Below are 113445 nucleotides of genomic sequence, written 5' to 3' on the forward strand. Positions count from 1 at the left end.
TCGGCGTCGGTCTGGGCATGGTCATGCAGCAGTACGCCCTGGTCGTGCAGAACGACGTCGCCCGCTCCGACCTCGGCGTGGCCACCTCCTCGGTGCAGTTCTTCCGCAACGTCGGCTCGACCGTGGGCATCGCCATCTTCGGCACGATCATGACGAGCACCCTCGCCGAGAAGATCGCCTCGCACCTGCCGGCGGGAGCCTCGGCCGAGGCCGCCGAAGGGGTCGACGTCGGCTCGGTGCTCGACCCCTCCGCGCTGAGCGGGATGCCCCCGGCCGTCGCCGACGCGGTGCGCCAGGGCCTCGCCGAGAACCTGCACCACGTCTTCCTGCTCTTCCTGCCGATCCTCGCGCTGGCCTTCGTGGCCACGGCGCTCATCCCGGCCAAGCCCCTACGGGAGAGCAACGACCCGGCGCCGACGATGACGCCGGAGGGCGAGCGCGAGACGGCCCCGGCCGAGGTGTGATGGAATGTTCAATGACTGCCCGCCGTTGACCCCGGGACAGACCGCCTGAAGGGAGTCACCCGATGCCCGCCGTGACCGTCGAGAACATCCTCACCCTGCCCCGCGTGGCGCAGCCGCGCGAGGGCGCGCAGTCCCGCCCGGTCCGCTCGGTGAGCACCGCGCCGAAGGGGTTCGAGGGCGAGGGCTTCCCCGTCCGCCGGGCCTTCGCCGGCACCGACCTGGCCGCGCTCGACCCCTTCATCCACATGGACCAGATGGGTGAGGTCGAGTACGCCCCGATGGAGCCGCGCGGCACCAGCTGGCACCCGCACCGCGGCTTCGAGACCGTCACCTACATCATCGACGGCTCCTTCGACCACGAGGACACCCACGGTGGCGGCGGCACGATCACCAACGGCGACACCCAGTGGATGACCGCCGGGTCGGGGCTGCTGCACATCGAGGCGCCGCCGGAGCAGCTGGTGATGTCCGGCGGGCTCTTCCACGGGATCCAGCTGTGGGTCAACCTGCCCGGCGCGCAGAAGATGACCGACCCGCGCTACCAGGACATCCGCTCCGGCGAGGTCGCGCTGCTCTCCAGCCACGACGGCGGCACCCTGCTGCGGGTCATCGCCGGCTCGCTCGACGGGCACGACGGCCCGGGGATCACGCACACCCCGATCTCGCTGGTGCACGCGACCGTCGCCCCCGGGGCCCGGCTCGACCTGCCGTGGCCGGCCGACTTCAACGCCCTCGTCTACGTGCTCTCCGGGCGCGGCGTCGTCGGGCCGGAGCGGCGCCCCTTCGGCGAGGGTCAGCTGGCCGTCTTCGGCGCCGGGGACTCGCTCGAGCTGGCCGCCGACGACCGGCAGGACGAGCGCAGCCCCAGCCTCGAGGTGCTCGTCCTCGGCGGGCGTCCGATCCGGGAGCCGGTGGCCGCCTACGGCCCCTTCGTCATGAACAGCCGTGACGAGCTGGTCACCGCCTTCGAGGACTTCCAGGCCGGTCGGCTCGGGGTGATCCCGAAGAGCCCGCGGGTGCGCTCGGCGCAGGAGGTCGTCGACGCGGCGCTCGCCCCCGGCGGTGCGCCGGGGCACCACTCGCTCTGACCGAGCACGCACCGAGAGACCTGCACAGACCGGGCCGGGACGATCCGGCGGGCCCCCTGCACCCGCCGGACCGTCCCGGCCCTTCTTCTTCTCCTCAGTCGGCGGCCAGTTCTCCTCAGTCGGTGGCCAGCGCCGCGGCGGGGGAGACCCTCGCCGCCCGCACCGCGGGCAGCACCGCCGCGACCAGCGCGGCGACGACGGCCGCGGCCGCGACGCCGCCGAGCAGACCCCACGGGATCTCCACGACCACCGGGGTGAGCTCACCGACCAACGCGCCGACCCCGGCGACGCCGTAGACGATCCCGAGGGCGCTGCCGAGGGTGACCCCGACGAGCGCGAGCAGCACCGACTCGATGGCGACCATCCGCCGCAGCTGCGCCCGGGTGGTGCCCAGCGCCCGCAGCAGCGCCGACTCCTGGGTGCGCTCGAGCACCGACAGGGACAGCGTGTTGGCGATGCCGACCAGGGCGATGACCACTGAGACGGCGAGCAGGCTGAGCACCACGTAGAGCACCGCGTCGAGCACCTGGCTCATCTCGGCACGCTGGGCGGCGCTGCCGCCGACCTCCACGCCCGCGTCGGCGACGACCTCGTCGATCGCCTCGACGGTGCTGCCCGGGTCGCCCTCGGCGAGCCGGAGGAAGGCCGCTCGCGTGGCGACGTCTCCGCCGATCCGGTCGAGGTCGGCGCCGGTGACCACCCAGTCGTAGCCGAGCGCGTCGTCGACCACCGCGGTCAGTGTCACCGGACCCGAGCCGCCGCGCACGGTCACCCGGTCGCCGTCGGCGACCCCGAACCCCTCGGCGACGTCGCTGGTGACGTAGATCGTGCCGTCGGTCAGCCGGTCCAGCCGGTCGCCGTTGCGCAGCACCGACCGGGTCTCGTCCGAGACGCCGACGACCGCCTGCGCCTCGTGCGTCGTCCCGTCGACGCCAAGGCTGACCTCGCTGCCGGGCACCGTGGCGACCCCGGTGACGCCGTCGATCTCGCGGAGGTCGTCGACCAGGCCCGGCTCGAGCTCGCCGTCGGTCGCGGTCACCGCGGCGTCCACCGAGTAGCGGTCGTCGAGCTCGGCGGTGATGCTCGCCTCCGCCGAGCGGGCGCCGACCGCGGTCATCGTCACGAGGGTGACGCCGACGAGCAGCGCAGAGGCGGTGGCCGCGGCCCGTCGCGGGTTGGCGACGGCGTTGCCGACCGCCAGGCGGCCGGGGGCGCCGAGCACGGCGGCCGGGACCGCCCCGATGATCCGGGCGAGCGTGGGCACGAGCAGGCTGCCGATGAGCAGCACCCCGAGGAAGGACGTCATCCCGCCGGCGAGCCCGGCCGCCAGAAAGGCCGTCTGCCAGCCGAGGACGAGCAGCCCGGCACCCCCGGCGAGCAGCGCCAGGCCGAGACCGATCCGGACCAGGCCCGCGGTGCTGCGGGCCGCGACCGTGCCGGCCGGGCGCAGCGCCTCCAGCGGCGCGACCCGGGAGGCGCGCAGCACCGGACGCAGCGCCGCGGCGAGCACGACGACCACCCCGACGACGAAGGGGACGAGTACCGCGGTGATCGAGGTGGTGAAGACCAGCTCGGGGAAGGTGGAGCTGCCGGAGGCGTTCGCCAGCGCGACGAGCCCGCCGCACAGGGCGATCCCGATCGCCGTGCCGATCGCGGAGAAGACGACGCCGGTGGCCAGAGCCTCGACGACGGCCCCCTGGACGACCTGCGCGCGGGTCGAGCCGACCGCCCGCAGCAGCGCCGTCTCCCGGGTGCGCCGGGCGAGCAGGATGCCGAAGGTGTTGGCGATGACGATGGCGCTGACGAAGAGCGCCACCGCGGCGAAGGCGAGCAGCATCCCCGTGATGACGTCAGTGCCCCCGGCGAGGCGGGCGGTGACGGCGTCGGCGTGGTCGGTTCCGGTGTCGACGGTCACCGGGGACGACTCGTCGTCGCCGTTGACGTCGTCGGTGGCGCCCTCGGTTGTGCTGCCGGTGGCGCCGTCGTCACCGAGGCTCGCTCCGGCGACCCCGCCGGTGCGCTCGCGCAGCCGGTCGGTGAGCTCGTCGGCGGTCACCTCCTCGGTCCCGCGGACGACGATCTCGGAGTAGCCGTCCTCACCGGTCCACGCGCTCACCGCGTCATGGCTGCCGAAGACCGCGGGCGTGCCGCCGGCGTAGCGCGGGTCGGCGCCGGCGTCGACGATCCCGACGACGGTCACCTCCGAGCCCGGGCCCTCGTCGGCGCTGAGGCTGACCTCGTCGCCGACGGCGAGCTGGTCGGCCGAGGCGACGACCCGCGACAGGGCGATCTCGTCCGCGGCCCGCGGCAGCCGGCCGTCCTCGACCCGCGCGCTGCTCTGCTCGGTCGGGCTCGTCGCGGCGACGACGTAGGCGGGGCCGGTCGGCGTCGCCATGGTGCTGCCGGCACGGAGCTCGCCGACGGCCCGCTGGACCCCTTCGGTCTCCTGCACGGTGGTGAGCGTCGCGGCGGGCATGGGTTCCGTGTCGCCGGTCGCGACGACGGCGTCGTAGTCGGTGTAGTAGCCGGCGACCATGCTGCGGACCGAGCCGCCGAGGGTCTGGCCGAGGCTGAGGGAGGCGGCGGCGAAGGCGACGCCGAGGATGATGGCGATGCCCGGGGCGACGAGCCGCCGGGACTGGCTGCGCAGCGAGGCGATGGTGACCTGCCACATGACGCTCACGCCCCCAGCCGGCGCATCGCGTCGAGGACCGAGTCCTCGGACGGGGCGTCGATCTCGTCGGTGATCCGGCCGTCGGCGAGCAGCACGACCCGGTCGGCGTAGGAGGCCGCCCGCGGGTCGTGGGTGACCATGACGACGCTCTGGCCGAGCTCGCGCACCGAGGTCCGCAGGAAGTCGAGCAGCTCGGCCGAGGAGCGCGAGTCCAGCGCCCCGGTCGGCTCGTCGGCGAAGAGCACGTCCGGGCGGGTGACCAGGGCGCGGGCGGTGGCCACCCGCTGCTGCTGCCCGCCGGAGAGCTCGGCCGGCCGGTGGCTCAGCCGATCGCCGATGCCCAGGACGCCGACGACGTGGTCGAACCAGTCCCGGTCGGCGCGACGGCCGGCGAGGGTCAGCGGGAGCAGCACGTTCTGCTCGGCGGTGAGCATCGGCAGCAGGTTGAAGGACTGGAAGACGAAGCCGATGCGCTCGCGGCGCAGGATCGTCAGCTGCTTCTCGGAGAGGGCGGTGGCGTCGGTGCCGCCGATGAGGATGCGCCCCTCGGTGGGCCGCTCCAGCCCGGCGAGGCAGTGCATGAGGGTCGACTTGCCGGACCCGGAGGGGCCCATGATCGCGGTGAAGCGACCGGCGGCGAAGCCGACGTCGACGTGGTCGAGGGCGGTGACCCCGGAGCCGTCGCGGCCGAAGACCTTGGTCAGGCCGTGCGCCTGGGCGGCGAGCTGAGGGCCCGCGGTGGGCTCGGGTGAGGTGGCGAGGGGCTGGTGGGTGGCGGGTGTCGTGGACATGTCTCCACGCTCGCCCTCGGCAGGGGTGCGGCGCGTCGGGCCACGGGTGGCACCTGGTCGTGGCCGCCTACGACCCGGGTCGTACCTCGACCAGCCCGGTCTCGTACGCCAGCAGCACCATGTGCACCCGGTCGCGCAGCGCCAGCTTGTGCAGGATCCGCCCGATGTGGGTCTTCACCGTGGCCTCGGCGACGTAGAAGGAGGCGGCGATCTCGGTGTTGCTGCGGCCCTCGGCGACCTCGCGCAGCACCTCGATCTCGCGGGGGGTCAGCGCCGCCAGCCGCGGGTGGTCGGCGCCGCGCGGCCCCTCGTCGGGATCCGCCTCCTGCGTGCCGGCGAAGGTGGTGACCAGCCGCCGGGTGGCGCTCGGGGCGATGACCGCGTCGCCGCGGTGCACGGCGCGGATCGCCGAGAGCAGGTCGGCCGGCCCGGCGTCCTTGAGCAGGAAGCCGGCGGCGCCGGCGCGCAGAGCCGCGTAGACGTACTCGTCGAGGTCGAAGGTGGTCAGCACGATGACCTGGGCCGGGTCGCCGCGCTCGGTGAGCGCCCGGGTGGCGGCGACCCCGTCGAACCGGGGCATCCGGATGTCCATGAGGACGATGTCGGCGGGGGTCTGCGCGAGCAGGTCGAGCGCGGCCTGGCCGTCGCCGGCCTCGCCGACGACCGTCATGTCGGCCTGCGCGTCGAGCACCATGCGGAAGCCGGCCCGGACGAGCTCCTGGTCGTCGACGAGGACGAGCCGCACCGGGCCGCTGCGGTCCTCCGGCTCCGAGTGGTGCGTGTGGTCCGTGCTGTCGTCCAGCTGCTCGCTCACCTCTGGCTCCCTTCGTCCTGACGCACGTCCTCGGTCACGTGCTCGGTCGTGTGCTCTGTCCCGTCGTCGGTCCCGTGCTCGCTCGCCTCGTCGGCCACGTCGTCGGTCCGCTGGGCGCGGCGCAGCGGCAGGTGCGCGCTGACCCGGCAGCCGCCACCGCCGCGAGGGCCCGCCTGCAGGGTCCCACCGACGGCGCCGGCCCGCTCGCGCATCCCGACCAGCCCGTGGCCGTCGCCGTCGTCGGGGGCCGCGCCGCCGCGCCCGTCGTCCTCGACCACCACCTGGAGCCCGTCGTCGAGCGCGACCCTGACCTGGGCGCGTGCTCCGGGGCCGGCGTGCTTGAGGACGTTGGTCAGCGACTCCTGGACCACCCGCAGCGCGGCCAGCCCGACGTCGCGGGGGACGCCGGTGAGGTCGGGCGGCGCCTGCAGGTCCACCGCCACTCCGGAGTCGCGCAGCCGGGCGACCACCTCGGGCAGGTCGGCCAGGGCATCGGTGGGCGCGTAGCCCTCCCCGCCGTCCTCGGCGCGCAGCACACCCACCAGGCGGCGGGTCTCGGCCAGGGCCTCCCGCGAGGTGTCGCCGATCGTGCGGAGCGCGCCGATCGCCTGCTCCCGCGCCCACCCGTCGGCGTGCTCGGCGGCGTAGGCGGCCCCGTCCGCCTGGACGACGACCACGGCGAGGCTGTGCGCGACGACGTCGTGCATCTCCCGAGCGATCCGGGTGCGCTCGTCCTGGGCGGCGATCCGGGCCTGCTGGTCCCGGTCGCGGCGCAGCGCGTCGTTCTGCTCCTGGAGGCGTGCCAGCACCTCGTGGCGTCGCCTGTTGAGGTCGCCCCAGAGCCAGGCGAGGCAGGGGATCGCCGAGACCATCACCGACGAGATGACCAGGCCGGCCGTCGTCGGCATGTCGTTCGGCCAGGCGAGCATGCCCAGCGGTCCCGAGACGACCGCGATCGTCAGCCCGGCGCGGCGCCACGTCCTGCTGGAGGACCAGCGGGCGACCGCGTAGGCCGCCATCGGCGCGGTGACGTTGGCCGGCAGGTAGTCCTCGGTGACGACGAGCTGGGCGAGGTGGGCGCCGGTGACGAGCCCGAGCATGAGCGGCGGGTGGCTGCGTCGCAGCGCCAGGCTCAGCGTCATCACGCTGGAGAGGACGGCGATCCCGGCGATGTCGGTGGCGCTCGTGCCCTCGGGCGGGGCGACGACAGCGATGAGCGAGAAGCTGGCGAGCAGGAGCCAGAGCCCGACCGCCAGCGCGGCGTCGGTCAGCCGCGGGTGGCGGGCCGGCCACCGGCGCACCGGGGCGCGGTCGGCTCCCTTCGTCATGCCGCTGAGCCTAGGAGCCGTCGAGGGTGCAGGCGTCCCCCCAGGGTCGGACCTGCTGACCTGACCCGACGACCCCGATCCCTCGCAGCTGCCCGGGCAAATGTCGTGGGTGGCCCGCAACTGCCCGGGCAGTTTCCCGGAGCTTTCGTTGAATCGTCTACCGGGAGGTAGCACCGTGCCTGGCCACACCCATTTTCCTGGGGGAGAACTCATCATGTCGCTGTACCGCCGCCTTTCCGCAGGCGTCGTAGCCGGCTCGCTCGCCGCGGTCGGACTCGTCGCCACATCGTCGGGGGCCCGCGCCTCCAACCCGTACACCGAGTCCGGCAACCGCACCACCACGTGCGACGTCGACTGGTATGCCCAGAGCGAGCTGTCGCACGGGCTGAGCCAGGACTACGACGAGAGCGGCACCATCGAGAACGACGAGGTCTACTCCAACCAGGGGTACCGCTACGAGGTCAGCTCGCAGACGACCGAGTACCCGGAGCTCATCGGCCCCGGCGACTTCCTGCTGCACCACTTCACCATCAACGACTCCGCCGTGGGCTTCCGGCTGCCGATCGCCACCGACCACACCATGCAGGACGTGACGGTGCGGATCGCCTCGACCACCGAGGAGCTCGAGCTCGGCGACACCGCGAGCGCCGACGGCACCGCGCAGGACCCGGAGAGCGCCTACTTCATCGAGGCGACTCTCCAGGGGAGCTACCTCGAGGGCGGTGGCTGCGAGATCACGGCCCCGCCGCTGCTGGAGATGCCGGTGGCCGGTGACTGCGAGCAGGCGCTCGCGGGTCGGACGATCATGTCCCGGGAGACCGCCGACATCACCGTGCGGGACACGTAGGGCGAGGGCGGCGAGGTCAACGCCGACGGCTGGGGCAGCGGCGAGAACCGCACCTTCCGGCTGTACGCGGCGACCGACAACGACCTGACCGACGTGGAGATCGTCTACACCGCGGCGCAGGGCTTCACCTTCGAGCCGGGCAGCGCGGCCGAGGTCATCACGGCCCAGGGGCGGGGCATGGGTGCCCTCTACGGCAACGGCTACACCGAGGCGGCGGAGGACATCGGCACCCCGGTCATCAGCGACGACGGCTCGACCGTCACCCTCACGGTCGGCTCGATGCCGGCCGGCTCGGCGATCGCCTTCAACGCCACCCCGGTGATGGACGACTCCGGCCAGGCGCTGGTCATCGACGAGACGATGGTCGGAACCTACGTCGAGTGCCCGGAGGAGCCGACGGACCCGACGGACCCGACGGATCCCACGGACCCGACGGACCCGACGGATCCCACCGACCCGACGGACGGGACCGATGACCCGACCGACGGGACGGACGAGACGACCAGCGACCCGAGCAGCACCGGCTCGACCGGTGACGCCACGGATGACGGCTCGGCTCCGGGCGACCCGGCCCAGCCGGGCGACCCGCAGACCCCGGGCGTGGTCCAGACCGACGGCACCGGCCCGCCGGTCGGCACCCCGGTGGCGCTGGCCGTGCTCGGCGGCACCGGTGCGCTGCTCGCCGCGGCGGGCGTGCTCATCACCCGACGTCGGGCCGACGCCCGGCACTGACCCGTAGGCACGAAGGGCGCCCCGTCACCGGCTGGTGACGGGGCGCCCTTCGTCGTCTCTCGTGGCGTGCAGCACCAGGGCGCCCACGCCCCCGCGCGACACCCGGACGGATCAGGGCGCCCCGGCGGCTGCAGAGAACCTCTCGTTCACCCGACAAGCCTTCCCCCGCAAGCGACGCTTTATCGGGTTACCCGATAAAGGGGTGGCGGGTGGGACGACAGGGGAGGGGCGAAGGGGGTCAGGTGGTGACGCGGCGGCGGGAGGGGCCGCCGAGGGCGGCCCAGACGTTGACCTGCTTCTCGTCCTGGGTGACGCCCCACTCGTGGGCCAGGCTGCGCACGATCCGCAGGCCGCGCCCGGAGGTGGCCCAGACCGCCCGCGCGGCCGGGGCCGGGACGGTGTCCCCGCCGGCGTCGCTGACCTCGACCTCGACGTTGTCGTTGCGCGCCTTCCAGTGGATGCGCACGGTGTGGTCGGGCAGCGGGCGGGCGTGCCGCAGCGAGTTCGTCACGAGCTCGGTGACGACCAGCTCGGCCTCGCCGACCACCTGCTCGCTGACCCCGCGGGCGGCCAGGTCGCTGGCCACCGCCTCGCGCACCAGCGGCACGCTGTCCGCCTGCCAGGGTGCGCGGATGGTGCGGGCGTGACCACGCCCCACCTCGCCGCCGAAGGCGTCGCGCGCGGGCGGGCCGCCGGCCGGGTCGTTGCCGTTCGCAGGCACTGCAGGACCTCCTCGTCGCTGGTCGTGGGCCAGGCTCCCGACCCTATCCGCCGGTCGCTGGCTCGGCGCGCCGCGGGCGTCGCCTACGCTGCGGCCATGGGCAAGGCATCACGACGCAAGAAGTCCGCTGACGGCGCGACCCGCAAGGCCCGGCCGGTCCCGTACGTCGCCCGCCCCTTCGAGGGCCTGCCGGGCGAGACCGACTGGGTGGCCGCGCACGAGATCCTGCCGGCCGCGACCGCCCCGCTGACCCTGCGCCCGGGCGCGCTGCCCGACGGGGTCCATGCCCCGACGAGCGTCACCCTGGCCACCGTGCTGCCGATGGCCTGGCCGGCCCTGCACCGCGACGACGGCAGCGTGCTCATCGCCAGCCAGTCCGGCTCCTCCAGCGGCGACGCCAGCCGCGACCTGGCCGGAGCGCTGCTCACGGCGCTGGCCACCGAGCCCGGTGGCCCGGTCACCCAGGTGCCGCGCCCCACGGCCGAGACCCCGCGCCTGCAGGACCTGCTGGAGACCACCACCCCGCTGCAGGTCACGGTGCACGAGGGCTTCGACTTCTGGGTCGAGGGCCAGGACGTCGACGGCGAGGCCGCCGACTCGCTGCAGCGGGCCAACGAGACCGTCGTGCCCACGGTCGCCCTCGCCGCGGCCACCTCGAGCTACTGGTGCCGGATCGGCGAGCGCACCTACATCCGGCACGTCCTCGCCGAGCAGGAGGACCGGGCCACCGACGCCATGGCCCGGCTGGCCGCGGCCGGCGAGAGCGCGCTGGACGACGAGCGGCCGCTGCTCGGCGCCTTCCGCGCCGGCGGCCTGCTCGTCCCGGTGTGGGAGGTCCCGGCCGACGCCGACCCCGCCGACAGCGAGGAGGCGCTGGCCGCCTTCGCCGCCCGCTACGCCACGGCCGCGGCCAGCGCCGAGCCGCTGACCGCCGACGAGCGCCGGGCCCGCTCCGGGCTGGTCTCGCGTCAGGTCACCCTGCGCTGACCATGTCCGCCCCGGTCGCCGCCGTCGTGCCGGCCAAGGACGAGGCCGCCCGGGTCGCGGCCACCGTGGCCGCGCTGCGCTCGCTCGCGCCGGTCGACCTCGTCGTCGTCGTCGACGACGGCTCCACCGACGGCACCCACCTCGCCGCCGCGGCCGCCGGGGCGCTCGTGGTGCGCCACCACCGCAACCGCGGCAAGGCGGCCGCCCTGACCACCGGCCTGCTCCGGGTGCGCGAGGAGGAGACCCGGAAGGGCGGACCGGCCCACCTGCTGCTCTTCGCCGACGCCGACCTGGAGGGGTCGGCGAGCGCGCTCGGTCCGCTGCTGGAGCCGGTGCGCGACGGCCGGGCCGACCTCAGCGTGGCCAACCTGCCACCCGGCCGGTCCTCGCAGGGCGGCGGCCGGGTGGTCCGGTACGCGCAGACCCGGATCGCCGCCCTCACCGGCGCCCAGATCACCCAGCCGCTGAACGGCATGCGCTGCCTGGACCCGTCGGCGGTCGCGGCGGCGACCCCCTTCGCCCCCGGGTGGGGGGTCGAGGCGGCGATGCTCGTCGACGTGCTCCGGGCCGGCCTGCGGGTGGTCGAGGTGCCGGTGAGCATCAGCCACCGCCGCACCGGCACCGACTGGCGCGGCCAGCTGCACCGGGCCCGGCAGCTGCGCGACGTCGCGCTGGCCCTGCGCGCCCGGCGGGAGCGGTGAGCCCGGGGCGGCTCTCCGGCGGCCTGCTCGTCGCGGCGATCGGGCTGCTCCTGCTCGTCGGCGTCTCCGGGGAGTCGGTGGCCCTGCCGCCGCTCGGCGACCCCGGGTGGGCGCCGCCCGCGCTGCCCTGGACCCTCGCGCCGTGGCTGGTGGTGGTGCTGCAGGCCAGCGCCTACCTGCTCGGCGGCGCCTCGCTCGTGGTGCACCTGCGCCGCCCGACCCCGCTGCGGCTGCGCTGGTGGCACCTGGCCGGGCTGGCCGCGCTCGTCCTGCTGACGGCCCCCTTCGGCACCGCGGACCACACGAACTACGCCGGGTACGGCCGGATCCTCGCGCAGGGCGGCAACCCCTGGGTGGTCGCGCCCGAGGACTTCCGCGGCGGCGAGGACCCGGTGACCTGGCTGGTGCAGCCACCGTGGCGGGACACCCCGAGCGTCTACGGGCCGGTCGGGACCTGGCTCATGGGCCTGGCCGGGCTGCTCGGCGGGGAGTCGATGCGCCAGGTCGTCTGGGTGTGGCAGGCGTTCGTCGTCGCGGCCTGGCTCGGCGTGCGGGCCCTGCTGGTGCGCCTCGGCAGCCCACGGCCGGTGGTCGACCGGTGGTGGACGACCAACGTGCTCGTCCTCGGCGCCGGGGTGCTCGGCGCGCACCTGGACACCCTCGCCCTCGCTGCGATGGTGGCCGCGCTCGCCGCCGGTCTGGCCCGGCGCCCGCTGCTGGCCGGGCTGCTCACCGGCGTCGCCGCGAGCACCAAGATCACCGCCGGGGTCGTCGGGCTGGCCCTCGTCGTCGGCTGGGTGATGGAGGGAGCGCGCCCGCTCCCCGAGCGGCTGCGCCGGGCAGCACGCCCCACCCTGCTGCTCGCGGCGGGCACCCTCGCGGTCCTGGTGCCGCTGCACCTGCTCGCCGGGCGCGAGGCCGTCTCCCAGGTGGTCGGCTCCGGTGGCGGGGTCTCCTACGCCACCCCGTGGCGGGCGGTCTACACCGTGCTCGACCTCGGGCTGCCCGAGCTCGCCGCGCGCAACCTGACGATCTGGGTCAGCGCCGCCGCCTGCCTCGCGCTGGCCCTGGCGCTGTGGCCGGTCACCGCGGCGCTGGAGCGGTGGCCGGCGGTGCGGGCGCTGCTCGTGCTCACCACCGCCTACAGCCTGGTCGCCGCCTACGTGCTGCCCTGGTACGAGCTCATGCAGTGGGCCTCCCTGACCCTGGCGCTGGGTCTGCTCGTCGCAGCGGCCAGGGGGGAGGCTGCCCCGCTGGCCCACCACCGGGGCCTGCGGCTCCTCCTGCTCGCGCTCCTGCTGCGCGGCACGGTGCTGGCGCTCGCCTACGTGCCGGGCAGGGTGCGGCTGCCCGCCGACGTCGAGACGGTGACGCTCGGCTTCCGCTTCGTCGCCTCCCCGCTGGCCACGGTCGCTGTCTGGGGGGTGGTCATCGTGCTGTGGCGTCGGACCCGGTCGTCGCGCCGGCCGACGGCGCCGGCCGGGCCGTCGTCTCGGTCCGCGACCACGCCGGGCGGCTGAGCATCGCCAGCGCGAGCAGGCCGGGCACGAGGATGAGCGCCGCCACCGCCGGGATCGCCGTGCCGGAGTCGTTGAGCAGGAAGCCGGCGGTCAGCGCGACGACGATCGCGATCAGTCCCGGGCGCAGCGCCGGGTAGAGCGCGAGCAGCGGGCGCACCGGCCGCGCCGGGCGGCTGTCCGGGCGGGCGAGCACGAGGATGATCAGGACCAGCCCGACCGGGACCAGCAGCGCGGTGCGCTCCGGCCCGAGCAGGATGTCGACGTTCGTCTCCAGCTTGCGCAGCACGATGCCCAGCGCCTCCCCGTCGAGCAGGCTCTGGAAGAAGCGCCCCAGATGGGTGCGCTGCGCCTCCGGCCGGAGCCAGTCCAGCCAGGCCATGCCGAGGAAGGCGAACCCCGTCACGACGACGAGCCCGAGCGCGGTCCGCCAGGTCAGCCGCACCTGTGCCACGGCCAGCACGAGGTAGCCCACGGCCGGGGTCAGCGCCAGCGCCCCGCCGCCGTCCGCGCCCAGCCAGGGGGCGGCGTCGACGACGACGGTGAGCAGCCCGAGGACCGCGACCACGGCGACCACCGCGCGTCGCCGTCCGGTGCGCAGCAGCGGGTCGGCCAGGGCGGTGATCGCCAGCAGCGCCGAGGTGGCGAAGAGGGCGAAGGGGACGTTGCCGAAGCCGTGGAAGCGCCCGCCGTCGAGCGGGTGCAGCCCGAGCACCCCGAGCATGGTCATCCGCCCCTCGTTGAGCAGCAGGTCGAGGGCGAGGATCCCGGCGGTGACCGCGGCGAGGGACCCGACCGCGGCCAGCGCCCGTCCGCGGGCGCCACCGGCACCGGGCACGAGCCTGCCCAGCCCCAGGACGAGCGCCGCGGTGAGCGCGAGCAGCGCGGCGATTATGCCGACGACGACCCCGGTCAGCGCCCACCCCGGGCTGCCGGCCCGCCACCAGGGCACCACCGTCGCGAGGAAGGTGGCCGCCGGCAGCGCCATCGCGCCCAGCCCGACGACGCCGCTCACCGGGGCGAGGATCGCCCGCCCGCGCTCGCCGGCCCGGCGCCAGCCGAGCGCCAGGGAGAGCACGAGCACCGCCAGCGCGATCCCGAAGGTCCGGAAGAAGGTGGGCAGCACCTCGTCCCCGACGACGAGCTGGGCGTCGTCGTCGACGAGCCGCTGCTGGCGCTCGCGGAGCGGGGCGTCGTCCGGCTGCACGGTCAGGGCGCGCCCGGCGGTGCCCTCGGGTGCGCCGAGGCCCGACGTCTGCAGCGCCGTGTAGGTGAGGTCGGCGACCTGGGCCATCCCGGTGCGGCTGGTCGAGTCCGAGGCCAGCCAGCCGGGCTCGATGCCGCCGCCGGATGCGACGAGCACCCGCAGCCCGGGGGTGCCGCCGTCGTCGGACAGGCCGGCGACGAGGACCAGCGTGTCCTCGGGCAGCCCGTCGACGGTGTCGGAGACCAGCCGGTCGGCGGCGGTGACCTGCGCCAGCCGCTCGGGCCCCGGCTCCGGGCGGGTGATCGGGTCGGCGCCGAGCAGGCTGACCGGGCAGCCCCCATCCTGGCCGCTCATCGGTCCGAGCTCGGGCAGCAGGCCGTCCTCGGTGCGGGCCCCGAGGTAGCTGCCGGCGCCGCCGATGTGCACGCAGGCGCCGGTGTCGGCGACCTGCTGGCCGAGCCGCCCGATCCGGGCGTCGAAGCCGTTCGCGGCGATCTCCTCGCGGGTCCCCCGCCAGGCGGCCGCGTCGGCCTCACTCACCTCGACCGCCGTCAGCGCGTCGCTGCCCGGTCCCGGCAACGTCGGCAGCGGCCCGCAGTCCGGCAGCGCCCGCGGGTCGGCGCGCAGCTCGCGGTCGCTGACGTCCCGCGGCTCGGCGGCCCGGTCACCGGCGGAGAGCCCGAGCCAGCCGTCGACCGGGCAGGAGGTGAAGTAGGTGGAGCGCACGTTGAGGTTGGCCACCGCACCGTCGTCGGCGAGGTCCCAGATCGCCGGGGTCGTCTCCCGGGTGACGTCCGACCAGGACATCCCGGGCACTCCGATGACGACGACGTCCCGCGGCGGCTCGGCCAGGGACGCCGAGGCCGGGCTGCCGGCCGCGACGAGCAGCCCGGTGACGAGCAGCACGAGCAGGGCCCGCCCGGTCCGTGCTGCGGTGCTGCGCATGCGCCAACCGTAGAGGTCGCCCCCGCCCCTCCCTTCCCTGCGCCGCGCACCTGCCCACCCTTTCCCCTCCCGGCCGTGCGCCGCGCCTCTCCCCGCGCCGCGCTCCTTCGCCCCCTTCGCCCCGCCGGTCCCCTTGACGACGAAACTGCTGCTGGCAGCAGTTTCGTCAGCCAGCATCACCTCGATCTGGTGCTGGCTCACGTAGATGCAGCCAGCAGCAGTTTCGTGCAAGGGGCCAGGTGAAGGGTGCGGGCACACAGGGGAAGGGCGGGGCCTGGGCGCACGGACGAAGGGCGGGCCCGGGCGGGCCTGAGCGGGGGACGGGGGTCGCTGATCCACAATGGTCCGCATGCGGCGACCCACGACGAGGCACTGGATCCTCGGCCTCCTCGTCCTCGTCGTCCTTGGCGCGGGGCCGGTGGCGAAGTTCCTCGTCTTCTTCCCGCAGGACCAGTGGCAGGTCGACGTGCAGGTCTACCGCGAGGCCGGGATCTCGGTGCTGCAGGGTCGGCCGATCTACAGCCAGATGACCCAGCCGCCGCAGCTGCTGCCCTTCACCTACCCGCCGGTGGCGGCGCTCCTCGCAGTGCCGCTGGCCTTCGTCCCCTTCGAGGTGGCCGCCTGGGGCTGGACCATCGCCCAGCTGGTCGCCAACGTCGGCATCGCCTGGTTCGCCTGGTACCGGCTGCGGCACCGGGTCGGGGTGTGGGCGCCGGTGCTCGTCGGGCTGGTCGTCGGGGTCTTCCTGTGGACCCAGCCGGTCGGCGACGGGATCCGCTTCGCCCAGGTCAACGCCTTCCTCGTGCTCGCCTGCCTGCTCGACCTGCGCCGGCCGCGGCACCGGTGGCTGCAGGCGATCCCGCCGGGGGTCCTCGTCGGGCTGGCGATGGCGATCAAGCTGACGCCGGGCGTCTTCGTCATCCACTACCTGCTGTGCCGCCGCTGGCGCGAGGCCTTCACCGCGATCGGCACCGCCGTCTTCGTCTCGGTCGGCGCCTGGATGGTGCTGCCCCCGGCGTCGTTCACCTTCTGGGGCGGGGCGCTCTCCGACCCGACCCGGCTGGGACCCAACGACGGCTCGGCCAACCAGGCCTTCCGCGGGCTGCTGCTGCGTCGCGGCCTCGAGGGCACCGAGCTGACCCTGGCCTGGGCGCCGTGGCTGCTGCTCGCCGGGGCCGCGGTCTTCTGGGTGGCCCACCGGGCCTGGCGGCAGGGCGACTGGCTGGCCGAGGTGGCCGCGATCGGGCTGGCCGGCTTCCTGCTCTCGCCGGTCAGCTGGGTGCACCACCTGCACTGGATCATGGTCATCGTCCCGGCGATCCTCGGTGTCGCCGCCGGCCGCGACCTGCGCCGCGACCTCGCCGGCGCGGTGGTCATCGGCTGGTTCCTGTGCACGATGCCCTTCTGGGGGGTGCTGTGGAACCGCCAGGGCTACGACCCGGCCTGGTTCGGCGACGTGCTCATCGAGGGCAACGTCATCGGCAGCGTCGTCGTCCTGGCGCTGCTGGCCTGGGCGGTGCGTCGCACGGACCGGGAGCTGGCCGCCGCCGGGGCGTCTAGGGTGAGCGACATGGAGGCCAGCACGAGCCAGGAGCGGCAGCGACCGCCCGGCCCGCGGCGGCCCCACCGGGTGGGGGCGCCGTGACCGCCGCTGTCGTCCTGCTCGCCGTCGGCCTCGTGCTCGCCCTGCTCGGTCTGCTGGCCACCTGGCGGCGAGGGGTCGCCCTGTCCACCCGGGTGCGGGCGCTGGAACGTCGGGCCCCGGTCGGCGAGGGGGACCTGGAGCAGCTGCGCGGCGACCTCGCCCAGGCGCTGCGCCATGTCGCCGTGGTGCGCTACGACGCCTTCGGCGACATGGGCGGGCGGCTCTCCTTCAGCGCGGCGCTGGTCGACGACTCCGGCGACGGGCTGGTGATGAGCAGCATCCACGGTCGCGGCGAGTCGCGGACCTATGCGAAGGCGGTGGTCGGCGGCGACGCCGACGCCACCCTCACCCCCGAGGAGCACCAGGCGCTCGCCGCGGCGCGGACCGGGCGCACGGACGCCTGAGGGCACCCGCCACCGACCGGCCGCCGACCGCGAGTGAGCGCATCCGGTCGGGTCCCGGGGGCCCGAGGCGACCAGATGAGCTCACTCGCGCGAGACCTCGGGGCGCGCGGATAGCCTGTGCCCGACCACCGGCAAGGAGACGACGTTGACCCGCTACGCCTACCTCGGCCCCGAGGGCACCTTCACCCAGATGGCGCTGCACGCCTGGCGCCCGGCCCAGGGCCAGGAGCAGACCCCCTTCGGCTCGGTGGACGGGGCCCTGGCGGCGCTGCGGGAGCGGCAGATCGACGCCGCCGTCGTGCCGATCGAGAACTCCGTCGAAGGGGGCGTCAGCGCCACCCTCGACGCCCTGGCCAGCGGCGACCCGCTGATCGTCACCGGTGAGGTGCTCGTGCCGATCACCTTCGTCCTCGCCGCCCGGGCGGGCACCACGCTGGCCGACATCCGGGCGGTCGGCACGCACAGCCACGCCTGGGCGCAGGTCCGCGGCTGGGCGCAGCAGCACCTGCCCGACGCCGGGTACGTGCCCGCCCTGTCCACCGCGGCGGCCGCGGCGGACGTCGCCGCCGGCAGCGGCGGCTACGAGGCGGCCGTGTGCGCCCCCGTCGCCGCGCAGAACCACGGGCTGAGCGTGCTCGCCGAGGACATCGGCGACATGGCCCAGGCGGTGACCCGCTTCGTCGTCGTCTCCCGGCCGGAGTGGCTGCCCCGACCCACCGGCCGCGACAAGACGACCGTGGTGCTCTTCCAGCGCTCGGACCGGGCAGGCGGGCTCGTCGAGCTGCTCGAGCAGCTGTCCACCCGCGGCATCAACATGACCCGGCTCGACTCGCGCCCGACCCGGGAGTCGATGGGCTCCTACTGCTTCTCCATCGACCTCGAGGGGCACGTCGCCGACGAGCGGGTCGGCGAGGCGCTCATGGGGCTGCGCCGGGTGTGCGCCGAGGTCCGCTTCGTCGGCTCCTACCCGGCGGCCAACGGGCGCGAGGTGAGCATCGACCCGCTCACCTCCGACGACGCCTTCGCCGAGGCGCGGGACTGGCTGGACCGGCTGCGCGTCACCGGCGGCTGATGGGCTCGCCCAGGGCCTGGGGGAGGGTGGCGCTGGCCGCGCTCGCCCTCGCGGTGCTCTCGCTGCTGAGCAACATCACCACCACGGCCCAGCTCGAAGGGCGCGCCGACGGGCTGCTCACCGTGCGGCTCACCCTCAGCGTGCTCGCCAATGCCGGCATCGTCTGGGGCGGCCTCATGGTGCTCGCCGGCTGGCTGGTCGCCCCGCCGCTGCGGGCCGCGCTCGTCGCCGGTCCGGCCGCAGGCGTGCTCAGCCTGGCCGCGCACTACGGCCTCGGCGGCCTGACCGGGCTCATGCCGTGGGAGTCCTTCCGCGACAACGTGCCCTGGTTCGTCGTCGCGGCCGTGCTCGGGGTGCCGCTGGGCACCGTCGGGGCGCTCGCCCGACGCACCGACGTGCTCGGTCTGGTCGCCAGGATGGTCGTCCCGCTCGGCGCCATCCTCGAGCCGGTGGTCCGCGGCTGGTGGGTGCCGGACGCCGCGCTCGGCGCCCCCACGGTGCACGCCCTGCAGATCAGCACCGGCGTCCTCGTGCTCGCCGGGCTGGCCGGCCTGGTGCTGGTGGTGAGGAGGATCACAAGTAGTTGAAGGATCACTTGCATGTCGGTGGCTGCACAATCCGCTCAACACCTATGTGAGAGTTGAGGGATCCGTGGACAAGTCGTCGCAGAAACCACCAGTTGCTGTCATCGCATCGGCGGTGCTCGGTGTGGTCCTGATCCTGATCTCCGTCCTCGCCTTCAACATGGCAAGCGAGGCCGATGCACGGGCGGAGCAACGGGCGCTCGAGAACTCGACGTACGGCTACGCAGATGCTCTCGACATCGAGCTCAGTGGCCAGCCGCAGCCGAGCCTCGACGACGGTTCCTCGGAGCGCACCGTGGCGCGTACGGCGGCCATCGGCGGTGGATTGGCACTGGTTGCGTCACTGCTCCTCTTCGGGGCTTACCGAAACACGGACCGGGACGTGGCAACCGCGGAACCACTGGCAGGGGAGAGCCCGAAGGGGTCTCCCCGTGTCGATGCCGCCGTGGTTCACGATGACGTCGAGCGGTACCCGTGCCCCACGTGCGGCGAGCGGATCGCCACCACGGCGAAGCTATGTCGCTTCTGCCAGCACCCAGTGCCCACCGACACCTAGGCAGACCCCCTGCCGGACCGCCGCGCGGGTCAGTCCTCGACCGGAGGGATCGGGCTGGTGAGGTAGTGCTGGAGCGTCGGCCCGAGCATGGCGACGAGCGTCTCCGAGGGCGCCTCGACGAGCGGCCGCACGCCGATGATGTGCCGGGCGACGACGATCCCGCCGAGCTGGCTACCCATGAGCGCGGCCCGCAGCGGCGCCTGGTCGCTGCCCAGCTCCTGCGCGACCGGCAGGATGATCCGCGTGGTCAGCAGGTCGCGCACCATCTCCGCGGCCCGCTCCTCCGAGGCCGCCGCCCGCAGCAGCCCGCTCATCGTCTGCCGCCCCTCGGTGGTGTCGAGCATGGCGACGACGAAGCGGGCGATCCGCTCACCGACCCCGTCCACCCCTTCGGCCGCGATCGCCGTGAAGGTCGGCACCGGGTCGAAGGGGAGCTCCACGGCCGAGACGAAGAGGTCGCCCTTGCTGCCGAAGTAGTGGCTGATCAGCCGGGCGTCCACCCCGGCGTCCTCGGCGATCATCCGGGTGGTCGTCCCCGGGTAGCCGTGCTCGCCGAAGAGCCGCCGCGCCGAGGCGAGGATGCTCTCCCGGGTCTGCCCGCCGCCGGGGCGGGGTCCGCGGGGTCGGCCGGCCATCAGCGTGCTCCCGTCCGTGCGTGCCTGGCGGTGCGGGCCATCAGTAGTCCCCCGCCCGGTGGCTGTCGACCCAGGCGTTGACGCCGTCCCAGCGCTCGTCGAGCCAGTGCTCGATGCCGGCCGGGTCGTGCGGGATGTCCTGCCGCTGGTAGGTGCGTGCGCTGACCAGCAGCCGGGAGCGGAAGGGGATCGCCCGCCACACCTCGCGCGGCGAGGAGAAGACCTCCAGCCCGGTGTGCGCGACCACCATGACGTCGCACCGCGGCTGGGTGGTCAGGATCGTCACCACCCCCTTCGGCCTCGGCGGCAGCACGTGCCGCCAGCGCTCGGCCTCGGCGGCCCGCTCGGTCTCCCCCTTCGCCCGCAGCCGGGTGACGAGGTCCTGCTGCCGGTGGATCGTCCAGTTCCGGCCCTCGGGGAAGATGAGCATCGCGTCCCGCGGCCCGAGCGAGGCGGCCAGCTCGGCCACCCCGCGGCTGCGGTCGTCGCCGGCGCCGGAGGCCGAGGGGACGAAGTAGGAGGAGAGGCGCTCCAGCACCAGCGCGGTCCCCGGGTCCCAGAGCAGGGCGTCGGCGAGGACGATTCGCGGCACCCGACGGGCGCGCCCGGTGAGCAGCCAGGCCAGGGCCAGCGAGTCGGCCGGGCCCGCGTGCCGGGAGAGCACGACGAGCGGCTCGCCCTCGTCGCCCCAGTCCAGCTCGTGGTCGAGCTCGACGTGGAAGCCGATCAGCCGGCCGGCCGCGGTCATGGCATGGTCCAGCGCCGCGAGGATCAGCGCCTCGTGGTCCTCGACCCAGTGCTCCCGGCCGCGCACGAGGGCGCGCAGCCACAGCCACCAGCAGCCGACGACGATGCCGATGTCCTCCCACATGGCGATGAGCAGCAGCATCATCACCCGGGCCACCCGCAGCCGCCGGTCGATCGGCCACAGCAGCACCCCGAGCGGCACCACCACCAGGGCCAGCGCCGTGACCACCGCCCCGATGAAGGGGTAGCCGGCCGCGAGCAGCCAGCGCACCGGTCGCGGGGGCGGGGGGATGCTCACGGGTCGCCTCAGCGGCCGGCGAGGTAGTCGCGGGTGGCCTCCCGGCCCTGCTCGATCCGCCGGGTGATCCGGCTGCCTCGGCCGTAGCCGAGCGTCATCATCGCCGGCGACTCCTCGGCGCCGCTGGGCAGCACGTGCAGCTCGACCTCGTCCGGCACCGTGGCGATCTCCTCGACGAAGCGGTGCCGGCGAGCGATCTCGAAGGCGACCAGACCGACCTCGGACGGCTTCGTCGGCGGGGTCAGCGGCTGCTCCACCCGGCCCACCTGGAGCACGTAGATCCGGCTCGCCCCCAGGGACATCGCCCGGCCCACCGGGATCGAGTGGACCAGCCCGCCGTCGAGGTAGTGCGCACCGTCGATCTCCACCGGCGCGAAGAGACCGGGCACCGCGCAGCTGGCGGCGACCGCCGGGGCGATCGGCCCCTCGGTGAACCAGTGCGAGGCGGAGGTCTCGATGTGCGCGGCGACGCACTGGAAGGGCACCGACAGGTCCTCGATCCGGTCGACCTGCAGGTGCCGGGCGACCAGCCGCGGCAGGGTGCCGGGGGACAGGACGTGGGTGCGGCTCTTGGCCAGCCGCGCCGCCTGGCGCACGGGGGACTCCATGAGGCCGCCGCTGCGCACGACGTCGGCCCACAGCTCGGCCAGCCCGTCCATCGCCCCGGGCGTGGGGTCCTGGGCGACGAAGGCCCCGTTGATCGCGCCGATGCTCGTGCCGACGACGAGGTCCGGGACGATCCCCTCCTCGAGCAGGCCCTGCAGCATGCCGACCTGGGTGGCGCCGAGGACGCCGCCACCGCCGAGGACGAAGGCGGTGCTCACGTCGGCTCGTCCAGCCGGATGACGTCCACCCCGACGTCCAGGCTGCTGCCCTTGCCCTCGGTGAAGATGACCCCCTTCAGCGGGCTGACGTCACGGAAGTCCCGGCCCCACCCGGTGACGACGTAGCGGGAGTCGGCGAAGTGGTTGTTCGTCGGGTCGAGGTCGACCCAGCTGCCGTCCGGGACCATCGCCGAGACCCAGGCGTGCGAGGCGTCCGAGCCGGCCAGCTTCACCTGGCCGGGCGGTGGCTGGGTCTCGATGTAGCCCGAGACGTACCGGCCGGGCAGGCCGACCGCGCGCAGGCACCCGGCGGCGAGGTGGGCGAAGTCCTGGCACACCCCTTCGCGCTGGGCCAGCAGCTCCGGCAGGGTCGTCTTCACGCTGGTGGTGCCCTTGGCGTAGGTGAAGTCGCGGAAGATGTCGGCGTAGAGCGCGACCAGGCCCTGGCCGAGCGGTCGGTCCGGCGGCAGGATCCCGTTGGCGTAGGCGATGACGTCCGGGGCGATGTCGACGAGCTGGCTGGGCAGCAGGTACTGCGCCGCCTCGGCCCGGTCGATGCCCTCGCCGGCCGCGATCGCGGCGGCCGCCTGCTCCACCGTCCAGCCGTCCAGGTGGGCGACATCCGGTGCGGGCCACTCGATCTCGAGGGTGGAGACCTTGTGCACGTCGAGCACGGTGTGCGGCGTGCGGACCTGGTAGAAGCTGCTGCGGTTGCCGAAGTGGTCGACGTGCTCGGAGAGGATGTGCGGCTCCGGGGTGATCTCCACGCGGTGCTCGAGCACCTGCTGGTGGACCGTCTCGCGGGGTGCGAGCAGGGCCCGGCCGAAGGACTCGGTGACGTACTCCTCGTAGGTGTAGGTGGTGCGGTGGCGCACCTCGTAGCGGCGCCGGGTGTGGTGCTCCGGGTGCACCTCCGGCGGCGGGCCGCTGCGGTCCGGGGCGGGACGGCGCTCCGGGGTGTCGGTGCGGCCGACCGTGGGCAGGGTGTCCGCCGCGGTGCCCGGGTCGCTCGACGGATCGTTGTCGTGCAGCTCGCTGACCGGCTGCTCCTCGCTCGTGGTCTCCTCGCTCGTGGTCTCCGTGCTCGTGGTCTCCGTGATCGTCGTGTCGGCGGGGCGCTCGTGCGGCTGGCTCACCAGCCCTCACCCCCTTCGGTCCACTGCGACCAGCGCACGCTGCGCTGGGTGCCCTTGCGTACGAAGTGCTCGGCGGCGACGAGCTGGTGGGTGGTGCGCAGCTCGTCGTCGAGATCGGAGAGGGCGACCCGCAGGCGTTCGCGGTCGCCCTCGAAGAGCGCGTCCAGGTCCAGGCCGGTGATCCGACGGACGATCTGGTCGGTGCGGTGCGCGGCGACGTCGCCGCCGATGCAGGCCAGGTCCTCGGTGAGGCGGTCGACCTGGAAGCGCACCGAGCGCGGGTTGGCCGGGTCGGACAGCAGCAGCTCGACGGCGGCCTGCGCCGGGGTCAGCCGGCCGATCCCGCTGGAGAGGCGACGGCGGTAGGTGATGACCGACTCGGTGGCCACCAGCGCGGCCTCGGTGGTCGCGCCCTCGACGAGCGGGGAGCGCTCCACCGCCAGGGTGTGCCGCAGCAGCCGCACCGTCTGCTGGGCGCGCTCCATCCGCTTGCCGGCGTCGGTGAAGGCCCACGCCGGGTCACGGATGAGCGACTCGACGCCGATGCCGGCCAGCGCGAGCAGCGCCTCGATGACCTCCATGAGCAGCTCGTGCAGGTCGTCCTCGTCCGCGGCGTGCTGCAGCGAGCGCTCCAGCCGGGAGAGCACCAGCCAGGTGTCCAGCGAGAGCTGGTCGCGCACCGCCTGCGCGGCCAGCACCGCGCGATGGGCGCTGTAGGCGACCGAGCCGACGACGCGCGGGTCCAGGGTGAGCTCGCGCAGGTGCGGCAGCGGGTGCTGCAGCCGCTCGGCGGCGTCCGCCCCGGTGAAGCCGGGATGCACCGCCATCACCTCGGTCAGCGCCTGCAGCACGGCGACCATCGCGGTGTGCCCGGTCGTGCCGGGGTGGCCGGCGTGGTCGTCGACGAGGTTGTCGCCGACCCGCAGCAGCCGGGAGGCGGCCTCGGCGCGCTCGGCGTAGCGGCCCATCCAGTAGAGGTCGCTGGCGACGCGCGGGGCCGGGGCGGTGAAGCCGGCGGTGCCGCCCGGGCTCGCCGGCAGCAGGGCGACCCCGGACTCGCGGTCGCGGCGCTCCCGGGTCTCCTCGCCGGCGACCACCCAGACGTCCTTGCTCGGGGCGCCGGTCAGGCTGGTCACTGCGGAGGAGTCCGGGCTGACCGAGACCCGGCCCAGCGCGCCCGGCATGACGACGTAGTCCTCGTCGTCGGCGACGGCGAAGGTGCGCAGCACGACGTTGCGCGGGTCGAGCCCGTCCTCGGTGATCACCGGCGCGGTGGACATGGCCAGCGGGTCCTGGGCGCACCAGCGCCACGGCTCGGCCTGGATCCGCAGCGCCAGCTCGTCCCGCTCGGCGGCGTCGAGGTCCCAGCCGAAGACGCTGCGCGGCCCGGACTCCCGCGAGATCGGCTTGAGCACGAGGCTGGAGAGGTGGGTGACGATGTGGCTGAGGTGCGTCGGCTCACCGGCCCACCAGGTGTGCGGGGAGTGCAGCAGCAGGTCCTCGCCGAGGATGTGCCGGCTCAGCGCGGGCAGGTAGGGGATGAGCGCCGGGTTCTCCAGGATGCCGGAGGTCAGCGGGTTGACGATCGCGGTGCGGCCCAGCCGGGCGGACTCGACGAGGCCGGGCAGCCCGAGCCGGGAGCTGCTGTTGAGCTCGAGCTGGTCGACGTGCTCGGCGTCCACCCGGCGGACGATGACGTCGACCGGGGCCAGGCCGCTGGTGGTGCGCATCCAGATGCGGCCGTCGCGGCTGGTGAGGTCCTCGGACTCGACCAGCGGCAGCCCGAGCAGGGTGGACTGGAAGGCCTGGTCGAAGGCGGTCTCGCTGAGCGTGCCGGGGGAGAGGATGACCGCGCGCGGCGGCTCGTCGGTCTGCGGGGCGACGGCGGCGAGCGCGCGCTGCACGCTGGTGAACCAGCCGCGCAGCCGGGAGAGGTCGGTGCTGCGGTGCAGCTGCGGCATGACCCGGGCGACGATCCGTCGGTTGGCCATCGCGTAGCCGGCGCCGCTGGGGGCCTGGGCGCGGTCGGCGAAGACGCACCAGCTGCCGGACTTGTCCCGGGCCAGGTCGGTGGCCGGCAGCACGAGCTGGCGCGGGCCGCGCAGCCGGATCCCCTCGGCCTGGGGCAGCCAGCCGCCGTGGCCGTAGACGACGCCGCCGGGGATCATCCCTTCGCGGATCAGGCGCTGCTCGCCGGTGAGGTCGGTCAGCAGCGTGTCGAGCAGCACGGCGCGCTGGCGCAGGCCCTCGTCGAGGGCGGCCCAGTCGCGGCTGCCGATGACCAGCGGCACCGGGTCGAGGTCCCAGGTGCGGGCCTCGAGGGGGACGGTGCGCCCTTCGGCGCTCTCGGTCTCGTCGTCGACCGGGGTGCCGGGGCCGAAGGCGATGCCCTCGTCGTCGACGAAGCGGGCGGCCTCGGCCTTGCGGGTGCGCAGCCCGGCCATGCCGAGCTCGGTGATCCGACGGGCCACGGGCGCGCTTTCCTCGCGGACGCCGTCCACGGTGACCAGCTCGTCGACCCCCTGGTCACGGTCGAGGACCCGCTCGCGGTACTGCTCGAGCGGGTCGTCTCCGGGCACCTCGGCGGGCGCGGCACTCATGGGTCCGACCCTAGTCGGCGGCCCGGACACCAGACACATCCGTCCCGTCCCTCCGCAACTGCCCGGGCAATTCACGAAGGGGTACGCAACTGCCCGGGCAGATCACGAAGGGGTGCGCAGCTGCCCGGGCAAATCACGTGGGGAGCGCAGCTGCCCGGGCAAATCACGTGGGGAGTGCGCAACTGCCCGGGCAAATCACCTGGGGAGTGCGCAACTGCCCGGGCAATTCACGAAGGGGTACGCAACTGCCCGGGCAGATCACCTGCCGCCGGTCACACCTTGACCTCGTCGCCCGTCACCATGTGGACAGCGCGGTTCGCTGGACCACGAGCGCACCGACGGCGGACGACGAGAGGGACGACATGAGCGAGGCGGACCGGAGGACGGAGCACGAGGCGGCGCAGCGGCGAGCGGAGGAGTTCGAGGTGGAGCGAGCACGGCTCACCGGCCTCGCGACGCGGATCCTCGGTGACCCGGGTGAGGCCGAGGACGCGGTGCAGCAGGCCTGGCTGCGGCTGCACGGAACCACCACGGCGATCGACAACCTGCCGGCCTGGCTGACGACGGTGACCTCGCGCCTCTGCCTCGACCGGCTGCGGGCCCGCCACTCGGTGCCCGAGGCCGATCTCGAGCCGGCCGAGACGGCACCCGACCCGGCCGAGGACGTGGTCCTCGCGGACACCGTCGGCATCGCCCTTCAGGTCGTCCTGGACCGGCTCACCCCGAGCGAGCGGGTCGCCTTCGTCCTCCACGACAGCTTCGGCTTCGACTTCCCGACGATCGCCGCCGTGCTCGGGACCAGCCTCGCGGCCGCACGCAAGCTCGCCTCCCGGGCCCGCGCGAAGGTGACCCAGCCGGCGAGCGAGGACGCGCTCGCGGACTGGGAGGTCGTCGACGCCTTCCTCGCCGCGGCCCGTGGTGGCGACTTCACCCGTCTCGTCGGTCTGCTCGCACCGGACGCCGTCATCGTCGGCGACGAGGCGGCCGTCCTCGCCGGCACGCCGCGGCGGATCGACGGGCGTGACGAGGTAGCGACCTTCTTCGACGGGGCCGCGCAGTCGGCGTTCTCGGCGCTCGTCGACGGTCGTCCGGGTGCCGCCTGGTACCTCCGCGGCGAGGCGCAGGTCGCCTTCGACTTCACGGTCGTCGACGGCCAGGTCGCGCAGATCGCCTTCCGCGCAGCACCGGACGTGCTCGCCGACGTCGTCCGCCGCGACGGTCCGCAGACCCGGTGACATCCGGGACGAGCGAGCGGTCACACCTTCGCCCCCTGGTCCGTCACCATCACGACCCACCCATCACGAACCACCACCCAGCACGAACCACCACCGATGAAGGAGCACCCATGAAGACGATGACCTGCCGACAGCTCGGCGGCCCCTGCGACCTCGGTCACCAGGGCGAGACCGCTGACGACGTCATCAAGGCGCAGGACCAGCCCCTCAAGGACGCCGAGAAGGCGGGCGACGAGACCCACCAGCCGGCCCGCGACGAGATGAAGGGGCGGTGGCGGCACCCGAAGCGCTCCCTCGGCTGGTACCGCGACATGACGCAGGCCTTCGCCGATCTCCCGGAGGACTGACCCGCTCGCCCAGACGCTCACGTTGGTTGCAGGTGCTCACCGTGCAGGGTGAGCACCTGCAGCTGCCTAGGGGGTTGCGGGTTCAGGGGGACGGGGAAGGGCACGGCGGAGCGGGCGAAGGGTGTGGACCGCGCCGTGGCGCAACCCGGTTCGTCGCCGGCACGCACCGGTCACTAGGATGGGGCGCGGCCCGCCCAGTTCTGCTGCGGGCCCCACCGGGACCCCTCGCCCGTCACCCGCACCGCGGACCACGACGGCGAGCCGGACCGGTGTCGGGAGCGCTCACCGACGAGCCTCTCCCGCAGAGTCTTCTGCAGGCCGCGCTCGCGGCCGGTGTCGATTCGCCGATGCGCCGCGGCCCCCTGCCGCGCCGGGCAGGACGACCACCACCACAGATGTGGAGCACCACCCGCATGACCACCACCGCTGCGTCCGGCACGGACGCCACCACCTCGACCTTCGCCGCCCTCGGCGTGCCCGCCCCCTTCGCCGACGCCCTTGCGGCACAGGGGATCACGACCCCCACCCCGATCCAGGCGGCCACCCTCCCGGACGCGCTCGCCGGCAAGGACGTGCTCGGCCGCGGCCGCACCGGCTCCGGCAAGACCTACGCCTTCCTGCTGCCGCTGGTCACCCGGCTCACCGAGCAGGGCCGCAAGCCCGCCAGCCGCCGCCCGCGCGCGCTCATCCTCGCCCCGACCCGCGAGCTCGTCGCCCAGATCGAGGCCTCCTTCGCCACCCTCGCCGAGGGCACCCGGCTGACCAGCCGCACCGTCTTCGGCGGCGTCGGCCAGGGCCCGCAGGTCGACGCGATCCGCCGCGGCGTCGACGTCGTCATCGCCTGCCCCGGCCGGCTGGAGGACCTCATGGGTCAGGGGCACGTCAGCCTCGACGACATCGAGGTCACCATCCTCGACGAGGCCGACCACATGGCCGACCTCGGCTTCCTCCCTGGCGTCAAGCGCATCCTCGACAAGACCCCGCGCGGCAGCCAGCGGATGCTCTTCAGCGCCACCCTGGACGCCGGGGTCGACGTGCTCGTCAAGCGCTACCTGCACCAGCCGGTCACCCACGAGGCCGACTCGGCGCAGTCCCCGGTCTCGACGATGGACCACCACGTGCTGGCGGTCACCCCGGACAGCCACCTGAAGGTCCTCGTCGACCTCGTCGCCGCGCCCGGGCGCACCGTCGTCTTCACCCGCACCAAGCACCGCGCGAAGAAGCTCGCCAAGCAGCTGAACGCTCAGGGCGTGCCCTCGGTCGAGCTGCACGGCAACCTCAGCCAGGGCGCCCGCACCCGAACCATGGAGGCCTTCCACGGCGGCACCGCCAGCACCCTCGTGGCCACCGACATCGCCGCCCGCGGCATCCACGTCGACGACGTCGCGCTGGTCATCCACGCCGACCCGCCGGTCGAGCACAAGGCCTACCTGCACCGCTCCGGGCGCACCGCCCGCGCCGGCAGCGAGGGCACCGTGATCACCCTGATGACCCAGGACCAGCGCAGCGACGTGCGCACCCTCATGCGCAAGGCCGGGATCAAGCCGACCACCACGACGGTCGGCGCCGGCGACCCGCTGCTCAGCGAGCTGGCGCCGGGCGAGCGCAGCTACCCGGGGGCCTTCGTCCCCGAGATCCCCGCCCAGGGCGGCGGTCGTGGTGGCGCGAAGGGCGGCCAGGGCTCCGGTGGTCGTGGCGGGTCGAAGGGCGGCCAGGGCCGTTCCGGCGGCTCGGGACGCGGCCAGGGCGGTCGTGGACAGGGCGGTCGCGGCAGCGGCGGCACGAAGGGCGGCCAGGGTGGCGGCCAGCGCCGTGGCCAGGGCGGCTCCGGTCGTGGCGACTCCGGCCAGGCTGGCTCGCGCCGCGGCGGCCAGGGTCCGGGCGGCGGCTCGCGCCGATCCGGCGGTCGCTCTGGCGGATCGCGTTCGGGCGCAGGCCGGTCCGGCGCCTCCCGCGGCGGCTCCGTGGTCGCCTTCTCCTCCTCCAGCTCGGGCGGCCCGCGCCGCTGACGGGTGCACAGCAGGCGCACAGGCTGCGCTGGGTCGGGTCATGCGCAGGCTCCCTAGCGTCGGGGTCGTACCGACGAAGACCCGACCCGAGGAGCACCTGCCATGCGCCGTCGCGACACCACCCCCACCTACCAGGGTCGACCCCTGGACCGCCCCGAGGAGGACCTCGAGGACCAGGGGCTCCCCTTCGACATCACCACGCTGCTGGACCGGCGCCGGGCTCTGAAGGTCTTCGGCCTCGGCGCCGGCGCGGCTACCCTGGCGGCCTGCGGGGCGAGCGCGACCGACAGCTCCTCGAGCAGCTCGAGCACCAGCGGCTCGAGCACCGCGAGCAGCAACGCCAGCTCCAGCAGCAGCTCCGGCGACCTCACCGAGATCCCCGAGGAGACCGCCGGCCCCTACCCGGGCGACGGCAGCAACGGCGCGGACGTGCTCGAGGAGTCCGGGGTGGTCCGCCAGGACATCACCAGCAGCTTCGGCGACGCCTCCGGCACCGCCGAGGGCATCCCGATGACCCTCGAGCTGACCATCCTCGACATGCAGGCCGACGGCGCCGGCATGGAGGGCGCGGCCGTCTACGTGTGGCACTGCGACCGGGCCGGCCTCTACTCGATGTACTCCGACGAGATCGCCGAGGAGAACTACCTGCGCGGCGTGCAGATCGCCGACGCCGACGGGGAGGTGAGCTTCACGAGCATCTTCCCGGCCTGCTACTCCGGGCGCTGGCCGCACATCCACTTCGAGGTGTACCCCGACGAGGCGAGCATCACCGACAGCACCAACGCCATCGCCACCTCGCAGGTGGCGCTGCCCAAGGCCACCTGCGACACCGTGTACGCCACCGACGGCTACGAGCAGTCGGTGTCCAACCTCTCCAGCCTCACGCTGGCCACCGACGGGGTCTTCGGTGACGACGGCGGGTCCAGCCAGATGGCGGCCGTCTCCGGCGACGTCGGCAGCGGCTACACCGTGAAGCTCACCGCTCCCGTCGACACCGAGACCGAGGCCGGTGGCGGCGGCATGAGCGGCGGTGGGGGCGAGCCGCCGTCGGGCGGCGGGGAGCCCCCGTCGGGCGGTGAGCCGCCGAGCGGCGAGGCTCCGGGCGGGTCGAGCTCCAGCGCCACCTCGTCGAGCTGAGCAGGGCGAAGGGGGTCAGGGCAGCAGCCCGGCCTCCCGGGCCAGCGCGGCGGCCTCACCACGGGTCGCCGCGCCGAGCTTGGCCAGCACGTTGGAGACGTGCACGCTGACCGTCTTCCGCGAGATGAACAGCTCGTCCGCGACCTGGCCGTTGGTGCGGCCCTGGGCGACCAGCGCCAGCACCTCGCTCTCCCGCGGGGTGAGCGGGGTCGCTGCGGGGTGTGCTGCAAGAGAGTCGTCCTCCGGCTCGGTGCCCGGGTCGTCTCCGGCGTGCGCCGCGGACTCTGCCTGCTCGACGGACGCTCGCAGCGCGTCGAGCTCGGCGATCAGCGGACGGGCACCCAGCCGCTCCGCGGTGCGGCGTGCCTCATCGGCGACCGGCTCCGCCTCCGCGGCGCGTCCCGCGTGCACCAGCGCCACCGCCAGCCGTACCCGGGACCGGGCCGCCTCCGGGACGTGCGGCAGCGCGTCGAAGGCGGCGACCGACGCCTCCCACCGGCGCACGACGTCCGCCGCGTCGACGTCCTCGCCGGCTGCCGCGAGGAAGCGGTGCTGCTCGGCCTGCAGCCGCGCGCGCCAGGCCCGTGACTCGCCGCCGACGAGCTCGTCGGCGGCGTCCAGCGCGTCGGCCCGCCGCACCCAGTCCTCGACCATCGGCCGCAGCAGGTCGGGCTCGGTGAGCGCGCCCCGGGCCAGCAGGTCGGCGCCCTGGCCGGTGGCCAGCGCACCCAGCCGGACGAAGGCCTGGGTGGCCGACGGCCAGGAGGCGTCGACCACCTCCAGGCCGTAGCGCACCCAGTCGATGAGCCGGTCCACCTCGCCGGCCCGTCCGAGCAGCTCGGTCATCGCCGCGACGCAGCCGACGGCCAGCAGGGCGTCGTGCGGCCACCACGCTCGGGCTTCGTCGAGCAGGTCGAGCGGGACGTCCTCGCCGCGGTAGGCGCTCAGCTCGGCCGTGGCGGCCTCGAAGAACCCGCGGGTGGGCTGCGGCAGGTCGTCCGGGGGAGCCAGCAGCTGCTCGGCCTCGTCCCACCGCCCGAGCTCCATCGCGGTGCGTCCGCCGTGCAGCCGGACCTCCATGCCGTACGGGCCGTAGGGCCGGTGCAGGGCGTCGGCGGTGCGCACCCCGTCGAGAAGCTGCTCGTAGGCGGCGACGAGGCGTCCGGCGCCCCGGTCGATCAGACCTAGGCGCAGCCGCGCCCGCAGCCGACCGGTCAGCGGCAGGGCGGGGTCCTCCAGCGCCTCGGTGAGACCGGCGTAGGACCGCTCGGGCTCGCGCCAGGAGAGGATCCGGGCCCGGTCGACGACGACCTCCGCCCGGGTCTCGGGCCGCCCGAGCCGCTCGGCGAGCGCGATGATCTCGTCGGCCACCTGGTAGGCCGCGTCGTGCTCCTTGAGCGAGGCCAGGGTCTGCAGCCGAGCATGCATCACCTGCAGCGCGTCGTCGTCCTCGCGTCCGGCGACCAGGCGGACCGCCTCCTGCGACAACGGACCAGGGTCCTCCGGGAGGTCGAGGATGGTCAGCCACACCGCCATCTCGGAGAGCACCAGGGCCCGCTCCACCGGGTGCTGCTGCGGGTCCAGCTCGGCGAGCACCTCCTCCAGCAGGTCACGAGAGCGCTGCTGGTCGCCGGCGAGCTCGGCGGCGTGCGCGGCGGCCAGGGCCACGCGACCGCGACGGCCGGGGTCGTCCTCGATCCAGCCGAGGGCGTCCTCGTAGAGCTGCAGCGCCTCCCGGGTCCCGCCGACGGCCTCCGCCGCCTGCGCCGCGGCCACCGCGGCATCGGCCGCAGTGGTCAGGTCACCGACCGCGGCGGCGTGCCGGGCGATGTCGGCCGAGACTCCCGGGCGGCCGTCGAGGGCGGTCAGCCACGCCCGGTGCAGCCGCCGGCGTGCGCCCGGCAGCAGGTCGTCGGAGACCGTCTCGCCGAGCAGCGCGTGCCGGAAGCCGTAGCTCTCCCGGGTGTCCGGCACGAGGATGTGCTGCTCGATCGCCTGGTCGAGCGCTGCGTCGAGCGCGTCGTCGTCGAGCCCGGTGACCTGGGCCAGCAGGTCGTGCTGCACCGCTCGTCCGGCCACCGCAGCGGCCCGGATCACCTGGCGGGCCGGGTCGTCGAGACGCTCCAGCCGGCGGCGCAGCAGCCGGGAGAGGTCGCCGCCGTCACCGCCGCCGAGGACCAGCTGCTCGGCGAAGAAGGGGTTGCCGTCGGCGCGCTCCACGACCTGCTGGCGCGCCCCCGCGTCTGGGGTGCCGGCCAGGTCACGGATCAGCGCGTGCATCGGCTCCGCGGCCAGCGGCCGCAGGTCGAGGGTGGCCACCAGCGGTAGCCGGTGCCACTCGGCCAACGCGTCCTGCGCCGGGTGGCGCCGGTGCAGGTCGTCGCTGCGGCAGGTCACCACGACGGTCACCGGGGTGCGGAAGCCGCGGGTGAGCAGCAGCGTCAGCAGCTCGCGCGAGCTGGAGTCCGCCCAGTGGATGTCCTCGACGACGACGAGCAGCGGCCGTTCCTCGCCGACGGTGGTGAGCAGGGCGTGCACCGCTCGGGCCACCTGTCCCGGGTCGGCGGCGTCGACCCCCTTCGCCCGTCCGCTGCGCAGCGCGTCCAGGTCTGGGTGGGAGGCGGCCGCGTCGGCCACCGCCTCGGGTGCCTCGTGCTCGAGCTGTTCGACGATCTCGACGACCGGAGACCACGGCTGGGCGGCTCCGGAGAGGGCGATGCAGTGACCGCTGACCACGCGATGGCCCGCCGAGGCGGCCTCGTGGGCCACCTCGGCGACGAGCCGGGACTTGCCGATCCCGGCATCGCCGTTGACGAGCACCCTGCCCGGCGCTGGCCGTCGGCAAGCCCGCAGGCATCCCGGAGCCGCTCGAGCTCGTCGGCCCGACCGGCCAGGGGGTGGGTGCGCGGGGCCAGCGGCATGCTCTGATCCTGGCACCCGGCTCCAGCGTCCGTGGGGGAACCGGGGCGGCTCACCCGCCGTGGGCGGCGGCGCGGCGGGTGCCGAGGCTGTGGGCCTGGGCGCTGCTCCCGGAGGTCGTGGCCGAGGCGGTCCCGTCGGTGAAGGGGCGACGCAGCCAGCGGGCGATCCGGTGCTCCCGGGGCCGCGGGGCGCGGATGACACGGTCCCGCGCGGTGCGGTAGGCGATGGCGGTGGGGTCGGTCATGAGGTTCATCGTGGGCTCCTGGGTCGGTGCTGCTGATGACCTCCACGGTGCGCGTCTGAGGTACCCCACCGGATCGGGCAGATGCCCTACCTGGTGCCTCAGATCCGGTGCCCTACGTAGCGCCTCAGCACCGCCGGAACCCACAGACGCTGCGGTTGTTGCCAGACGCTGCGCTTGCAGGCTGAGCGGCTGCAGCTGCCTAGGCAGTTGCGGTGGTGAGAGGGGGGTGAGGGGGGAGGGAGGAGGGGTCAGCCGAAGACGGCGACCGTCTGCCGGCTGATCGCCACCAGCGTGCCGTCCGGGTGCCACACGTGGGCGTGGGTGCGGGCGTAGCCGTCGGCGCTGTGGTCGGTCGTCACCCGGTAGGCCCACCACGTGTCCGGGGCGGGGGCGAGCGCCGAGAGGTCCTCGATGAGCTCCAGCGTCCAGGTGAGGGTGCTCGACGGGCGCGGCTCGGTGAGCATCTGCAGCACCGTCGGCGGCCAGGCGTCAACTAGCGCCGTCATCTCGGCCTCGCCGAAGGTGGGCGGCGCCTCCCGGAAGCGCATCCAGCCGGAGAGGTCCGCGGTCGCCGACCCGCTGAAGGGCCACCCACCCTCGGTGACCCGCAGGTCGACGTGCGCGAAGAAGTCCGGGGTCATCCCGGGGACGTGCGGCATCGCCTCGACGCTCTCCGGGGCGGGCAGCTGCGGCAGGGAGTCCCGCACGGGCACCACGAGCGCGGACTCGCGCGGGGCGCCGTAGCTGGCCAGCGCCACCGCTGCGGCCTGCCCCTCCTGGCGCAGCACGGCCTGCACCTGGGTGGCCCGCGACCCGGCGCGCAGCACCGTGGTCTCGACGTCGGCGTCACCGGGGGTGACCGGCGCCACGAAGCTCACCGTGACCGAGCGCAGCGGCGCGTCGGCGACCGGCTTCCGCGCCGCGGCGACGAGCATCCCGGCGACCAGCCCGCCGTAGGTGGCCCGGCCCTGCCCCCACCCGTCCTCGACGTGGACCGTGCCGGTCGCGGCGGCGTGCAGCATCTCGTGAAGGGGCATGTCGTGGATCCTTCCACGGTCGACGGGCGCACCCGCTTCCGCCCCGGGCCGGGGGAGTGGTTTGCTGCTCCCCGTGAGCATGCCGCCGCCGTCTCAGCCGCCGCACGGACCCGTGGGAGGAGGCGCCCCGCCGCCACCGCCGGGCCCGGGGGGCCCGGACCCGGCGGTCCGGTCGCGCCGCGCCCCTTCGACGAGGCCGAGGCGCTGCGGTACGGGTTCTCCCCCTTCGTCAAGAACCTCGTGCCCTTCCTCGTGGTGACCCTCGTCATCATGGTGGTCGCCGGCGGGCTGTCGCTGGTCGGGGCCGTCCTGGACGGCGGCTTCGACGAGCTGACCTCGACGACCGCGGTGGAGGAGCCGTCCTTCACCGCGGCGTTGTAGATCTCCTGGGTCTCCAGCATCTTCAACCTGCTCGGCGCCGTCGTCGCGTCGGTGCTCAACCTCGGGCTGCTGCGGATGGCCTTCGACGTCGTCGACGGCCGGGGCGCCTCGATGTCGACGATGTTCCGCGGTTATGACGTGCTCATCGGTGTCGCGGTAGCGGTGGTCGTCGGCCTGATGACCAGCGTCGGCCTGCTGCTGTGCATCGTCCCCGGTGTCGTCGTCGCCGTGCTGATGATCTTCTCCAGCTCGCAGGTGGTCGCCGGTGGCGCCGGCTTCGGCGAGGCGATCTCCGGCAGCGCCCGGATGGTCACCGACAACCTCGGGCCGGTGATCGTCTGGCTGCTGCTGGTCCTCGTACTGAGCATCGTCGTCGTCTGCTGCACCCTCGGTGTCGGCGCGGTCGTCGTCGGCCCGGTCGTCTCGCTGAGCACCGCCTACGCCTACCGCACGCTGCGCGGCGAGCCGGTGGCCCGGCCCGCCTGATGCCCGCCGAGACGTCCCCGGGCGCACCAGCGGACGAGCCGGAGCAGCGGGCCGCCCGCGCCCTGGCCGAGCTCGAGGTGCCGCACACCATCACCCGGCACGGCCGGGTCGGCTCGCTGGAGGAGGCGGCCGCCGCCCGCGGGGTGCGCCCGGCGGACATCGTCAAGACGCTGGTGGTCCGCCGCGGCGAGGACGACCACCTCTTCGTGCTCGTGCCCGGCGACCGGCAGATCGACTGGCCCTCGCTGCGCGCCCTGCTCGGGGTGAGCCGGCTGTCCATGCCGGACGCGGCCACCGCCTACGCGGTGACCGGCTACGAGCGGGGGACGATCACCCCCTTCGGCGCCACCACCGCCTGGCCGGTGATCGCCGACGCCTCGCTGCGCGAGCCCGCCGACCGGCAGATCTCGATCGGTGCCGGCGGCCACGGGGTGGCCGCCACCGTGCCCGTCGCGGCGGCCCTGGACGCGCTGGACGCACAGGTCGCCGAGGTCACCCGGCCGCTGTGACGCCGACCCGCCCGCCCCTCACAGCCCACGGTCAGGCTCGGCGGCTACCGTGGTGCGCTCCTGACCACCCCTGCACGCCACCTCAGGAGAGTGCCCACCCCGATGGACACCGCGTCCACCACGCCCGGGTCGCCCGACGACCCGGGCGACAGTCGTCCCCCGACCGACCGTCACCGTCCCGGCACCGGCCGCCCCGACCCCGGCCGCCCGGAGACCGACCGACCCGCGGTGAGCGCCCGATGACCGGCGCGATCCTCGGCCTGCTGCTCGGCGTCGTCCTCATCCTCGCGATCATCGCCGCGAACGGGTACTTCGTCGCCCAGGAGTTCGCCTACATGTCGGTGGACCGGGCACGCCTGGCCGCCAAGGCGCAGGCCGGTGACGCGGCCGCGCAGCGGGCGCTGGACGTCACCCGCCGCACCTCCTTCATGCTCTCCGGCGCCCAGCTCGGGATCACCGTGACCGGCCTGCTCATCGGCTACGTCGCCGAGCCGCTCATCGGCGAGGGCCTGGGCACCCTGCTGGACGGCGCCGGCGTCCCGGCCGCGGTGAGCATCAGCATCGGCACCGTGACGGCGCTGCTGCTGGCCACCGTCGTGCAGATGATCTTCGGCGAGCTCTACCCGAAGAACCTGGCCATCGCGAACCCCGAGCCCCTCGCCCGCCGCCTGGCCCGCTCCACCACCGCCTACCTCACCGTCTTCGGCTGGCTCATCGTCTTCTTCGACAAGGCCGCCAACGGGCTGCTGCGGCTGGTGCGGATCGAGCCGGTGCACGACGTCGACTCCACGGCCACCGCCGAGGACCTGGAGCGGATCGTCGCCGACTCCCGGGAGAGCGGCGACCTGCCGGACGACCTGTCGGTGCTCATCGACCGGATCCTCGACTTCCCCGAGCGGGACGTCGAGCACGCGATGATCCCGCGCTCGCAGGTGGGCGCGGTGCGCACCAGCACCACGCTGGCCGAGCTGCGCGAGCACATGGCCAGCGAGCACACCCGCTACCCGGTCGTCTCCGACGCGGACGAGCCGGTCGGTGTCGTGCACCTCATGGACCTGCTGCGCACCGACCTGCCCGCCGAGGCCGTGGTCGAGCAGCTGATGCGCGAGCCGGTCGTCGTGCCCACCCTCATGCCGCTGCCGACCGCGCTGCAGGAGCTGACCACCTCGCGGCGCGAGCTCGCCTGCGTGGTCGACGAGTACGGCGGCTTCGCCGGGGTGCTGACGATGGAGGACCTCGCCGAAGAGGTCATCGGCGAGATCACCGACGAGCACGACGAGCCGGAGCCGACCGTGCAGAGCGAAGGGGAGAGCACCTGGCAGGTGCCGGGCTCCCTGCCGGTCGACGAGGGTGAGCGGATGATCGGCCACGCCCTGCCCGAGGGCGACTACGAGACCCTGGCCGGTCTGGTCATCGCCAGCCACGGCGAGCTGCCCGAGGTCGGGGAGAGCGTGACCGTCGAGCTGCCGATCGACCCGCGGGACTTCTCCCTGGACGAGCCGGTGCGCCGCACCCTGACCGTCGAGGTCCTCGAGGTCGCCCGGCACGTGCCGGAGCGGCTGCGGGTGCACCTGGAGGAGGTCGTCGGCGAGTCCGTCGCGGACGATCGTGACGGCGAGCGCGATGCCCCCGACGAGACCGAGCCAACCGATCCGCCCGACGAGACCGAGCCAACCGATCCGCCCGACGAGACCGAGGAGCCCGACGAGGCAGTGCAGCCCGAGCAGACCGAGGAGGAGACCCGATGAGCGCCCCTGTCGTCATCCTCGTGACCGTGCTGCTCATCGTGCTCAGCGCGTTCTTCGTCATCATCGAGTTCGCGCTGCTCGGCGCCCGCCGGCACCGGCTGGAGGCCGAGGCCGAGACCAGCCGCGCCGCCCGCGCCGCGCTGCACGGGGTGAACGAGCTGACCGTCATGCTCGCCGGGGCCCAGCTCGGGATCACCGCGTGCACCTTCGCCCTCGGTGCGGTGACCAAGCCGGCCGTGGACCACTGGCTCGGCCCGGTGCTCACCGACTGGGGCATCCCTGGCGGCATCGCCTCGACCGCCTCCTTCCTGCTGTCGCTGCTGCTGGTCACCTTCCTGCACCTCGTCGTCGGCGAGATGGCCCCGAAGTCGTGGGCGATCGCCCGCCCCGAGACCGCGGCGAAGCTCGTCGCGCTGCCGGCCCGGGCCTTCATCTGGTGCGTGCGTCCGCTGCTCTCCTTCGTCAACCGGATGGCCAACCGGCTGGTCTCGGCCAGCGGGGTCACCCCGGTGGACCGGGCGGCCGTCGGCGGCCAGGACGTCGACACCATCCGTCACCTCGTCGAGCACTCCGCGTCGGCCGGCGCCCTGGAGGAAGGGGTCGGCTCGCCGATCGCCGGGGTTCTCGAGCTCGAGCAGATGACCATCGGCGATCTCGTCGGCGACAACGACGAGCTGACCGCGGTGTCGCAGGACGCCGTCGTCCGGGACGTGCAGGCAGCCGCTGCGCGCACCGGGCACATGCGCATCCTCGTCAGCGGTGGTGAGCGGCTGCAGGTGGTGCACGTGCGGGACACGCTGCTGCAGGACGACGAGGCCGGCCTGGCCGAGGTGGTGCGGCCGGCGATGATCATGGAGTCCAGCACCCCGGTCTACGAGGCGCTCGCGCGCAGCCGCGAGGCCAGCGAGCAGCTCGTCGTGGTCTGCCACGACGGGGTCCCGGCCGGCGTGGTGACGATCGCCGACATGATGCGGCGGGTGCTGCCGCTGGGCATGGGCGCCGAGGCCGAGCCGGCCGGCTGAGCCCGACGACGTGGGACTGCCGGAGGCAGCGCCTCCCGAGTGGTGGCGTTGTCAGGGGAAGGGCGTAGCGTCGGACCTGTCCGAAGCTCACCCCTCGTAGCCCGGCGCGGTTCCGTCGGACCGCGTCGCACGGAGGACACCATGACCGCCGTCTCCCCACGCCCTGCCACCGCCACCCTGCTGGACCGCTTCCGTGAGGTGCGCGCCCGTACCGACCGGCTCACCCGGGACCTCAGCCCGGAGGACCAGACCCCGCAGTCGATGACCGAGGCGAGCCCGGCGAAGTGGCACCGGGCGCACACCACGTGGTTCTTCGAGGAGTTCGTCCTCGCCGCCGATCCCGGCTACCGGCCGCGGGACCCCGCCTTCCGCTTCCTCTTCAACAGCTACTACGAGGCGGTCGGCGAGCGGCACCCGCGGCACGCCCGCGGCCAGGTGACCCGGCCCGGGGTCGCCGAGGTGGCCGCCTACCGCGAGGACGTCGAGACCCAGGTCGCCGACCGGCTCGCCGCCGGCACCCTCGACGAGGACGCGCTGGCCCTCGTCGAGCTCGGCTGCCACCACGAGGAGCAGCACCAGGAGCTGCTGCTCATGGACCTCAAGCACCTGCTCTCCGGCAACGTCGTCCAGCCGGTCTACGTCGAGCGTGCGTCCGACCTCGACCCGGACGCTGCTCCAGTGCCGCTGCGCTGGACGCACCTGCCCGGCGGGCTCACCGAGATCGGGGACGCCGGCGCCGGCTTCGCCTACGACAACGAGCGCCCCCGGCACCGCACCTGGCTCGAGGACGTCGACGTCGCCGCCCGCCAGGTGACCAACGCGGAGTGGCTGGAGTTCGTCGCCGACGGCGGCTACCGGCGGCCCGAGCTGTGGCTGAGCGACGGGTGGGCCGCGGTGCAGCAGCACGGGTGGAGCGCCCCGGCCTACTGGCGGCACGACGAGGACGACGGGTGGACCACCTTCACCCTGTCCGGTCGGCGTCCGCTGGTCGCGGCCGAGCCGGTCTGCCACGTCTCCTTCCTCGAGGCGGACGCCTTCGCCCGCTGGGCCGGGCACCGGCTGCCGACCGAGCAGGAGTGGGAGGCGCACGCCAGCAGCGGCCACGAGGTGCACGGGGGGCTGCTCGACCCGGAGCGCTGCCACCCAGGCGTGGCGGGCGAGGTCACCCTCGGCGAGGTGTGGGAGTGGACGGCCAGCGCCTACCTGCCCTACCCGGGCTTCGAGATCGCCGAAGGTGCGGTCGGGGAGTACAACGGCAAGTTCATGAACGACCAGCACGTGCTGCGCGGCGCCGCGGCGATCACCCCGGCCAGCCACGCGCGGGTCACCTACCGCAACTTCTTCCCGGCCGCCTCGCGCTGGGCCTTCTCCGGGCTGCGGCTCGCCCGGTGAGCCGGGCCGAGCTGGAGGCGGACCTGCGTGAGGGGCTGTGGCGGGACCCGCCGCGGCTGCCGCCGCGCTGGTTCTACGACGAGCGCGGCAGCCGCCTCTTCGACGACATCACCCGGCTGCCGGAGTACTACCCCACCCGGGCCGAGGCGGAGATCCTGGCCGCCCGCAGCCCGGAGATCGTCCGGGTCAGCGGTGCCACGAGCGTGCACGAGCTGGGCGCGGGGATGTCCACCAAGACCCGGGTGCTGCTCGACGCCCTGACATCCGCGGCGGGCACGGGGGCCGATGATGGTGCGGGGTCCGACGGCGAGGGGCTGCTCTTCGCGCCGCTGGACATCAGCCGCGAGGTGCTGCTGGAGTCGGCCGAGGAGCTGCGCCGGGAGTACCCGATGCTGACCGTGGAGCCGGCGGTGTCCGACTTCCACGACCTGCCGCCGCTCGCCGGCGAGCCCGGTCGGCGGTTGCTGCTCTTCCTCGGCGGGACGATCGGCAACTTCGAGGAGGCGGAGCGTGCCGCGTTCCTCGATCGGGTCCGATCCGCGCTGAGCCCCGGAGACCATCTGCTGCTGGGCGCCGACCTCGTCAAGGATCCCGCCCGCCTCGTGGCGGCCTACGACGACGCGGCCGGGGTGACCGCCGACTTCGACCTCAACCTCATCGACGTCGTGCGGCGCACGACAGCGGCCGAGGGGCTGCGCCGCGAGGACTTCGCGCACCAGGCGGTCTGGGATGAGGATGCCTCACGGGTCGAGATGCGGCTGGTCGCGCGGCGAGACGTCGCGGCGACCTTCCCCGGGCTGGGTCGCACCTGGCGCCTGGCACAGGGTGACCACCTGCGCACCGAGATCTCGCGCAAGTTCCGTCTCGACGAGCTTCGCGACGCGCTGGCGCAGCACGCCTTCGACCCGGTGGAGTCGTGGACCGACGAGGCCGAGGACTTCTCGCTCACGCTGGCCCGGGCTGCGGTCGACGCGACCGCGTGAGCCCGTGCGATCAGCCGCTCATCGCCTCGACGGGTTCGCCCGTCTCGACGGCCTGCGCCGGCTGGTCGGACCCGACAGAGTCGAGCAGCCCGAGCAGACGGAAGCTGGTCGCGGCCAGCAGCAGGCACACAGCCAGCAGCTCGACGCACTCCTCAAGGCTCTGCTGCAGCCGCTCGGCGGTCACGGTCAGCGAGGCGGGGTCGATGGTGTCGATGCCGATCGAGCAGGCTGCCGCCACGCCGCCGAGGAGGAGCAGGGTCCGTGCTGCGCGGTCGCTCCCGAAGGCACGCAGGATCACCGGAAGCAGGGCAAGGCCCACCAGCCCCATGAGGACCATCTGGATGTCACCGGGGGCCAACCAGGACAAGCCAGGGATGCCGATCCCCCGCGGGGCCAGGACGGAGTCTCGAACCCGCTCGTGCAGGGCGAACCGGTCGTCGATCGCGAGATAGCCGAATCCGGCAGCCAGGAACCACCACGTGGCGCGGTCAGCGCGGCCGTGACCGTGGAGCGAGGCCAGCAGGACGATCAGAAGACATGCCGCAGCGGCCAGGACGAGAAGCACCGTCTGCAGCCAGGTCATGGGTGTCAGCTCGGGCGCGACCCACTCCCAGTAGCTGGGCCACCGTGCGGCAGCAAGCAGCACCGGGGCCACCAGGGCCAGGGCCAGGAGCGAGATCAAGGTGGCACGCCGCGCCCGAGCCACCGCCGGGCTCACCGGGCAGCTCCTGCCGTGCGAATGGTCACGCTCTGCGGTGCCGCGTCCGCAGCGGCCTGGATGGCCTCCCCGAACATGCGAGCGCCTCGGTGCAGCACCTCGTCCCGCCACCATGCGCTGTGCGCCGTCTGCAGCAGCCGACCCTCTGTGATCAGCAGCTCGTCGAGCGGGTCATTGCTCGAAGCGACGATGTCGTCGACCGCATAGCCCCGGACATGGCCGTCCAGGAGCAGCTGCCGCATCACGTCACGGTTCACGAGGGCCGGTCGGCCGATGTTGCACACGAAGGCCCCACGACGGAGCGAGTAGAGAGCACGCTCGTCGAGGACCGGTGGCGCTCCGGGGATAGTCGAGGCACAGACCACAGCGTGGTCGGCCTCGCTCAGAGCCTGCTCCAGCGGGGCGACCCGGATGCCGCTGAGGCGGGCCGTGCGCTGTGCGGCCGGGTCCGGATCGACACCGATCACCGAGACGCCCAGAGCCTGCAGCAGGCGCGCCACCTCGCTGCCGATCCGGCCCACGCCGACCACCGCGACCGTCGATGAGTGCAGCTCGGTGCCGCGGAGCGAGACGTCGTCCGGTGCGAGTCCTCGTGCCTTGTCGTTCGCCAGGTGCAGCCGGGTCGTCTGAGACAGCAGCAGCGCCAGCGCATGCTCGGCAACCGCTCTGGTCGCGTACTCCGGGAGGGTGGTCAGGGAGACCCCGTGCGAGCGCAGGAGCGGGAGGTCCACGTGCTCGTAGCCGGTCGCGTAGAGCACCACCTCGCGCAGCCGAGGAAGGCGCGCGAGCGTCATCGGTGTCAGTGGTGGCAGCGTGACGTTGGTGGTCGCGAGGACGTCGGCATCGGCCAGGATCCGGATCGTCTCGTGCGGGGTCGGGGCATCTCGCCGTTGGAGGACCGTGAGGTCGTGCTCACGCTCCAGGTCGTGCAGCAGGTCCGTCGGCAGGCTCTCCCGGCCTGCTCTGCTGAGCATGACGATACGAGTCATGAAGGCTCCCGGCGTCGGTGGCGGTGTGGCGCACAGGGTGTCGAGTGCTGGTGATCGATCACGAGCACCGCGCGGGATGACATCACACCGATATGATTTTGTAACAACAGAAACAATCGCTACTTCTGTCTCAGGGGGAGCAGGCCCGTCTCGCGGTCATGTCGGTCAGGCACCTCCGCGCCCTGGAGGCTGGCAGCTGCTTCGGGAGGCCCGCGATGGCGCGCCCTGTGATGGGTCCGTGATGCTCAGGGGGATACCGAGGCCGGTGCCGACCCCGTACCCGCGACGCGTCGACAGACACGACCGAGGGAGACGGATGAGCTACGGATACCCGCCGCCGGACGGCCAAGGACAGTACCCCTATGGCGGCGATGGGCGGGGGTCGTACTCGTACGGCCAGGGTCAGCAGCCTGGCTACGGGTACCAGCCGACGCACCACGGGCCCCCGGAGCGCCGGGGGATGTCGGGGTGGGCGATCGCGGCGATCACGGCGGCCGTGTCGATGGTCCTCGTGTGCCTCGTCTGCGGTGTCCTGGTGATCGCGGTGCCGGACGACGACGAGACGGACAGCGCTCGCCCGTCAGATCTGCAGAGCACCTCCGACTCCGCGACATCGGCATCGTCGACCGTGGACACCTCGACGACCGATACCCCCACCAGCAGCTCGTCCAGCACCTCAAGCTCGGAGAGCAGCTCCAGTGCTGCTGACGACAGCGGCTCCACGCCCGGTGTGGGTGACACCGTGACGCAGGGCGACTTCGAGATCGTCGTCGACGGGGTGCGCGAGGTTGGGACGACGATCGGCGAGGACTTCCTCGCTGAGACTGAACAGGGACGGTACGTCGCGGTCGATGTCACGGTGACGAACATCGGGGACGAGTCCAGCACCTTCTTCGACGGTGACACGGTCCTCGCCGATGCCGAGGGCCGCCAGTTCAGCACCGACTCCGGGGCCAGCTTCAGTGTCGAGGAGGAGGTCCTCTGGCTGGAGACCATCAACCCGGGCCACACCGTCGAGGGGCGCTGTACTTCGACGTCTCGGCCGACGCCCAGCTGGAGACGATGCAGATCGACGGGTCCTTCTTCGACGACCCGGTGACGGTGTCGTTGACCTAGGAGCCGCGCGCCTCGTACCGCTCCAGCGAGACGGTCCGCTCCTCGGCATGGTCGACGATGCGCTGCGGGTAGCCGTGGTCGTAGCCGTCGTCGCGGGTCCACGGCTCGTGTGCGGCCTTGCCCGGCAGGTGCGCCAGCTCGGGCACCCAGCGGCGCACGTACTCGCCGTCGGGGTCGAAGCGCTCGCCCTGGGTCACCGGGTTGAAGATCCGGAAGTACGGCGCGGCGTCGGTGCCGGTCCCCGCGACCCACTGCCAGCCGTGGTTGTTCGAGGCGATGTCGCCGTCGATGAGGTGCTCCATGAAGTGCCGCGCCCCCACCGGCCACCACACGTGCAGGTCCTTGGTGAGGAAGCTCGCGGTGATCATCCGCAGCCGGTTGTGCATCCACCCCTCGGCCAGCAGCTGACGCATCCCGGCGTCGACCACCGGGTAGCCGGTGCGCCCCTCGCGCCAGGCGGCGATGGCGTCCTCCGGCGCGTCGTAGTCGATGCCCAGGGGGTTGAGGTCGCGCCAGGCCGAGCCCGGGTTGGCCAGCAGCACGTCGGCGTAGAAGTCCCGCCACGCCAGCTCGGTGCGATAGCTCTCGGCGCCGTCGTCGCTGCGCCCCTCGAGGTCGCCGAGCAGCTGGCGCGGGTGCACCACCCCCAGGTGCAGGTCGGCGGACATCCGCGAGGTGCCCTCCGTCGCCGGCAGGTCCCGGTCGGTGTCGTAGCGGTCCAGCGCGCGCTCGACGAAGCGCTCCCAGCGCCGCCGGGCGGCGTCCTCGCCGGCGGTCGGCAGGTCGATCGGGACGTCCCGAAGGGCCGCGTCGAGCATCCCCGCGACCCGGCCGTCGCTGGTGTCGTCGAGATAGGTCACCGACCGAGGCGCGCTCACCGGCGCCGGCCAGCCGTGCTCGCGCCAGGCGCGGGAGTAGGGGGTGAAGACCTTGAAGGGGGTGCCCCCCTTCGTCGTCAGCGTCCCGGGCTCCACCGCGTAGGGGGTCCCGGTGGCGACCCCCTCGACCCCGGCCCCGGTGAGCGCGTCGACCACGGCCCGGTCCCGTCGCAGGGCGAAGGGGGAGGCGTCCCGGGCGACGTGCACCGACCCGGCCCCGACCTCCTCGGCCACCCGCGGCACGACCTGCGCCGGGTCACCGAGCCGGATGCTCAGCCGCCCGTCGAGCGACTCGTCCAGACGCTGCAGGGTGGCCGCCAGCCACGCCCGTCGGGCGGCGCCGGCCCGGTCCCACAGCCGCTGGTCGAGGACGAAGAGGGGCAGCACGTCACCAGCCTCCGCGGCCGCGCGCAGCGCCGGGTTGTCGCGCAGCCGCAGGTCACGGCGGAACCACATGATCGCGGTGCTCATGACGCCAACCTACGCACCGCCGCGGCCCCGGTGGCGACCCGGCATCAGCGCCCTTCGCCCTGGGCGCTGGTCGCGGCCTCGGTGGAGTCCGCGCCCTCGGCGCCGGCCCGCAGGTCGCTCTCCTCCTGGTGCAGGCTCACCTGCGGCACCGGGGCGCCGTCGGGGGTGACCACGCCGTCGGCGGAGGTCTCCACGACCTCTTCCCCGGGCCGGGGCGCGCGGCCCGGGGCGTCCGACTCGTCCGGCTCCGGCGCGAAGTCGTCCGGTGCCGGGGCGGAGCGGTCCACCCCCGGGAATCGGCGCAGGTCCACGGTCACCGGGTAGTCGGTCACGCCCGGCGACATGCCGTCGCTCAGCGGCGGGATCGTCGTGAGGTCCACCGGCCCCGGGGTGTGACCACCGACGACGAACCGGGCCTGGCGGCGGGCCTCGGCGCTCGCGGCGTTCACCGGGAAGCTGTCGTAGGAGATCCCGCCGGGGTGGGTCACGTGGTAGGTGAAGCCGCCGAGGGAGCGTCCGCTCCACCGGTCGACGAGATCCACGACCAGCGGCGCGTGCACCCCGATCGTCGGGTGCAGCGCCGACGGCGGCGCCCAGGCGCGGTAGCGGACGCCGCCGACGAAGGCGCCGCCGGACCCGGAGGCGCCGACCGGGCCGCCCCAGCCGTGCTCGGCCACCGGCGCCATCGGCACCGGCACCCCGTTGACCGTGACCAGGTGCCGCCCCTCGACGAGTCCGGTCGCCCGGATCTGCACCTTCTCCACCGAGGAGTCGACATAGCGGGCGGTGCCGGACTGGGTGACCTCCTCGCCGAGCACGTGCCACGGCTCCACCGCGGTCCGCAGCTCGAGCCCCACACCGTCGACGTCGACGTCGCCGAGCCGGGGGAAGCGGAACTCGAGGAAGGCGTCGAACAACGCCGGGTCGATGACCGGCGCCCCGACCGAGCGCAGGTAGCGGTTGGTGTCGTCGATGACGTCCCGCAGGTCGGTGGCGACGAAGGCGGGCAGCAGGAAGCGGTCGTGCAGCCGGGTGCCCCAGTGCACCAGCGGACCGGTGTACGGCTCGGCCCAGAAGCGGGCGACCAGGGCGCGCACGAGCAGCGCCTGCAGCAGGGCCATCCGCGGGTGCGGCGGCATCTCGAAGCCGCGCATCTCCAGCAGCCCCAGCCGCCCCCGCTCGGTGCCGGGCGCGAAGAGCTTGTCGATGCAGAACTCGGCGCGGTGGGTGTTGCCCGTGATGTCGGTCAGCAGGTGCCGCAGCAGCCGGTCCACCAGCCAGGGGCGGGTGCCCTCCTTGGCGTAGAGCTCCTCGGTCAGCGGCTCGGTGATGTCGCTCGCCTCGTGCTGCATGGCGACGACGTGGTCCATCTGGGCGAAGGCGATCTCCAGCTCGTAGAGCGACTCGGCCCGCCCTTCATCCACCCGTGGCGCCTGGCTGGTGGGGCCGATGAAGCGCCCGCTGAAGAGGTAGCTGAGCGCCGGGTGGTGCTGCCAGTAGGTGACCAGCGAGCGCAGCAGGTCGGGGCGGCGCAGCAGCGGCGAGTCGGCCGGGGTCGGGCCGCCGAGGGTGAGGTGGTTGCCGCCGCCGGTGCCCGTGTGGCTGCCGTCGAGGTCGAACTTCTCGGTGGAGAGGCTGATCTGGCGGGCGTGCTCGTAGAGGGTCTCGGTCTGCTCGACGAGCTCGCCCCAGCTCCGGGTGGGGGCGACGTTGACCTCGATGACGCCGGGGTCGGGGGTGACCGACATGCTGCGCACCCGCGGGTCGCCGGGCAGCGGGTAGCCCTCGAGCACCACCGGCAGCCCCACCTGGGCGGCGCTGGCCTCGACCGCGGCGAGCAGCTCCAGGGCCGGCTCGAGCTCCTCGACCGGCGGCAGGAAGACGAAGAGGTGCCCGTCGCGCTCCTGCACTGCCAGCGCGGTGCGCGGCGCCTCCTCGATGTCCAGCACGGTGGCCGCGCAGTCGGCCACCTCGGGCAGCGCGGCGGGGTCGGTGGCCGGCAGCGCGCCGCGGGCGGCGAAGGGGGAGGGCTCGGGCACGAGCGGCCCCTCGGTCCAGGCGATCGAGGCCAGCGGCAGCCGCAGCCCGGCGGGCGAGTCGCCGGGCACGAGCATGAGCGCGCCACGGCGGGTGCGCCAGCGCGTCGTGCCCCAGCCCTCGCCGTCGAGCGCCGGGAAGATCGGCAGCACCCAGGCGACCGGGGTGCCCAGGGCGGGCCGGTCGACGTCGGCCACCCGCTGCTCGCGGTCGCCCTCGGCGGCCAGGGTCGGGTCGTCCGGGGCGAGGTCGCCCTCGGTGGGGGCCTCGCCGGCCGGCTGCCGGGCCTCGTCGAGCAGCCGGGCCAGCGGGTCCTCGTGCGCGGAGACGAGCAGCTCGGGGTCGATGCCGGTGCGTCGGGCGATGCCGACGGCCAGGTCTCGGGCGGCTGCCGCGGCCGCGGGGCTGCCGGGCTCGACGGCCGGCTCGCCCCAGGGCTGGTCCAGCAGCGCCGGGTCGTGCCACAGCGGCTGGTCGTCGGTGCGCCGGCTCAGCTGGATCTGCCAGCGGGGCAGCGGCTCGCCGGGGTACCACTTGCCCTGGCCGTGGTGGCGCAGCATCCCGGGCACGGTGAGCCGGTCGGCCAGCGCGGTGGCCAGTGCCCGCTTCTCGTCGCCGTCGGGGGCGGTGTGCCACTGCGGGTCCTGGGTGCCGCCGGCGGCGACGAAGGTGGGCTCGCCCCCCATCGTCAGCCGCACGTCCCCCTTCGCGAGGAGTCCGTCGACGGCCTCGCCGACCGCGGTGATCCCGCGCCACTGGTCGTCGCTGAAGGGCTTGGTGACGCGTGGGTCCTCGGCGATCCGGGTGACCGTGTTGGAGAAGGAGAAGTCGACCGCCGTCGGGGCGGTGGCGCCGCTGATCGGCGCCGCCGAGCTGGGGTGCGGGGTCGCCGAGAGGGGGATGTGCCCCTCGCCGGCGAGCAGCCCGGAGGTGGCGTCGAGGCCGACCCAGCCGGCGCCGGGGATGAAGACCTCGGCCCAGGCGTGCAGGTCGGTGAAGTCCTCGGCCGGGCCGTCGAGGCTGGGGTCGCCGACGGCGCTGAGGTCGGCGGTGAGCTGGACGAGGTAGCCGGAGACGAAGCGGGCGGCCAGGCCCAGGTGGCGCAGCAGCGCCACGAGCAGCCAGGCGGAGTCGCGGCAGGAGCCGATGCCGCGGCCCAGGGTCTCGCCGGGGGTCTGCACGCCCGGCTCCATCCGCACCGAGTAGCCCACCGACTCGCGGACGGCGTGGTTGAGCGCGACGACGAAGTCGACGATCGGCGTGCCCTGCCCGGGCGCGGCATCGACCGGTGCGGTGGTCAGGCTGGGCAGGCGCTGCTCCAGCCACTCCAGGACGGCCGGGGCCAGCCGTGTCGCGTCGTCGTCCTCGCCGACCGGATACAGGTAGGGCTCGAGGTCGCGCCGGGTCTGCTCGGGGTAGCTGAAGGGGAAGGTGCTCGCGGAGTCCTCGACGAAGAAGTCGAAGGGGTTGATCGAGGTCATGTCGGCGACGAGGTCGACCGTGATGTCGAGCTCGCTCACCGGCTCCGGGAAGACCAGCCGCGCCAGCCAGTTGCCGAAGGGGTCCTGCTGCCAGTTGATGAAGTGCTCCGGCGGCGAGACGGTCAGCGAGTACGCCGGGATCGGGGTGCGCGAGTGCGGCGCCGGGCGCAGCCGCACCGTGTGCGGGTAGACGCGGACCGGCTCGGAGAAGCGGTAGGTCGTGCGGTGCTCGAGGGCTACGCGGATCGTCACCCGCGCCAGCCTAGGGGGATGCCAGGTCCTGGCCGGGCATGAGGCCGACCCCCGACCGCGAGGACTGCGCCGCGAGAGCCGGCGACGTCTGTGGCCGGACCAGCGGCTCGGGCGCACCAGGGGTGGATCGGCCTGACGCGGGCGCGCGGCTGGGTCTACCGTCGACCCTGACCCCCATGTCAGGAGACCCGCGATGCAGCCCGAGGAGAGAGCCGAGACCGGCCGCCTGGTCGGCTTCGGTCTGCGCGGGGCGACCGGCGTCGTCCGGGACGTGCACGGGGCGATCGCGGACACCGCCTTCGGCACCGTCCGGCGCTACCTGGGTCCGCTGGGCCGACCGGTGGTCACCCCCGTCGAGATCGCCCACGACACCATCGCCGGCGGCGTCTACGCCATCACCGGGACCACCCTCGAGCTGGCCGGCACCGCCACCGGCCTGGTCGCCGGCCGCGCTCCTCAGGCGCCCACGGACGACCCGCGCGGACCTGGCACCCTGGCCGACTCGCCGCGGGCCCGCACCCTCATGGCGCTGCTGCACGGCTTCCACGGGGACAAGCTCGCCGCCCAGGGCTCGGCGGTCTCCTACCCGATGACCCTGCGCCGCTCCGGCCGCGACATCCCGGTCACCGCCGAGGGGCTGGCCACCGCCTACCCGGAGGCGACGGGGACGGTGGTCGTCTTCGTGCACGGCTTCATCGGCACCGAGCAGATGTGGAAGCGCCGCCCCGACGGCGACGACCCGGACGCGACCCCGCACAGCTACGGTCGGCGGCTCGAGGACGAGCTGGACGTCTCCTCGGTCTGGGTCCGCTACAACACCGGGCTGCGGGTCTCCACCAACGGCGCCCAGCTGCGGGCCCTGCTGCGCGGGCTGCACGCGGCCTGGCCGGTGCCGATCACCCGGATCGTCCTCGTCGGGCACTCCATGGGCGGCCTGGTCGCCCACTCCGCGCTCGCCCAGGCGGAGGCCGACGAGCCGTGGGTTCAGGCCACCACCGACACGATCACCCTCGGCACCCCGCACCACGGCACCCCGCTCGAGCGCTCGGCGAACGCCGTGGCCGGCGGGCTCGCCACCTCCGAGCGCACCCGGTGGGCCGCCGACATCATCCGCTACCGCAGCGACGGCATCCGGGACATGCGCCACGGCAACCTCGTCGACGCCGACTGGTCCGGCCACGACCCCGAGGAGCCGGGCGACCGGCGCACCGGCGCCCGGCCGCACCCGCACGTCGCCCACCTCGCGGTGGTCGCCACCGTGGCCCGGGACCCGGACTCGCGGCGGGCCCGCTGGTTCGGTGACCTCGTCGTCGGCGCGGACTCGGCGCGCGGGCTGGGGCGGTCCGAGCCGGTCCACCTCGGCGGGCTGACCCACCTCGACCTGCTCAACCACGAGCGGGTCTACCCGTTGATCCGTGACCGGGTCGCCCACGGACCTGGCTGAGCGCTCCCCAGGGGGCCGCCGTGGCCGTACCCTGTGCCTGGTCCACGCTGCGCAGGGGCGCGACGACAGACGCGATGACAGACGAAGGGGAGGGCCGGTGGCCGCAGAGATCACCCGCCGGGTCGCGCTGAGCGCGCTCGGCCTCGGCTCGGGCGCCGCGCTCGTCGGCTGCAGCGACGAGGCCGCGGAGCCGACGCAGGGCTCGAGCACCACCTTCCGCACCGGCGAGGACACCGGCTCGGGCGAGGGCTCCGGCGACGGGTCGAGCAGCGCGAGCGGCTCGGGCAGCGACGGCTCATCCAGCCCGCAGAGCGACGGCTCGCCCTCCTCGGGCACCGCCGTCACGGTGGATTCCCTGCCCAGCCCCGAGGAGATGCGTGACCCGTGGGCGGCCTACGCCGCGGCCTGGGTCGCCACCCAGTCGACCACCGGTGTCCCCTCCGGGGTCTACCAGGACGCCGACTGGTACTACGCCAGCCAGCTGGGCGAGTTCGCCTTCCTCGTCCGCTACAAGGACGGTCGGGCGGTGCTCATCGGCAGCAGCGACCCCAGCCTCAACGACCGCTCCGCCGACGACGAGCAGCAGGCGCGGGCCGTGCTGACCGCCGGGCGCCCGGCCTGGTGGGCGGGAGCCTTCGAGCACGTGCCGGTGAACACCAAGGCCGGCTTCCTGTGCGCCTGGGACGGCTCCAGCTGGAAGCAGAACCAGCGCAGCACCGCTCGTGGCGGCGTGGAGTCGATGGAGCTCGTCGTCACCTCGCCGCGGGAGACCGGTGAGGCGCTGGTCATGCTCGGCACCGGCGGCGAGGAGGAGTACACCGGCAGCCGGCGCTCGGCCGCCGACGCCGTCGTCGACGCCGGCCCGTCGGTCACCGCCGCCGAGCTGACCGACCTGGGCCCCCAGGTCCGTCACGCCGACGACGGGGTCCGCGCGGCGAAGGCCTTCACGGACAGCGGCACCCACTGACCCGGCCCGCCGGTAGCCTTCCCGACATGCCCGGCGCCGCCTTCTTCGACCTCGATCGCACCCTGCTGCGCCGCGCCTCCGGCCCGGCCCTGTCCGCGGCCATGCGCGAGACCGGCACGGTCACCCGGCGGTTGCCCTTCGAGAGCCTGATCTTCGGCTGGTTCGACCACTTCGGCGAGTCGCTGGGGTCCATCGCGCTGGCCCGCCAGGCCGCCATCGTCGCCAAGGGCAAGCCCTTCGACGCCTTCGACGAGGCCGCCGAGCTGGCCGGTGAGGTGCTCGCCGACCTGGTCGAGCCCTTCGGCCGGCTGCTCATCGAGGAGCACCAGCAGGCCGGGCGCCCGGCGGTGCTGGCGACGACCACGCCGGAGCACCTGGTGCGTCCGCTGGCCGAGCGGCTGGGGCTGGACGACGTCATCGCCACCCGCTACGAGATCGATGCCTCGGGGCGGTTCAGCGGGGCCCTGGACGGGCACTTCGTGTGGTCGGCCGGCAAGCTCGCCGCGATCAAGGAGTGGGCCCGCGAGCGGGACGTCGACCTCAAGGAGTCCTTCGCCTACTCCGACTCGGTCTACGACGCGCCGATGCTGCGGGCGGTGGGCCAGCCGGGTGCGGTCAACCCCGACCCGCGGCTCTTCGCGCTGGCCACGCTCTCCCGCTGGCCGATCATCAGCTTCGACACCTCGCCGGGCGTGGTCAAGGTGCCGCTGCTCGGGCTGGAGATGCAGCAGGTGGCGATGATGCTCACCCGCCCGGAGACCTATCCCTACGTGCGGCTGCGGGTCGAGGGGCTGGAGAACGTGCCGGACCACGGCGGCGCGATCATCGTCGGCAACCACCGCAGCTACTTCGACGTGCCGACGATGGTCATGGCGATGCGGCGCACCGGGCGGACCGCGCGCTTCCTGGCGAAGAAGGAGCTCTTCGACGCGCCGCTGGTCGGGTCGATGATGCGCTCGGTCGGCGGGATCAGCGTCGACCGGCGGCACGACGACCCGGACGCGCCGGACCCGCTGGCCCAGGCCGCGCTCGCGCTGCGCGGCGGCGAGCTCGTCGGGATGATGCCGCAGGGGACGATCCCGCGCGGGATCCGCTTCTTCGACCACGAGCTGCGCGGGCGACGTGGCGCGGCCCGGCTGGCGACGATGACGAAGGTGCCGGTGATCCCCTTCGCGCTCACCGGGACCGAGGTCGTCTGGCCGCGGGCGGCGAAGGGGCCGAACGTCACCACCGTGCTGCGGCCGCCGACGGTGACCGTGACCTTCGGCGAGCCGGTGGAGCTGAAGTACCGGTCCGAGCGCAAGGACACCGAGCGGATCATGACCGCCATCGCCGACCTGCTGCCCGAGGAGGTGCGTCGGCCGGCGCGGCCCACCCTCGCCGAGCTCGCCCAGACCTACCCGAGCGGGGTCGTGCCGCCGGAGGACCGCTGGTTCGCCGTCGACACCGACGAGTCGGCCCCCGCCCCCGCGCCCTCCCGCTCCTGACACCCGCACTGGCCCGGAGCACGCTCCCGCCAGGCTCCGCAACTGCCCGGGTAGTTGCCCAGGAGGGGCCGCAACTGCCCGGGCAAATGGCAAGAAGGGCGGCAACTGCCCGGGCAGTTGCGCAGGAGGGGCCGCAACTGCCCGGGCTTTTGCGCAGGAGGGGTCGCAACTGCCCGGGCAGCTGCGAAGGGGGAGCGGGTCAGGAACGGTGGGCGACCCGGACGATCAGCGCCGACGGGTCGACGGTCAGCTCCAGCCGGGTGGCCTCGCCGATGACGTCGCCGTCGACCTGGACCAGCTGCTGCTTGTCCGCGGTGACGGTGACCTGGGTCCCGGAGGCTCGGGTGAGCCGGGTGGTGTCCTGCCGGGAACGGCTGATCACCCGACCGGCCAGCCCGGCCCAGCCGACGAGCGTCTTGGGGCTGATCACCACCGCGTCGATGGTGCCGTCGTCGAGCTGGGCATCCGGCATGAGGGTGATTCCGCCGGTGAGCGTGCCGCAGTTGCCGACGACGATGGTGCGGGCCTGCCGGTCCGGCTGCTCCTGGCCGTCGACGCTCCAGCGCACCCCGAAGCGGCGGATGAAGATGCTGCGCAGACCGGTGACGACGTAGGCCAGCCAGCCGATCTTCTCCTTCAGCGGCTCGCTGGTGCCGTCCATGATCGCGGCGTCGAATCCCATCCCGGCCATGACGAGGAAGGGGTGGCGGCGCACCGGCTCCCCTTCGACCGGGTCCTCGGCCTGGCCCACGTCCGAGGTGGCGTCCTCCTCGGCCGGGTCCAGCTCGACCCAGGCCACGTCGATCGCCCGGTTGCGCCCGGTGAAGGCCACCCGCAGCGCCTCGTGCAGGTCGTCGACGGGGACGTCGAGGTTGCGGGCGAGCAGGTTGCCGGTGCCCCGCGGGAGCAGCCCCATCGGGGTCCGGGTGTGCGCCAGCGCCACGGCGACCGCGCGGATGGTGCCGTCGCCGCCGAGCGGGCAGACCAGGTCGACCCCCTCCTCCAGCGCCTGGCGGGTCTGGCCGGTGCCCGGGTCGTCGGCGGTGGTCTGCAGCACCAGCGGCTCGGCCCAGCCCAGAGCGGTGCTCGCCGCGGCCAGCTCGGCGGTGATCGCCCCGAGGTCGTCGAACTTCGTCGGGTTGATGACGATCGCGGCCCGCTTGCGACGGGTGCGGCTGCGGTCCCGGCGGAAGGTGGAGCGGTCCGGCCGGCTGCGGGTCGCGCCGCGTCGGGCGCGGTAGGTGGTGCCGGTCAGCACCAGCCAGACGACGACCGCGACGAGGGCCAGGCTGACCAGCAGGGCGGCGGCCAGCGCGGGCCAGGACTCGGACACGTCGGGTCACGCTACCGGAGCGGCGGGGGCACCGACGGCAGGCGCGGAAAGGTCTGTGCGGCGCGCCCGGAGCCGTCGTTACGCTGACCCGGTGATCGACATCAAGCTCCTGCGGGACCAGCCCGACGTCGTCCGAGACAGCCAGCGTGCCCGCGGCGAGGACGCGTCCGTGGTCGACGAGGTGCTCGCCGCCGACGAGCAGCGGCGCAGCGCCATCGGCGAGTTCGAGTCGGCGCGGGCCGAGCAGAAGGCGGCCAGCAAGCAGCTCGGCCCGGTGATGGGCCGGCTGAAGGGGGCCCAGAAGGCCGGCGAGGACACCACCGAGCTGCAGGCCGAGGCGGACCGCCTGCGGGCCACCGGCACCGAGCTCGCCGCCCGGGTCAAGGAGCTCGAGAGCGTCCAGGACGAGGCGCAGGACCGGCTGGACCGGCTGGTGCGCAGCCTGGGCAACGTCATCGAGCCGGGCGTCCCGGCCGGCGGCGAGGACGACTTCGTCGTGCTCGAGGAGGTGGGCGCCCCCCGCGACCTGGCCGCCGAGGGCATCGAGCCGCGCGACCACCTCGAGCTGGGCGAGGGCCTCGGCGCGATCGACATGGAGCGAGGGGCGAAGGTGGCCGGCAGCCGCTTCTACTTCCTCACCGGGGTCGGGGCGCAGCTCGAGCTGGCGCTGCTCAACATGGCCGTCGCCCAGGCGACCGCGGCCGGCTTCCGGCTCATGGTGCCGCCGACGCTGGTGCGCCCGGAGATCATGGGCGGCACCGGCTACCTCGACGCGCACGAGGACGTCTACCACCTGCCCGGCGACGACCTCTACCTCACCGGCACCTCCGAGGTGGCGCTGGCCGGCTACCACTCCGACGAGATCATCGACCTGAGCGACGGGCCGCGGCGCTACGCCGGCTGGTCGACGTGCTACCGCCGCGAGGCCGGCAGCTACGGCAAGGACACCCGCGGGATCATCCGGGTGCACCAGTTCAACAAGCTCGAGATGTTCGTCTACTGCGACCCGGCGGACGCGGCCGCGGAGCACCAGCGGATGCTCGCCTGGGAGCAGGAGATGCTGGCGAAGGTGGAGCTGCCCTACCGGGTGATCGACACCGCTGCCGGTGACCTCGGCGGGTCGGCGGCGCGCAAGTACGACTGCGAGGCGTGGGTGCCGACCCAGGGCCGCTACCGCGAGCTGACCTCGACGTCGAACTGCACGACCTACCAGGCGCGCCGGCTGGGCATCCGCTTCAAGGACGGCGACGGGCGTACCGCCCCGGTGGCCACCCTCAACGGCACCCTGGCGACCACCCGCTGGCTGGTGGCGATCCTGGAGAACCACCAGCAGGCCGACGGCTCGGTGCGCGTCCCGCAGGCCCTGCAGCCCTTCCTCGGCCTGGACGTCCTCACCCCGACCTCCTGACCCTTTCGCCGCACCTCGCCCGTACCCCACCCGTCACCCCTTTATCGGGTAACCCGATAATGGCTCGCTCTCGGGGGAAGGCTTGTCCTGTGAGCGAGAGGTTCTCTGCATGCGCTGACCGCGGGCTCGCTCGGCGCCGCGCAGTCCTCGCTCAGTCGTCGGACGGCGCCGAGGACCGCGACTCCACCCAGATCATCACCGCGACGACGAGCGCGCCCAGCGCCATGAGCAGCAGCGGCCCGGGGACCGGGTCGACCGGCGCGAGCAGCGACCCCGGTCCGTGCGCCTCGCCGCTGGCGTCCTCGGTGGAGGTCTGCCACGGCCACAGCGCGCGCAGCGAGCCGAGCATCAGCCCGGTCATCACGAGCAGCGTGGTCCGGCGGTGCGTCGTCAGCAGCCAGTCGAGGATCTTCACGAAGGAGGCCAGCCCGACGATCGCGCCGAGCCCGAAGACGGCGATGTAGCCCAGGTCGCGGGAGTCCACCGCGTCGAGGGTGGCGGTGTAGAGCCCGATCGCCAGCAGGAAGAACGAGCCCGAGACGCCGGGCACCACGAGCGCACAGATCGCCACCGCCGCCGCGAGGAAGACGACGATCATCGGCGGGTCCGACTCGGAGCCGCCCCCGGCCAGCCCCGTCATGACGAAGGCGGTGACTGCCGCCGCCGCGACGATGAGCCCGTCCACCCAGGCCGGTCGGGTGGCGTGCGGCAGCATCCGCAGGGGCACGATGACGCTCACCGCGACCAGCCCGAAGAAGAGCCCGCGGGCGTGCTCGGGGTGGTCGGAGACGAAGCTGCTGAGCACCCCGGCCATGGTCAGCACCGCGGTCGCCATGCCGACGAGCACCGGGATGACGAGCCACCAGCTGGTCCGCCGCAGCTCGACCCGCGCGGACGCGAGCCGGTCCGGGCCGGTAACCAGCCGTCGCAGTGCGGCGATGGCGTGCGAGGCGGAGTCGATGAGCTCGTCGTAGACCCCGGTGACCAGCGCCACGGTGCCGCCGGAGACGCCGGGCACCAGCTCGGCCATGCCGATGAGGAAACCCCGGAGCAGGTCGAGGGGGAGGAGGCGGCGCGGGCGACGGGAGGCGAGGGCCTCGGTCGGGGCGGGCCCGTCGGTGGTCTGCTGCATGCCGCCCTTCCGCGGTCGTGATGGCCACCCACGGTCCGGGTGCGTAGCGGGGCGCCAGGCTAGCCGCCGAGCCTGGGCATCGGCTGACACCGCGCTGTGCCGAAGAACCTAAGGGCCTGTGCCCCCTTCGGAGTGTGCCCGGGCAGTTGCGAGGGGTCGGGTGATTTGCCCGGGCAGTTGCGGGGGTTCGGGTGATTTGCCCGGGCAGTTGCGAAGGGGGTAGGTGCCGACGCCTGGGTGGGCGGCGCCGCCGACGGTGAGTGAGCACATCCGGTCGGGTCCTGGCGGCCCGAGGCGACCAGATGCGCTCACTCGCCGGCGGCTAGGTTGCTGCGCGTGAGACAGGACCAGGAGCGGGGCGAGCCCCAGCCCGACCCGTCCGCTCCCGAGGTCGGTGTCGGCCCCTGGGTCGGCGACCCGCCGACCGACCCCCGCCTCGACCCCGAGCTGCTCGCGCACGGCGACCGCCGCAACGTCGAGGACCGCTACCGCTACTGGCGCCACGAGGCGATCGTCGCCGACCTGGACACCCGCAGGCACCCCTTCCACGTCGCCGTCGAGAACTGGGAGCACGACTTCAACATCGGCTCCGTGGTGCGCACCGCCAACGCCCTGGGCGCGGCTGCCTTCCACATCGTCGGGCGGCGTCGCTGGAACCGCCGCGGGGCCATGGTCACCGACCGCTACCAGCACGAGCACCATCACCCGGACGTCGCCGCGCTGCAGCGGTGGGCGGCCACGGCGGGGCCTGGCGGCACCCGGCTGCCGCTCGTCGGCATCGACAACGTCGACGGCGCGGTGCCCCTGGAGACCTCCGCGCTCCCGCGCGACTGCGTGCTCGTCCTCGGCCAGGAGGGCCCCGGCATCTCCCCGGAGATGCTCGAGGCCTGCGACGTCGTCCTCGCGATCGCCCAGTTCGGCTCGACCCGCTCGATGAACGCCGGTGCCGCCGCAGCCATCGCGATGCACGCGTGGGTGCGGCGGCACCACTTCGACCAGATCCCCTGAGCGCCAGCTCCACCCACGACCAGCGCACGTGAGCGACCGGGGCCCGGCGATCGCCGGGCCCCGGTCGCACAGCGAGATCAGCGCGAGGTGAGCAGCGTCCGCGGCCGGTGCACCCGGACGATGCGCAGGGCGAAGAGCGCCACCACCGGCAGCAGCGGCCACACCCACGCCACCCCGTCGTCGGTGACGATGCCCGCCTTCGCCATGACCGCCAGGCCGCCGCAGACCGCGACGGTCGCCAGCAGCGGGCGCCACGCCGAGCGCGGCTCCGGCCGCAGGTCCGCCCGCGGCTCCTCCCACCGGCCCAGCAGGGCCACGAAGACCGCCGTCACCGCGGCCAGCACCGCGAACCAGACCGGCCGGGTCGCCCACCAGGCGCCGCTGCCCGGCTCCAGGCCGAGCCCGACACCACCCATCAGGGCCGAGGCGCCGATGACGAGCACCATCGCGGTGAGGTGCCACAGGTAGAGCGACATGATCCGGGCGTTGACCGCGACCGTGGCCGTCCACGGGCGACGGCGCTGCAGCCAGCGCTGCAGCGGCGCCTCGGCCAGCAGCGCGACACCGATCTGCGCCATGCCCAGCAGCGCCATGGTGATCCGGGTCGGGTAGGAGTTCTCGACCGGGCCGCCGACCCCGATCATCGAGACCGGGTAGGGGCCGTAGGCGACGAGCAGGGTGACCCCGGTCAGGCCGACCACCGACAGCGCGACCTTGCGGCCGGCGCTCGCCAGCTCGCCGTCCCGCCAGGCGTAGCCCAGCTGGTGCACGGTGGCCCAGACGATCAGGTAGTTGAGGAAGCCGACGAGGATCTGTCCGGTGGAGATGCTCACGTAGTCCACGAGCCCACCGAGCGCCAGCCCGCCGACGACGCTCCACCAGCCCAGCCGCTCCCACAGCGCCAGGGTGCCCGGGGTGACGGCGACGACGAGCACGTAGGCGGCGAGGAACCACGTCGGCACCAGCGCCGTCTGGCTGGCGGTGCGCATGAGGTCGGCCGGCACGTCCGCGGCCAGCGCCACCGACGCGATGCCGATCCAGGCGAGCAGCAGCGGCACCACCGGGGTCATCAGCCGGCGCAGCCGGGCCCGCTGCCAGCCGGCCCAGCCCTCCCCCTTCGCCCGCGCGGAGCGCCACGAGGTGGCGTTGCTGTACCCGCCGACGAGGAAGAAGAGCGGCATCACCTGGAAGACCCAGGTCAGCCCCTGCAGCACCGGCTGGGTCTGCAGGATGTTGACGAGGTCGACCTCGCCGCCGCGGACCACGACGGCGGCCATCAGCCAGTGGCCGAGGACGACGACGCTGATCGCCACGGCGCGGTAGAGGTCGACGACCCGGTTGCGGCTGCTCGGCGTCGCGGCGGCCAGGTCACGGACGGAGAGGGTGGGTGCGCTGCTCATGGGCACCAACCTGGCGAAGGGCGCTGCGCCGCACCTGAGTCGCGGTACTCACCGGTACTCAGACCTCGCCCCCTGCGACTACTCAACCCGCCCGCACGGCGACCACCCGGCCGCAGCCCACCTACGCTGACCAGGTGAGCGCCTCCCGTCGCAGCCAGGTCCCTCCCTTCGAGGTGATGGACGTCCTCGCCCGGGTGGCGGACCTGCGCGCCGAGGGCCGCGAGGTGCTCTCGCTGTGCGCCGGGGAGCCCGGTCAGGGCGCGCCGGCCGCGGTGCAGGAGGCGGCCGCCCGGGTGCACCAGCGCCAGGACCCGCTCGGCTACACCCCGGCCCTGGGCACGGCCGCGCTGCGGGCGGCGGTGGCCGGGCACTACCACCGCTGGTACGGCCTCGAGCTCGACCCGCGTGAGGTGGCGATCACCACCGGCAGCTCCGGCGGCTTCGTGCTCGCCTTCCTGGCCGCCTTCGACGCCGGCGACCGGGTCGCCCTGGCCCGTCCCGGCTACCCGGCCTACCGCAACATCCTGCGCAGCCTCGGCTGCGAGGTCGTCGACATCGACTGCGGTCCGGTCCAGCGCTACCAGCCGACCGTGCCGCAGCTGGAGGCCGAGCACGCGGCCGCGCCGCTGGCCGGGCTGGTGCTCGCCTCGCCGGCCAACCCCACCGGCACGATGGTCGACCGTGGCGAGCTCACCGCGATCGCTGCCTGGTGCCAGGCGCACGGGGTGCGGCTGATCAGCGACGAGATCTACCACGGGGTGACCTACCCGCAGGCGGGGGCGAGCGACCCGAAGGGGGTGTGCGCCCGGGAGGTCGATCCCGGCGCCGTCGTCGTCTCCAGCTTCAGCAAGTACTGGGGGATGACCGGGTGGCGGCTCGGCTGGCTGCTGCTGCCGGAGGATCTGCAGGCCGCGGTGGACGCGCTGGCCGGCAACCTCGCGCTGTGCCCGCCGGCGCCGGCGCAGCAGGCGGCGACGGCCGCCTTCGCCCCGGAGTCCTACGCCCGCTCGGAGGAGGCGGTGCGTGAGTTCGCGGCCACCCGTGAGCTGCTGCTGGACCGCGCGCCGGAGCTCGGCTGGGGGACCGCCGCCCCCGCGGACGGCACCTTCTACTACTGGGCCGACCTCGGCGACCAGCTGGAGCGGTGGGGCGACTCGCGCCGCTACGCGACGGCGCTGCTGGAGGCCACCGGGGTGGCCCTCACCCCTGGCGTCGACTTCGACGACCAGGCCGGGCATCGGTGCGTGCGACTGTCCTTCGCCGCCGGCCACGACGTCGTCGCGCAGGCGCTGGAGCGGATCGCCGCCTTCCAGTCCTGACCTCGCGCCCGCACTCGCCCGATCACCTCCACCCGATCACCTCCACCCCTTCGGGCTGCGAAGGGAGATCCTCCGGTGGAGGTGAACGCACGCGCCCCGGCGCGTCCAGATACCTCCACCCGCCGAGTTACCTCCACCGGTCCACGGCAGGGGCGGCACGGTTGGCGAGCCCGGCGCGGGGATCAATAGGATCGAGGGGAGACGTCCGACCCGCTCGAAGGAGAGAGACATGCCCATCGCCACCCCCGAGGTCTACCGGGACATGCTGGACCGCGCGAAGGCCGGGTCCTTCGCCTACCCGGCGATCAACGTCAGCTCCAGCCAGACCCTCAACGCCGCCATCCGCGGCTTCGCCGAGGCCGGCTCTGACGGCATCATCCAGGTCTCCACCGGCGGCGCGGAGTACCTCTCCGGCCCCACCGTGAAGAACATGGTCACCGGCTCGCTCGCCTTCGCCGCCTACGCCCGCGAGGTCGCCAAGGGCTACGACGTCAACATCGCGCTGCACACCGACCACTGCCCCAAGGACAAGCTCGACGGCTTCGTCCGGCCGCTGCTGCAGGCCAGCATCGAGCAGAAGCAGCAGACCGGGCTGCCGATCTTCCAGTCGCACATGTGGGACGGCTCCGCGGTGCCGCTGGACGAGAACCTGCAGATCGGCCAGGAGCTGCTCGAGCTCGCCGCGGCTGCGGACATCATCCTCGAGGTCGAGATCGGCGTCGTCGGCGGCGAGGAGGACGGCGTCGCCCACGAGATCAACGAGCAGCTCTACACCACGACCGACGACGCGCTGGCCACCGTCGAGGCCCTCGGTCTGGGCGAGAAGGGCCGCTACATGACGGCGCTGACCTTCGGCAACGTGCACGGCGTCTACAAGCCGGGCAACGTCAAGCTCCGCCCGGAGATCCTCAAGGAGTGCCAGGACGCGATCGTCGCGAAGTACGGCACGGACAAGGGCGAGCGGCCGCTGGACCTCGTCTTCCACGGCGGCTCCGGCTCCACCGCGCAGGAGATCTCGGACGCGGTCGACTTCGGCGTCGTGAAGATGAACGTCGACACCGACACCCAGTACGCCTTCACCCGCCCGATCGCCGGCTGGATGCTCAGCAACTACGAGGGCGTGCTCAAGGTCGACGGCGAGGTCGGCAACAAGAAGCAGTACGACCCGCGCGCCTGGGGCAAGGTCGCCGAGGAGGCGATGGCTGCCCGCGTCGTCGAGGCGTGCCAGAACCTGCGCAGCGCCGGCACCAGCGTCACCGCCTGAGGATGTCGATGAGCGCCGGAGACAACCTGCTCGGCATCCCCGAGACCCTGCTGCCGGAGGACCCGGCCGCCCAGCGGCTGGAGGAAGGGGTGGACGCCGCCGACGTCGCGCGGCTGCACCCCACCTCCTCGCTGGCCTGGGCCACCCTCGCCGAGGACGCGCTCGAGGACGGGCGCACGGTCGAGGGCTACGCCTACGCCCGCACCGGCTACCACCGGGCGCTGGACGCCCTGCGCAAGTCCGGGTGGCGCGGCCAGGGCCCGGTGCCCTGGTCGCACGAGCCGAACCGCGGCTTCCTGCGGGCGCTGGCGGCGCTGACCCGCGCCGCGGGCGCGATCGGCGAGACCGACGAGGAGGAGCGCTGCTCCGCCTTCCTGCGGGACTCCAGCGCCGAGGCCTACCGGGAGCTGCTGGGCTGAGCCGAGCTGGACCACGACACAGCGCCGGACCTCGACACAGCGTCAGACCACGACGAAGGGGGCGTCACGACCAGATGGTCGTGACGCCCCCTTCGTCGCCGCGTCCGGTGTCCCTCCCGGAAAAGGTGTAGGGGGCGCCGCCACTGAGTCCCCTGATACCCGGGCGGCGCCCCTCTGTGCTCCTAGTGTGCACCAGCCCTGCCCGAAAAATCGTCATGAAGCAGCCAATGGCACTAACATGACAACGCATGGGGACGCACCCGGTCGAGGACCCGCTCCGCAGGCTCGAGCGCGTGCTCGCCGAGGACACCGCCCGGCTCACCGAGACCCGGGAACGGCTGGCCGACATCGGCGACGCGCTGGTCCAGCTCCGCGCCCGGATGCACCACATCGATCTCGGTGACGACCTGGGCGTCCAGGTCCTCGAGCAGGAGGTCGCCAGCCCCATCCTCGTCCGGCTCGCCGGCGGCGCCGACCAGGTCGACAACGTCGTCATGCAGGTCGACGTCGGCGCCGGCGCCGAGGACGTCAACTCCCGCTCCGAGCTGGAGCGCGCCCAGGAGGGGCAGCGTCAGCGGACCTTGGTGCACCCGATGGCCCTGGAGGACGAGGTGAGCCGGCTGCGGCTGTCCGCCAAGCGCGAGGTCGGCCAGGAGCAGCGCGTCTCGGACGTCCCGGGCACCGAGTTCCTCGTCCTCGGCGACGAGGCGGTGGTGACCCTGGAGCGCTGGGGCGATCCCACCTCGCGCTACCTCTTCGTGCGCCACCCGGCGCTGGTGCGCTCCTTCGCCACCTGGTTCGACGCGGTGTGGGCGGTCTCCCCGGAGGTCTCGCTCAGCGTGTCCGGGCCCGACGAGGCGCCGCTGGTGCGGCTGCTGGCGCTCGGCCTGAAGGACGAGACGATCGCGCGCACCCTAGGGGTCTCGCTGCGCACCGTGCGCCGCCGGATCGCCGGGCTGATGGACGAGCACGGGGTCTCCACCCGCTTCCAGCTCGGGGTGGCGCTGGAGCGTGACGGGCAGCTGTGACCCCGCCGGTAGGGTGGTGAGCCGCCGCGGGCAGGTGCCGCGGCCCTCTGCTGCACGGGCCCGTCGGCCGGAGCCGTGCTGCCAGGGGCGGACACGCGCACGGATCCGCGCCCGCGCGGACGAGGAGGACCGATGCCGGCGATCGTGCTGGTCGGGGCCCAGTGGGGCGACGAGGGCAAGGGCAAGGCGACCGATCTCATGGGTCGCGACGTCGACTACGTCGTGAAGTTCAACGGCGGCAACAACGCCGGGCACACGGTGGTCATCGACGGGGAGAAGTACGCGCTGCACCTGCTGCCCAGCGGCATCCTCTCGCCGAACTGCGTGCCGGTCATCGGCAACGGCGTGGTGGTCGACCTCGAGGTGCTCTTCACCGAGCTGGACGGGCTCAGCGCCCGCGGGGTCGACGTCTCCAAGCTGCGGATCAGCAGCAACGCGCACGTCATCGCGCCCTACAACCGGACCTTGGACAAGGTCACCGAGCGCTTCCTCGGGTCCCGCAAGATCGGCACCACCGGCCGGGGCATCGGCCCGACCTACGCCGACAAGATGAACCGCGTCGGCATCCGGGTGCAGGACATCTTCGACGAATCGATCCTGCGGCAGAAGGTGGAGGCGGCGCTGGCCGTCAAGAACCAGGTGCTCGCCAAGATCTACAACACCCGCGCGGTCGAGGCCGACCGGGTGGTCGCCGAGCTGCTGTCCTACGCCGAGCGGCTGCGCCCGATGGTCACCGACACCTCGCTGGAGCTGGAGCAGGCCCTCGACGCCGGGCAGAACGTGCTGCTCGAGGCCGGGCAGGCGACCCTGCTGGACATCGATCACGGCACCTACCCCTTCGTCACCAGCTCCTCGGCCACCGCCGGCGGCGCCTGCACCGGATCGGGGATCCCGCCGACCCGGGTGAGCCGGGTCATCGCCATCCTCAAGGCCTACTCCACCCGGGTGGGTGAGGGGCCCTTCCCGACCGAGCTCTTCGACGACGACGGCGAGACGCTGCGCAAGACCGGCGCCGAGTACGGCACCACCACCGGACGGCCGCGCCGCTGCGGCTGGGTGGACACCGTCGTCGGCCGCTACGCGACCCGGATCAACGGGGTGACCGACTTCGTCGTCACCAAGCTCGACGTGCTCACCGGCTTCGAGCAGGTGCCGGTCTGCGTCGCCTACGACGTCGACGGGGTGCGGCACGACGAGATGCCGGCCGGGCAGAGCGACTACCACCACGCCACCCCGATCTACGAGCACCTCGACGGCTGGTGGGAGGACATCAGCGGCTGCCGCACCTTCGAGGAGCTGCCCGAGGCGGCGCAGCGCTACGTGCTGCGGCTGGAGGAGCTCATCGGTGCGCGGGTCTCGGCGATCGGCGTCGGCCCGGGGCGCGAGCAGATCATCCAGCGCTACCCGCTGCTGGACTCCTGAGCCACCCCACCGCCCCTGGACCCCCAACCCCCTAGGCAGCTGGATCCGCTCAGGGTGCAGGGTGAGCGTCTGCGACGAAGGTGAGCGTCTGGGGCCTTCCCCTGTCGTCGCCAGATAATCCGTTGCCGCCGGGCGGTGGCGGCTGCGACCGTGGTCGGCACGGCCTCGACGCGGAGGCCGTCGCGACGAAGGGAGCAGCGATGTCCAGTCACGAGTCGCACCGCGAGGGTGCGCCGGAGGACGTGAAGGCGAAGTTCCGCGAGGCGCTGGAGAAGAAGCAGGCGCACGGCGGCACCGACGTCAGCCCGGACGGCGCGCACGGCAAGGTCGAGTCCGCCCATCGGGCCGAGACCTCCGGGGCGCAGCAGATGTTCCGCCGCAAGTCCGGCTGACCCTGCGCCCTCTGACCTCGCTTCCGGCGCCCCAAGTATCCCCAACCCCCTAGGCAGCTGGATCCGCTCAGGGTGCAGGGTGAGCGCCTGCGACGAAGGTGAGCGTCTGCCGACCCTTCGTCGGCGACTGCCGCCGGTGCGGCGAAGGGGGAGACTGCCCAGGGGGTCGGCCGAGGGGGGACATGGCTCAGACGGTCGGGCGAAGGGGAGCCGGCTCAGACGATCGGGCGCAGCACCGTCATCCGGTGGGCGGCGCGGGTGAGCACGACGTAGAGCACCCGCGCCCCGCCGGGTGCCTCGGCGGCGATCGCCTCCGGGTCGATCACCAGCGTCGCGTCCCACTCCAGCCCCTTGGTGGACATGGGGTCGATGACCACCACCCGGCCGTCGTGGCTGCCGTCGAGGCCCAGCACCGCGTCCTGGTGCCGGGTCGGGGTGATCACGGCGATGCTGCCGTCGACCTGCTCGGCCAGGTCGGCCAGCGCCTGCTCGGCGACCACCGCCACCCCCGGCACCGAGGTGTCCAGGGCGTCGCCGAAGGTCAGCTCGACCGGCTGCACCCCGGTCTCGCGGACCGCCTCGGGGATGTCCGCGTCCGGCACCGCCGGCAGCACGACGTCACGGGCGTAGTCGAAGATCTCCCGGGCGTTGCGGTAGTTCGTGCCCATGTGGAAGCCGCGCCGCTCCTGGGTGCCGTAGGCCTCCTCGCGGGCCTGCTGCGCCTCGGCGGCGTCCTCCCAGGCGGCCTGCGCCGCGTCCCCGACGACGGTCCACGAGGCCCGCCGACCGCGTCGCCCGATCATCCGCCACTGCATCGGGGAGAGGTCCTGCGCCTCGTCGACGAGCACGTGCGCGTACTCCTCGGGACGGCCCAGCCGACCGTGCAGCAGGCGCTCCCGGGCCAGCACCGGTGTGGTCGCGGGCCCGGACTCCGGCGCCTGGATGCCGCTGCCCATGGCCTGCAGCTCCTCGACCCCGTCCAGCTCCTCGATCTCGAAGAAGCCGCGCTCGTCGTCCTCGTCCTCGACGTCCTCGACCAGCCCGATCCGCACCGACAGCTCGTCGATGAGCGCCACGTCGGCCACGCTCCAGGTGCCGATCTCCAGCGTCTCGCGCACCGAGTGCGCCAGCGCCGCCGCGTCCCCCTGGGAGAGGACCGAGCGGGCCACCTCGTAGGCGAGCTCGGTGTCGGTGAGCCAGAGCAGCACCTCCCGGGGGTCGACCTGCGGCCACCAGCGGCCGAGGAAGTCGTCGACCGCGCCGGAGATCTCGAAGGCGTCGAGGAACTCGTCCCGGTCGCCCTCGCGCACGCTCGCCCAGGCGGCCTCGGCGAGCATCCCGCGGACCACCCGGGCGGCCTGGTTGCGGGTGCGGTCGCGCAGCGCCTGACGACGCACCCGCTCCAGCCGGTCGGCGTCCAGGCGGACCGGCTGCCCATCGATCATCACCCGCAGCTCGGTGGGGGCCTCGGGCACCGGTCGCGCGGCCAGCCGGTCGAGCACCGTGCGCATCCGCAGCGAGCCCTTGATCGCGGCCACCTCGGGGCTGTCCAGGCGGTAGGCGGTGACCGCGTCGACGACGTCGCCGAGCGAGCGCAGCACCACCGAGTCCTCGCCGAGCGAGGGCAGCACCCGCTCGATGTAGGCGGTGTAGGCGGCCGAGGGCCCGATGACGAGCACGCCGCCGGCCTCGTAGCGGCGCCGGTTGGCGTAGAGCAGGTAGGCGGCGCGGTGCAGCGCGACGACGGTCTTGCCGGTGCCCGGGCCACCGGTGATCTCGGTGACGCCGCGGTCGCTGGCCCGGATCGCCTCGTCCTGGTGGGCCTGGATCGTGGCCACGATGTCGCGCATCTGCTTCCCGCGGGTGCGGGTGAGCGCGGCCAGCAGCGCGCCGTCGCCGACCACCGCGAGGTCGTCCGGGGCCTCCGGCACCATGAGGTCGTCCTCGACGCCGACGACGGTCTCGCCGCGCGAGCGCAGCACCCGCCGTCGGATGACGCCCTGGTTGTCCACCGGGGTGGCCCGGTAGAAGGGGGAGGCCGCCGGCGCCCGCCAGTCGATGACCAGCGGCTCGTAGTCGTCGTCGCGGACCCCGAGCCGGCCGACGTAGCGCACCTCCCGGTCGGCGAGGTCCATCACCTCGCCGTGGTCGAGGTCGAGGCGGCCGAAGACGAGACCCTCGTACTGGTGCTGCAGGCTGGCCAGCCGGCGGGCGGCGTTGTAGACCAGCGCATCCCGCTCGAAGAGACCGGACATCTCCTCGTCGCGGACGTCTCCGGTCCGGTCGGTGCGGCCACGGGAGAGGCCGTCGGTGGCCACCAGGCCGGCGCGCTGGCCCGCCTTCGCCAGCTCGGCGTGCACCCGGTCCAGGTGGGCCTGCTCGTGGGCGACCTCGGCCGCCGCGGCATCGATCTCGGCGTGCGTCACGGTGCGGTGCTCACGGTGCTTGGTCGGTCCCCTCGGCCGGTCGTCCTCCCCCGCCGGGGAGGGTGTGCGAAGGAGCGAGTCTAGCCCAGCGCCGGGTGCCCCTCAGCCGGTCGGTGGGACGGGCCGGACCGGTGCCTCAGACGATCCCGCGCCGGGCGGCCTCGACCCCGGTCTGCAGCCGCGAGCTGGTGCCGAGGGTCTCCATGATGTGCCGCACCCGGCGCTCCACGGTGCGCACCGACACCCCGAGCTGGCGGGCCACGCTGGCGTCCGAGGAACCGGCGGCGAGCAGGGTGAGCGCGACCAGGTCGCGCTCGGTCAGGCCGATGATGTGGGTGCGCCCGTCGCGAGGGTCGGGCATGGGCAGGCCGTCGTCGAAGGTGCGGCGCACGAAGCGGTGCAGCGCGGTGATCAGCGGCCCGCCGCGCAGCGCCGCGGAGCCGATGCCCCGCTCGTCGATGTTGGACAGGTCGAGCACCGCGGCCCGCTCGTCGACGACCACGGTGGAGAAGGGGATGGCGTGGGCCAGGCGCACCTGCTCGCCGGCCGCCTGCCGACGTCGCAGCACGTCCAGCACGCCGGGGATCTCCAGCAGCGAGGTGTCGTAGACCGAGATGATCTCCAGCGGCCGCCCGGTGCTGTCGGTGGGCAGGCGGTCGTGGTCCTCCCCGTCGGGGGCGACCAGCGCGCGGGTGCGCTCCGAGTTGGCCCAGGCGCAGTACATCGAGTGCTCCGCCTCGGAGGCGATCTCGGCGGTGGCCGCCCGGATCTCGGCGATCGACTCCAGCAGCTGGGCGCTCAGCCCGTCGTCGTCGGCGAGCAGGTTCTCCCGCGCGCGCCGGTGAATCATGCCCATCTGGGAGGCGGAGGCGCGCAGCCGTCGGGCCTGGCGCTCGATCTCCGCGGCGAAGGCGGTGAGCGCTCCCTCGGGGGGCGGGACGACGATGCTGCCGTCGCCGGGCATGTCGATCAGGCCGCGGGCCTCGAGGATCTCGAGGGTGCGGTGCGCCTGCTCGTAGTCCTCGCTGCGGGCTAGATAGGTGTCGACATCCATGGCAGGATCGTTGATGAAGCCCAGGTAGGTGCGGGTGACGACATCCTCGCCCGCGGGGGTCAGTCCCCGCACCGGGTCGTTGTGCGGCATGTCCTGATTCTGACGCGATACCGACACTGTCGGGAACCGGACAGCTCTCGCCTTGCGCCGAACGGTCATCGTTTGTCACTATCGACTCACCGGTGCGAACCGGTGACCGCGTGCGGCCGGTGTCCCCCCATTGTCCGGGCCCCGCGGTCGGGGGCACAGGCTCCCGGCAGACCCCCCTGCCTGCCGGGTTCCTGTGCCCCCTTCTTCATGCCCTGGACACCGCTGCTCAGCGGCTTTGAGCGTCCGGCTCCCACCCGGGTGCCGGGCCGTCCGCAGACGATCGGGCCACTACGCTCGGCGCCGTGAAGATCCTCGTCATCGGTTCCGGTGCCCGCGAGCACGCCCTGGTGCGTGCGCTGACCCACGACCCCGCGGTGGACGCGGTGATCGCCGCCCCGGGTAACCCCGGCACGGACGTGGTGGCCCGCACCGAGGCGGTGGATGCCGGCGACCCGGACGCGGTGGCGGCGCTGGCCCGCGAGCACGCGGTCGACCTCGTCGTCGTCGGGCCGGAGGCGCCGCTGGTGGCAGGGGTCGCCGACGCGGTGCGCGCGGTCGGCATCCCCTGCTTCGGACCCGGCGCGGACGCCGCCCGGCTGGAGGGCAGCAAGGCCTTCGCCAAGGAGGTCATGGCCAGCGCGGACGTGCCCACGGCCATGGCGCACGTGTGCACCACCGAGGACGAGCTGGCCGAAGCGCTGGACGCGCTCGGTGCCCCGCACGTCGTCAAGGACGACGGCCTCGCCGCGGGGAAGGGGGTCGTCGTCACCGAGGACCGCGAGGAGGCGATGGCGCACGGCCGGGAGTGCCTGGCGAAGGAGGGCGGCCGCGTCCTGGTCGAGGAGTTCCTCGACGGGCCCGAGGCCAGCCTCTTCTGCATCTGCGACGGCGAGAGCGTCGTGCCGCTGGACCTGGCGCAGGACTTCAAGCGCGTCTACGACGGCGACGAGGGCCCGAACACCGGAGGCATGGGCGCCTACACCCCGCTGGCCTGGGCGCCGGACGGCCTCGTGGAGCAGGTCGTCGAGCGGATCGCCCGACCGGTGGTCGCGGAGATGGGGCTACGGGGGACCCCCTTCGTCGGGGTGCTCTACGTCGGTCTCGCGCTGACCTCCCGCGGGCCGCGGGTCATCGAGTTCAACGTGCGCTTCGGCGACCCGGAGATCCAGGCGGTGCTGGCCCGGCTGGAGACGCCGCTCGGCGGGCTGCTGCACGCCGCGGCGACCGGTGGGCTGCGCGAGCAGCCGCCGCTGCGCTGGTCGCCGCAGGTGGCGACGACCGTCGTGGTCGCCGCGCACGGCTACCCCGCCGCGCCGCGCACCGGAGACGTCATCGACGGCCTGGACGAGGTGACCGACGCCTACGTGCTGCAGGCCGGGACGACGACGGGAGAGGACGGCACGCTGTGCTCGGCCGGTGGCCGGGTGCTCTCCGTCGTCGCCCTCGGCGACGACCTGACCCAGGCCCGGGAGCGGGCCTACGCGGCGGTCGAGCAGATCTCCCTGGACGGCTCGCACCACCGTAGCGACATCGCCCTGCGGGCCGCTCGCGGGGAGATCCGCGTCCCCGGCTGACCCGTCCCGCCCCCCTTCGCCCTGCTCGCGGCACCTCACCACACCTCACCACGCACCCAGAGCACCCCACCTACCACGCAGTAAGTGCTGTGATCACGACACTTACTGCGTGGTAGGTGGGTCGTTCTGCGTGGTAGGTGGGTCGTTCGGGTGGCTGGTCGCGGCTGGTGCGAGCGCCCGACCCAACCGGACGGGCGGCCCGATGCGTGCAAGAGGGTGGAGGAGGTGACCCGTGGACGCGGAGACCGAGGCGCAGTACGTCGCCTTCGTCGATGCTGCCCTGCCGTCGCTGCGCAAGCTCGCGCGGTCGGCGACCTGGGACAGCCACCACGCCGATGACCTCGTCCAGACCACCTTGGAGAAGCTCTACGTCGCCTGGCCACGGCTGACCCGCCGTGACGAGATGCCGCTGGCCTACGCGCGCACCACCCTGGTGCGATCGCTGGTCAGCGAGTCCCGCCGACCCTGGCGGCGGCGCGAGACGGTGGCCGAGCACCTGCCGGAGCGGGCGGGGCAGGACCCCTTCGGTGCCGTGGACGTCTCGGTGGACGTCATGGAGGGGCTGCGCCGGCTCTCGCCGCGGCAGCGTCTGGTCCTCTACCTCCGGCACGTCGAGGACCTCTCCGTCGCCCAGACGGCGGAGGCGATGGGCTGCAGCCAGGGGACCGTGAAGTCGACGACCTCGGACGCCGTGCACGCGCTGCGCGCCGCCCTGGCCGAAGGAGTGACCACCGATGCCTGAGCAGGACCAGCAGCTGGCCCAGGAGGTGCGCGCGGCTCTCGACAGCCGCCTGCCCGACCCAGGCTTCGACCTGCAGGACCTCGTCGACGGCGGGCGCCGGCGTCGACGCCGCCGCGGCGTGGCGGTGGCCGCTGGAGGCTGCGCCGCGGTGCTTGTCGGTGCGATGGCGGTCGCGAGTCTGCCGGGCATCGGCGACGGGACCGCTGGCGACGTGGCTCCGGCCTCGAACCAGATGCTCGCCGACTGGCGGACCGCGACCCAGGACCCGGACGAGCGGGTGGTCGTCATGGGCCGGGTGATCGGTGCCGGCGGCGCCGACCCCACGGTCTGCCTCGGCGAGAAGGAGGGCATCACGACCGGCGACTGCGGCGGCGAGGAGCTGAGCATCGCCGGGTGGGCCCCGCCGGCCCCGACGTCCGACGACACGTGGCCCGGCGGGGACTTCTTCCGGATGGAGGGGACGGTCGAGGACGGTGTGCTCACCTCGACCGGCGGGGAGCGGGTCGAGGAGCCGTGGCCGGAGTGGGAGGAGTTCCCCAGCTACGAGATCCTCTGCGACGCGCCCCCGGGCGGGTGGACCTACTCCGACGACATCACCGCGCTGGACGACGTCGAGGAGATCTCGCACTACTGGGGCATCCACCCGAGCCGCAACCAGTCCGCCGGGCCCGCGCCGGACCTCATGGACGGCATCGAGGTGCCGGCCGTCGCGGTGGACGAGGGCGACGACCTCGCGGCCGCCCAGCAGGCGGCCGAGGAGGCCGCCGGTGGCCCGGTGTGCGCGGTCGAGACGGACCGCTCGATGGAGCGGGCCGAGGAGATCGCCGACCAGCTGCGCGGCCAGGGCTTCGGCATGGTCGAGGCCGAGGTGCACCCGGAGCGGCCGCAGGACGCCCGGGTGGTCGTCCCGGTCCGCTACGACGACGGCTCGCTGCAGGAGACGCTCGACGAGGACCTCGGCGAGGGCTGGGTGAGCGTCCAGCCGCTGATCGCTCCCGCCGACGAGGACTGAGCCGAACCTCGAGCGAGGTCGAGGTCCGGCTAGCCTGGCCGGATGGACGCGCGGGACGAGCTGAGCATCGGCGAGATCGCCCGACGCTCAGGGCTGAGCGTGCCGACGCTGCGCTTCTACGAGGAGAAGGGATTGGTCCACCCGGACCGCACCGGCGGCAACCAGCGCCGCTTCCCGCGGCACACGCTGCGGCGTCTCGCCTTCGTCCGGGCGGCGCAGCAGTTCGGTCTGTCGCTCGCCGAGATCCGGCAGGCGCTGGACACCCTGCCCGCCGACCGGCCGCCGACCGCGCGGGACTGGCAGCGGCTCTCGCGCACGTGGCACGACGCGCTGACCGAGCGGATCGAGGCGCTGACCCGGCTGCGGGACACCACCAGCGGGTGCATCGGCTGCGGCTGCCTGTCCACGACGAGCTGCCCGATCGCCAACGCCGACGACGCGCTGGGTGCCGACGGGTCGGGGGCGCGGCGGTGGCCGGCGCTGCTGCGCGAGGACCGGGCGGACGAGCCCCGGTGAGGGTGACCGGCCGGGCGCCCGTGGCGCTCTAGGCTGGGCGGGTCCGGCCGACGAAGGGGAGCACCATGAGCACCAGCGACGAGCGAGGCCAGGAGCCGGCCACCCAGGCGATGCCGGCGGCCGAGCCGACCCGGCCGATCCGCCGGGACGAGCGGGCGGACGCCGAGCCGACCGTGGCCGCCCGGCAGGGTGAGCGGGCCGACGCCGACGCCGAGCCCACCGTCGCCGCCCCGCAGCGCGGGCACGACGAGGCGCCGGCCACCCAGCGGATGGCCGCCCCGTCAGCAAGCGGCACCGGGTCGTCCCCGGCCGGGAGCAGCGGGTCGTCCTCGGCGGCAGGCGCCGGGTCGTCCTCGGCGGCAGGCGCCGGGTCGTCCCCGGCCGGTGGCTGGTCCGGTGAGCCGCACGGGCGGTCCTGGTCCAGCGAGCAGGAGGTGCCGGCCGCCGCCTATCCCGCGCACCGCGACCGTGACTTCCCGGAGCGCTCGTCGCGCAAGGGCAGCGGGGTGCTCGCCAAGATCGGCTCGCTCGTGCTCGCGATCGTCCCGTGGGCGCTGACCGTCGCGGGTCTGGGGGTGCTCAACGACTGGCAGCAGAGCGCGGTCGTGCGTCTGGAGAGCGCGCCGGTCACCGCCGCCATCGGCATCGGTGTGCTCGTCGTCGCCGGCCTGCTGTGGGTGCTCGTCGCCTGCCTCTCCTCGACCGGGCCGCTGCTCGCCGGGCTGCTCACGCTGGCCTTCGGGGCGTCGCTGACGAGCATCGAGGTGCTCACCCGGGTGGTCGACCTCAACCCGCTGGACGGGCGCTACGGCACCGCGGTGACGAACGTCCTCTACACGCCGCCGATCATCATCCTCGCCGGGGTGCTGCTGCTCGCCCTGGGGATCACCGCGGCCTGGACGCGCCGCGCCCGCTGAGCCGCGACCGCTGACCCGCACCCGCTGCGCCGTGCCCGCAGAGCCGCTCCTGCGCCGCCTGCAAGGATGAGCGCATGAGCAGCCCCGAGACCGCCCCCGAGCTGCCCGGCTACGAGCACCTCTACTCCGGCAAGGTCCGCGACCTCTACGCCCCGCTGGACGAGCGCGGCCGAGCCCGCACCGACCGGCTGCTGCTCGTGGCCAGCGACCGGATCAGCGCCTACGACCACATCCTCAGCACCCCGATCCCGGACAAGGGCGCTGTGCTGACCCAGCTGTCGCTGTGGTGGTTCGAGCAGCTGGCCGACCTCGTGCCGCACCACGTCGTCTCCACGGACGTCCCGGCCGAGGTGGCCGGGCGGGCGGTCGAGGTGGAGCGGCTGACCATGCTGCCCGTCGAGTGCGTCGCCCGCGCCTACCTCACCGGCGGCGGGCTGGGAGAGTACCGAGCGACCGGCGCGGTCTCCGGGATCACGCTGCCGGAGGGGCTGGAGGACGGCTCCCGGCTGCCGGAGCCGATCTTCACGCCCTCGACAAAGGCGCCGCAGGGCGAGCACGACGAGCCCATCCCCTTCGCCGAGGTGGAGGCCGAGATCGGCCCGGTGCTGGCCGAGCGGGTGCGGGAGCTGACCGTGGCGATCCTCGCGCGCGGCAACGAGATCGCCACCGAGCGGGGGATCATCCTCGCCGACACGAAGGTGGAGTTCGGCCTGCGCGGCTTCATGGGCGAGACCGGTCCGCTGGGGCTGCGCGAGCACGGCGAGGACTGCGAGATCGTCCTCGGCGACGAGGTGCTCACCCCCGACTCCTCGCGCTTCTGGCCGGCCGAGGGCTGGCAGCCGGGGCGGGCGCAGCCGAGCTACGACAAGCAGTACGTGCGCGACTGGCTCACCTCCCCGGCCTCCGGCTGGGACAAGGCCTCGGACGAGCCCCCGCCGCCGCTGCCGGACGACGTCGTCGAGCAGACCCGGGCGCGGTACGTCGAGGCGTACGAGCGGCTGACCGGGCGGGCCTTCGGGGGCTGAGCTCGAGCGGATAGGTGCGCCGATCTCGTCGACCGACCCAACCCGGCCGGCCCGGCGCGCATCTTCTCTGGTGAGCCCGGAACGTGCCGGGGACCGGCGAAGGGGAGATCTCGTGGGATCGAGCGAGGATGAGTTCCGCGCGTTCGCGGACGCGTCGATGCCGGGGCTGCGGCGCGTCGCCGTCGGCATCAGCCGCGACCCGCACACCGCGGACGACCTGGTCCAGACGACGATGGAGAAGCTCTTCGTCGCCTGGCCGCGGGTGGCGCGCGCCGGGTCGCCCTACGCCTACGCCCGGACGACGCTGGTGCGCACCCTGCTCGCCGAGACCCGTCGGCCGTGGTGGCGCCGCGAGGTGGTCGCGGACGACGTCGAGGCCGCCGCACCCCGGGACGACCAGGCCGCGGTCGAGGACCGGGTCGTCGTCCACGACCTGCTGGCCCGGCTGACCGACCGTCAGCGGACCTGCGTGGTGCTGCGGCACCTCGAAGGGCTGACGGTCGCCGAGACCGCAGCGGCCATGGCTGCTCGGAGGGAACCGTCAAGAGCACCACGTCGGAGGCGATCGCGCGGATGCGTGGCATCGCCGCAGGAGAGGCGCCGTCGGCGCGGGAAGGGGCCCAGTGATGAGCATGGACCAGGAGATGGTCGCGGTCCTCGAGCGGGAGGTCGAGGGTCGGCTGGCGAAGGTCGGCCCGGCCCGGGACGTGGACGAGCTCGTCGCCGGAGGACGCGCCCGGCGACGACGCCGCCGGGCGCTCGGCGGCGTGGCTGGGGCGGCGGCGGTGGCGATGGTCGCCGGAGGCGTCGCGCTCGCGACGACGCTGGCACCGGAGCCGCCCGCTCCGCCGGCGACGACCCAGGCCGCCCCCTTCGCCGGTTGCACCCTCGAGCCACGGACCTGTGATGTCCAGGTGGTCGACACGTGGTTGGACGGGCTGGGCGCGGAGACCGGGACGCCGGGCTGGGAACGGGTGACCGATGAGTGGATGACCGGCCTGGCGCCCGGGGGGTACGGGTACGCGGTCCCGGTGCATGACGATGAAGGGATGCAGATCGCCAGTGCCGACGGGCTCGTGGCGCCGGAGATCGACGTCCAGGGGTACCTGGACGAGATCTCCTCGGGTGTGGCTCCCGGAGACGTCGACGTGCGTGCGGTGGCGGTGCCCACGGACGCCGGCGAGGTGAGCGCCGTCGTGGTGACACTGGACGACGACGGCCGCTGGTTCCAGGTGTGGCTGGTCGACGAGGGCGACGGGCACGGGGCCGTGCTGGTCACCTACGAGGGCACCTATCCCGAGGGCGCCACGCCCTCCTTCGGCCTGTCGGGCGGGTCTGACGCACCCACCGGCTGGACGGACGAGCGGGTCGGCGCGCTCGTGGCGGAGCTGCTGACCGAACCCCCGGCCTGACCCGCCCGCGTCCACCTCCCCTTCGCCTTTACCCGGGCTGATGCGGGCAGACTGATCTGTGGCACCGCCGTCATATCACTCGATATCCTGGGTTGCATGGACGGGATCCGGGAGCAGCGCCAGGCGGCTGGCCTCACGCAGGCCGAGCTGGCTGCCCTCAGCGGCGTGGCCCAGCCGAACATCGCTGCCTACGAGTCCGGCCGGCGCCGTCCGTCGGCGGCCATGACGGACCGGCTGCGCGATGCGCTCCGTCCGCGTCCGAGCGCGGCAGCCGCCGCGCATCGCGAGGAGATCCTGGCGGTGCTGGCCCGGTACCGGATGAGCGATGTCCGCATCTTCGGCTCGGCCGCCCGCGGCACCGACGAGCCGGGGAGCGACCTGGACCTGCTCGTCGACCTGCCCGCCGACGCCGACCTGCTGGACCTCATCGACGGCGCCGAGGCCGTCGAAGGGATCGTCGGCGTCCGCGTCGACATCGTGAGCGCTCGCGCGCTGAGGCCCGATCACGAGATCGCGCGCACGGCGCGCCCGTTGTGAGCTCGCTCGACGACCGCTACGGAGCGGGGACCGCCGACCGGCTGCGCGACGTCGCGCGGCTGTGTCGACGCGCCGAGCGCCTCGCGGCCAGGGGGCGAGATTGGTACGACAGCGATCCGGACCTGGACGTGCCCAAGCTGGCGGCGGACGCGCTGGTGCTCAAGCTGGGTGAGGCGGTGCGCCGCCTCCCTGAGGACTTCCTCGAGGACCAGGCTCAGGATCGCGAGTGGCGGCGCGCCATCGGCATGCGGCACCGCCTCGCCCACGACTACGACGCCGTCGACTACGAGCTGGTGTGGGGTGTCGTCTCTCTGCACGCCGGTGCTCTGCGCCATCAGGTGGAGGAGATCCTCGGGGAAGGGTGAGCGTCGCCCCCAGCGGCCGATCCTCGCGCAGGTGATACCGTGATGATACCGTTCTCTCATGGCCTTCACCCTGCGCACCGACTCCGAGCTCGAAGCCGCCCTGGACACCCTCGCTACGTCCGAAGGGGTGTCCCGCCAGGAGGTCGTGCGCCGCGCGATCCTCGAGCGGGCCGACATCCTCGCCCGGCGCCGCGACATCGACACGGTGCTGGATCAGGAGCTGCCTCGCTATGCCGACGCCCTGCGCCGGCTCGGGGAGTGACCGGGCCCGTGCGTGACCTGACGGTCGAGGAGCTGCTGCACGTCGCCGCCAGGGTGCTGCCAGAGGTCCAGGTGCGTGACGTCGGCCTGCTCGAGGCCGCCGCTGCGCGGCCCCGGACCAGCGTCATGGGGGCCGACGCCTACCCCACGCTCGACCTCCGGGCCGCGGCCCTGGCCCACTCCGTCGCCCGCAACCACGCGCTGGTCGACGGCAACAAGCGCCTCACCCTGGCCTCGGTCATCACCGTCTACGGCATCAACGGACGCCGGCTCACCCTCACCAACGACGAGGCCTACGACCTGATCATCGCCATCTCCACCGGCGAGCTCGACGACGTCGACGACATCGCCGCCCGCTTCGCCGACGCCACCGCCGAAGCCGACCCCATCACCTGACTCACCGAGGTCTGACCCTCAGCGCACCTGTCCGATCGCCACGTCGCACCGTCTCCAGGGCGAAGGGGTGATGAGATGACCGACGCCAGCACGGCGGACGACGACTTCCGAGCGTTCGCCGAGACCGCGATACCGATGCTGCACCGCACGGCCCTGGCCGCCTGCGGCGACCGCCACCGGGCCGACGACGTGGTGCAGACCGCGCTGGAGAAGCTCTTCGTCTCCTGGCCGCGGATCCGCCGCGAGGCCCGAGACCCGCTCGCCTACGCGCGGACCACCGTGGTGCGCTCCCTGATCGACGACGCGCGACGGCCCTTCTGGCGTCGCGAGGTCCGCAGCCACACGCTCCCGGAGGCGGGCGGCGTGGACGAGGCGCAGCGCGCCGTGGACCGGGACTGGGTGCGCAGCGCCCTCGACGACCTCACCCCGCGGCAGCGCCTCGCCGTCGTGCTGCGCCACCTCGAAGGGCTGTCCGTGCAGGAGTGCGCACGAGCCATCGGTACGAGCGAGACCAACGTCAAGGCCGCCACCCGTGAGGGGATGGCGGCGCTGCGCAGCGCGGCCGAGAGGTCGCTGGGCGAAGGAGCAGAGCGATGAGCAGGATCACCGACGAACGCCTCGCGGACGAGATCGTCCGGGCCGCCGGTCACGGCGACAGCAGCGTCACGGTGGACGAGGTCATCTCCGGAGGTCGCCGCCGACGCCGTCGTCGTCGGCTGGCGCAGGGTGCTGCCGGTGCCGCAATCGCGACCGTCACCGCAGGCACCGCGGCCGTCGCGATGAGCCTCGGCGGACCGGTCGCCGACGGACCGGCCGGCGACCCGGGGCGGGGAGACCCCACCGCCAGCAGCACAGCCAGCGAGGACCGGACGACCGCGCTGCCGTCCGCGGACGGCTGCACCTGGCGACCCACCACCTGTCGGGCGGTCGTCGAGAGCTGGGCGTCCCGGCAGAGCGTGCCGGTCGAGGTGGCCGCCGTCGATCACTGGTCGCAGGTTCCCGACGGCTCGCTGGTCCTGACGGTCGACGCCGCCACCGGGTACTCGCAGGTCCACGTGACCGTCGCGCCGCAGGTCTGGGACGACTCGCGCTCCTGGCAGCCGGCGGAGTCCGAGCCCGCGGACGACCCCACGACGCAACGTCAGGTCGAGATCGCCGAGGGCGTCACTGCTGACGTCTTCACGGTCGGTGGGGACGAGCGGGTCGAGCAGTGGATGATCCCCGACGGCGACGGGCACGGTGCTGTGGTGGTGCGCACCGACAGCGCGGACCAGGTCGCCGCGACCGGGGGCGACGACGGTCAGATCCGAGACCTGGTGCGTGATCTCGTGGCCGGTCCGACGGACTGACCGGGTCCGCTCCTGTCCGACCGCGCCACCCGAGTGCGCCGCCCTACCCAGCGCCCCACCCATCCGAGCTCACCCACCCCCGTCCACCCGTCGGCCCCCGCGGGCGAGCGGAGCGCGACGGCTCCTAGACTCGATGTCCGGACCCACCCCCTTCGCCCCAAGGAGACCCTGTGGGACGCATCGTCGTCGACGTCATGCTCAAGCCGGAGATCCTCGACCCCCAGGGCCAGGCCGTCCGCGGCACGCTGCCACGGCTGGGCTTCGAGGACTTCACCGACGTCCGCCAGGGCAAGCGCTTCGTGCTCTCGGTCGAGGGCGAGGTCACCGACGCCCACCTCGCCCGCGCCCGCGAGGCCGCCGAGACCCTGCTGAGCAACCCGGTCATCGAGGACGTCGTCGACGTCCACGAGCTCACCCACGACGAGCCCGAGCAGGCCGCGATCACCGGAGAGGGCGCCGCCTCGTGAAGGTCGGCGTCGTCACCTTCCCCGGCAGCCTCGACGACCACGACGCCCGCCGCGCCGTCGAGATCTGCGGCGGCGAGGCCGTGCCGCTGTGGCACCGTGACGCCGACCTGCGCGGCGTCGACGCCGTCGTCCTGCCCGGCGGCTTCTCCTACGGCGACTACCTGCGCGCCGGCGCCATCTCCCGCTTCGCCCCCGTCATGGACCTCGTCATCGAGCGGGCGAAGGGCGGGATGCCGGTCCTGGGCATCTGCAACGGCTTCCAGATCCTCTGCGAGAGCCACCTGCTGCCCGGCGCGATGATCAGCAACGACCACCGCACCTTCGTCTGCCGCGACCAGCGGCTGCGGGTCGAGCAGGCCGGCACCTCCTGGACCTCGGACTTCACCGACGGCCAGGAGATCACCATCGTGCTGAAGAACCAGGACGGCCAGTTCGTCGCCGACGAGCCCACCCTCGACCGGCTCGAAGGGGAGGGCCGGGTCGCCTTCCGCTACCTCGGCACCAACCCCAACGGCAGCTACCGCGACATCGCCGGCATCACCAACGAGACCGGCACGATCGTCGGGCTCATGCCGCACCCGGAGCACTGCGTCGAGGAGGGCTTCGGCCCCAGCCTCGACGGCCGCGGCTTCTTCACCTCCGTCCTCGGGAAGGTCCTCGCCTCGTGAGCACCCCGCTCGACACCGTCACCCACGCCGAGCAGACCCCCGAGGTCGACCAGCCCTGGGCCGACCTCGGGCTCAAGCCGGACGAGTACGAGCGCATCCGCGACATCCTCGGCCGTCGCCCGACCGCCGCCGAGCTGGCGATGTACTCGGTGATGTGGTCCGAGCACTGCTCCTACAAGTCCTCCAAGGTCCACCTGCGCCGCTTCGGCGACCTGCCCAGCGAGACCCCGCTCGGCAAGACCCTCGCCGGCATCGGCGAGAACGCCGGGGTCATCGACATCGGCCAGGGCTGGGCGGTCACCTTCAAGGCCGAGTCGCACAACCACCCCAGCTACGTCGAGCCCTACCAGGGCGCCGCCACCGGGGTCGGCGGCATCGTCCGCGACATCATGGCGATGGGCGCCCGCCCGATCGCTGTCATGGACCCGCTGCGCTTCGGCGCCATCGACCACCCCGACACCGCCCGGGTGCTGCCGGGCGTCGTCTCCGGGGTCGGCGGCTACGGCAACAGCCTCGGCCTGCCCAACATCGGCGGCGAGGTCGTCTTCGACGAGTGCTACCAGGGCAACCCGCTGGTCAACGCCCTCTGCGTCGGCGCGCTGCGCCACGAGGACCTGCACCTGGCCAGGGCGAGCGGCGCCGGCAACCTCGTCGTCCTCTTCGGCGCGAAGACCGGCGGCGACGGCATCGGCGGCGTCTCCGTGCTCGCCTCGGAGACCTTCGAGGACGAAGGACCGGCCAAGCGCCCCGCGGTCCAGGTCGGCGACCCCTTCGCCGAGAAGGTGCTCATCGAGTGCTGCCTCGATCTCTACCGCGCCGAGGTCGTCGACGGCATCCAGGATCTCGGCGGCGCCGGGCTGTCCTGCGCCACCTCCGAGCTCGCCTCGGCCGGCGACGGCGGCATGGAGATCGAGCTCGACCTCGTGCCGCTGCGCGACTCCACCCTCCGGCCCGAGGAGATCCTCATGTCGGAGAGCCAGGAGCGGATGATGGCGGTGGTATCGCCCGAGCACCTGACGCGCTTCATGGAGATCACCGAGCGCTGGGACGTCGAGGCCACCGTGCTCGGCCGGGTCACCGGCGGCGACCGGCTGCAGATCACCTGGGGCGGGGAGACCATCGTCGACGTCCCCCCGCGCTCGGTCGCTCACGACGGCCCGGTGTACGAGCGCCCGATCGCCCGGCCCGGCTGGATCGACGCCGTGCAGGCCGACACCACCGCCGACCTGCCCCGGCCCGAGGGCGAGCAGATCGCCCAGACCGTGCTCGACCTGCTCGCCTCGCCGAACCTCTGCGACAAGAGCTGGATCACCGAGCAGTACGACCGGTACGTGCGCGGCAACACCGCCCAGGCCATGCCCTTCGACGCCGGCGTGGTCCGGGTGGACGAGTCCACCGGCCTCGGGGTCGCTCTGGCCACCGACGGCAACGGCCGCTACGGCCGGCTCGACCCCTACGCCGGGGCCCAGTCCTCGCTGGCCGAGTCCTACCGCAACGTCGCCACCAGCGGCGCCCTGCCGCTCGCCGTCACCGACTGCCTCAACTTCGGCTCGCCCGAGGACCCGGGCGTGATGTGGCAGTTCCAGCGGGCGGTCGAGGGGCTCTACGACGCCTGCCTCGAGCTGGGCATCCCGGTCACCGGCGGCAACGTCTCCTTCTACAACCAGACCGGCGAGACGGCGATCCACCCCACCCCGGTCGTCGGCGTGCTCGGCGTCCTCGACGACGTGCGCCGCGCCGTGCGCTCCGGCTTTCCCGCCGCCGGCGAGGTCGTCCTCCTCCTCGGCGAGACCCGCGACGAGCTCGACGGCAGCGAGTGGGCGAAGGCGGTGCACGGTCACCTCGGCGGCACCCCGCCGCGGGTGGACCTGGCCGCCGAGAAGGCCCTGGCGGACCTCTTCGTCGAGGCCGGCCGGGCCGGTCTGCTCACCAGCGCCCACGACCTCTCCGACGGCGGTCTGGCGGTGGGGCTGGCCGAGTCGGTGATGACCCACGGCGTCGGTGCCTCGATCGACCTCGCCTCGGTGGGCGGGGACGGGCTCGACGACGCCACCGCTCTGCTCAGCGAGAGCGGCGCCCGGGCGCTGGTGACCGTCGCCGGCGAGGCCGACGTGGCGACCCTGCTGGGGATCGCCGCCACCTACGGGGTGCCGATCACCCGGCTGGGCACCACCGACGGGGATCGCTTGCGGGTCAAGGGAACTCGTGGGCTGACCGTCGAGGAGCTGCGTGCCGCGCACACCGGCACGATGCCGCGCTACTTCGCGTCCTGAGCGCCTGAGCAGTCAGCAGGCTCCGTTCCCCAGCGTCAGGATCTCGCCCGGGCACGACGAAGCCCCCGCCGATCACGGCGGGGGCCTTCGTGCTGGGTGTCTGAGGTTCAGCCCCGCAGGTGCTCGATCGGGGCCCAGCTACGACCGAGGTCACGGACGAGTCGGGTGCTGCTGCGGAGGGCGTTGGACAGAGCGGTCATTGTGGAACCACCTTTCTGCTGGTCGGTGACTGACAGGTACTACTCTGACCGAGTTTTTCTGTAAGCACAAGCGCATATTTGTGAACGATATGTGTAAGGTGTGCTTCATGTTCTCGCCCGAGCACCTCGTCTCGCTCAAGGCCGTCGTCCAGGAGGGCACGGTGCTCGCCGCGGCCGACCAGCTCGGCCTCTCGCCCTCGGCGATCAGCCAGCAGCTCTCCCGGCTGCAGAAGGAGGTCGGCCAGCCGGTGCTCGTGCGCCAGGGTCGGGGCCTGGTCCCCACCGACGCGGCCGCGATCCTCGTCCAGGTCGCCGACGAGATGCAGTACCTCGAGGAGACCGCCCGCGCCGAGCTGGACCGGCTCGGCAGCGAGGTCGCCGGTCGGCTGACCTGGGCGTCCTTCCCCACCGCCCTGGTCGGGCTGCTCGCCCCGGCCTCGGCGCTGCTGCGCGAGCGGCACCCAGCGCTGATCCTCACCTTCCACGAGCTGGAGGCCGACCTCTCGCTGGAGCCGCTGCGCCGCGGCGACGTCGACGTCGCCGTGGTGCACGACTGGACGGACGCCCACTTCACCCTCCCGGAGGGGCTGCGTGCCGGGGTGCTCGGCACCGACATCGTCGACCTCGTCGCCCCGGCCGACCACGGGCTGTCGCTGCGCGACGGGGCGGTCGACCCGGACGGGCTCGACGGGCAGAGCTGGATCGACGACACCCCCGGCGTCTTCAGCGACTGGCTGCTCTCCGCGCTGCACACCCGCGGCCTGGACTACCGGATCGCCGCCCAGGTCGACCACTACGCCGGCAAGCTCGCCCTCGTCGCGGCCCGGGTGGGCATCGGCCTGGTGCCCCGGCTGGGCCGGCCGGACCTGCCCGAGGGCATCGTGGCGCTGCCGCTGCGGGATCCGCCGACCCGCCGGATCATGGTGGTCCACCGCGAGGCCAGCCTGCGTCGGCCGGCGGTCGAGGCGGCGGTCGACGCCGTCCGCGAGGTATGGGCCCTCGACGACGAGCTCACGCCGCCGGTCGAGCTGCCCGCCGCCGGGCCCGGCGGTCCGCGACCAGGGCTGTGAGCAGCGCCAGCCCGGCCATCGCCGAGCCCACCCACAGCGGCGAGGTGTAGCCCAGGCCGGCGCTGATGGTCATTCCGCCGATCCAGGCGCCGATGGCGTTGCCGAGGTTGAAGGCACCGATGTTCGCGCCCGAGGCCAGCGTCTGGGCCTCGCCGGCCCACCGCATCACCCGGGTCTGCAGCGGCGGCACGGTGGCGAAGCCGACCGCGCCCATGGCCACCAGCGACAGCACGGTCAGCGCCTGCGAGCCGGCGGTCAGGGCGAAGCCGGCGAGCACCAGCGTGAGCAGGGCCAGGGTGAGGGTGATCGTGCCGGAGACCGACCGGTCCGCGCCGCGGCCGCCGAGGATGTTGCCCACGACCAGCCCGCCGCCGAAGAGCACGAGCAGCCACGGGACGGTCGAGGCGGCGAAGCCGGAGACCCCGGTGAGGGTGTAGGCGATGTAGGTGAAGGCGCCGAACATGCCGCCGAAGCCGAGCACGGTGATGAGCAGCGACAGCCAGACCTGCGGCTCGCGGAAGGCGCCGGCCTCCTGCCGCAGCGATGCCGTGGACCGCCCGCCGGCCTCGCGGGGGACCAGCGTCGCGATGGCCACGAGGGCGACGACACCGATGGCGGTGATCGCCCAGAAGGTCGAGCGCCAGCCGAGCTGCTGGCCCAGCAGCGTGCCGAAGGGGACGCCGAGGACGTTGGCCGTGGTCAGGCCGGTGAACATGACGGCGATCGCGGCCGCCTTGCGGGCCGGGCTGACGAGGGAGGCCGCGACGACCGAGCCGATGCCGAAGTAGGCGCCGTGGCAGAGCGCGGCGACGACCCGGCCGGCGAGCATGACCTCGTAGGTCGCGGCGACCGCCGAGAGGGTGTTGCCGGCGATGAAGAGGACCATGAGCGCGAGCAGCACCTGGCGCCGGGGGAAGCGGGTGACCGCCGCGGTGACCAGCAGCGCGCCCACCGCGACCGAGAGGGCGTAGCCGGAGATGAGCCACCCGGCGGTCGCCTCGTCCACGCCGAAGTCACCGGCGACGTCGGGCAGCAGCCCGGCGATGACGAACTCGGTGAGGCCGATCCCGAAGCCGCCCAGGGCGAGGGCGAGCAGCCCGGCGGGCAGTCCTCCGGGGAGCCGGCGCGCCGGGGCGGACTCTTCTTCGGGCGCAGATAGAGAGCGTGTGCAAGTAGTTGTCATGACTCGCAAAGTAGTTGCACACGCGGCTTGTTGCAAGTTGTTGGTATCGTGAGCCGCATGGGAATCGCCGATGACGCCGTCGAGGTGCGCGCCCACGGCTGGCGCACCCTGGCCGCGCTGCACGGGCACATCGAGTCGGCCATGGAGCGTGAGCTGCAGGCCGAGCACCAGCTCTCCGTGGTGGAGCTGACCGTGCTCGACGCGCTCGACCGCCAGCACGGATGGCACATGCGGATGGCTCAGCTCGCCCGCGCCGCCGCCCTCTCCAGCAGCGCGACCACGCGGCTGGTCACCCGGCTCGAGGACCGCGGGTTCCTCGCCCGGATCCTCTGCGACGACGACCGGCGCGGGATCTACACCGAGCTGACCCCGGCCGGCCGGGCGGCGCTGCACGCGGCGCGACCGACGCACGACCGGGTGCTCGCCGCGGCCCTCGACGAGGCCGCCGAGCAGCCGGAGCTGGCCCCGCTCGTCGAGGCGCTGCACGCCCTTCCCTCTGCTCCGACGCCGACCCGTGCCTGAGCGGCCGCCGCTCCGGCCGGAGCTGGTGATCTTCGACTGCGACGGGGTGCTCGTGGACAGCGAGCGGCTCAACGTGCAGACCTGGCGCGGGATGATGACCGACCTCGGGATCGACCTCAGCGACCGGCAGATCGTCGAGACCTTCGTCGGCAAGGCGTACGCCGACAACCGGGTGACCATGCAGGAGATGACCGGCGCGGTGCCCGACCCGGAGTGGGAGCGTCGCTGGCGGGCCGAGTTCCGCCGCAGCCACGAGCGGCTGGAGCCGATCGCCGGGATCCGCGGCGCGGTGGAGGCGCTGGTCACCGACGGGGCGCGGGTCTCGGTCGCCTCCGGCTCGCTGCTCTCGGCGATCGCCTTCAAGCTCGAGCGCACCGGGCTGGTGGACCTCTTCGCCGAGGAGGCCCGCTTCAGCGCGGAGCAGGTCGAGCGCGGCAAGCCGGCGCCCGACGTCTTCCTGCTGACCGCCCGCACCCTCGGGGCCGCACCGGAGCGGTGCGTCGTCGTCGAGGACAGCGCCGCCGGGGTGCGGGCCGGGCGCGCCGCTGGGATGCCGGTCGTCGGCTACGCCAGCGACATGACCCCGGCCGGGTGGCTGGACGAGGCGGACGTGGTGATCGACGACATGCGCGACCTACCGGCCGCGGTCGCCGCGCTACCGGCGACCGCGCGCGCCCGCTGAACCCTCAGCGACCGGCGACCGTGCGCGCTCGCTGAACCGGCTCAGCGCACCCGCCACGACCCGGGGTCCGGCGCCGGCGGGGACTCCGCGCCGGCCCCGTCGGTCAGCGACGTCGCGCCGCCGAGCCGCCGCCGCAGCGCCCGCCCGCCGAGGACCCCCGACGGGAAGGGCCAGCGCCGCACCTGGCGCGAGATCTCGTCGAGGTCCAGCGGACCGCGGCGGCCGGCCAGCACCGTGTTGCCGTAGCGGCGCCCCTTGAGCACGTCGTTCATCGCGACCATCGCCACGTCGCCGTCTGCGCCCAGCGCGTCGCTCATCCCGGCGACCACCCGGGCCACGTGCCGCAGACCCGGCTCGTCGGGGATGTTGAGCAGCATCAGGCCGCCGGGGCGCAGCACCCGCACCACGTCCTGCAGGAACTCCACTGTCTGCAGCTCTGCCGGCACCCGCCCGTCGGCGAAGGCATCGACCACGAGCACGTCGGCCGAGCCGCCCTTCAGCCCGGCGACGCCCGCCCGACCGTCGAGCGGCCGGACCCGGATGCGGTGCCCCCGTGGCAGCGGCAGCGCCTCGCGCACGGTCGCGGTGAGCCGTTCGTCGGGCTCGAGGACGATCTGCGGCGAGCCGGGGCGGGTCGCGTGGATCCACCGGGGGAGGGAGAGCCCGGCCCCGCCGACGTGGGTGATCGCGACCGGGCCGTCGGTGCTCGCGTCGATGACCGCCGCCAGGTGTTGGACGTACTCGAAGTGCAGCGCCTCCGGGTCGTCGAGGTCGACATAGCTCTGCGGGTGCCCGTCGAGCATCACGGTGACCCCGCCGTGCTCGTCGGGGCGCAGCTCGATGCTCACCTGCCCAGCCTTCCAGACCCTGTCGTGGCGCCGTTCGACGCGTCGATCGGCACGAGCATCGTCCCGGTCGGACGGTGGTGCGCGCACGTCGACGCCGCAGACGCTCACCTTCGTCCCACCCGCTCGGCTTGCACGGTGAGCGGATCCAGCTGCCTAGGGGGTTGAGGTGAAGGGGAGGGGCGGGGGGCGGGGGCGGGAGGTGGGGGAGGATGGGTGGGTGCCTGCGAGACGCCGAACCGACCCCGCCGACGGGCGCGCCGCCCTGGAGGCCTGGCGGGCCGACCCGGCCGGGGCAGACCGGCGCACCCGGGCGACCGCGGTGCGCTGGACCACCGACGAGCTCGCCGAGCGGGCCCCGGGCCGCAGCGTCGAGGTGCGGGTGCCGCCCTTCGCCGCCGTGCAGTGCATCGACGGGCCGGTGCACCGGCGGGGCACCCCGCCGGCGGTCGTCGAGACCGACGCCGCCACCTGGTTGGCGCTCGCCGTCGGCGACCTCGCCTGGGGCGAGGCCGTCGCCTCGGGGTCGGTCGCGGTCAGCGGCGAACGGACCGACCTGGCCCCCTACCTCCCGCTGGCCTGACCGGCAGGCGGGTCAGCGGCGCAGCGGAGCGAGCAGGGTGTCCATGTGCTCCATGAGCCGCACCGACTCGGCCAGCGGCATCAGCGGCGACTCGGTCTCGCCGGCCCGCACCCGCAGCGCCACCTCGCACGCCTCGTGCCGCAGGCCGAGGTGCTGCTCGTCGGGGTCGGCGGGCAGCTCGTCGAGCACGTCACCGTCCGGGGCGACCAGCCGCACGGTCGTCGGCGTGTAGAAGTCCCCGTCCAGCTCCAGCCGGGCCGCGGTCCCGCACACCGTCGCCCGGGTCGGGGTGCGCGCCGACATGTCGGTGGACAGCGACCCCAGCGCCCCGGACGGCCCGCGCACCGCGAAGGCGACCCGCGCGTCCACCCCGAGGTCGGTCGGGGTGGCCAGGCCGACCACCTCCTCGATCCCGCCCAGGACCATCGCGGCGAAGGAGAGCGGGTACACCCCGAGGTCGAGCATCGCCCCGCCGGCCAGCTCCGGGTCGGCCAGCCGGCGCGGACCGCCCGGCCACAGCGGCTGACCGTGGTCGGCCAGCACCGTGCTCACCTCGCCGAGCAGACCCGAGGCCACCGCCTGCCGCACCACGTCGGTGTGCGGCAGGAAGCGGCTCCACATCGCCTCCATGCAGCAGAGCCCGGACTCCCGGACCAGGCCGGCCAGCTCCCGAGCCTGCGCCGCGTCCCGGGCGAAGGCCTTCTCGACGAGCACGTGCTTGCCCGCGGCCAGCGCCAGCCGGGCGTGCGCCAGGTGCTCGCTGTGCGGGGTCGCCACGTAGACCGCCTCGACCTCGGGATCGGCCACCAGCGCCTCGTAGGAGCCGTGCGCCCGGGCCTGCGGCACCCCGTAGGTGGTGGCCAGGTCGGCGGCCCGGGCCTGCTCCCGCGAGCCCACCGCGACGACCTGCTGCCGGGTGCTGCCCAGGGAGCGGATCATCTGCCCGGCGATCCACCCGGCGCCCAGCACGCCCCACCGCAGCCCGGGCACCTCGGCCGGGTCCGGTCGCCGCGACGCGGGCAGGGTCGCGCTCGTCGGCCCCGAGGTCGGCTCGATCTTGTCCGTGCTGCTCGCCTGCACCAGGTCTCCTTCCGACGGCTGCCCGGGCGGGTGCGACGATAGTCCTCGTGAGCACCCCGACCCGCCGCAGCCGACCCCGCCCCTGGCGCTTCATCGCCGTCGGCGGGATCCTCGGCTTCGTCGTCCTCGGGATCCTCTCCATGCTCCGCCCGGACACCAACGAGGGCTTCGACGTCAGCTACGACCCGAGCGTCAGCCTCGGCTTCATGAGCCTCTTCGGGCTCTTCCTCGGCGCCCTGCTGGGTGCCCTGCTCGCCGCCCTGCTGGCGGTGCGCGCCGACCGCTCCGCCGAGCGCGCCGCCCGCGCCGAAGGGGTCGGGCAGGCTCCGGTCGACGACCGTCCCCGGGACCAGGACGCCGACCGGGGGGAGGCTGCCGACAGCGTCGACGCCGCTCCTCGGCGCGACGCCACCGACTGAGCCGCCGCACGAGGCGCGTCTCACGCCGCCCGGCGCCACCCGGCGTTGTGGGCGAGCACCGTCCCTGTGGGATGATCGAGCCGTGCCACGTGGAGACGGACAGCTCTCGCACGACCTCCTCCCCGGCGAGAAGGGCCCCCAGGACGCGTGCGGCGTCTTCGGGGTCTGGGCGCCCGGCGAGGACGTCGCCAAGCTCACCTACTACGGCCTCTACGCCCTGCAGCACCGCGGGCAGGAGTCGGCCGGCATCGCCACCTCGGACGGCTCCAGCATCCTCGTCTACAAGGACATGGGGCTGGTCAGCCAGGTCTTCGACGAGCGCAGCCTCTCGGTGCTGCGCGGCCACCTCGCCGTCGGGCACTGCCGCTACTCCACCACCGGCGGCTCCACCTGGGAGAACGCCCAGCCCACCCTCGGCGGCCACGACGAGGGCACCGTGGCGCTGGCCCACAACGGCAACCTCATCAACTCCGCCGAGCTGCGCGAGCTCGTCGCCGAGCGCGAGCAGGCCCGCGCCGCGCGCGAGGGCCGCACCTGGCGCGAGGTGCAGCGCGGCGAGCTGCGCCGCGGCAACACCAGCGACACCGCGCTGGTGACCACCCTGCTCACCGACGACCAGGACCAGCCGCTGGAGGCCGCGGCCATGGAGATCCTGCCGCGGCTGCAGGGCGCCTTCTGCCTCACCTTCATGGACGAGAACACCCTCTACGCCGCCCGCGACCCGCAGGGCCTGCGGCCGCTGGTCATCGGCCGGCTGGAGCGCGGCTGGGTGGTCGCCTCCGAGTCCGCGGCGCTGGACATCGTCGGCGCCTCCTTCGTCCGCGAGGTCGAGCCCGGCGAGCTGGTGACCATCGACGACCAGGGGCTGCGCGCCCAGCGCTTCGCCCCCGAGCGGCGCAAGGGCTGCGTCTTCGAGTACGTCTACCTCGCCCGCCCGGACACCGCCATCAAGGGCCGGGTGGTGCACGAGGCCCGGGTCGAGATGGGCCGGGCGCTGGCCCGGGAGCACCCGGTCGAGGCCGACCTGGTCATCCCCACCCCGGAGTCCGGCACCCCGGCCGCCATCGGCTACGCCCAGGAGTCCGGCATCCCCTACGGCCAGGGCCTGGTGAAGAACGCCTACGTCGGGCGCACCTTCATCCAGCCCAGCCAGACCATCCGCCAGCTCGGCATCCGGCTCAAGCTCAACCCGCTCAAGGAGGTCATCCGCGGCAAGCGGCTGGTCGTCATCGACGACTCCATCGTGCGCGGCAACACCCAGCGGGCGCTGGTGCGGATGCTCCGCGAGGCCGGGGCGCTCGAGGTGCACGTGCGGATCTCCTCGCCGCCGGTGCGCTGGCCCTGCTTCTTCGGCATCGATTTCGCCAACCGGGCCGAGCTCATCGCCAACGGCCTGGACATCACCGAGATCGGCACCGCCCTGGGCGCCGACAGCCTCGGCTACATCAGCGAGGACGGCATGATCGCGGCCACCGAGCAGCCCGCCGACCAGCTGTGCACCGCCTGCTTCTCCGGGGTCTACCCGATGGAGCTCCCCGGCGAGGACCGCCTGGGGAAGGGGGTCCTCGAGCTCGACTTCGGCGCCGGCCAGGGACCGCCCCCGGAGCCGTCCGCCCTCGACGTCGAGAAGGTGGCCACCACCGCCGGCGGCGGCGCCGCCGAGGCGGTCCGCCGACCCTGACCGGTCGCCGCCCCTGACCGGCCCGGCGCCGCGCCGCTAGCGTGGTGACGATGCGCACCGTCCACCGGCTCAGCCGTGCCGTCAGCTCGTGGTTCGCGGTCATCGTGGTGGCCGCCGGCGCCACCGCCCTGCTGCTGCCGCAGGCCTTCACCCCGCTGGCCCCGGCGGTGCCCTGGCTGCTCGGGCTGATCATGCTGGGCATGGGGATGACCCTGCGCCCCCGGGACTTCACGGTCATCGCCACCCGGCCCTGGGCGATGCTGCTCGGCATCGCGGCGCAGTACGCGATCATGCCGCTGGTCGGCCTCGCCCTGGCGGTGCTGCTCGGGCTGCCCGACGAGGTGGCTGCCGGCGTCGTGCTCGTCGGCGCCTGCCCCGGCGGCACCGCCTCCAACGTCATGGTCTTCCTGGCCCGCGGGGACACGGCGCTCTCGGTGGCCATGACCACCGCCTCGACGCTGCTCGCCCCGCTGCTCACGCCGGTGATCGTGCTCGGGCTGGCCGGGCAGTTCCTGCCGGTCTCGGCCGGCGACCTGCTCGTGTCCATCCTGCAGGTCGTGCTCGTGCCCGTGCTGGCCGGCGTCCTGCTCGCGGCTACCCTGCCGCGGCTCGTGGAGCGGGTCACGCCCGCGCTGCCCCTGCTCTCGGTGACCGGGATCGCTGTCGTCGTGGCCGTGGTCGTCGCCGGCAGCGCCGACGCGGTCCTCCAGGTGGGTCTGCTCGTCGTGCTGGCGGTCGTGCTGCACAACGGTCTCGGTCTGGCCCTCGGCTACGCGGTGGCCCGGCTGTGCCGGATGCCGGTCACCAGCCGCCGTGCGGTCAGCCTTGAGGTGGGCATGCAGAACTCCGGGCTGGCCGCCACCCTGGCCGGGATCCACTTCTCCCCGGTGGCGGCGCTCCCGGCGGCGGTCTTCTCCGTGTGGCACAACGTCTCGGGCTCGGCCCTGGCCTCCTGGTGGGCCCGGCGCCCGCCGGAGCCGCCCGGCTCGGCGGACGAGGACGACTCAGCACCGGGCACTACCCTGAGCACGTGAGCGAATCCATCACCTACGCCGCCGCCGGGGTCGACGTCGAGGCCGGTGACAAGGCCGTCGAGCTGATGAAGGCCTCGGTCGCCCGGGCCACCCGCCCCGAGGTGCTCGGCGGGCTCGGCGGCTTCGCCGGGATGTTCGACGCCAGCGCGCTGCAGGGGATGCGCCGACCCGTGCTGGCCACCTCCACCGACGGGGTCGGCACGAAGGTGGCCGTCGCCCAGGCGATGGACGTGCACGACACCATCGGCCACGACCTCGTCGGCATGGTCGTCGACGACATCGTCGTCTGCGGTGCCGAGCCGCTCTTCATGACCGACTACATCGCCACCGGCCGGGTCGTCCCCGAGCGGATCGCCGCGCTGGTCTCCGGCATCGCCGCGGCCTGCGAGACCGCCCGGGTGGCGCTGCTCGGCGGCGAGACCGCCGAGCACCCGGGGCTGCTGGCCGCCGACGAGTACGACGTGGCCGGCGCGGCCACCGGCGTCGTCGAGCACGAGGACGTCCTGGGCCCGCAGCGGGTGCGCCCCGGCGACGTCGTGCTCGCCCTGGCCTCCTCCGGGCTGCACTCCAACGGCTACTCCCTGGTGCGGGCCGTGCTCGCCTCGGCCGGGTGGGAGCTCGACCGGCACGTCGACGAGCTCGGCCGCACCGTCGGCGAGGAGATCCTCACCCCGACCCGGGTCTACGCCGCCGACCTCGTCGACCTGCTGCGCACCGACGGCGTCGAGGTGCACGCGCTCAGCCACGTCACCGGCGGCGGCCTGGCCGCCAACCTCGCCCGGGTGCTCCCCGCCGGGGTGCTCGCCCGGGTCGACCGGGCCACGTGGACCCCGCCGCCGGTCTTCGACCTGGTGGGACGGCTCGGTCAGGTGCCGCGCGCCGATCTCGAGCGCACCCTCAACCTCGGGGTCGGCTTCGTCGCGGTGCTGCCGGGCGCCTCCGTCGATGCCGCCACCACCCACCTGCAGGCCCGCGGCATCGATACCTGGGTGCTCGGCGAGGTGCACGACGCGGCCTCGGCACCGACGCAGGACGGCGTCGAGATCGTCCAGGGGGCGAAGGGGGTCGACGGCGGCGCGGTGCAGGTCGTCGGCGAGCATCCGGCCGGAGCATGACCCAGCCGACCGCGGCCGAGGCCCCCGACGAGGGGGTACGCCTGCTGGTCGCCGACGCCGACCCGCAGCATCGCTCCAGCCTCGTCGTGGCGCTCTCGGTCGAGCGGGACGTCGAGCTGCTGGCGCCGGTGCCGACGGTGGCCGCGCTGACCGTGCGCGCCCCGGAGGCCGACGTCGTGCTGCTCGTCGGGGACCTCGGCAGCGATCTCGGCGAGGCCGAGCTGGTGGCGCGGCTGCGCCACCACGCCCCGGCCTGGGTGGTGCTCACCCGGGGATCGGACGCCGGCGGCAGCTCCGTGGACGCGGTGCTGGCCGCCGGGGCGCACGGAGGCCTGGTGCTCACCAGCACCCCGCTGCAGATCGCTGCCGGGGTGCGGGCAGCGGCCCGCGGCGAGCGACCGCCGGCGGTGGACCCGCCCACCGGCCCGCTGGTGCAGCGCCGCCACCAGGACAGCACGCTGACCCGCCGGGAGATCGAGGTGCTGCGCCTGGTCGGCGAGGGGCTGGGCAACCAGCGGATCGCCGACCGGCTCTACCTCAGCGTCTCCAGCGTGAAGTCGCACCTGTCGCACACGTACGGCCGCCTCGGGGTGAACCAGCGTGAGGCCGCGGTGGCCGAGGCGCGTCGGCGCGGTCTCATGTGAGCCGACCGTGCGCCGGCCGCCCGTGGCGACGGCAGGACGACGCCGGGCGTGCCCGGGGTCGGCGTGGAGATCAGGTCAGCGGCGACGGTCCGAGGACCACTGGTCGTCGTCGTCATCATCGTCCCACCGCGAACGGCCCTCGTCGGACTCGGTGTCGGCGGAACTGGACTGCCCGTGGAGTTCCCGCTCAAGCGCACTGAGGTCCGTCTCCGGCGAGTAGTACTTCAGCTCGCGGGCGACCTTCGTCTGCTTGGCCTTCGCTCGGCCGCGCCCCATGGCGTGACCCCCTCATACGTCGTAGCGGGCCGGCCGTGAGCGGCCGCCCCATGACGGAGCGGCACAGATCAGCGGCGGACCCGGTCTGTGTGGTGTGTCGTGGGTCCAACCGTACACGGTCGGCCGGGTGCGACGCGCGCCTGCCCGACCCGGGGCGTCCCGCCGGGCCGCTCGTCGGCCGGGTCGGCGGCCGGTCCCGGGAGGGGCATACTGAGCGGGCTGCCCCGCCGCACGAGGAGGTCCCCGCCCATGGTCACCGCGGTGAGTGCCGACGCCACCGTCTCGCTCTTCTGGATCGCCCTCGCGGCGGCGCTCGCCCCGCTGATCGGTCGCGCCGCCCGGGGCGCCCTGCCGCAGGCCGTGCTGCTGCTGCTCGCCGGGGTGCTCATCGGTCCCAGCGTGCTCGGCCTGGCCGCCGAGACCGACCTGGAGCTGGTCCGCGAGCTCGGCCTGGGGCTGCTCTTCCTGCTCGCCGGCTTCGAGGTGGACACCGACAGCCTGCGCGGTCGGCAGGGCACCTGGGCGTCGGTGACCTGGCTGCTCAGCTGGCTCGCGGCGCTCGGCCTGGTGCTCGCCGTCGGACCCGACATCGACACCACCGCGGCGATCGCGCTGGCCATCGCGCTGACCTCGACCGCCCTGGGCACCCTGCTGCCGATCCTCCAGGAGCGCGGGCTGATGGGCAGCCCGATCGGCCGCGGGGTGATGGTCCACGGCGCCATCGGCGAGCTGCTGCCGGTGCTGGCCATGGCGATCCTGCTCGGCAGCAAGGCTCCCCTGGTGACCGTGCTGCTGCTCGTCGGCTTCGCGCTGGTCACCGTGGCGGCGGCGGTGGTGCCGCGGCGCTTCCTGCGCCGAGCGCCACAGGTCTACCACTCGATCGTCGGCACCTCCGGCGGCACCACCCAGACCACGCTGCGGCTGCTGATGACCCTGCTGCTAGGCCTGATGGCCCTCGCCGCCCTCATGGACGTCGACGTCGTCCTCGGCGCCTTCGCCGCCGGGGTGGTCATCCGCCGCCTGGCCGGGCCGGACACCGAGGATCTCGAGGGTCGGCGCAACCTGCTCGCGCACAGCTTCTTCGTGCCGGCGTTCTTCGTACTCTCCGGCATGAGCATCGGGCTGGCCGACGTCGTCGAGGCCCCCTGGTTCGTCGTCAGCACGCTGCTGCTCATCGTGCTGCTGCGCGGCGGCGGGATCTGGCTCACCGAGCGGCTCGTGGACACCTGCTCCGGGCTGCGCACCCCGCGCGAGCGGGCCGCGCTCAGCCTCTACGGGGCCACCGGGCTGCCGATCATCGTCGCGGTCACCGAGGTCGCCGTCAGCAGCGACCTCATGCCCGAGGAGGTCGCCGGCGCGGCGCCGACCACCGAGGCCGTCCGGTGACCGGGGGCGGCCGGCGGGCGCTGGTGGTCACCGTCGTGCACCACCCCGAGGACTCCCGGATCCGGCACCGCGAGATCGGTGCGCTGCTCGACGCCGGCTGGCAGGTCACCTACGCCGCCCCCTTCGCCGCGCACGGGGAGCCGGCGCGCACCGACCGGCCCGGCCTGACCGCGGTGGACCTGCCGCGGGCCGCCGGCCGGCGCCGGCTGCGGGCGGCCCGCGCCGCCCGCACCCTGCTGCGCGAGCAAGGACCGCAGCACGACGTCGTGCTGGTGCACGACCCCGAGCTGCTGCTCGCCGCCACCGGGCTGGGCCTGGACCACCTCGTCTGGGACGTCCACGAGGACGCCGCCGGGGCGCTGGCGGTCAAGGAGTGGATGCCCGCGCCGCTGCGCCGCCCCGTCGCCGCGGCCTGGCGGGTGGCCGAGCGTCGCGCCGAGCGGCGGTGGCCGCTGCTGCTGGCCGAGCACGCCTACGCCGACCGCTTCGCCCGGCCCCACCCGGTCGTGCCGAACGCCGTGCTCCTCCCCGAGACCGTCCCCGCCGGCGGCGACCGGGTGGTCTACATCGGCAACCTCACCCTGGCTCGCGGGGTCGCCGAGATGGTCGACGCGGCGCGGCGGCTGCACCGGGCCGGCGACGGGCAGCTCCTCGTCGAGATCGTCGGACCGGCCCGCGACGAGACGTCGCGAGAGATGCTGCAGCGGGCGCACGACGACGGGGTGCTGCGCTGGCGCGGCTTCCTCCCGGCGGCCGAGGCGATGCCGCTGCTCGACGGTGCGCTGGCCGGGCTGTCGCTGCTGGCCGACCTGCCGAACTACCGCGGGTCGATGCCGACGAAGGTGGTCGAGTACCTCGCCCACGGCGTGCCGGCGATCACCACCGGGCTGCCGCTGGCGGTCGAGCTGGTCGAGGCCGCCGAGGCCGGGCTGGTGGTCCCCTTCGGTGACGGCGAGGCCGCGGCCGAGGCGGTGCTGACGCTGTGGCGCGACCCGGAGCGGGCCGCGGCGATGGGCGCGCGGGGACGCGCGCTGGTGCGCGAGCGCTACGACTGGGCGGTCGGCGGACCCGCCTTCGTCGCCGCGCTGGAGTCGGTGGCCGAGGCCTCCTCGCCGCGCGGCTGAGCCCCGTCGCCCTCCGGGAGTAGCAGCTGCCCGAGCTGGGCGCGCACCTCGGCCCGGACGGTGCCGACCCCGCCGACCAGCGCGAAGGAGTCCGGGCGCCGGGCGCGGATCTCGGTCGCGATCACCGCGGGCACCTGGTCGGTGCGCACCAGGTAGAGAGGCTCCCCGGTCCGTCCGGAGACCGCCAGCGCGGTCAGCTGCTCCAGGCCCGCGTTGATCGGTGCCACGATCAGCCGCCCGCCGGGCGGGGTCTCTCCCCAGCAGCGCGCCACCCGGAGCATCGCGCCCTCGTGCGCCTGCCAGGAGACGGACCGGCCGCTGGCGTCGGCGAGCACCTCGAGCGCCCGCGGCGACCAGTCCTCGGGCCCGCCCTCGAGCACCAGCGTCACCGGGGCGGTCTCGCGGACGGCCTCGAGCAGGTCCGGGTGGGGCTGGTCGGGGTCGGCGACGAGCAGCGCCCGGTGGTGCTGGGCGGCGACCACCCCGATCGACAGGGCGGTGGTGTCGTTGGGCGGCATGGTCACGTGGATGCGGTCGTCGTCCCCCGGGGGGAAGGCCCGCAGCAGCGCCGCCGAGGTCTGCGCCGGGTCGTCCGAGCCGATCCGCTCGACCGGGCCGTCGACGATCTCGGCGACCTTCTCCGCGGTGTCCCCGCGCACCATCTCCTCGCCGCCGACGACGACCACCCGACCGGGCTGCAGCCGGGTCAGCTGCTCGCGGGCCGACCCGGGCAGCGCGCTGGGCCGGGTCCAGACCAGCGGCCAGCCCAGCCGGGCGGCGACCGGGGCAGCGGCCCGGGCGTGCGCCATCCGGTGCGAGCTGACGAGGAAGCACCCCTCGACCGGCGCCTGGTAGCTGTGCAGGGTCGCCGACGCGGCGGCCTCGAAGCGGTTCGACCCGCCCCAGCGCTCCACCCCGGCGACCTCCGGCTCGGCCGGCTCGGTGCTCGCTTTCGTCCGCCGGGGCTGGGTGGCCTCGTACTCCGGCATGACCTCTTCGGTCGGGCCGTCCATGATGAGCCGGCCGCGGTCCATCCACAGCACCCGGTCGCAGATCTGACGGATGTTGGAGTTGGAGTGGCTGACCAGGAAGACGGTCCCGGCCTGCTCCCGGATCTGGGCGATCCGCTCGGCCGAGCGCTGCCGGAACTCGGCGTCGCCGGTGGCCAGCGCCTCGTCGATCATCAGCACGTCCGGGGCGGCCGCGGTGGAGATGGCGAAGCGTAGCCGCGCACCCATCCCGGAGGAGTAGGTGCCCATCGGCAGGTAGACCGCGTCACCGATCCCGGAGAACTCGACGATGTCGTCGAAGCGCTCGCGGATCTGCTGGGTGCTCAGGCCGAGCGCCTCGCCGCCGATGTAGATGTTCCGCTCCCCGCTGAGCTTGTTCATCAGCACCGCGTTCACCCCGAGCAGGGAGGGCTCGCCGGCCACCCAGAGCCGGCCCGAGGTCGGCGGGATCAGCCCGGCGACCGCCCGCAGCAGGGTGGACTTGCCGGACCCGTTGCGGCCGATGATGCCGATCGACTCGCCGTGGTGGGCGACGAAGGAGACGTCCTGCACCGCGGCGATCTCGCGGTAGCCGATCGACGGGCGCCCGCGCGCCAGCATCCGCCGCAGCCGCGGTGACTCGCCCTGCCCGGCGGCCGGTCCGCGCCGGCCGGAGCCGAGCACCCGGTAGGTGACGTCGAGGTGGCTGACCACGACCGTGGGGGTCCGGTCCTGGCCGGTCGGCTCAGCCACGGCCGTACCTCGCCTCGTCCCACCAGAAGACGACCAGCCCGACGAGCAGCGTGCCCACCGCCCAGGCCGCCAGCGTGAGCCACTGCATCGGCTGCAGCGGGAAGGCCTCGCCGCCCATCAGCGCCTGCCGGCCGGTGTCCAGGCACAGCGCGAAGGGCTGGTTGACGAGGATCGCCCCCCACGGCTCGCCGAGCTCGGCGCCGTAGTGCGAGACCGGGAAGAAGACCCCGGAGACGTAGCGCAGCATCCGCACGATCACCGGGATGAGGTTGCCCAGGTCGCGGGAGGCGTTGACCACCCGGGCGCCGATCAGCGCCAGCCCGAGCAGGAAGAGCCCCTGCAGGCCGACGGCCACCGGGAAGAGCAGCCACTCCCAGCTCGGGGTTTCGCCGGTGACGAGGACGACGACGAAGAGCAGCGCGAAGCCGGGGGCCGCGGTGAGCAGCTCGCGCAGGGTCACCGAGATCGGCAGGATCGCCCGCGGGAAGTGCAGCGCCCGGACGAGGTTGATGTTGCCGGTGATCGCCTTCGCTCCCGAGGTGATCACCGAGGAGGTGAAGCTGAAGAGCACCACCCCGATCGCCAGGAAGGCGATGAAGTTCTCGACGTTGCCGCGGGTGCCCAGGACCAGCCCGAAGATGACGAAGTAGCTGCCGATGAGCAGCAGCGGGTTGAGCACCGCCCACAGCTGACCGAGGTGGTTGCCCTCGTTCTGGGCGTAGGACTGCGCGCGGGAGAGGGTCCAGACGAAGGACCGCCGGTCCCACAGGTCGCGCAGGTACCGGCGCAGCGGCGGTCGCTCACCGAGGGTGCGCAGGCCGTGGCGCTCGGCGAGCGCCGCAGCCTCCGCACCGGACAGCGCCGGGGGGAGGGAGGCCCGCTGCGGGGCCTCGGTCACAGGCGCTCGACCTTCTCGCCGTCGTCGGCGACGCCGCGGGTGTCGAAGAACCGCTTCGAGGCCGCGGCGAGGGCGTCCACGTCGTAGCTCTTGTGGTTCTGCACGAGGATGGTCAGGTCCGCGTCGGCGATCGCGGCGTCGAGGTCGTCGACCTTGCGGGCCCGGTCACCCAGAGCCCGCCACTGCTCGACCCGGGAGTCGTGGAAGACGACGGTCGCGCCCTTCGCCAGCAGCTGCTGGGCCAGCGGCACGGCCGGGCTCTCCCGCTGGTCGGCGATGTCCGGCTTGTAGGTCACCCCGAGCAGCAGCACGGTCGAGCCGTTGAGGGCCTTGCCGTCGCCGTTGAGGATGTCCTGGGCGCGGTGCACGACGTAGGCCGGCATGGTCGCGTTGATCTCCTGCGCCAGCTCGACGAAGCGGAAGGGGTAGCCCAGCTTCGCCCGGACGTTGTAGGAGAGGTAGTTCGGGTCGATCGGGATGCAGTGCCCGCCGACGCCGGGACCGGGGTAGAAGGCCTGGAAGCCGAACGGCTTGGTCTTGGCGGCCGCGATGACGTCCCACAGGTCGATGCCCAGGTCGTGGCAGAAGCGGGCCATCTCGTTGACCAGGGCGATGTTGATGTGCCGGTAGGTGTTCTCCAGCAGCTTCGCCGTCTCCGCCTCCCGGGTGCCCTTGGCGCGCACCACGGTGTCGACGAACTGGCCGTAGAAGGCGGCCGCGGCGTCGCCGCACGCGGGGGTGTGCCCGCCGACCACCTTCGGGGTGTTCTTGGCCCCGAACTCCTGGTTGCCCGGGTCGATCCGCTCCGGGGAGAAGGCGAGGTGGAAGTCGGTGCCGGCGACCAGGCCGCTGGCCTCCAGCGCCGGGCGGACCACCTCGTCGGTGGTGCCCGGGTAGGTCGTCGACTCGAGGATGATCGTCTGGCCGGCGCGCAGGTGCTGGGCGATGGTGTCCACCGCGGCCCGCACCGGGCCCAGGTCGGGGCCGCCGTCCTCGGACAGCGGGGTCGGCACGCAGATGACGATCGTGCTCACCTCGCCCAGCCGGGAGGGGTCGGTGGTGGCCTCGAAGCCGGCCTCGGTCATCTCGGCGATGTCGCCGTCGGAGAGGTCGTCGACGTGCGAGCGGCCGGCGTTGAGGCCGTCGACCACCCGCTGGCTCACGTCGAAGCCGAGGACCTTCAGCCCCACCCGGGAGGCTTCCTCGGCGAGGGGGAGGCCCACGTACCCGAGGCCGATGATTGCGACGTCGGACGCCACTGGCTACTCCTTCGACTGGTGCTCCGCGACGACGTCGCGGTAGATCTCCTGGTACCGGCCGGCCGCAGCCGCCCACGTGCGGTGCTGGACGACCCAGTCGCGCCCGCGGGCGCCCAGGGCCGTCCTGTCCGGGCGAGCATACAACCGGGCCAGCGCCGCCACCCAGGCCGCGACGTCGTCGGGCGCGGCGACCAGGCCCGCCCCGGAGGCGTCGACCAGCTCGCGCAGCGGGGGCAGGTCGCTCAGGACCACCGGACGACCGGTGGCCAGCGCCTCCAGCGGCTTCAGCGGCGGGACCAGCTCGGTGACCGGGGTGCGCCGTCGCGGCACGCAGAAGACGTCGATCGCGGCGTGGTAGCGGCGCACCTGGGCGTGCGGCACCGCCCCGGTGAGGATGACGTCGTCGCGCCCGGCGGCCGCCGCGGCCAGCTCGGCGCGGGCCGGTCCGTCGCCGACGACCAGCACCCGCGCCCGCTCGTGGCCCGGCTGCTCGCGCAGCCGCGCCACGGCCTCCAGCAGCAGGTCGACGCCCTCGTAGCCGTTGAGGGTGCTGACCACCCCGTAGACGACGTCCTCGGGAGCCAGCCCCAGCTCCGCGCGCAGCTCGTCCGCGGCGGGCGGCTCACCGACGAAGTCGTCGCCGACGGCGTTGCCGACGACGTGCACCCGCTCCTGGGGCACGCCGCGGTCGAGGATGTCCTCGCGCATCGACGCGCTGAGCGTGACCACCGCGTCGGCGGCGTGCATGCACTCGGTCTCGGCGCGCTTGAAGAGCCGGTACTCGTCGGCGGCCGGGTCGCCGCCACGGCTGCGCCAGGTCTCCTCGATGAAGCCGCGGACCTCGTAGATCACCGGGATGCCCAGCCGTCGCCCGGCGACGATCGCCGCCTGGGCGTTGTCGTGCCGGCTGTGCGCGTGGATGATCCCCGGTCGCTGCTGGGCGGCCAGCGCGGTGACCGCGTCGGCGTAGCGGTCCAGGCGCTCCCCGGCCGAGGACGGCAGCAGCCGGGCCGGGAGGATCCGCTGGTAGTCGACGCCGTCGAGCAGCACCTCCCCGGGGGCGGCCAGCGCGCCGGAGTCGACCGGGAAGCCGGGCCGGGTGATCACCGTGGCGGCGGTGCCGGCGGCGACCTGGGCGCGGGCGATGCCGTGGGTGCGCAGCGTGTAGCCGGCCTGCACCTCGGGCAGCGCGTTGTAGGCGACGTGCAGCACCCGGTCTGGGGTCGAGCACCCGCTGCGCGCGTGGTGGTCGGCCGGGACCCGCGGCGGGCCGGGCGGCACCCGGGAGATGCGGCCGAGCGCGTCGAGCGCGGAGAGGTCTCCGGCGATCCGCCGCCGCAGGCTGTCGGTGGCGGCGTCGGTGGTCCCGACGAGCGCGTCCAGCGCCGCCCGGTGGTGCCCCTGGGCGTGCCGCAGCAGCGCGGTCAGCCGGACCTGCGCCGGGTCGTCCTCGGGCAGCCGGGCCAGCGCGTCGGCGGTGACCTGCACCAGGCCGAGCGCCGCCGCGGCCGCCGCCGCCTCCCGGACCTGCGCGGGCTCGCCGGTGGCGACGAGCTCCCGGAGGGTCTCCTCGGCGGCGGCCCGCTCACCCTGCGCGGCGACCGCCAGCGGCGCCAGCGCCGGGTGCCCGAGCGTCCCGGCCCTGGCGGCGACGGCCCGCCGCAGCGGAGGGGGCGCGGCGCGCAGGGCGACCGAGGCCCCCTTCCACCGGTCCCGGCCGAGGTGGCGCCAGGCCACCGAGGCGGTCACCGGGAGGTTGCGCACGGCCCGCGCGCCGCCGATCAGCGACCCGATCACGGGTGCGCCACCCGCCGCGCGGGGTGGTCGGTCGGGGCGGCTCACCGTGTCAGACTATGACGCGGCTCATCACGGGACGGTCACGGCCTGGCGTGGGCCGTCCCCAGCCCCGAGCAGAAGGCAGCAGATGGCACCCCTGGTCCTGCACGTCACCGGCGCCCGCCCGAACTTCCCCAAGGCGGCCCCCGTCCTGGAGGCGCTCGCGGCCTACCCGGTCGAGCAGCTGCTGGTGCACACCGGCCAGCACTACGACGACAAGATGTCCGACATCTTCTTCCGCCAGCTGGGCATCCCCAAGCCGGACGTCAACCTCGGCGTCGGCTCCGGCGCGCACGGCGCCCAGACCGCGAAGGTCATGGAGGCCCTGGAGGAGCTCTTCACCGAGCGGCGCCCCGACCTCGTCGTCGTCTACGGCGACGTCAACTCCACCGTCGCCGCCGCGCTGGTCGCCTCGAAGATGGGCATCACCTTCGCGCACGTCGAGGCCGGGCTGCGCTCCTTCGACATGTCGATGCCCGAGGAGATCAACCGGCTGGTCACCGACCGGCTCTCCGACCTGCTGCTGACCACCAGCCCGGACGCGGTCGCCCACCTCGGCAACGAGGGCACCGCCCCGGAGAAGATCCACCTCGTCGGCAACCCGATGATCGACACCCTGCTGAAGAACGAGGCCCGCTTCGACGCCGCCGCGGCCCGCGCCGACGTCGGCATCGAGGGCGACTACGTCGTGGCCACCCTGCACCGTCCCGGCAACGTCGACGACCCGGAGGACGTCAAGGCGCTCGTCGCGGCGATGCACGCGGTCGCCGACCAGGCCCAGGTGGTCATCCCGCTGCACCCGCGCGGCCGGGCCCGGCTGGAGCAGGCCGGCTTCCTCGACCACCCGGGCATGCGGGTCATCGACCCGCTCGGCTACATCGAGTTCATGGGCCTGGTCCGCGGCGCCGCCGCGGTGGTCACCGACTCCGGCGGCGTGCAGGAGGAGACCACCATCCTCGGCGTGCCGTGCCTGACCCTGCGGCCGAACACCGAGCGCCCGGTGACCATCACCGACGGCACCAACCAGCTGGTCACCCGCGAGGTGCTCGCCGAGCGGGTCCGCGAGGTGCTGGCCACCGGCCCGCTGCAGCAGTGGCCCACCCCGCCGCTGTGGGACGGGCACGCCGGTGAGCGGATCGCGAAGATCCTCGCCCGGGCGGTGGGAGCCGCCGAGCCGGTGCGGGCGTGACCGCGCGGCAGGAGGCGGCCGCCGCGTCGAGCGGCGCTCGCGACGCCCGCGACCAGGACGAGGACGGCAGCGGGGTCGCCCGCAGCTCCGAGGAGGTCGCCGCCGCGAAGACCTCGCGCAGCGGCACCGCGCTGCGCGGGGACATCGAGGGCCTGCGCGCCATCGCCGTCGGCACGGTGCTGATCTACCATGTCGGGATCACCCAGATGCCCGGCGGATTCGTCGGCGTCGACATCTTCTTCGTCATCTCCGGCTTCCTCATCACCTCGCTGCTGCTGCGCGAGACGATAAAGACCGGCACCGTCTCGATCGCCGACTTCTACGCCCGCCGTGCCCGGCGGCTGCTGCCGGCCGCCTCGGTGGTGCTGCTCTTCACCGGTGTCGCCGGCTGGTTCGTGCTGCCCGGCGCCGAGCGGGCCACCCTCGGCGCCGACGTCATCGCGGCCACCTTCTACGTCATCAACTGGGCGCTGGCGCTGCGCTCGGTGGACTACCTCGCCGAGGACGCCGCGCCCTCGGCCCTGCAGCACTACTGGTCGCTGTCGGTGGAGGAGCAGTACTACGTCGTCTGGCCGCTGCTGATCATCCTCGGCCTGGTGCTGGCCCGCCGCACGAGGATCTCGCCGAAGAAGCTGCTCTTCGGGATCCTCGGCGTCGTGGCGCTGGCCTCGCTGGTCTACTCGGTGGTGCACACCGTGAACGACCCGGCCACCGCGTACTTCTACACCACCACCCGGGTGTGGGAGCTGGCCGTCGGGGCGCTGCTCGCCTTCGTCGTGGTCCGGCTGCGGCACCTGCCGCGGGGGGCGGCCGAGGCGCTGGCCGCGCTCGGGCTGGTGATGATCGGCTACGCCGCCTTCTTCATCACCGAGTCCACCCCCTGGCCCGGCTCGATGGCCCTGGTGCCCACGCTCGGCGCCGCGGCGATCATCGCCGCCGGCTGCGCCCGCCAGGACACCGTCGTCGCCCGGGGTCTCAGCCTGCGCCCGATGCAGTGGATCGGCGGGCTGTCCTACGCGATCTATCTCTGGCACTGGCCGCTGATCATCCTCGCCCAGGCCGCCTGGCCGGAGATCCGGGTGCGTCACCTGGTGCTCGTCGGGCTCGGCTCGATCGTGCTCGCCTGGCTGACCAAGCACCTCGTGGAGGACCCGATCCGGTTCAACCCGGCGCTGTCGGCGAAGGCCTCCCGCGGGCTGGCCTTCGGCGGGGCGAGCATGGCGGTGACCGCCGCGCTCGGCCTGGTGCTGCACCTGGCCGCCCCGCAGCTCGACGAGGACGCCGAGGTCACCGGCGCGACCGCGCTGGTCGCCGACCAGCAGTCCGAGGACTGGCAGGTCACCAGCGACCCGGCGAGCGTGGTCACCACCAGCGGCGAGATCACCCCGGACCCCGGTCTGGCCACCCAGGACGTGCCGCTCTACTACGACGACGACTGCCAGATCCAGCCGGACGACGCCCAGGTCGACCCCTCGTGCACCTACGGGGTCGAGGACGGCGAGCAGACCATCGCCATGCTCGGCGACTCCAAGATGGGGCAGTGGTTCCCGGCCGTGGAGTCGATCGCGCAGCGCGAGCAGTGGCGGCTGGACCTCTACCTGAAGTCGGCGTGCTCGTTCTCCTACGACGGGGTCAAGGACGACTGCGCCGAGTTCGGCCGCAACGTCGTCAGCCACTTCGAGGAGGTCGGCGCCCCGGACGTCGTCATCGTCTCCCAGGGCTCGCCGGAGAGCGAGACCCGCACCGCCGGGATGGTCGAGGCGCTGTCCGCGGTGAAGGAGATGGGCAGCGAGGTCGTCGTGCTCGCCGACAACTCCACCCCGACCGAGTCGAAGGTCTACGAGTGCGTCGAGGAGAACCCCGACGACTACGGCGCCTGCGGCTACCCGGCCGGCGAGGGCCGCGAGGGTCGGGGCACCCCGGCGCTGGAGGCGGTCGCCGAGGAGGTCGGTGCCCCCTTCGTCGACCTCAACGAGTGGATCTGCCCGCCCGGGCTGGAGCAGTGCCCGGCGGTGATCGGGGAGACCCTCATCTACCGGCAGGGCAGCCACGTCACCGCGAGCTATGTGCGCTCGATGACCCCGATGCTGCACCGGGCCCTGGCCGAGCAGGGGCTGACCAGCACCGAGGTCTCCCAGATCAGCGTCTCCGACGTGCCCTGACCCGGACGGCGGGCCACCACCGCTGACCGGACGACGACGCGCCGCCCTCCCCGTCGGGAGGGCGGCGCGTCGTCGTCGCTGCGCCCGGCCGGTCGAGGCCGACCGGGCGCAGCAGGTCAGTCCAGCAGCCGGTGGTAGGCCTCGTCGGCGATCCGGGTGACGTCGCTCCAGTCGCGCTCGGCGAGCACCCACTCGCGGGCCTGGCGACCCATCCGCTCGCGCAGCGCCGGGTCGTCGAGGTAGGTGCGGATCGTCGCCGCCAGGTCGGTGGCGCTGCCCTTCTCGAAGACCAGCCCGCGCTCGTCAGGGGCGACGATCTCGGTGAGGGCGGCCACCGAGCTGGTGATGCACGCCTTGCCCATCGCCATCGACTCGAAGGGCTTGATCGGGCTGATCAGCTCGCAGACCGGCAGCGGCAGCCGCGGGAAGGGGGTGACCTGGAAGATCGAGAGGTAGCGAGCCACCTGGTCGTGCGGCACCCGGCCGGTGAAGGTGACCACGTCGAGCACGTCGAGGTCGCGGGCCACCCGGTGCAGGAAGCCCTCGTGGTGGCCGTCGCCGACGATGATGACGGCGAAGTCGTCGCGCTCCGCCTTGAGCTCGGCGGCCGCCTGCAGCAGCAGGTCCAGGCCCTCGTAGTCGACGAGGCTGCCGGCGTAGCCGATGATCATCTTGCCCTCGAGGCCGAGCTCGGCGATGAGCTCGGTGTCCGGCTCCCGCGGCTCGAACTGGCTGGTGTGCACCCCGTTCGGCAGCACGGCGATCCGGTCGGCCGGGCCGCCGCGGCGGATCATCTCCTCGCGCAGCGCCTCGGTGATGACGAAGGTGAGGTCGGCCTGCTGCACGATGTGCAGCTCCAGCCCGGTCATGTAGCGGTAGGCGTCGGTGCGGCCGAAGTCCGGGTTGCGCGAGATCTTCATGAGGTCCTCGAGACCGCGCATCTCGTAGACGAAGGGGATCCCCAGGCGGCGGGCCGCCCGCAGCCCGGCCAGCCCGTTGTTCTGGAAGCTGCTGGCGTGGATGAGGCCGGCCCGGTGCTCGGTGGCCACCTCGGCGAGCCGGCTGGCGAAGCGGTCGATGTAGTCCGACATCGGGGTGGTGCGGTACTCCCGCTCGCCGGGCTCCAGCAGCCGCACGTAGGGCATCCCGTCGACGACGTCGCGGTCCGGCACGGTGCGCTTGTCGCCGGCCGACCAGAAGTCGTAGGGGAAGCCCAGCCGGGTCGCCGCGAGCATGTCCCAGCCCAGGCCCTGCAGGCCGGTGAGGATGCCGTGGCTGCGGGTGGCGTAGCCGCCGCTGCGGTGCGGCAGCGACTGCGCCAGCACCGAGAGCACCGCCCGCGGCCGCGGCTCGTAGGCGGCCGGCCGGGCCTCGTCGATAGGCCAGCCGGTGCGGGCGATGTGGATCTGGTCGGAGACCTGGGCGTGGGTGGCCCGGGCGCCCTTGTGCTTGCGGGTCTCGATGATCCGGCCGCTGATCGTCTGCGCGGTGTCCAGCCAGCCGGCCCGGGCGGCCCGGTTCGCCAGCGAGGAGGAGGTCTTCGTCGGGACCGCGTCGACGAGCTCGGGGGAGGCGTCGCGGTAGAGCTCGCGCAGCCGGTCCCAGTCCTTGTGGTCGCCCATCACCCGGGAGGCGGCGCGGAAGCCGATCGGGCTGCGGCGCCCGATCCGGTCGGCCGTGGCCAGCTGGGTGGCCTGGTCCTCGCCGGAGCGGATCTCGGTCTCGGCCTCGATGAGCTCCAGCCCGTCCCGGTTGAAGGGGACGGTCCAGGTGGCGGCGTTGGCGGTGAAGGCGCGGGCGTCGTTGAGGTCCTCGGAGACGAACCAGCCGATGAGCCGCTCGGCGTCCCGGGTGGTGCGCGGCGTGGTGCGGTGCACCAGCCGGTGCGTGGAGGTGCGCAGGTCGTGGATCCAGGAGCGCTGGGCGATGGCCATGGCCATGCTCAGCGCCTCGGCGTCGGCCTGGTCGCCGGCGGCCACGACCGCGCGGGCGTGCGGCTCGGCAAGGTCGGTGCGCCCGGAGGACATGTACGCCCAGGCGAGCAGTCCGTGCCCGGTCGGGCCGAGCGCGCGCTCGGGCAGCCGGTTCAGCAGCCGGATGCCCTGGTCGTAGCGCCGCGCGTTGAGGATGAGCAGCCGGGCCTGGGTGAGGACGGCCCGCAGGCCGGTCGCTCCGCCCTGACCCGGCAGGGTCGCCACCGGGTCCAGGGGGACCCGTCGGGCGAGGGCCAGCGCGGCGCGCTTGCCCTGGGCCTTGGCGGTGGTCTTGTCGATGCTGCCCACGGAAGTCCTTCGCGTCATGTCGTCAGGGGCGTCGTGTCGTCAGGGGAGCTGTCGGCCGGTGCGACGGTCAGAGGCTGACGTGCTCGGTGGGGTCGCCGTAGAAGAGCAACCGGCCGGTGGCGGTGAGGAAGGTGGAGTCGCTGACCGTCCAGGTGTGCGAGTGCCGGTCGCTGCCGCGCACCGAGACGTAGCTGTACCGGTCGGCGGAGTAGATCCGCACGTCCTCGGCCAGGGACCGGTCGAGGATGTCGGAGTCGACCGCGCGGGGGATGTCGCTGAAGCGGATCCGGCGCACCACGTCGCCGTCGAAGAGCATCGACCCGCCCTGGATGCGCCGCTCGTAGCGGTTCTCGGAGTCGGGGTAGCGCAGCACGACCGCGCCGGTGGAGCGCAGCCAGACGTAGTGCGCCCACTTGCCGACGATCCCGGCGTCGGTGGTGGCGAAGGCGGAGAGCAGGTCGGCCAGGTAGTGCGGGCCGTAGATGTTGTCGTCGTCCATCTTCGCCACGTAGCGGCCGGAGGCGGCGTCGACACCGAGGTTCATGCAGGCGCCGAGGGTGAGGTCGGCGTCGGCGTGGACGATGCTCAGGTGCTGCACGCCGGCCTCGGTGGCGCGACGCTGCAGATCGACGTCGTCGACGTCGAGCCCGTGCAGCACGAGCACCAGCTCGACCGCGGGGTGGGTCTGCCGGCCGAGGTTGGCCAGCACGTTGTCGAGCTCGTGGGTGCGGTTGGTGGGGACCACCGCGGAGATCGTCGGGGCGTTGATCGCGGGCGCCTCCAGCCCGGCCGCGCCGGCGACCTCGCGCACCCGGTGGGCGGCGGTGTGCCCGGCCAGGACGGCCCGCTGCAGCAGCAGGCCCTCGCGGGCGACGAGCTCGGGCTGGTTGAGCCGGGCGACCACCTCGCTGCGCAGCGCGGTGGCCTCCTCGACGCGGGGGACGAGGGCGTCGACGTCGGCCGGCAGGTCACCGAGCACGGGGGTGCCGACCACCGGGGTCTGCGCGACGGCCGCGGCCAGGGTGGTCCAGGCGCCGGCCGGCGAGGTGGCCGACAGGTCGAGCAGGGTGTCGGCATCGGCCAGCGCGCCGCCGCTGGCGGCCCACGGGGCGTAGCCGACCTGACGTTCGCCGAGCGCCGACGGCAGGGTCACGGCCGAGGACTTGCCGGTGATCCGCAGCAGCGGGGTCTGCTGGGCGGGCAGCTTGCCCAGCCCCTCGACCACCGGGCGGAGCGGCGCGTCGTCGGTCAGCCGGGAGAGCCCGTCGACGACGAGCAGGGCGCCGCCGCGTCGGGTGGTGGTCGCGTCCTCGCGGGCCAGCCCGGCGGCGCGCGGCTGGGCGGCCGGGGCCCACAGCTGGACCTCGCGGCCGGTGGCCGCGGCGAGGGCGTCACGCACGGCGGTGGTGCTGGCGCCGAGCGTGGCGACCTGCGCGAGCCAGTCGCCGGCCGGTGCGGTGTCGTCGGTGACCCACAGCGCCACCGGGACGCTCTGGGCGGTGGTGGCGGCGAGCAGCTCGGTCAGCGGGCCGCCGTCGCCCCAGCCGTCGACGGTGCCGCCGGTGCCCTCGAGCAGCACCAGGTCGAGGCCGTCGAGGGCACTGGTCCAGGTGCGCCGGTCGAGGTCGACCTGGCTCCACTCGGGGGCCAGCAGCGACCGCAGGCGTGGCCCGGCGGAGACACCGACGCGCAGGGCGAGCGGCGGGACGGGCGAGCTGACGGCGGCCACCATGGTCACCGGGTGCGTCCCGTCCTCGGCGGCAGAGGGCCCCGACGGGGCGGGGGCCGCGGCGGCCTTCGCCGCTCCGCCGACCTCGGCGGTGACGTGCCAGCCGATCGATCCGCTGTCGGTGAAGGGGGTCCGGGGGACCGGGTCGGCGAAGGCATTCCGGGCGGCCGAGGCAGCGGCTCGCAGGCGAAGGGCGAGATCTCGGGGTCCACGGGTGGCGCTGGTCACGGTCCGTCATCCTCGCACGGGCGTTCCTCAGGACGACGACGACACCTCGGGCTCGGGGATCCTGCGGCTGCCGTGGCCACCATCGCCACCAGGTCATGCGTAGGGTGGGCATCGGGACATGGGACACCGAGACGACCGGAGGTCGTTGTGGGACAAGCCATCAGGTACTCGGACGACCTGGAGCAGGTGCAGCCCGACGAGGAGCGCATCTCCCAGGAGATCGTCGCCCACATGGCCGAGCAGCAGGCCGCGCACGCCCTCCGCCACCGTCACGCGCACCGCGACGCGCACGCCAAGAGCCATGCGTTGCTCGCCGGCCGGCTCGCGGTGCACGAGGGGCTGCCACCCGCCTACGCGCAGGGCATCTTCGCCGAGCCAGGTACCTACGACGTGCTGGTCCGGCTGTCCTCGGCACCCGGCGACATCCACAGCGACGAGGTCCCCGAGCCTCGCGGCATGGCGCTGAAGGTCCTCGACGTACCCGGGGAGCGTCTCGATCCGAGCCGGGACGGGTGCAACCAGGACCTGCTCATGGTCAACATCCCGGTCCTCGCCTTCGGCACGGTCACCCGGTACCAGCAGATGCTCGGGCTGCTGGAGAAGAACGCGGCCCAGCCGGCCCTGGCGCAGCGCGGCGTGGCCGCCGTGGCCCGCACCGTGGAGAAGATCGTCGAGCGCGGCGGGCGCCCGCCAGGGGCTACCCTCGCCGGGCTGGCGTCGACCCACCACCACCCGTTGGGTGAGACGTACCACTCCCAGGGCGCCCTGCGTCACGGCGATCACGTCGCCAAGGTGTCGGTCGCGCCGACGGGAGCGACGGCCGAGCTGACCGGTCGGAGCCTGAGCGGAGACTTCGACGCGATCCGCGAGACCCTGGTGGAGCACTTCGCGACCGCTGGCGCGACCTACGAGCTGCGGGTGCAGCTGAGCACCGACCGGGAGGCGATGCCGGTCGAGGACGCAGCGGTGGCCTGGGACCCGGAGCTGGCGCCGCACGTACCGGTGGCCACGCTGGAGCTCGAGCCGCAGGACGTCGGCTCCCCGGCCCGTCAGGTCTACGGGGACGACCACCTGTCCTTCGACCCGTGGAACGGGGTGGTGGCGCACCGACCGTTGGGCTCGATCATGCGGGTCCGGCGGCTGGCCTACGCCTCGTCCTCCCAGCAGCGTCACCGGCTGAACGACATCCCGATGCACGAGCCACGCTCGCTCGCCGACGTGCCGCGCTGAGCGCGTCGCACGGCTCCCATCCGCCAGCACGACACCAGACCCCCTGCGGGATCCAGCGCAGCGAGCCCGAGAGGCCCAGCCCCGACGAAGGGAGAGCACGATGAAGGACCAGCCCCGCCCCGGCGACCCGGACCCCCGTCTCGACGAGGAGACCCGACTCGAGGAGCTGCGGCGGATCGCCGCAGAGGTCGCTCAGGACGTACCGACGCTCGGGAAGATCGCGGTGGAGGCGATCACCCGGGAGCACAACCACCTCTACGACGGGAGCTCCCGGTCGGCAGGCCGGGTCGGGCGGCAGTCCGGCAACGTCTCCGAGCTCACCGCGATCGCGACGCTCCGTCCGGGCGGTGCCGACCGGTTGCGTCGGATCTTCAACCTCACCGGCGGCAACTTCGACGGTGCTCAGCGGGTGTCCACGCTGCACGACATGCGGTTCGTCTTCTTCGACGAGGACACCCGCATCATCTTCGCCACCGCCTACGACGGGGACTGGGACACCTACATCAACGACTTCGCGACGAAGATCCCCGAGCTCATGGACCTGCTCTTCGCCAACGTCGAGGGGTGGCCAGGGATCGACTCGCCAGCGGTCAAGGACTTCATCGCCGAGCACCAGATCGACGCCGCGGGCTGGTTCGTGGCCAACCCCCAGGTGACCGTGGTCGACGTCCGCAGGATGCAGCGCACCCAGCAGGCGCTGGACGAGTTCTTCGACAGCATGTCTGGGCACGACACCCTCGACCCCACGACCCGGGACGCGCTGACCCGGCTCTCGGAGCGGGTCAACGACCCGCAGGGGGTCGACTACTGATGGGCTACCTCGATCAGCTCCGGTCGCGCTTCCGACGTGAGCACGTCTCGCTCGATCTGGACCAGATCCAGGCGCTGATCCTCCGGGCCCGGCCCGAGCCCTACGTCGGGCTGCACGCCATGCTGCGGGTGGACGAGGCGGCGGGCGGACGGGACGTGATCGCCCGGATCGCGCAGCACGTCCCCTCGGCCCAGGACTGGGCACAGGATCGCGACGCATGGGTCGGGGTGGCGATCAGCCATGCCGGGCTGAGGGCGCTGGCGGTTCCTGAGGAGTCGCTGGCCACCTTCCCGCTGCCCTTCCAGCAGGGGATGGCGGCTCGTGCCGAGCAGCTGCGGGACGTCGGAGAGAACGCCCCGGAGACCTGGGAGGAGGTGTTCGGCGATGACGGCTGTCACGTGGCGGTGACGATCTACGCCGTCGGCCAGCCGGAGCTGAGGGCTGCGCGAGAGCAGGCGCTCGCGACGCTGGACGATGCCGTCGGCGTGACTCTCCTCGGAGTCCATGAGTTCGGTGTCGACGAGGAGGCGGCCAACCCCTTCGGGTACCGGGACTCGATCGCGCAACCGACCGTCGCCGGCTCCGGGGTGGTCCCGGTTCCGGGGCAGGAGCGGGCGATCGCCGCGGGAGAGTTCGTCCTCGGCGAGGACAGCGAGACCGGTGCGCCGGTGGCCATGCCCTCGCCCGACATCCTGGGTCGCAACGGCTCCTTCGTCGTGGTGCGCAAGTACCAGAGCCGCGTAGGAGCCTGGAACGACTTCTTGCGTGACAGTGGCAGCACCGTCGACGAGCAAGATCTCCTGGGGGCGAAGATGGTCGGGCGGTGGCGCTCCGGTGCGCCGCTGGTGCTGGCGCCCGAGGCCGACGACCCCGCTCTGGGTGCGGATCCCGAGCGCAACGACGACTTCGGCTACGCCGACGATGCGCACGGTCTCGCCTGCCCCTACTCGGCGCACTCACGTCGGATGAACCCACGAGACGGCGAGCTGACCATCCTCACCGACGTCAACCTGCACCGGATCATCCGACGGTCCTCCACCTTCGGCCCGGCGTGGCGGCGGGATCTCACCGCGGCCGACGACGCCGCAGAGGACAGAGGCATCTTCTTCATCTTCATCAGCGCCCGGGCGTACGACACGATCGAGTTCCTCCAGCAGGAGTGGATCAACCGCGGCAACTTCATCGATCTGGGTGACGAGCGTGATCCCGTCGTCGGTGTGCACGAGGCGCCGGGGAACTTCACCATCCCGGACGAGCCGGTACGGCGTCGGGTGAGCGGGGTGAGCACCTTCAACCGGCTACGGGGCGGGGAGTACATGTTCATGCCGTCGTTGCCGGCGCTGGAGTGGATCGGCCGCGCAGGCTGGCTGGAGCAGCACGCCCCGTCCACCTCGACCGCCTAGGCAGCTGCATCCGCTCGGCCTGCAGTCTGAGCGGGGAGGGGCAAGGTGAGCGGATGCGTCAGAAGGAGGCGGTGAGCGCCTCGGTGAGCGCGGGGCGCAGCGTGGGCGCCAGCTCGGCGGCGTAGGTGGCGGTGACGTGCGAGCCCTCGCGGTAGATGAGCACGTCCCCGAAGGTCGGGCGGCAGGTCTGCTCCGGGCAGAGCACGCTGGTGAGGTCGATCAGCCGGGCCTGCTCGGAGCGCTCCACCCCGGCCCGCAGCGGTTCCGTGCCGGACCCCTCGTTGAAGGGGATGGTGCAGGCCTCGGCGTCGCCGGGGTGGGTGGCGACACAGGTGGGCACGTCCTCGAGGTCGCCGGGCTGCGGGGTGTCGGTGAGCACCGCGACCGGGCTGCCCGCTGCGGTCACCTCGTCCCACACCTGCGCGTAGCCGTCGGCCAGCGCGCCCACGCTGCGCTGCCCGGGGTTCTCGACCGTCGCGGCCCGGTTGCGGACCCCCGAGGTGACGAGGTCCGGGGAGAGCTCGAGCAGGTCGTCGGTGACCTGCGCGCCCCAGGCGTGGCACTCCGCGTCGGGGGCGCCGTCGACGGTGGAGATGGCGTCGGTCCACTGGCAGCCCGACTTCGTCATCGTCACCACCCGCCAGCCCTCCTCCTCGGCGATCGCCTCCAGCGCGGGCAGCCACTGCATCGCCTTGGAGTCGCCGACGAGGGCGACGCTCGTGCCGGCGTCGCCCGGGTCCTCGGCGCCGAAGGTGCAGGTGATCACCTCGCTGCTGCCCGGCCGGGCCTGGCAGCCCTGGTCGTAGGCGTCCGGCTTGTCCTCGTGCGCGACCGAGGGGTCCGGCCGCAGCCCCTCGCCGGACCCGCCCGGGCTGGGCGCCGGCACGGTGATCGTGCGCGACGGCTCGGTGGACGAGCCCGCGCCCGAGCCGTCGCCGGACCCCTCGGATCCGCCGCACCCGGCGAGCAGCAGCGCCGCGCTCGCGAGCAGCGCTGCGGGGGCGGAGCGTGCGG

Annotated in this window: 102 protein-coding genes and 1 pseudogene (2 of these 103 cut by a window edge); 68 read left to right on the forward strand and 35 right to left on the reverse strand. The window is 73.8% G+C overall.

Going from position 1 to position 113445, the window contains the following annotated elements; genetic code table 11:
• Both BJY28_RS06270 and BJY28_RS06275 read left to right on the forward strand, forming a co-directional pair.
• Positions 1-464 carry the 3' portion of an MDR family MFS transporter gene (locus BJY28_RS06270; protein WP_179462242.1) on the forward strand. The gene continues 1126 nt to the left of window position 1, outside the view, so 464 of the gene's 1590 nt are visible here — the last part of the coding sequence; its start codon lies beyond the left edge, outside the window; the stop codon is at positions 462-464.
• 62 nt (positions 465-526) lie between these two features.
• Positions 527-1552, forward strand: a complete 1026-nt coding sequence (locus tag BJY28_RS06275) for a pirin family protein (RefSeq protein WP_179462243.1) — start codon at positions 527-529, stop codon at positions 1550-1552.
• 115 nt (positions 1553-1667) lie between these two features.
• On the opposite strand, the gene BJY28_RS06280 is transcribed toward BJY28_RS06275, so the two are convergent.
• From BJY28_RS06280 to BJY28_RS06295, 4 genes are all read right to left on the reverse strand, one after another.
• A complete protein-coding gene (locus BJY28_RS06280) occupies positions 1668-4226 on the reverse strand; it encodes an FtsX-like permease family protein (RefSeq protein ID WP_246313631.1) in 2559 nt (852 codons plus the stop codon).
• A gap of 5 nt (positions 4227-4231) precedes the next feature.
• Positions 4232-5017 (reverse strand): ABC transporter ATP-binding protein, encoded by a 786-nt coding sequence (locus BJY28_RS06285; protein WP_179462245.1) that lies wholly within the window; start codon positions 5015-5017, stop codon positions 4232-4234.
• 67 nt (positions 5018-5084) lie between these two features.
• Positions 5085-5711, reverse strand: a complete 627-nt coding sequence (locus BJY28_RS06290) for a response regulator (RefSeq protein ID WP_179463980.1) — start codon at positions 5709-5711, stop codon at positions 5085-5087.
• 116 nt (positions 5712-5827) lie between these two features.
• On the reverse strand, positions 5828-7159 hold the full coding sequence (locus BJY28_RS06295; RefSeq protein ID WP_179462246.1) for a sensor histidine kinase: 1332 nt from the start codon (positions 7157-7159) through the stop codon (positions 5828-5830).
• A 214-nt stretch (positions 7160-7373) separates the two neighbouring features.
• Here BJY28_RS06295 and BJY28_RS06300 point away from each other — a divergent pair, with 214 nt between their 5' ends.
• Both BJY28_RS06300 and BJY28_RS15830 read left to right on the forward strand, forming a co-directional pair.
• Positions 7374-8006 carry a hypothetical protein gene (locus BJY28_RS06300; protein WP_179462247.1) on the forward strand — a complete coding sequence of 211 codons (633 nt, stop codon included), beginning with the start codon at positions 7374-7376 and terminating at the stop codon, positions 8004-8006.
• A gap of 93 nt (positions 8007-8099) precedes the next feature.
• Positions 8100-8738, forward strand: coding sequence for a hypothetical protein (locus BJY28_RS15830; protein WP_218875221.1), 639 nt, complete (start codon positions 8100-8102; stop codon positions 8736-8738).
• 238 nt (positions 8739-8976) lie between these two features.
• On the opposite strand, the gene BJY28_RS06310 is transcribed toward BJY28_RS15830, so the two are convergent.
• Positions 8977-9459, reverse strand: coding sequence for an ATP-binding protein (locus BJY28_RS06310; RefSeq protein WP_179462248.1), 483 nt, complete (start codon positions 9457-9459; stop codon positions 8977-8979).
• 96 nt (positions 9460-9555) lie between these two features.
• On the opposite strand from BJY28_RS06310, the gene BJY28_RS06315 reads away from it, so the two are divergent.
• Genes BJY28_RS06315 through BJY28_RS06325 form a run of 3 tightly spaced genes read left to right on the forward strand, consistent with a single transcriptional unit; the run spans position 9556 to position 12667 of the window.
• Positions 9556-10446 (forward strand): DUF5926 family protein, encoded by an 891-nt coding sequence (locus tag BJY28_RS06315; protein ID WP_179462249.1) that lies wholly within the window; start codon positions 9556-9558, stop codon positions 10444-10446.
• A 2-nt stretch (positions 10447-10448) separates the two neighbouring features.
• Positions 10449-11147: a glycosyltransferase gene (locus BJY28_RS06320; RefSeq protein ID WP_179462250.1), complete on the forward strand. Its 699-nt coding sequence runs from the start codon at positions 10449-10451 to the stop codon at positions 11145-11147.
• Positions 11144-12667 (forward strand): MptA/MptB family glycosyltransferase, encoded by a 1524-nt coding sequence (locus tag BJY28_RS06325; RefSeq protein WP_179462251.1) that lies wholly within the window; start codon positions 11144-11146, stop codon positions 12665-12667. Before BJY28_RS06320 ends, BJY28_RS06325 begins: the two co-directional genes overlap by 4 nt.
• Here BJY28_RS06325 and BJY28_RS06330 read toward each other — a convergent pair.
• Positions 12576-14816: a hypothetical protein gene (locus BJY28_RS06330; protein ID WP_179462252.1), complete on the reverse strand. Its 2241-nt coding sequence runs from the start codon at positions 14814-14816 to the stop codon at positions 12576-12578. The genes BJY28_RS06325 and BJY28_RS06330 overlap by 92 nt on opposite strands.
• A 349-nt stretch (positions 14817-15165) precedes the next feature.
• Between BJY28_RS06330 and BJY28_RS06335 the strand changes: the two genes are divergently transcribed.
• From BJY28_RS06335 to BJY28_RS06355, 5 genes are all read left to right on the forward strand, one after another.
• On the forward strand, positions 15166-16461 hold the full coding sequence (locus BJY28_RS06335) for a glycosyltransferase 87 family protein (RefSeq protein ID WP_246313358.1): 1296 nt from the start codon (positions 15166-15168) through the stop codon (positions 16459-16461).
• The gene (locus BJY28_RS06340) at positions 16458-16865 is read left to right on the forward strand and encodes a DUF4446 family protein (protein ID WP_179462254.1); all 408 of its coding nucleotides are present in this window, start codon (positions 16458-16460) and stop codon (positions 16863-16865) included. Before BJY28_RS06335 ends, BJY28_RS06340 begins: the two co-directional genes overlap by 4 nt.
• A 145-nt stretch (positions 16866-17010) precedes the next feature.
• Complete coding sequence (pheA, locus tag BJY28_RS06345; protein ID WP_179462255.1) at positions 17011-17937, forward strand: prephenate dehydratase; 927 nt, start codon at positions 17011-17013, stop codon at positions 17935-17937.
• Complete coding sequence (locus tag BJY28_RS06350) at positions 17937-18524, forward strand: hypothetical protein (RefSeq protein ID WP_179462256.1); 588 nt, start codon at positions 17937-17939, stop codon at positions 18522-18524. Before pheA ends, BJY28_RS06350 begins: the two co-directional genes overlap by 1 nt.
• A gap of 64 nt (positions 18525-18588) precedes the next feature.
• A complete protein-coding gene (locus BJY28_RS06355; RefSeq protein WP_179462257.1) occupies positions 18589-19077 on the forward strand; it encodes a hypothetical protein in 489 nt (162 codons plus the stop codon).
• Between the two features lie 29 nt (positions 19078-19106).
• On the opposite strand, the gene BJY28_RS06360 is transcribed toward BJY28_RS06355, so the two are convergent.
• Genes BJY28_RS06360 through BJY28_RS06380 form a run of 5 tightly spaced genes read right to left on the reverse strand, consistent with a single transcriptional unit; the run spans position 19107 to position 25317 of the window.
• On the reverse strand, positions 19107-19712 hold the full coding sequence (locus BJY28_RS06360) for a TetR/AcrR family transcriptional regulator (RefSeq protein WP_179462258.1): 606 nt from the start codon (positions 19710-19712) through the stop codon (positions 19107-19109).
• Between the two features lie 40 nt (positions 19713-19752).
• Complete coding sequence (locus BJY28_RS06365) at positions 19753-20757, reverse strand: 1-acyl-sn-glycerol-3-phosphate acyltransferase (protein ID WP_179462259.1); 1005 nt, start codon at positions 20755-20757, stop codon at positions 19753-19755.
• Between the two features lie 8 nt (positions 20758-20765).
• A complete protein-coding gene (locus BJY28_RS06370; protein ID WP_179462260.1) occupies positions 20766-21581 on the reverse strand; it encodes a patatin-like phospholipase family protein in 816 nt (271 codons plus the stop codon).
• Entirely contained in the window at positions 21578-22717 is a 1140-nt protein-coding gene (locus BJY28_RS06375; protein WP_343036992.1) for a transglutaminase family protein, read from the reverse strand. The genes BJY28_RS06370 and BJY28_RS06375 overlap by 4 nt, the downstream gene beginning before the upstream one ends.
• A complete protein-coding gene (locus BJY28_RS06380; protein WP_179462261.1) occupies positions 22714-25317 on the reverse strand; it encodes a circularly permuted type 2 ATP-grasp protein in 2604 nt (867 codons plus the stop codon). The genes BJY28_RS06375 and BJY28_RS06380 overlap by 4 nt, the downstream gene beginning before the upstream one ends.
• A 362-nt stretch (positions 25318-25679) precedes the next feature.
• Between BJY28_RS06380 and BJY28_RS06385 the strand changes: the two genes are divergently transcribed.
• The 4 genes from BJY28_RS06385 to BJY28_RS06400 all read left to right on the forward strand — a co-directional run bounded on the left by BJY28_RS06385 (position 25680) and on the right by BJY28_RS06400 (position 30045).
• Positions 25680-26552, forward strand: a complete 873-nt coding sequence (locus BJY28_RS06385) for a sigma-70 family RNA polymerase sigma factor (protein ID WP_179462262.1) — start codon at positions 25680-25682, stop codon at positions 26550-26552.
• Positions 26553-26662: 110 nt separating this feature from the next.
• Positions 26663-26899, forward strand: coding sequence for a hypothetical protein (locus BJY28_RS06390; protein WP_179462263.1), 237 nt, complete (start codon positions 26663-26665; stop codon positions 26897-26899).
• 413 nt (positions 26900-27312) lie between these two features.
• Positions 27313-28908, forward strand: a complete 1596-nt coding sequence (locus tag BJY28_RS06395) for a DEAD/DEAH box helicase (RefSeq protein WP_218875224.1) — start codon at positions 27313-27315, stop codon at positions 28906-28908.
• 102 nt (positions 28909-29010) lie between these two features.
• Positions 29011-30045, forward strand: a complete 1035-nt coding sequence (locus tag BJY28_RS06400) for an intradiol ring-cleavage dioxygenase (protein WP_179462265.1) — start codon at positions 29011-29013, stop codon at positions 30043-30045.
• A gap of 15 nt (positions 30046-30060) precedes the next feature.
• On the opposite strand, the gene BJY28_RS16590 is transcribed toward BJY28_RS06400, so the two are convergent.
• The 3 genes from BJY28_RS16590 to BJY28_RS06415 form a co-directional block, all read right to left on the reverse strand.
• Positions 30061-32982: a helix-turn-helix transcriptional regulator gene (locus BJY28_RS16590; protein WP_343036993.1), complete on the reverse strand. Its 2922-nt coding sequence runs from the start codon at positions 32980-32982 to the stop codon at positions 30061-30063.
• 34 nt (positions 32983-33016) lie between these two features.
• Positions 33017-33211, reverse strand: coding sequence for a hypothetical protein (locus BJY28_RS06410; protein WP_179462267.1), 195 nt, complete (start codon positions 33209-33211; stop codon positions 33017-33019).
• Positions 33212-33459: 248 nt separating this feature from the next.
• The gene (locus BJY28_RS06415; protein ID WP_179462268.1) at positions 33460-34248 is read right to left on the reverse strand and encodes a thioesterase family protein; all 789 of its coding nucleotides are present in this window, start codon (positions 34246-34248) and stop codon (positions 33460-33462) included.
• Positions 34249-34251: 3 nt separating this feature from the next.
• Between BJY28_RS06415 and BJY28_RS06420 the strand changes: the two genes are divergently transcribed.
• The 7 genes from BJY28_RS06420 to egtD all read left to right on the forward strand — a co-directional run bounded on the left by BJY28_RS06420 (position 34252) and on the right by egtD (position 40769).
• Positions 34252-34629, forward strand: coding sequence for a hypothetical protein (locus BJY28_RS06420; RefSeq protein WP_179462269.1), 378 nt, complete (start codon positions 34252-34254; stop codon positions 34627-34629).
• A gap of 51 nt (positions 34630-34680) precedes the next feature.
• Entirely contained in the window at positions 34681-35115 is a 435-nt protein-coding gene (locus BJY28_RS06425) for a hypothetical protein (protein ID WP_179462270.1), read from the forward strand.
• The gene (locus tag BJY28_RS06430) at positions 35115-35624 is read left to right on the forward strand and encodes an aminoacyl-tRNA deacylase (protein ID WP_179462271.1); all 510 of its coding nucleotides are present in this window, start codon (positions 35115-35117) and stop codon (positions 35622-35624) included. Before BJY28_RS06425 ends, BJY28_RS06430 begins: the two co-directional genes overlap by 1 nt.
• 239 nt (positions 35625-35863) lie before the next feature.
• Positions 35864-37372 (forward strand): hemolysin family protein, encoded by a 1509-nt coding sequence (locus BJY28_RS06435; protein ID WP_179462272.1) that lies wholly within the window; start codon positions 35864-35866, stop codon positions 37370-37372.
• The gene (locus BJY28_RS06440) at positions 37369-38394 is read left to right on the forward strand and encodes a CNNM domain-containing protein (protein WP_179462273.1); all 1026 of its coding nucleotides are present in this window, start codon (positions 37369-37371) and stop codon (positions 38392-38394) included. The genes BJY28_RS06435 and BJY28_RS06440 overlap by 4 nt, the downstream gene beginning before the upstream one ends.
• Before the next feature lie 141 nt (positions 38395-38535).
• Positions 38536-39786 (forward strand): ergothioneine biosynthesis protein EgtB, encoded by a 1251-nt coding sequence (gene egtB, locus BJY28_RS06445; RefSeq protein ID WP_179462274.1) that lies wholly within the window; start codon positions 38536-38538, stop codon positions 39784-39786.
• The gene (egtD, locus tag BJY28_RS06450; RefSeq protein WP_179462275.1) at positions 39783-40769 is read left to right on the forward strand and encodes an L-histidine N(alpha)-methyltransferase; all 987 of its coding nucleotides are present in this window, start codon (positions 39783-39785) and stop codon (positions 40767-40769) included. Before egtB ends, egtD begins: the two co-directional genes overlap by 4 nt.
• A gap of 10 nt (positions 40770-40779) precedes the next feature.
• Here egtD and BJY28_RS06455 read toward each other — a convergent pair whose 3' ends face one another.
• The 3 genes from BJY28_RS06455 to BJY28_RS06465 all read right to left on the reverse strand — a co-directional run bounded on the left by BJY28_RS06455 (position 40780) and on the right by BJY28_RS06465 (position 43199).
• On the reverse strand, positions 40780-41487 hold the full coding sequence (locus BJY28_RS06455; protein WP_179462276.1) for a hypothetical protein: 708 nt from the start codon (positions 41485-41487) through the stop codon (positions 40780-40782).
• On the reverse strand, positions 41484-42476 hold the full coding sequence (locus BJY28_RS06460; RefSeq protein WP_179462277.1) for an NAD(P)-dependent oxidoreductase: 993 nt from the start codon (positions 42474-42476) through the stop codon (positions 41484-41486). The genes BJY28_RS06455 and BJY28_RS06460 overlap by 4 nt, the downstream gene beginning before the upstream one ends.
• 414 nt (positions 42477-42890) lie before the next feature.
• Complete coding sequence (locus BJY28_RS06465; RefSeq protein WP_179462278.1) at positions 42891-43199, reverse strand: hypothetical protein; 309 nt, start codon at positions 43197-43199, stop codon at positions 42891-42893.
• Positions 43200-43206: 7 nt separating this feature from the next.
• On the opposite strand from BJY28_RS06465, the gene BJY28_RS06470 reads away from it, so the two are divergent.
• Positions 43207-43575 (forward strand): DUF4352 domain-containing protein, encoded by a 369-nt coding sequence (locus BJY28_RS06470; protein WP_343036994.1) that lies wholly within the window; start codon positions 43207-43209, stop codon positions 43573-43575.
• Positions 43576-43588: 13 nt separating this feature from the next.
• Here the strand turns inward: BJY28_RS06470 and BJY28_RS06475 are convergent, their stop codons facing one another.
• Positions 43589-44941, reverse strand: a complete 1353-nt coding sequence (locus BJY28_RS06475) for a cryptochrome/photolyase family protein (protein ID WP_179462280.1) — start codon at positions 44939-44941, stop codon at positions 43589-43591.
• Between the two features lie 44 nt (positions 44942-44985).
• The gene (locus tag BJY28_RS06480; protein ID WP_179462281.1) at positions 44986-48711 is read right to left on the reverse strand and encodes a transglutaminase family protein; all 3726 of its coding nucleotides are present in this window, start codon (positions 48709-48711) and stop codon (positions 44986-44988) included.
• A gap of 193 nt (positions 48712-48904) precedes the next feature.
• Here BJY28_RS06480 and BJY28_RS06485 point away from each other — a divergent pair, with 193 nt between their 5' ends.
• The 3 genes from BJY28_RS06485 (at position 48905) to BJY28_RS06495 (ending at position 52609) form a co-directional block, all read left to right on the forward strand.
• Positions 48905-50155, forward strand: a complete 1251-nt coding sequence (locus BJY28_RS06485) for an esterase/lipase family protein (protein WP_179462282.1) — start codon at positions 48905-48907, stop codon at positions 50153-50155.
• A gap of 97 nt (positions 50156-50252) precedes the next feature.
• Positions 50253-51122 carry a hypothetical protein gene (locus tag BJY28_RS06490; RefSeq protein WP_179462283.1) on the forward strand — a complete coding sequence of 290 codons (870 nt, stop codon included), beginning with the start codon at positions 50253-50255 and terminating at the stop codon, positions 51120-51122.
• 26 nt (positions 51123-51148) lie between these two features.
• Complete coding sequence (locus tag BJY28_RS06495) at positions 51149-52609, forward strand: HAD-IB family hydrolase (protein WP_179462284.1); 1461 nt, start codon at positions 51149-51151, stop codon at positions 52607-52609.
• 199 nt (positions 52610-52808) lie between these two features.
• Here the strand turns inward: BJY28_RS06495 and BJY28_RS06500 are convergent, their stop codons facing one another.
• Positions 52809-53942 (reverse strand): diacylglycerol kinase family protein, encoded by a 1134-nt coding sequence (locus BJY28_RS06500; RefSeq protein ID WP_179462285.1) that lies wholly within the window; start codon positions 53940-53942, stop codon positions 52809-52811.
• A 91-nt stretch (positions 53943-54033) separates the two neighbouring features.
• Here BJY28_RS06500 and serS point away from each other — a divergent pair, with 91 nt between their 5' ends.
• On the forward strand, positions 54034-55350 hold the full coding sequence (serS, locus tag BJY28_RS06505; protein ID WP_179462286.1) for a serine--tRNA ligase: 1317 nt from the start codon (positions 54034-54036) through the stop codon (positions 55348-55350).
• Between the two features lie 151 nt (positions 55351-55501).
• On the opposite strand, the gene BJY28_RS06510 is transcribed toward serS, so the two are convergent.
• Positions 55502-56482 (reverse strand): DUF368 domain-containing protein, encoded by a 981-nt coding sequence (locus BJY28_RS06510; protein WP_179462287.1) that lies wholly within the window; start codon positions 56480-56482, stop codon positions 55502-55504.
• A gap of 336 nt (positions 56483-56818) precedes the next feature.
• Here BJY28_RS06510 and BJY28_RS06515 point away from each other — a divergent pair, with 336 nt between their 5' ends.
• A complete protein-coding gene (locus BJY28_RS06515) occupies positions 56819-57490 on the forward strand; it encodes a TrmH family RNA methyltransferase (RefSeq protein ID WP_179462288.1) in 672 nt (223 codons plus the stop codon).
• A gap of 77 nt (positions 57491-57567) precedes the next feature.
• On the opposite strand, the gene BJY28_RS06520 is transcribed toward BJY28_RS06515, so the two are convergent.
• On the reverse strand, positions 57568-58890 hold the full coding sequence (locus BJY28_RS06520; RefSeq protein ID WP_179462289.1) for an acyltransferase family protein: 1323 nt from the start codon (positions 58888-58890) through the stop codon (positions 57568-57570).
• 134 nt (positions 58891-59024) lie between these two features.
• Here BJY28_RS06520 and BJY28_RS06525 point away from each other — a divergent pair, with 134 nt between their 5' ends.
• The 6 genes from BJY28_RS06525 to BJY28_RS06550 all read left to right on the forward strand — a co-directional run bounded on the left by BJY28_RS06525 (position 59025) and on the right by BJY28_RS06550 (position 64734).
• Entirely contained in the window at positions 59025-60209 is a 1185-nt protein-coding gene (locus BJY28_RS06525) for a pyridoxal phosphate-dependent aminotransferase (RefSeq protein ID WP_425485699.1), read from the forward strand.
• A gap of 229 nt (positions 60210-60438) precedes the next feature.
• Positions 60439-61473, forward strand: coding sequence for a class II fructose-bisphosphate aldolase (gene fbaA / locus BJY28_RS06530; RefSeq protein WP_179462290.1), 1035 nt, complete (start codon positions 60439-60441; stop codon positions 61471-61473).
• An 8-nt stretch (positions 61474-61481) separates the two neighbouring features.
• A complete protein-coding gene (locus tag BJY28_RS06535) occupies positions 61482-61892 on the forward strand; it encodes a DUF3151 domain-containing protein (protein ID WP_179462291.1) in 411 nt (136 codons plus the stop codon).
• A gap of 248 nt (positions 61893-62140) precedes the next feature.
• Positions 62141-62920: a helix-turn-helix transcriptional regulator gene (locus BJY28_RS06540; protein ID WP_179462292.1), complete on the forward strand. Its 780-nt coding sequence runs from the start codon at positions 62141-62143 to the stop codon at positions 62918-62920.
• A gap of 132 nt (positions 62921-63052) precedes the next feature.
• Complete coding sequence (locus BJY28_RS06545) at positions 63053-64342, forward strand: adenylosuccinate synthase (RefSeq protein WP_179462293.1); 1290 nt, start codon at positions 63053-63055, stop codon at positions 64340-64342.
• 200 nt (positions 64343-64542) lie between these two features.
• Positions 64543-64734 carry a DUF5302 domain-containing protein gene (locus BJY28_RS06550; RefSeq protein WP_179462294.1) on the forward strand — a complete coding sequence of 64 codons (192 nt, stop codon included), beginning with the start codon at positions 64543-64545 and terminating at the stop codon, positions 64732-64734.
• 215 nt (positions 64735-64949) lie between these two features.
• On the opposite strand, the gene BJY28_RS06555 is transcribed toward BJY28_RS06550, so the two are convergent.
• A complete protein-coding gene (locus BJY28_RS06555; protein WP_179462295.1) occupies positions 64950-67160 on the reverse strand; it encodes a UvrD-helicase domain-containing protein in 2211 nt (736 codons plus the stop codon).
• Between the two features lie 136 nt (positions 67161-67296).
• Entirely contained in the window at positions 67297-68304 is a 1008-nt protein-coding gene (locus BJY28_RS06560; RefSeq protein ID WP_179462296.1) for a helix-turn-helix domain-containing protein, read from the reverse strand.
• A 302-nt stretch (positions 68305-68606) separates the two neighbouring features.
• Between BJY28_RS06560 and purD the strand changes: the two genes are divergently transcribed.
• The 18 genes and pseudogenes from purD to BJY28_RS06650 all read left to right on the forward strand — a co-directional run bounded on the left by purD (position 68607) and on the right by BJY28_RS06650 (position 83088).
• Entirely contained in the window at positions 68607-69878 is a 1272-nt protein-coding gene (gene purD, locus BJY28_RS06565) for a phosphoribosylamine--glycine ligase (protein ID WP_179462297.1), read from the forward strand.
• 232 nt (positions 69879-70110) lie between these two features.
• On the forward strand, positions 70111-70620 hold the full coding sequence (locus tag BJY28_RS06570; RefSeq protein ID WP_179462298.1) for a SigE family RNA polymerase sigma factor: 510 nt from the start codon (positions 70111-70113) through the stop codon (positions 70618-70620).
• Positions 70613-71632: a hypothetical protein gene (locus tag BJY28_RS06575; RefSeq protein ID WP_179462299.1), complete on the forward strand. Its 1020-nt coding sequence runs from the start codon at positions 70613-70615 to the stop codon at positions 71630-71632. Before BJY28_RS06570 ends, BJY28_RS06575 begins: the two co-directional genes overlap by 8 nt.
• Positions 71633-71674: 42 nt before the next feature.
• Positions 71675-72148: a redox-sensitive transcriptional activator SoxR gene (gene soxR / locus BJY28_RS06580; RefSeq protein WP_179462300.1), complete on the forward strand. Its 474-nt coding sequence runs from the start codon at positions 71675-71677 to the stop codon at positions 72146-72148.
• A 65-nt stretch (positions 72149-72213) separates the two neighbouring features.
• On the forward strand, positions 72214-73065 hold the full coding sequence (locus tag BJY28_RS06585; RefSeq protein WP_179462301.1) for a hypothetical protein: 852 nt from the start codon (positions 72214-72216) through the stop codon (positions 73063-73065).
• A gap of 74 nt (positions 73066-73139) precedes the next feature.
• Positions 73140-74090 carry a phosphoribosylaminoimidazolesuccinocarboxamide synthase gene (locus BJY28_RS06590; RefSeq protein ID WP_179462302.1) on the forward strand — a complete coding sequence of 317 codons (951 nt, stop codon included), beginning with the start codon at positions 73140-73142 and terminating at the stop codon, positions 74088-74090.
• A 112-nt stretch (positions 74091-74202) separates the two neighbouring features.
• A pseudogene (locus tag BJY28_RS17030) lies at positions 74203-74604 on the forward strand (sigma-70 family RNA polymerase sigma factor); the annotation flags it as partial.
• Between the two features lie 112 nt (positions 74605-74716).
• Positions 74717-75502 carry a hypothetical protein gene (locus tag BJY28_RS16175; RefSeq protein ID WP_246313360.1) on the forward strand — a complete coding sequence of 262 codons (786 nt, stop codon included), beginning with the start codon at positions 74717-74719 and terminating at the stop codon, positions 75500-75502.
• 96 nt (positions 75503-75598) lie between these two features.
• Positions 75599-76039 carry a helix-turn-helix domain-containing protein gene (locus tag BJY28_RS06605; RefSeq protein ID WP_179462305.1) on the forward strand — a complete coding sequence of 147 codons (441 nt, stop codon included), beginning with the start codon at positions 75599-75601 and terminating at the stop codon, positions 76037-76039.
• The gene (locus BJY28_RS16805; protein ID WP_179462306.1) at positions 76036-76404 is read left to right on the forward strand and encodes a HepT-like ribonuclease domain-containing protein; all 369 of its coding nucleotides are present in this window, start codon (positions 76036-76038) and stop codon (positions 76402-76404) included. Before BJY28_RS06605 ends, BJY28_RS16805 begins: the two co-directional genes overlap by 4 nt.
• A gap of 58 nt (positions 76405-76462) precedes the next feature.
• On the forward strand, positions 76463-76666 hold the full coding sequence (locus tag BJY28_RS06615) for a ribbon-helix-helix protein, CopG family (protein WP_179462307.1): 204 nt from the start codon (positions 76463-76465) through the stop codon (positions 76664-76666).
• An 8-nt stretch (positions 76667-76674) separates the two neighbouring features.
• Positions 76675-77061: a Fic family protein gene (locus tag BJY28_RS06620; RefSeq protein ID WP_179462308.1), complete on the forward strand. Its 387-nt coding sequence runs from the start codon at positions 76675-76677 to the stop codon at positions 77059-77061.
• Positions 77062-77136: 75 nt separating this feature from the next.
• Positions 77137-77658: a sigma-70 family RNA polymerase sigma factor gene (locus tag BJY28_RS06625; RefSeq protein ID WP_179462309.1), complete on the forward strand. Its 522-nt coding sequence runs from the start codon at positions 77137-77139 to the stop codon at positions 77656-77658.
• Positions 77655-78410 carry a hypothetical protein gene (locus BJY28_RS06630; RefSeq protein WP_179462310.1) on the forward strand — a complete coding sequence of 252 codons (756 nt, stop codon included), beginning with the start codon at positions 77655-77657 and terminating at the stop codon, positions 78408-78410. Before BJY28_RS06625 ends, BJY28_RS06630 begins: the two co-directional genes overlap by 4 nt.
• A 170-nt stretch (positions 78411-78580) precedes the next feature.
• Complete coding sequence (purS, locus tag BJY28_RS16185; protein WP_179462311.1) at positions 78581-78877, forward strand: phosphoribosylformylglycinamidine synthase subunit PurS; 297 nt, start codon at positions 78581-78583, stop codon at positions 78875-78877.
• Positions 78874-79545, forward strand: a complete 672-nt coding sequence (gene purQ, locus BJY28_RS06640; RefSeq protein WP_179462312.1) for a phosphoribosylformylglycinamidine synthase subunit PurQ — start codon at positions 78874-78876, stop codon at positions 79543-79545. Before purS ends, purQ begins: the two co-directional genes overlap by 4 nt.
• Positions 79542-81818 (forward strand): phosphoribosylformylglycinamidine synthase subunit PurL, encoded by a 2277-nt coding sequence (gene purL, locus BJY28_RS06645; protein WP_179462313.1) that lies wholly within the window; start codon positions 79542-79544, stop codon positions 81816-81818. The genes purQ and purL overlap by 4 nt, the downstream gene beginning before the upstream one ends.
• A 307-nt stretch (positions 81819-82125) precedes the next feature.
• A complete protein-coding gene (locus tag BJY28_RS06650; RefSeq protein WP_179462314.1) occupies positions 82126-83088 on the forward strand; it encodes a LysR family transcriptional regulator in 963 nt (320 codons plus the stop codon).
• Here the strand turns inward: BJY28_RS06650 and BJY28_RS06655 are convergent.
• Positions 83030-84196: an MFS transporter gene (locus tag BJY28_RS06655; protein ID WP_179463983.1), complete on the reverse strand. Its 1167-nt coding sequence runs from the start codon at positions 84194-84196 to the stop codon at positions 83030-83032. The genes BJY28_RS06650 and BJY28_RS06655 overlap by 59 nt on opposite strands.
• 132 nt (positions 84197-84328) lie before the next feature.
• Between BJY28_RS06655 and BJY28_RS06660 the strand changes: the two genes are divergently transcribed.
• Together BJY28_RS06660 and BJY28_RS06665 are read left to right on the forward strand one after the other, a co-directional pair.
• Complete coding sequence (locus tag BJY28_RS06660; protein ID WP_179462315.1) at positions 84329-84793, forward strand: MarR family winged helix-turn-helix transcriptional regulator; 465 nt, start codon at positions 84329-84331, stop codon at positions 84791-84793.
• Positions 84786-85475: an HAD-IA family hydrolase gene (locus BJY28_RS06665; protein ID WP_179462316.1), complete on the forward strand. Its 690-nt coding sequence runs from the start codon at positions 84786-84788 to the stop codon at positions 85473-85475. Before BJY28_RS06660 ends, BJY28_RS06665 begins: the two co-directional genes overlap by 8 nt.
• A gap of 41 nt (positions 85476-85516) precedes the next feature.
• On the opposite strand, the gene BJY28_RS06670 is transcribed toward BJY28_RS06665, so the two are convergent.
• Complete coding sequence (locus BJY28_RS06670) at positions 85517-86323, reverse strand: spermidine synthase (RefSeq protein ID WP_343036996.1); 807 nt, start codon at positions 86321-86323, stop codon at positions 85517-85519.
• 217 nt (positions 86324-86540) lie between these two features.
• Here BJY28_RS06670 and BJY28_RS06675 point away from each other — a divergent pair, with 217 nt between their 5' ends.
• Entirely contained in the window at positions 86541-86903 is a 363-nt protein-coding gene (locus tag BJY28_RS06675) for a sterol carrier family protein (protein ID WP_179462317.1), read from the forward strand.
• 12 nt (positions 86904-86915) lie between these two features.
• Here the strand turns inward: BJY28_RS06675 and BJY28_RS06680 are convergent, their stop codons facing one another.
• On the reverse strand, positions 86916-87983 hold the full coding sequence (locus tag BJY28_RS06680) for a Gfo/Idh/MocA family protein (protein ID WP_343036997.1): 1068 nt from the start codon (positions 87981-87983) through the stop codon (positions 86916-86918).
• Positions 87984-88030: 47 nt separating this feature from the next.
• Here BJY28_RS06680 and BJY28_RS06685 point away from each other — a divergent pair, with 47 nt between their 5' ends.
• The 5 genes from BJY28_RS06685 (at position 88031) to BJY28_RS06705 (ending at position 92876) form a co-directional block, all read left to right on the forward strand.
• Positions 88031-88402 carry a hypothetical protein gene (locus BJY28_RS06685; protein WP_179462318.1) on the forward strand — a complete coding sequence of 124 codons (372 nt, stop codon included), beginning with the start codon at positions 88031-88033 and terminating at the stop codon, positions 88400-88402.
• An 82-nt stretch (positions 88403-88484) separates the two neighbouring features.
• A complete protein-coding gene (purF, locus tag BJY28_RS06690; protein ID WP_179462319.1) occupies positions 88485-90083 on the forward strand; it encodes an amidophosphoribosyltransferase in 1599 nt (532 codons plus the stop codon).
• Between the two features lie 50 nt (positions 90084-90133).
• Positions 90134-91117: a bile acid:sodium symporter family protein gene (locus BJY28_RS06695; protein ID WP_179462320.1), complete on the forward strand. Its 984-nt coding sequence runs from the start codon at positions 90134-90136 to the stop codon at positions 91115-91117.
• Positions 91114-92232, forward strand: a complete 1119-nt coding sequence (gene purM / locus BJY28_RS06700; protein ID WP_179462321.1) for a phosphoribosylformylglycinamidine cyclo-ligase — start codon at positions 91114-91116, stop codon at positions 92230-92232. The genes BJY28_RS06695 and purM overlap by 4 nt, the downstream gene beginning before the upstream one ends.
• Positions 92229-92876: a helix-turn-helix transcriptional regulator gene (locus tag BJY28_RS06705; RefSeq protein WP_179462322.1), complete on the forward strand. Its 648-nt coding sequence runs from the start codon at positions 92229-92231 to the stop codon at positions 92874-92876. Before purM ends, BJY28_RS06705 begins: the two co-directional genes overlap by 4 nt.
• 75 nt (positions 92877-92951) lie before the next feature.
• Here the strand turns inward: BJY28_RS06705 and BJY28_RS06710 are convergent, their stop codons facing one another.
• Positions 92952-93152 carry a DUF3073 domain-containing protein gene (locus BJY28_RS06710; protein ID WP_179462323.1) on the reverse strand — a complete coding sequence of 67 codons (201 nt, stop codon included), beginning with the start codon at positions 93150-93152 and terminating at the stop codon, positions 92952-92954.
• 261 nt (positions 93153-93413) lie between these two features.
• On the opposite strand from BJY28_RS06710, the gene BJY28_RS06715 reads away from it, so the two are divergent.
• Together BJY28_RS06715 and BJY28_RS06720 are read left to right on the forward strand one after the other, a co-directional pair.
• Positions 93414-94538, forward strand: coding sequence for a cation:proton antiporter domain-containing protein (locus BJY28_RS06715; RefSeq protein ID WP_179462324.1), 1125 nt, complete (start codon positions 93414-93416; stop codon positions 94536-94538).
• Positions 94535-95662 (forward strand): glycosyltransferase, encoded by a 1128-nt coding sequence (locus tag BJY28_RS06720; RefSeq protein ID WP_179462325.1) that lies wholly within the window; start codon positions 94535-94537, stop codon positions 95660-95662. Before BJY28_RS06715 ends, BJY28_RS06720 begins: the two co-directional genes overlap by 4 nt.
• On the opposite strand, the gene BJY28_RS16810 is transcribed toward BJY28_RS06720, so the two are convergent.
• Genes BJY28_RS16810 through BJY28_RS16815 form a run of 4 tightly spaced genes read right to left on the reverse strand, consistent with a single transcriptional unit; the run spans position 95584 to position 101403 of the window.
• Entirely contained in the window at positions 95584-97404 is a 1821-nt protein-coding gene (locus tag BJY28_RS16810) for an ATP-binding cassette domain-containing protein (RefSeq protein ID WP_179462326.1), read from the reverse strand. The two genes, BJY28_RS06720 and BJY28_RS16810, sit on opposite strands and share 79 nt — an antisense overlap.
• Positions 97397-98302, reverse strand: coding sequence for an ABC transporter permease (locus tag BJY28_RS06730; RefSeq protein WP_179462327.1), 906 nt, complete (start codon positions 98300-98302; stop codon positions 97397-97399). The genes BJY28_RS16810 and BJY28_RS06730 overlap by 8 nt, the downstream gene beginning before the upstream one ends.
• Positions 98299-99561, reverse strand: a complete 1263-nt coding sequence (locus tag BJY28_RS06735) for a nucleotide sugar dehydrogenase (RefSeq protein ID WP_179462328.1) — start codon at positions 99559-99561, stop codon at positions 98299-98301. Before BJY28_RS06735 ends, BJY28_RS06730 begins: the two co-directional genes overlap by 4 nt.
• A gap of 3 nt (positions 99562-99564) precedes the next feature.
• Positions 99565-101403, reverse strand: a complete 1839-nt coding sequence (locus BJY28_RS16815; protein ID WP_179462329.1) for a glycosyltransferase — start codon at positions 101401-101403, stop codon at positions 99565-99567.
• A gap of 82 nt (positions 101404-101485) precedes the next feature.
• Between BJY28_RS16815 and wecB the strand changes: the two genes are divergently transcribed.
• Positions 101486-102586, forward strand: coding sequence for a non-hydrolyzing UDP-N-acetylglucosamine 2-epimerase (wecB, locus tag BJY28_RS06745; protein WP_179462330.1), 1101 nt, complete (start codon positions 101486-101488; stop codon positions 102584-102586).
• Positions 102583-104748, forward strand: a complete 2166-nt coding sequence (locus BJY28_RS06750) for an acyltransferase family protein (protein ID WP_179462331.1) — start codon at positions 102583-102585, stop codon at positions 104746-104748. The genes wecB and BJY28_RS06750 overlap by 4 nt, the downstream gene beginning before the upstream one ends.
• Positions 104749-104864: 116 nt before the next feature.
• Here BJY28_RS06750 and BJY28_RS16205 read toward each other — a convergent pair whose 3' ends face one another.
• The gene (locus BJY28_RS16205) at positions 104865-107030 is read right to left on the reverse strand and encodes a glycosyltransferase (RefSeq protein ID WP_179462332.1); all 2166 of its coding nucleotides are present in this window, start codon (positions 107028-107030) and stop codon (positions 104865-104867) included.
• Positions 107031-107097: 67 nt separating this feature from the next.
• Positions 107098-108987, reverse strand: coding sequence for a glycosyltransferase (locus BJY28_RS06760; RefSeq protein WP_179462333.1), 1890 nt, complete (start codon positions 108985-108987; stop codon positions 107098-107100).
• A gap of 147 nt (positions 108988-109134) precedes the next feature.
• Between BJY28_RS06760 and BJY28_RS06765 the strand changes: the two genes are divergently transcribed.
• The 3 genes from BJY28_RS06765 to BJY28_RS06775 all read left to right on the forward strand — a co-directional run bounded on the left by BJY28_RS06765 (position 109135) and on the right by BJY28_RS06775 (position 112431).
• On the forward strand, positions 109135-110217 hold the full coding sequence (locus BJY28_RS06765) for a catalase family protein (RefSeq protein WP_343036998.1): 1083 nt from the start codon (positions 109135-109137) through the stop codon (positions 110215-110217).
• Between the two features lie 100 nt (positions 110218-110317).
• Entirely contained in the window at positions 110318-111028 is a 711-nt protein-coding gene (locus tag BJY28_RS06770) for a hypothetical protein (protein WP_179462334.1), read from the forward strand.
• Positions 111028-112431 (forward strand): Dyp-type peroxidase, encoded by a 1404-nt coding sequence (locus BJY28_RS06775; protein ID WP_179462335.1) that lies wholly within the window; start codon positions 111028-111030, stop codon positions 112429-112431. Before BJY28_RS06770 ends, BJY28_RS06775 begins: the two co-directional genes overlap by 1 nt.
• A gap of 58 nt (positions 112432-112489) precedes the next feature.
• Here the strand turns inward: BJY28_RS06775 and BJY28_RS06780 are convergent, their stop codons facing one another.
• Positions 112490-113445: the 3' portion of an SGNH hydrolase domain-containing protein gene (locus BJY28_RS06780; RefSeq protein WP_179462336.1), read on the reverse strand. Its footprint extends 16 nt past the window's final position; only the last 956 of its 972 coding nucleotides appear in the window; its start codon lies beyond the right edge, outside the window; it ends in the stop codon at positions 112490-112492.

It is taken from the genome of Janibacter alkaliphilus (genome assembly GCF_013408565.1).
Classification (GTDB): Bacteria; Actinomycetota; Actinomycetes; order Actinomycetales; family Dermatophilaceae; genus Janibacter; species Janibacter alkaliphilus.

What these genes read in the sequence shown, in the direction of transcription:
- BJY28_RS06475 (WP_179462280.1), bottom strand. Translation starts at nt 44,941, where the DNA reads ATGAGCACCGCGATCATGTGGTTCCGCCGTGACCTGCGGCTGCGCGAC.
- BJY28_RS06295 (WP_179462246.1), bottom strand. Translation starts at nt 7,159, where the DNA reads ATGACGAAGGGAGCCGACCGCGCCCCGGTGCGCCGGTGGCCGGCCCGC.
- BJY28_RS06550 (WP_179462294.1), top strand. Translation starts at nt 64,543, where the DNA reads ATGTCCAGTCACGAGTCGCACCGCGAGGGTGCGCCGGAGGACGTGAAG.
- BJY28_RS06285 (WP_179462245.1), bottom strand. Translation starts at nt 5,017, where the DNA reads ATGTCCACGACACCCGCCACCCACCAGCCCCTCGCCACCTCACCCGAG.
- BJY28_RS06320 (WP_179462250.1), top strand. Translation starts at nt 10,449, where the DNA reads ATGTCCGCCCCGGTCGCCGCCGTCGTGCCGGCCAAGGACGAGGCCGCC.
- BJY28_RS06400 (WP_179462265.1), top strand. Translation starts at nt 29,011, where the DNA reads ATGCGCCGTCGCGACACCACCCCCACCTACCAGGGTCGACCCCTGGAC.
- BJY28_RS06435 (WP_179462272.1), top strand. Translation starts at nt 35,864, where the DNA reads ATGACCGGCGCGATCCTCGGCCTGCTGCTCGGCGTCGTCCTCATCCTC.
- BJY28_RS06440 (WP_179462273.1), top strand. Translation starts at nt 37,369, where the DNA reads ATGAGCGCCCCTGTCGTCATCCTCGTGACCGTGCTGCTCATCGTGCTC.
- BJY28_RS06300 (WP_179462247.1), top strand. Translation starts at nt 7,374, where the DNA reads ATGTCGCTGTACCGCCGCCTTTCCGCAGGCGTCGTAGCCGGCTCGCTC.
- BJY28_RS06775 (WP_179462335.1), top strand. Translation starts at nt 111,028, where the DNA reads ATGGGCTACCTCGATCAGCTCCGGTCGCGCTTCCGACGTGAGCACGTC.
- BJY28_RS06385 (WP_179462262.1), top strand. Translation starts at nt 25,680, where the DNA reads ATGAGCGAGGCGGACCGGAGGACGGAGCACGAGGCGGCGCAGCGGCGA.
- egtB (WP_179462274.1), top strand. Translation starts at nt 38,536, where the DNA reads ATGACCGCCGTCTCCCCACGCCCTGCCACCGCCACCCTGCTGGACCGC.
- BJY28_RS06280 (WP_246313631.1), bottom strand. Translation starts at nt 4,226, where the DNA reads ATGTGGCAGGTCACCATCGCCTCGCTGCGCAGCCAGTCCCGGCGGCTC.
- BJY28_RS06430 (WP_179462271.1), top strand. Translation starts at nt 35,115, where the DNA reads ATGCCCGCCGAGACGTCCCCGGGCGCACCAGCGGACGAGCCGGAGCAG.
- BJY28_RS06290 (WP_179463980.1), bottom strand. Translation starts at nt 5,711, where the DNA reads ATGGTGCTCGACGCGCAGGCCGACATGACGGTCGTCGGCGAGGCCGGC.
- BJY28_RS06560 (WP_179462296.1), bottom strand. Translation starts at nt 68,304, where the DNA reads ATGCCGCACAACGACCCGGTGCGGGGACTGACCCCCGCGGGCGAGGAT.
- BJY28_RS06460 (WP_179462277.1), bottom strand. Translation starts at nt 42,476, where the DNA reads ATGACTCGTATCGTCATGCTCAGCAGAGCAGGCCGGGAGAGCCTGCCG.
- BJY28_RS06540 (WP_179462292.1), top strand. Translation starts at nt 62,141, where the DNA reads ATGGGGACGCACCCGGTCGAGGACCCGCTCCGCAGGCTCGAGCGCGTG.
- BJY28_RS06770 (WP_179462334.1), top strand. Translation starts at nt 110,318, where the DNA reads ATGAAGGACCAGCCCCGCCCCGGCGACCCGGACCCCCGTCTCGACGAG.
- BJY28_RS06630 (WP_179462310.1), top strand. Translation starts at nt 77,655, where the DNA reads ATGAGCAGGATCACCGACGAACGCCTCGCGGACGAGATCGTCCGGGCC.
- BJY28_RS06535 (WP_179462291.1), top strand. Translation starts at nt 61,482, where the DNA reads ATGAGCGCCGGAGACAACCTGCTCGGCATCCCCGAGACCCTGCTGCCG.
- BJY28_RS06390 (WP_179462263.1), top strand. Translation starts at nt 26,663, where the DNA reads ATGAAGACGATGACCTGCCGACAGCTCGGCGGCCCCTGCGACCTCGGT.
- BJY28_RS06510 (WP_179462287.1), bottom strand. Translation starts at nt 56,482, where the DNA reads ATGCAGCAGACCACCGACGGGCCCGCCCCGACCGAGGCCCTCGCCTCC.
- BJY28_RS06360 (WP_179462258.1), bottom strand. Translation starts at nt 19,712, where the DNA reads ATGGCCGGCCGACCCCGCGGACCCCGCCCCGGCGGCGGGCAGACCCGG.
- BJY28_RS06605 (WP_179462305.1), top strand. Translation starts at nt 75,599, where the DNA reads ATGGACGGGATCCGGGAGCAGCGCCAGGCGGCTGGCCTCACGCAGGCC.
- BJY28_RS06415 (WP_179462268.1), bottom strand. Translation starts at nt 34,248, where the DNA reads ATGCCCCTTCACGAGATGCTGCACGCCGCCGCGACCGGCACGGTCCAC.
- BJY28_RS06275 (WP_179462243.1), top strand. Translation starts at nt 527, where the DNA reads ATGCCCGCCGTGACCGTCGAGAACATCCTCACCCTGCCCCGCGTGGCG.
- BJY28_RS06395 (WP_218875224.1), top strand. Translation starts at nt 27,313, where the DNA reads ATGACCACCACCGCTGCGTCCGGCACGGACGCCACCACCTCGACCTTC.
- BJY28_RS06330 (WP_179462252.1), bottom strand. Translation starts at nt 14,816, where the DNA reads ATGCGCAGCACCGCAGCACGGACCGGGCGGGCCCTGCTCGTGCTGCTC.
- BJY28_RS06705 (WP_179462322.1), top strand. Translation starts at nt 92,229, where the DNA reads ATGACCCAGCCGACCGCGGCCGAGGCCCCCGACGAGGGGGTACGCCTG.
- BJY28_RS06585 (WP_179462301.1), top strand. Translation starts at nt 72,214, where the DNA reads ATGAGCACCAGCGACGAGCGAGGCCAGGAGCCGGCCACCCAGGCGATG.
- BJY28_RS06350 (WP_179462256.1), top strand. Translation starts at nt 17,937, where the DNA reads ATGGGCTCGCCCAGGGCCTGGGGGAGGGTGGCGCTGGCCGCGCTCGCC.
- BJY28_RS06695 (WP_179462320.1), top strand. Translation starts at nt 90,134, where the DNA reads ATGCGCACCGTCCACCGGCTCAGCCGTGCCGTCAGCTCGTGGTTCGCG.
- BJY28_RS06650 (WP_179462314.1), top strand. Translation starts at nt 82,126, where the DNA reads ATGTTCTCGCCCGAGCACCTCGTCTCGCTCAAGGCCGTCGTCCAGGAG.
- BJY28_RS06495 (WP_179462284.1), top strand. Translation starts at nt 51,149, where the DNA reads ATGCCCGGCGCCGCCTTCTTCGACCTCGATCGCACCCTGCTGCGCCGC.
- BJY28_RS06625 (WP_179462309.1), top strand. Translation starts at nt 77,137, where the DNA reads ATGACCGACGCCAGCACGGCGGACGACGACTTCCGAGCGTTCGCCGAG.
- BJY28_RS16175 (WP_246313360.1), top strand. Translation starts at nt 74,717, where the DNA reads ATGAGCATGGACCAGGAGATGGTCGCGGTCCTCGAGCGGGAGGTCGAG.
- BJY28_RS06485 (WP_179462282.1), top strand. Translation starts at nt 48,905, where the DNA reads ATGCAGCCCGAGGAGAGAGCCGAGACCGGCCGCCTGGTCGGCTTCGGT.
- BJY28_RS06380 (WP_179462261.1), bottom strand. Translation starts at nt 25,317, where the DNA reads ATGAGTGCCGCGCCCGCCGAGGTGCCCGGAGACGACCCGCTCGAGCAG.
- fbaA (WP_179462290.1), top strand. Translation starts at nt 60,439, where the DNA reads ATGCCCATCGCCACCCCCGAGGTCTACCGGGACATGCTGGACCGCGCG.
- BJY28_RS06315 (WP_179462249.1), top strand. Translation starts at nt 9,556, where the DNA reads ATGGGCAAGGCATCACGACGCAAGAAGTCCGCTGACGGCGCGACCCGC.
- BJY28_RS06335 (WP_246313358.1), top strand. Translation starts at nt 15,166, where the DNA reads ATGCGGCGACCCACGACGAGGCACTGGATCCTCGGCCTCCTCGTCCTC.
- BJY28_RS06615 (WP_179462307.1), top strand. Translation starts at nt 76,463, where the DNA reads ATGGCCTTCACCCTGCGCACCGACTCCGAGCTCGAAGCCGCCCTGGAC.
- BJY28_RS06545 (WP_179462293.1), top strand. Translation starts at nt 63,053, where the DNA reads ATGCCGGCGATCGTGCTGGTCGGGGCCCAGTGGGGCGACGAGGGCAAG.
- BJY28_RS06520 (WP_179462289.1), bottom strand. Translation starts at nt 58,890, where the DNA reads ATGAGCAGCGCACCCACCCTCTCCGTCCGTGACCTGGCCGCCGCGACG.
- BJY28_RS06575 (WP_179462299.1), top strand. Translation starts at nt 70,613, where the DNA reads ATGCCTGAGCAGGACCAGCAGCTGGCCCAGGAGGTGCGCGCGGCTCTC.
- soxR (WP_179462300.1), top strand. Translation starts at nt 71,675, where the DNA reads ATGGACGCGCGGGACGAGCTGAGCATCGGCGAGATCGCCCGACGCTCA.
- BJY28_RS06590 (WP_179462302.1), top strand. Translation starts at nt 73,140, where the DNA reads ATGAGCAGCCCCGAGACCGCCCCCGAGCTGCCCGGCTACGAGCACCTC.
- wecB (WP_179462330.1), top strand. Translation starts at nt 101,486, where the DNA reads ATGGCACCCCTGGTCCTGCACGTCACCGGCGCCCGCCCGAACTTCCCC.
- BJY28_RS06660 (WP_179462315.1), top strand. Translation starts at nt 84,329, where the DNA reads ATGGGAATCGCCGATGACGCCGTCGAGGTGCGCGCCCACGGCTGGCGC.
- BJY28_RS06410 (WP_179462267.1), bottom strand. Translation starts at nt 33,211, where the DNA reads ATGACCGACCCCACCGCCATCGCCTACCGCACCGCGCGGGACCGTGTC.
- BJY28_RS06710 (WP_179462323.1), bottom strand. Translation starts at nt 93,152, where the DNA reads ATGGGGCGCGGCCGAGCGAAGGCCAAGCAGACGAAGGTCGCCCGCGAG.